The organism is Paenibacillus sp. RC21, assembly GCF_044907935.1.
Classification (GTDB): domain Bacteria; phylum Bacillota; class Bacilli; order Paenibacillales; family Paenibacillaceae; genus Paenibacillus; species Paenibacillus terrae_A.
Genome location: NZ_JBIYCS010000012.1, coordinates 1 through 95,405, shown reverse-complemented (window position 1 = coordinate 95,405; position 95,405 = coordinate 1). Strand labels below are relative to the sequence as shown.

The window sequence follows — 95,405 nt, the reverse complement described above, 5'->3', positions numbered from 1 at the left end:
CACGTACCCATCCCGAACACGACCGTTAAGCCCTCCAGCGCCGATGGTACTTGGACCGCAGGGTCCTGGGAGAGTAGGACGTCGCCAAGCAAAAGAAAGAAGGACCATGATCTCCTTGAGATTGTGGTTCTTTTTTTGCGTACGTATATTTTAGAAATGCTCTTACAAAAGGAAGGTAACATTTTTGTTACGGAATGTTATTGGAAACCCGGTATAATATAGGTACTGAATCCCATATACACACGCTGCGTTCTTGCAGAATTATGCAAATTCTTGAATTGGGTTTGTATAGTGAATCAAGCTGGTAAGGAGGGAAGATCATGCGGCGAAATAAATGGCTTGCTCTATTGGTGCTATTCAGTGTCGCTGTCGCGATCCTTACCGGGTGCGGGACAGAGGAGCCTTCTTGGACATCGTTTGAGGGTGCAGCGAACGAAAAAACGTTTCCTGTCCCTAAAGAAGCGAGTAAAACTGATCGGGCTAGCAGTAACTCAGACATGGACTATGTACGCTATGCATTACCGGCTTTGAAGGAAAGTGATAGCTTGCCTGCTCCCTATCTGGAGGAAATTGCAGCCTGGGGCTGGACGGAAGAACCGAATCTATCAACTTTTAATCAAAAAGTATTCCTGAAAAATAAACTTATGGTGCACTTGTCTGTGCATGATGGTTCTTTTACTGTATTGGTCCCGAAGGATGGTAAAGCTGCTGCGAAAAGCAAAAGTGTAGATCTTAATTAGTAATTCGCGGTTCTCGACCTGGATACAGGGGGCTACGGACATAGGGCTGCTTTAGGTAAGTCACAAGCGACCTCGAATGTAGCAGATAAGATGCTGTGTATAATGAACGATAAAGCTGGATATAAGGAAGCACTCAAAACTGCTGTTAAGTAGATGGGGCTTCCTTTTTTATATTGATTGGTATATTAGAGTGTTAAAGATGGTAGTGTGGAATGGTGAGGGAAATAAAAAGGAACAACCTTATAGGGCTGCTCCTTTTTTAATATGCGGTTCTAGCTCATGGGAGATATGCCAGATCAGGTATAAGCTTCTATCTATATGGATAGATGAATGGCTAGTCTACTGCTGATAATATGAGGCATCTTCATCGGTGAACTTCAACATGCCATCTTTCCTTTCGCCTGTAAGACGGCTCAGGATGTATAGGCGCGGTGCAATAAGCCACAGATGCCAAAAGAGCAAGGATACAGTAAAGGCTGGCGGAGACCAGAGAATGAATACAGCGGACAAGCAGATGCCGATCCATAGCGTATGTATATGCACACGGCGAAAGAGGCCGTAGCCTATGTACTGGTCTGTCATATAACCCAGCCAAGGCAGCTTGCGGTGAAATGCCCAGCGCTTGCGGAAGGATGTTTTGCTTATGAACAGTACAGATCGGGAGATCACGAAGTGTACCCATAAGGTCAGGAAGAAAGCTAGAGCAAACAAAAACAGGCTAGTCCATGAAAAGGCAAGAAGCAGGAAAAGAAGCATAATAACAGGCAACGAGATGTGACTCCATATCAGCTGACGCGGAATACTGATTTTTTTAATGAGCTTGTAGTGATAGTAGGTAGCTTTGGTTCCGGTTTCCTCTGTCATGCAAACAGTCCTTTCATTAATCTACTGCATCACAAATGGCTTCTCGACCGCCCACAGCCGGAAAAAGGGACGGTGCTGCGCTCATGCGGCTCTGACAAGCACTAAATTGCTTGGGTAAGGCTATAGAATGATCGGCTTCTAGTGTGAGCCAACCTATTCTATAATTACAGGGAAAAGCTATTACGAATGAAGTATGAAACGGCTCCAATGAAAGGGCATCCATATGTAGGAGCTTTTCTTATTATATCGGCATAGAAGGCTGTTTTTTAAACATGTCGGTACAAACACCATAAGGGCTCACATGGAATATATATAGAGTATATCGTCGAGCTGGGCTATGAAAAGGTTTAAAATAGTAGAAAGTGCCCCATACTAATAGTAAAAGAAACAAGGGTGGGATGGATATGCATGATCAAGGCGGCCACCGCTGCATTATATGCGGACAACACAAGCATGAAGGCATCTATATCGTTTCCGAGTTTATCTGCGATGCGTGTGAAGCTGAAATGGTACGCACGGATGCGACAGACGCCAAATATCATTTTTTTATTGATCAACTAAAGCAAATTTGGGTACAGAAAAATGCATAATATCCTTTGTCAGCAAGTCTTTAAAGGGTTAGTATTCCAAGGCCTGTCGGTACGGGCTTTTTTTTCTGTGAGTAAAAGTAGGATTCCGCTTGATTTTACGATAAAATAGGGAAGATATAAAGCTTTGTTTCGGAAGGATTGCAGAATGATGGGGAAAAAGGCTTCACACGCACCATTAATGGAAGCTCTATTACGTTACCGGGCTCAAAGCAATGCTTCTTATCATGTGCCTGGCCACAAAAATGGACAAGTATATGAAAATGAAGATATTGCATCTCTCTTGAAAGAAGTAATGTCTATTGATGCGACCGAAATTACCGGACTGGACGATTTGCATCACCCTGAGGATGTGATCCGTGAGGGTCAGGAGCTGGCGGCGATGTGCTTTGGTGCAGAGGAAAGCTTTTGGCTGATTGGAGGAAGTACAGTCGGTAATTTGGCAATGATTTTGACCGTGTGTACGGAACCAGGGGATTTACTGCTAGTACAGAGAAATGTACACAAGTCAGTCCTGAATGGTCTTATGCTGTCCGGGGCTGCTGCGGTGTTCTTGGAGCCGGAAATAGATACGGCCAGCGGGCTTGCGGTTGCTCCGTCGCCGGATACGATACAGACCGCATTAAAAGCCTATCCTTCCGCCAAAGGCGTACTGCTTACGATGCCTAACTACTACGGGATGGGACATAACCTGACAGCGACGGCCAAGGCTTGTCATGCGGCCCATGTGCCTCTGTTGGTGGATGAGGCGCATGGTGCCCATTACGGGCTGCATCCCCGTTTGCCGGCTTCTGCTTTGTCCTGTGGGGCTGATGTGGTCGTCCAGTCAACACATAAGATGCTACCAGCCATGACTATGGGGGCCATGCTACACGTGCAGGGAGGACGGATCAATCGGGAGCTACTTCGTCAGCGGCTGGCAATGGTACAAAGCTCCAGCCCTTCGTACCCGCTCATGGCTTCGCTTGATTTGGCAAGGCGGCATATTGCGGTTCATGGGGCGAATGCTTTTACGGAAGGCTTGGCGGCAGCAGATACTTTTAGAAAAGCTCTGAAGCAGCTTCCACGCTTTCGTCTCGTAGAGCCTATTCAGCAAGCGCCTCAGGGGAATGAAGCCCAAGGGGGCATTACAGAGCGCTTGGAGAGGGATGGGGAGAACGCGGGCGGATATTCGACCCATGACCCTTTTAAAATGGTGCTGTACGATGCATTTGGTGTACTGGATGGCTTTGGCTTAAAGCATGGGTTGGAAGCGTATGGCTGTATTCCGGAGATGAGTGACGAAAAACATGTTGTTTTATTGTTTACGTTAGGCTCCACGATTAAAGATGCTAATCACCTGTTGCAGGCTCTTGTGCATATAAATGATGATATACGGTTTAAGGAGACGGCTGGTGGGCCGGGTTCTATGCAGAAGGAGCAACGCGGACCAGATTTAGATTTTTCCACGTGGAACAATGATGGTGCGATGGTTTATTCTAGTCCGGTGCAGTTTGGGCTTCAACCGGTTAAACCGGATCAGATGGAGGTAGTAGCTGTTGAGGACTCTGCGGGCAGGGTGGCTGCGGAAATGATTATCCCGTATCCTCCAGGTATTCCACTGTTATACGCAGGAGAAACAATCACGGAATCAATAGCTAAACGAATGAGACGTCTCTGTGAGCTGGGAGCCAAATGGCAAGGGGCAGCAGATGATAGGTTGCTTACAATTCGGGTATTCCGTTTAAAATAAAGATTAGATGTTGGAGACTTAACCAATAAAGAAGACTGAATAAAAGAAGCATACGAGCCTGTAGGTGACTCTTATTTTTCAGGCTGGAAAGCAGGGAATGGCATGAATCGCAAAGGAATTTTTATTACGCTGGAGGGGGGAGACGGCTCCGGTAAAACAACGATGATCCAACGGCTGGCCAAGTTTATGGAGGAAGAAGGCTATCCAGTTATTACGACGAGAGAACCGGGTGGTATCGAAATTTCGGAAAAGATCCGCTCTATCATTTTGGACCCTGCCCATACAAGTATGGATGCCCGGACAGAAGCGCTTCTATATGCGGCAGCCCGGCGTCAGCATCTGGTGGAGAAGGTAAAGCCAGCTATTGAAGAGGGAGCTATCGTATTATGTGATCGTTTTGTGGATAGCAGCTTGGTCTATCAAGGGTTTGCGAGAGGGATCGGGATGGAGGAAGTGGCTTCGATTAATCGTTTTGCGGTGGATGATTGGGAGCCGGATGCTACATTTTATCTGGATATCGAACCTGAATTGGGATTGGCCAGAATTCATGCGTCCCGTGGAGAGGGAATGGATCGCCTCGATATGGAGAGTATATCTTTTCACCATAAAGTACGAGAGGCGTACCTGGAGCTGGCCCGCAAATTTCCGGAGCGAATTACGATTGTGGATGCATCTCCCGCAACGGAGCAGGTAGAGCAAGTATTGAAGGATTTGCTGAAAAAGCGATTTATTCAAAACTTTAGCATGTAATTGTCGATGGATATACGGTAAAATTGAACTAGGGACTAGCTTGTTCCTAATATGGCTTGAAGGAGGAATACAGGGTGAAGCTGATTATTGCGATTGTGCAGGATAAGGATAGTAACAGATTATCCAGCGGACTGGTGAAAGCTAATTTCCGTGCTACCAAATTGGCGAGTACAGGCGGATTTTTGCGAGCAGGGAATACGACATTTATGATCGGTGTCGATGACAATCAGGTGGACTCGTTGATGAATGTCATTCGCAGCAGTTGCAAGGTACGTGAACAGCTAGTCACACCCGTTACCCCTATGAGCGGTACGACTGACTCCTATCTGCCTTTGCCTGTTGAAGTACAGGTGGGCGGAGCGACGGTGTTCGTGATGCCTGTAGACCGTTTTGAGCACTTCTGAATCTACACAAAAGGACCTATTCTGCCGATATGATAGGGGAATTACTTGTTTCTTGCCCGTATCATGGGAATAAGGAACAGATCCACTATAACGGTAGCGCCAAGGCGCAGTCCCTGGAAAGCCGCTATGTTCCCCCAGTTCTATGTTGAGCTGTTCATTAAAAGGGATAAGCGGAAGTATTCGGGGGGAAAGCAGGTTTATATGAAAATAAATCCGGGCTATCGCCCTTTACAGAGTACGTTGTCTACAAATGAAATGAATACGAAGCCGATCCAGCCCAAGAGCTTTTCCGATGTTATGCAGCAAAATGGGGAGCGGGCTTCGCATGAGGAACTGAACCGTCGCTTCAAAGAAATTCAGATGCAGGGAGACCGTCTGGCACGCTCGATGACGATTCGTGAGCTGAAGGCTTATAAGATGCTGGTTAAACGGTTCCTGGAGGATACGGTTCGGCGCGGTGTGTCTATGAAGGACACAAAGGGCTGGGATCGCCGGGGACGCAGCAAGCGGTATAAGCTGATTGATGAAGTAGATGAGCTGTTGCTCAAGATGGCAGATGATCTGCTCGAAACCGAGCAAGGCAAAATTGAGCTTTTGCAAGGAGTCGGTGAAATTAGAGGGCTGCTTATTAATTTCTCGTTTTAAATGTAGACTTCTGCCATAAACGAATACAAAAGGGCTGTCGCCACGAAGGAATAATCTGCTTGCTGCTGATGCTGGCAGATTATTTTTGACTATATTCATGTAGGTAACGGTTGGGAATATGGAAAAATAGCAGCAGAATAGGTGAGGAAATATGTCTTTCCAAAAGATAATGGGTCAGGATATAGCTAAAAAAATGCTGCAAAGCGCACTTCGGAATGAGGCGGTCAACCATGCCTATGTATTTAGCGGGCCGCCGGGAAGCGGACAGATGAAGATGGCGCAGACCTTTGCCAAAGCATTATTTTGTGAGCGAATGACGGATGATGCATGTGGCGAATGTCTGTCCTGTCGTAAGGTAGAGCATGGCAATCACCCGGATCTGTTTATCGTAGAGCCGGATGGAGCTACGATTAAAATTGACCAGATTCGCGGACTTCAGCGCATATTCTCTTACAAATCGGAAAGCTCCAAACCGAAGGTATATATTATCCAGCAGGCGGATACCATGACAGTGCAAGCTGCAAACAGCCTGCTTAAGTTTCTGGAGGAGCCTCAGGTTCCAGTGGTGGGTATACTCATTTCGGAAAATGGACAGGCATTGCTGCCTACGATCCAATCACGGACGCAGCAGGTCCCTTTTCATGCTTTGCAGCCTGAAGTGATGATGCAGGCCTTAATCGGGGAAGGATATACGGCAGGACTTGTCCGGTCGGCGGTTCACATTGCCTCGGGACTGGAATCATGTAGAGAAATTCTCCAGCAGAATTGGTTTGCAGAAATTAGAAACGTAGTGTTACAATTAGTGAAGGAGTCCATGAGCCGGGGAAGTTCGTCCATTATTCTCGCTCAACAGAAGATTTTTAAAACTGGACTTTCTGAACACCTGGATATTCTGTTTCATCTGTTTCATTTGTGGTTCAAGGATATGCTTCATTTCCGTTACGGAAGGCACGAAAGCATTGTTTTCATAGATCATTTGGAGTCCGTCTCCAAATTGGCAATCACCCGCAGCACGGAACAATGGGTCTCTTATATGGATTTGGCCGCGAATTGCAGGAAGAAGCTCCGTTTTCACGTCAATGGTCAATTGTGTGTAGAGCAGCTTCTGATTGGGTTGTCCGATACAAGCGGTTCCATCACCGGCTAACAGGAAGGCGCGCTTGTTCCACTCTGCACAATCCGCGACGCCAGGTTCCCGGTTTGTGCGACAGTGAGACTTCAATTGCGGCCATTCGTAACATGTCGGCTTCAAATGAGGTTTAGTGGCATACAAGGGGGTTAATTTTTGTATAGTGTAGTGGGTGTCCGTTTCAAGAAGGCGGGCAAGACTTATTATTTTGATCCGCTGGACCTTCCAGTGGAGAAAGAAAACTGCGTTATTGTAGAAACCGCACGCGGTATTGAATATGGCAAGGTTGTGGTGGGCAAAAAAGAAGTAAATGATTCGGACGTTGTCCTGCCCTTAAAGAAAGTCATCCGTATTGCCGGAGATGATGACGCTCTTGTTGTAGAAGAGAATAAACTGGCGGCCAAGGATGCATTCGGTACGTGTTTAAATAAAATCAAAGACCATGGCCTAAAAATGAAGCTGGTAGACGTGGAATTTACATTTGACCGCAATAAGATCATTTTTTATTTTACGGCAGAGGGCCGCGTGGATTTTCGGGAGCTTGTAAAGGATTTAGCCAGTATTTTTCGTACACGGATTGAGCTGCGGCAGATCGGAGTACGGGATGAGGCTAAAATGCTGGGCGGGATCGGTCCTTGCGGACGTATTCTGTGTTGCTCTTCGTGGCTGGGAGATTTTGAACCGGTATCCATTAAGATGGCGAAGGATCAGAGCTTGTCGCTGAATCCGACGAAGATTTCCGGGTTGTGTGGAAGATTGATGTGCTGTCTCAAGTTCGAACATGATAACTACGAGAGCATGAAGGAAGAATTGCCGCAGGTTGGCAAGATGGTCGTCACCTCTCTCGGAGAAGGCAAAGTCGTAGGCGTAAATGCTGGACATCGCACAGTACATGTTCAACTATTTGAGATTAGCAAGGTCAAGGAACTTCCAATGGACGATGTAGTCGTCAAGTAAACCATTAGGTTGCTTCGGGGTGGAAACTTGGATAAATTAAATGTTTTTGCGCGTATTCACGAAATGGAAACCCAAATGGGACAGTTGCATAGCGATCTGGGTGAATTGAAACTGGCAGTAAAAGAGCTGCTGGAGGAAAATCAACGACTAACGATTGAAAACGAACAGGTGCGCAAGATGCTCAAACGTGAAACCTCCAGAGAAGAAAAGACGGCAAAAAGGCCGAAGCTTTCTCCTCCGATCGTCATTAAGGATGAAGAGGAAACGGGTGAGGTTGTGGGCGAAGGCCACGACAATCTGGCAAGGCTGTATCATGAAGGATTTCATATATGCAACGTGTATTACGGACATTTGCGAACGGAAGGCGATTGCCTTTTCTGTCTATCATTTTTGAATAAATAAAAACAAGCCGTAGGAGCAAGGTGCCTACGGCTTTTTTGTAAGGAAGTATGGATTCAGAACGATTTGGGGTAAAAAGATGGGAGAGCGCTATGTACGAAAATGAACAGAAGTCTGAACGAATTGACGATCTATTGTCACATAATCTGCGTATTATCCAAAGTGATGAGGTGTTCAGCTTCTCCATGGATGCGGTTTTGCTAGCACGGTTTGCTGGTATTCCACAGCGTGGAAAGATTTTGGATCTATGTACAGGTAATGGGGTTGTTCCCCTGCTGCTAACGACACGAACCAAAGCAGCTATCGAAGGAATTGAAATTCAACCGCGTTTAGCAGATATGGCTAGACGCAGCGTCAGCCTGAATGGACTGGAGGCAGCGATTCAGATTCGGGAAGGCGATCTACGTGAGTTGGTTCAAATCACGGGACATGGTGTATATGATGCAATTACGGTAAATCCCCCCTATATGCCGCTAAACGGTAGCGATATTAAGCTAAACCCTCATCAGGCGATTGCACGTCATGAGGTGCATTGTACGCTGGAAGAGGTCATTCAGGCGTGTACCCGGCTTGTCCGTAATGGTGGTAAAGTGTCCATGGTTCATCGTCCGCAGCGGCTGGGTGAGATTATAACACTGATGCGTGCCAACAGACTGGAGCCAAAACGGATTCGATTTGTCCACCCACGGGCTCATATGGAGGCGAATATGGTGCTCATCGAGGCGCTATGTGATGGTAAGCCGGAGGTTCGTCTGTTGCCGCCGCTCATTGTATATCAGGAGAATGGGAATTATACTCAGGAAATAAGGGATATCTATGGAGAAGTAAGCAAGGGGGATTTACAGTGAAGGCAGCGGTGCAAAAAAGTTTTATAACCGGCGGAGAAGAACGGGGCAAGCTGTATCTCGTTGCGACACCGATTGGTAATCTGGACGATATGACCTTTAGGGCGATTAACACCTTAAAATCGTGCAGTATTATAGCAGCAGAGGATACGCGGCAGACGCGCAAACTGCTCACACATTTTGATATCACGCCGGAAATGCTATTCAGCTATCATGAACATAATAAAGCTGCCAGTGGGCCTGAGCTGATACGTTATATAATAGAAGGAAAAAATTTGGCATTGGTTAGCGATGCAGGTCTGCCGGCCATTTCGGACCCGGGTTCGGATCTGGTCAAGCTGGCGCTGGAAGCGGAAATTAGCGTTATTCCCATCCCTGGGGCAAACGCAGCATTGTCAGCTTTGATTGCCTCCGGACTGGGTACCGAAAGATTTACATTTGCCGGATTCCCTCCACGGGAGAAAAAGGATCTCGAGAGGCTGCTACAGTCATTTCAGGTATCACATGGCACGATCCTGTTTTATGAATCCCCTCACCGTATTGTGCGGACGTTGACGGTATTGAAGGAAACATTGGGGGAACGCAGAGTGGTGCTTGCACGTGAGTTGACCAAGCTGCATGAGGAATGGATACGAGGAACGGCGAAGCAATGCCTTGCCAAACTGGAGGAGCATCCACCGCTTGGTGAATATTGTCTGGTAGTTGAAGGGAAAAACGAAGCAGAAGAGGAAGAGGAGCGACAGGCATGGTGGCAGTCCTTATCTTTGGAGGCCCACGTTGCGCATTATGAGACTGAAGGGCTGACACGCAAGGACGCTATGAAGCGTACAGCTACTGATCGCTCCATTTCCAAAAGGGATGTATATAACGCTCTTTTATGAAAACTTCCATAAACAAAAAAGGGCCTTCCGACGGTTGGGTTCAAACCGTGGAAGGCAACAAGGAGTATATATGAAAAAGGTTAGAATTAACAATCTCTTATAAGTCTATTATATACTAAAAATCTTAGTTTGTCACAGGTGTTGGAATTTCTGAGATGCAATCTTGGCAAACAATTTTTCCTTTGAAGTAAATTACGTTCTCGGCATTACCGCAGAAGATACAAGCAGGCTCGTATTTTTTGAGCATAATGCGTTCGCCATCAACATAAATTTCCAAAGCGTCTTTTTCGCCAATACCCAATGTGCGGCGCAATTCGATTGGAATAACAACACGTCCGAGCTCGTCAACTTTTCTTACAATACCAGTGGATTTCATCATAATAAATCAGGCTCCTCTCGCCTTTAAAATAATATAAGTGTCATGATTCGACAAAATATTCTCTTTTCTGATATTTACTATACCAACGATTCCCAAAACAGTCAACCTTAAATATTTGCTAACAGGTTAATTATGCAAAAGTATTTAGAATAAAGAGCATGATGCGTGTGTATTACCTTATTTTATTGATGATTTTAGCCATTTGTCGATTTGGAAATGTCGAAAAGCTATAATTCGACATATTACGACAAGCGATGTCGAATGAAGGAGATCGTTTAGGATTTTATTGTATCTTAATCCATTATTCAGAATATTAAAGGAGCTGATATCTTGCACCAGCCACTCAGTGAAGAAAAAGTTTTTAAGGACCCGGTACATAACTATATCCATGTTCAGGATACAGTGATATGGCGTTTGATCAATACTCCAGAGTTCCAACGCTTGCGCCGCATTCGGCAGTTGGGTACATCTTATCTTACTTTTCATGGAGCGGAGCATAGCCGTTTTTCGCATTCGCTAGGTGTGTACGAGATTACACGGCGTATTATTTCCCAATTTGAACGCGGCGAATTTTCGGATTGGCCGAAGGAAGAAGGTTTAGTCGCGCTGTGTGCGGCTTTGTTGCACGATGTGGGGCATGGCCCGTTTTCCCATTCTATAGAAGAAGCCTTTCATATGAACCACGAGGATTGGACATGCCGGATTGTATTGGGGAATACGGAGATTAACGCTGTGCTGAGGCAAGTCGATGAGGAGCTTCCGGCGAAGGTGGCTGCGGTCATTGCCAAAACGTATGACAAGCCAATTCTCGTTAACCTGATCACAAGCCCATTGGATGCGGACCGTATGGATTATTTGCTGCGGGATGCCCACTCGACGGGGGTCAATTATGGCACCATTGATCTGGATCGTATTTTACGGCTGCTGCGTCCTCATAATGGAAGAATTGTTGTGAAGGAGTCAGGTATGCATGCGGTAGAGGATTATCTGATGTCACGCTATCAGATGTATTGGCAAATTTATTTTCATCCTGTAACGCGCAGCTCGGAAATTTTATTGCGTAAGATTTTCAAGCGGGCGAAGGAGCTGTTTAGAAACGGATATGAGTTTAGTTTTCTGCTGGAACCGTTGCCGGATCTCTTTCGGGGGGAGCTTACGGTGGAACAATATTTGATGCTCGACGAGTCTTTGATTCAGACAGTATTCAGTCAGTGGAAACAGGAAAAGGACGAGATTTTAAGTGATTTGAGCGCCCGTTTTATGGATCGCAAGCTGTATAAATATGTAGAGATTGAAAATATGGATACAGATACCATTGACGACATTCGGACAGCGCTGAAGCAGGTTGGTTTGCATCCCGAATATGATCTGGAAATTGATTTTCCGACGGATCTTCCTTATGATGTGTTTCGGCAGGGTGGCTCGACGGACAACCAGATTTTACTGCTTGGACGTAAAGGAGAAGTGAGAGAAATTTCCGAAGTATCGGAAATTGTGCGCTCCATTAGCGGTATTCACCGGGGTAAATATCACATGTACTATCCCCAAAACAAATTGGATGGGGTAAAGGACAAGCTTCCTGCCGAAATAAGGAATTATTTTGTCAAACAATAGACAAATGTATGCCAATAAAAGTAAATAAGGGGACATGAATTTTGAATTTATTTGACACTCATACCCATCTGGATGCGCCGCAATTTGACGAAGATCGGGAAGAAGTTATAGCACGTGCTGTCGAAGCGGGAGTAACCCGCATGATTAATATCGGATTTAATCGTGAGACGATTCCATCCACGATGAAATTAGCTGAGACGTATGATTTTATTTATGCGGCGATTGGATGGCACCCACAGGATGCGATTACGATGCAGGAGGGAGATATGGAATGGATTGTATCGTTATGCAGTCATAAGAAAGTCGTGGCGATCGGGGAGATTGGTCTGGATTATTATTGGGACACATCACCGAAGGATGTACAGCATCGGGTGCTACGCAACCAGATTGGACTGGCTCGTGAGCTGAACATGCCAATTGTCATCCATAACCGGGATGCGCATGAAGATATTGTTAAGATTTTGCGTGAAGAAAAAGCGAGTGAGGTTGGCGGAGTCATGCATTCCTTTTCCGGAAGCTGGGAGACGGCTAAAATGGTGCTGGATATGGGCTTTCACCTCTCTTTTGGCGGGCCAATAACGTTCAAAAATGCCAAGCAGCCAAAGGAGGTACTCGCACAGGTGCCGCTGGACCGTCTGCTCATTGAAACGGACGCTCCCTACCTAACGCCTCATCCGTTCCGCGGGAAGCGAAATGAGTCCGCACACGTGGGACTGGTCGCAGAGGCGGCTGCCCAAATCAAGGGAATTACGGTGGAGGAATTAGTGTCAATAACGACCCAAAATGCCTTGGAACGATTTGACATTAAGTGAAAAAGTGAAGAAATCGATCAAAATAAAGAGATAGACGAAGCTAATCATGAATTTGTTGCAGGAAACTCAAGAATATTACAATATTTTAACCGAATATTTTGAAAAATGTACTTGAAACCTGCTTTACAACATGCATAGAAACAGGATATCATCTTTTCAGTGAATTGTTGTTTGAGTGTAAACATCAACAGCTCATTTCATGAACCAGTCTCGCTGAGTCCCTTTTACAGGGAACGGGGGAACCGATATGGCTTACAGTACGTCCGGCGTATGGCAAGAAGGGAGCGTCTCTTCCGCCAGCCGGCTCGACCGAAATCCTTTCCCGGATGGGATTGAACAGGTGGAGGGGCCGTATTTCGATTTCTTTCTGGGTCTTCGGGGTGAATGTGAAGGCGACCGCCATGAGCGGTTGACCCAAGCTAGGGCGTCTCTCTACGTCCGAACCCGACAGCTAACCCCGTAAGCGTAACAAGAGAGAAGCCATCTCGTGCATGATTTTTCCGCATATTCGCACATGCCGGAAGCCACGAAAGAGCTCTCTAGTCTCTTTCTCTGGCTTTTTTTGTTGTGAATAAAAGAAAATCTGTCATCATACTGTGATTAAACAGGGGAGGACAGCATGCCGCGAAGACGGGTACATGGTGCAGGACAGTCGCATTACGGGCTTGTCTTGTAGAAAATCTGTTATAGTCACGTCAATCTCAACTATGTCTTACTCCAGACGGCGGGCTATGTAAGGAGGACGGAGGAAATGGGCATTTTCCAAAAAGAGGAGACCCATGAGTCACGCTCATCCAGCATGTCTTACGTATTGCGTTGGAAGCAAGAAAATGTGCGCCAGGCTGCTTTGGTTGCTATTTTTCTAATCGCACTAACGATTATGATTTCAATTCTGGTGTACACTGAATCTAAAAAACAGGTCTTTTTTGTCATCGATGGTAAGGCATCTGCGGTAGAAACCCGACAATCCCAGCTCCAAGATTTGCTCAAAGAGCATTCTATTTCACTTCAGCCGCATGATACGGTTTCGATGCCGCTGAACGGAGCAGTACAGGATGGGGATCGCGTAGTCATCAAACGTGCCAATCAGGTCAAAGTATCCTTAGCCAATGAGACGAAAAAATTGTACACAACAGAAAATACAGTAGAGGGTGCCATTCGCACCTCGGGCTATAAATTATCGTCAAATGATAAAGTTTATCCTGCTCTGGATGCTTCTGTTTCGTCTAACATGGACATAAAAATCATCCGTGTGAAGAAACAGCAGGTCGAACAGAAGCAACAGGTACCTTATCAGGTCATCAAAACGGCCGATCCAAGTCTCTATAAAGGCGATAATCGGGTCATCCAAAGCGGTAAAACGGGTGTTGTGGTCCAGCATGTTCAAAAGGTATACCATGACGGAAAATTGGTATCCAAGCAGCTGGTAAACAAGGAAGTCGCGCAGAATCGTGTGGATAAGGTGATTGCGGTAGGAACGAAGAAAAAGCCGGTCGTTCTGGCTGCTTCCGTCGGTCCTGAAGATGCCGTTAAGGCAACACGGGTTAGTTCGGACAATGCTGTCCGTAAAGCAGGTGTGAATTTTAAATATAACAAAGTATTACAAAACGTCTCCATGACGGCGTATTCGTCACAGGAGCCAGGTATCGGTACACGTACCGCATCCGGCACGCGTGTCACGGAAGGACGCACCATCGCTGTCGATCCGAGTGTGATTCCAATCGGCTGGTGGGTGTATATTGAAGGGGTGGGCTTCCGCCGTGCGGAGGATACCGGTGGCGCAATTAAAGGCCACAAAATCGATGTGTATTATGAGAGTTTGAGTCAAGCCAATCAGTTTGGTCGGAAGCACGGTAAAACCGTATATGTGATTGGACCAGTGAAGCCTGAAATGAACTAAAAACGTGTTGTATATGTTTAGGGCAATGCGATAGTATTAACATCATAGTTATGCATGCTAAGAAGAGGATACCCTCTTCTTATTTTGTTTTCAAAAGCTGGGAAAGATGAATATAGCTGACTGTGTAGCAGTGGAGGGAAACGCAAATGATCAAGGAAGTGATCGTGGTAGAGGGTCGGGATGATACGGTGGCTATTCGCCGTGCTGTCGAAGCGGATACGATAGAAACGGGGGGCTCCGCCATTAATAAAATGACGCTGCGCAAAATTGCGCTGGCGCAGGAGCGGCGGGGTGTCATTATTTTGACCGATCCCGATCATGCAGGGGAGCGTATCCGCAAAATTATTGCCTCCAAGGTGCCCGGCTGCAAGCAGGCCTTTATACCAGAGGCAGAAGCGACGCGTAAAGGGGATATTGGCGTGGAGAATGCCTCGCCTGAAGCGATCAGACATGCTCTCGCACGGGTGCATACGACGGTGGAAGGGGCCGATCCGCTAATTGATTGGGCGGACCTGATTGACGCCGGACTTATCACCCACCCGAATGCTGCTGCACGACGTATGACTTTGGGTAATGTGCTGGGCATTGGTTACTGTAACGGTAAGCAGCTACATAAACGGCTCGCTGTGTTCCAGATCAGCCGTGAGGAATTTGCCGGTACGCTGGCACAAATTGAAAGTGAAGGATTGTGATATCCGTATGACAGGGATTCAAGATATAGCAACACCACGGCGCACGAAGGAAATTATTCAGCGGCACGGGTTTTCGTTCAAAAAGAGTTTGGGACAAAATTTTCTGATTGATCAAAATATTCTGAACAAGATCGTGAATGCTGCGGGATTGGACGAAACGAAGGGCGCACTTGAGATCGGTCCGGGGATTGGCGCTTTGACTGAGAAGCTGGCGCAAACGGCCAAGGTAGTTACTGCTGTGGAAATTGACCAGCGGCTCCTGCCTATTCTCGAAGAGGTGCTGGCCCCTTATGAGCATGTGAAGGTACGCCATGGGGATGTGCTAAAGCTGGATTTGCGAGAGGTGTTCGCTTCCGATTTTGCCGGGGTTAGTAAAGTGAGCGTCGTCGCTAATCTGCCGTACTACGTCACTACACCGATTCTGATGAGGCTGCTGGAGGACAAGCTCCCTCTGGAGAATATCGTCGTCATGATCCAAAAGGAAGTGGCTGAGCGTATGGCTGCGTCTCCTGGGACGAAAGATTACGGCAGTTTGAGTATTGCAGTGCAATATTACAGCGAACCCGAATTGGTCTGCATCGTACCGAATACGGTATTTATTCCCCAGCCGAATGTAGAATCGGCGGTCATCCGTTTGCGTGTGCGGGAAGTGCCTCCGGTAGAGGTGGTGGACGAGCAGCATTTCTTCGAAGTCGTACATGCTTCATTTGCCCAACGTCGCAAGACCATTTCGAATAACCTGAAAAGCCGCTTCTTTACCAAAGAGAACAGGGACACGCTGGAGCCGCTGTTGCTTCAGGCAGGCATAGAGCCTTCCCGTCGGGGCGAGACGCTGAGTATCGAGGAATTTGCGCGTCTGAGCGCTGTGTTGCTGGAAGCCGGGATTTCCTGATCTGACGCAAGAGCTATCGCTTAGCAGCAGTCAGAGAGTCTCTGGTTGCGCTTTGCACGGTTGTGGCTGGTTTGTATTAGCTCCTGAGCATGATAAGGAACCAAACTGTGCATTCACCCATACGATATGGGAGGGGTGATACAGTGTGATGATTTTAGGAGACTTGGTCGTTCGAAAATCGTATGGCGGAGATGTCACGTTTCGCGTTGAGGACATCCAGCGGGATAAAGCGATCATTAAAGGGACGGAATTTCGGCTGCTTGCCGATTCCCCTGTGAACGATCTGGTCAAGGTGCCTGCAGACCAGATTAGCGGGAAGACACGGCAGGCCCATATTAAGGCGGATGAGTCTCTCAATCTGTTGCAGCAGGCACGGCAGAAGCAAGCAGCCCGCAGTCAGGCGGCTTTGATCGGGGAGTGGAGTGATCCGGTGGAGTCGACGTATTTTGAAATGCCCGGCAAGGTACTTCATCTGGATGGGGACCCCGGCTATTTGAAAAAATGTCTCAGCTTATATGAGCAGCTTCGCGTTCCTGCAGAGGGACATCATGTTCACGAATCAGCTATGGCCGACACGTTGTATCGGCTGCTTCCCCGTATTCGCCCGGATATCGTAGTCATTACCGGACATGACGGGGTATTGAAGCAGCCGCAGCCTTATGATTTATATAGCCTGAAAAGCTATAAAAATTCGCAAAATTTTGTGGCGGCGATCCAGGTAGCGAGACAATATGAACGTCATCTGGATTCATTGACGATTGTGGCGGGAGCGTGTCAGTCCCATTTTGAAGCGCTGCTGCGTGCAGGAGCGAACTTTGCCAGCTCACCAGGGCGTATCCTGATTCACGCGCTGGACCCGGTATATGTGGCTGCCAAGGCTGCCTTTACGTCGATCCGTGATACAGTCAACATGGGCGACTTGTTTCATCAGACGATCAGTGGCAGCCGTGGAGTGGGTGGTATCGAAACCCGGGGAAGCTATCGTATCGGTCTGCCGAAGCTGGAAAATTTGTCGACTCTTAAAGTAACGCCTTCTGCAATCTAAGGTTTGAACCTGTTAAATAGGATTTATCTGGATAAAAAGCCTCTGGGCACAGGGGCTTTTTGGCATTTTTATACGCATTATTCCTGTTCGCAAAAAATTAAATTGACAACTTATTTTTCGGGTTGATATAATATTTAGCTTGATTTGACATTGTCTCTAAAATTCGTTATAATGGACAAGGAAAGAGGTGGTCGTTAGGCAATGGCTAAAAATACGCTGTTGGAAATCAAACGCAGTCTCGACGCACATGTAGGGCAAAAAATTTTGCTGCGGGCTAACGGCGGACGCCGTAAGACCGTCGAACGAACTGGTGTCTTGGAAGAAACGTACCCTTCTGTTTTTATCGTCAAGCTGGATCAGGAGCAACAAACGTTCAAACGTGTCTCCTACAGCTATGCTGACATTCTTACCGAGTCGGTGGAAGTTACCGTCTATGATCCCGACTCCCATACAAGTGTCGAATGTTTTGACACACCTTAATTGATTTTATGTAATCTATACCGGCTTTGCAGGTTTAACGGCGGCTTCGTCATTCCAAATGACGGGGCCGTTTTGTATATATGGGGCAGGATGAAGCATCGCGTCTTTGCGCATACTAAGGCGGGAATGATCTTCCTTATTCCACTGCCGAAGGAGGCGTATGCATGAGTCGGAGAAGACGAGGTGTCATGTCGGAAGAGCTTAAGTATGAGCTGGCTAAGGATCTTGGATTTTACGATACGGTCAAGGAAGAGGGCTGGGGAGGCATTAAAGCCAAGGATGCGGGCAATATGGTGAAGCGGGCCATTCAGCTTGCAGAGCAGGCAGCTTCCCGCAAATCGTAGCCATCGTTAGTGCTTCGGTAGTACTGATGAAAAAGCGGGGATCTCCGGTTTTATACCGGGTGGTCTCCGCTTTTTTGAACCTCATGACTTGACACGCTGAGTCTGATATAATATGTTAAGCTGTCTTGAGGGAAAAGTTGAAGGTGGGTGAACGCCTTGAAAATATACGAAAAAGCACCGGCAAAAATTAATTTAATGCTTGATGTATTACGCAAACGGGATGACGGATATCACGAGGTTGAAATGATTATGACCATGGTCGATTTGTCTGATCGTTTGACCATGTCCGAGCTACCACGTGATACCATTATCATTTCAAGCCAAGCCGGGTACATACCGCTAGATGAGAAAAATCTGGCTTTTCAGGCCGCGCGTCTGATTAAGGAACGTTATGATGTCTCTACGGGCGTGCATATCCATTTGGACAAGCATATCCCGGTAGCTGCAGGGTTAGCAGGCGGAAGCAGTGATGCCGCGGCAGCGCTGCGTGGGCTAAACAAGCTGTGGAAGCTTGGCATTTCGGATGCTGAATTAAGAGTACTGGGCGCTGAGCTTGGTTCTGATGTGCCCTTCTGTATTACAGGTGGTACGGCTTTAGCGAGTGGACGCGGGGAATTGCTTAGGCCACTTCCGAATCCACCCCAATGCTGGGTAATTCTCGCGAAGCCGCCGATTAATGTATCGACGGCTGAAGTGTACGGACGCGTTAAAGCGGATCAGATCACGCATCACCCGTCTGCCCGGCAGATGGAGCAAGCGATCCGCAACGCTTCTTTTACCGATGTATGTAATGCGCTCGGGAATGTACTGGAGGATGTCACACTTAAGCTGTACCCGGAGGTGGAGCATCTTAAAAACTCTATGATTCGATTAGGAGCGGATGGGGTGCTGATGTCAGGTAGTGGTCCTACGGTGTTCGGGCTGGTGTCGAAGGAAGTCAAAGTACCGCGCATTTATAACGGACTCAGAGGATTCTGCAAGGATGTGTACGCAGTACGACTTCTGACCTGATTATGGTTATTTATTTCTAATTTTAGTGGTATTTGTTGTACAAATACGTACGAAGATGATATATTTACTATTAAATATTCGGATTTTACTATATCACTTGCATTCCGCCAGCAGCCGGCCAGTCCGCCGGTGCTTTTACTGTACGAAGCGGGCGGCAGGAGAAGAATAGATCGCGAGGAATTGTTGTGAAAAAACTTAAAAGAAGCTCACGATTGGTGGAAATGACACAATTTTTGCTGTCACGGCCGCATACCCTGGTGCCTCTTACGCATTTTGCGGATCGTTATGGGGCGGCTAAATCGTCCATAAGCGAAGACCTGGCTATTATCAAGGAAGTATTTGAGGATGAAGGCATTGGTGAGCTTCTGACGTTGGCGGGAGCGGCAGGAGGCGTCAAGCTGATTCCAAGACTGTCCAAGCAGCATGCACTCACATTTGCGAATGACCTGTGTGCACAGCTGGAGCAGCCGGATCGCATCTTACCCGGAGGATATCTGTATCTGTCGGATCTGCTGGGTCAACCGGCGATGATGAATGAGGCTGGTAAAATATTCGCTACTGCATTTGCCAACAGACAGATCGATGTAGTCATGACGGTAGAGACCAAAGGGATTCCGCTTGCCTATGCAACCGGGGCACAGCTGAACTTGCCCGTTGTCCTCGTACGGCGTGATCATCAGGTAACGGAGGGCTCGGCAGTGAGTATTAATTACGTCTCAGGGTCACAAAAGAGCCTGCATACGATGTCATTGTCCAGACGGGCGATGCGCGAGAAAGCGCGTGTACTCATCGTGGATGATTTTATGAAGGCAGGTGGCACGATTCAGGGGATGGTTGACTTGCTGGCTGAGTTTGATGCTGAGGTAGCCGGAGTAGGTGTGCTGGTAGAATCGGGCGAGGTGGAGAATGGAGAACGCTTGCTGCACGATTATATTTCACTGGCGAATCTGACCGCGGTCGATTCTCGAAGCAAGCAAATTACAGTCAAGCTGGGGAATTATTTTGATGAATCTACAGGTCAGTAAAATGTCACATTTCATCAAAAAATACCTAAATATGTCGAAAAGAAATCTTTTCAAAAAAATTACCTGAATTTAGGATACGTTTTGTCCAAAAAAAGAAGGAATTCGAAATGCTGTGTGGAATGTATACACCAAGTCCTATTTGGAAAAAGGTGGTGAAACACACATGCAGATTACGGATGTTAGACTCCGCCGAGTGAACTCAGAAGGAAGAATGAAGGCGATTGCATCCATTACGATTGATAACGAGTTTGTAGTTCATGACATCCGGGTTATCGATGGTAATAACGGGATGTTCGTGGCTATGCCTAGCAAACGCACCCCGGACGGAGAGTTTCGCGATATCGCTCATCCTATATCTTCAGGGACCCGGGAGAAGATCCAGGCTGCTGTACTAACTGAGTACGAACGCGCAGCGGTGGATGAAGAAGTAGCTATTGAAGAAGGCGCTTAATTCGCCTAAAGCAAGATTGGGGTACAAAAGAAAAAGAGGGCCACAAACTGTGGCTCTCTTTTCTTTTTGTCTGGAATGAGATATATTCTTTAATGAGTTAACAGTCAGTTTTAAGGCAACTTGGAGCCATCCGGGCTGCCGAAGCGACTTTTTCATAAGACAGGGATCAAGCAGCAATGCATCCCGGGGATGAATGTCCAGCACAAGCTGGCCTGAAAAAATAGCCATTAACTAAAGGTTCGCCGTTATTTTTCAGGAGGATGTGAAAAGGTAAGAAAAATCTGATCTGGAAATTAACGTTTTAGCCAAAGGGAAATTGTTATTTTCAGGATAGGAGGTTGGACTTGTTGGAAAGGTTGGCAGTCATTCTTGCCGCAGGGCAGGGAAAACGTATGAGATCCAAATTATATAAAGTTCTGCATCCGGTATGCGGGAAACCGATGGTCGGTCATGTACTCGACACGGTTCGTGACATTGGAGTGTCCCGCAGTGTGGTGATTGTGGGTCACGGTGCGGAAGCGGTACAGTCTTATTTGGGACCGTCGGCAGAATATGCGCTTCAGGCTGAGCAGTTGGGAACGGGGCATGCTGTCAAGCAGGCCAAAGACTTGCTCGGTCAGGAGAACGGTACGACCATTGTCATCTGTGGAGACACCCCCTTGATTACAGCGGAAACACTGGAGGGCTTGGTGCAGCTACATGAGAGTCGGGGAGCGGCCGCAACAATTCTGACCGCTGAGCTGGACGACCCTAAGGGATACGGCCGGGTCATCCGTGATGCTGCGGGAGCAGTGCTCAAGATCGTGGAGCAGAAGGATTGCTCACCTGAGGAAGACGCTGTTCGGGAAATCAACACGGGAACGTACTGCTTTGATAATGCCAAGCTGTTCGCAGCGTTGGACAAAGTAACCAACACCAATGCACAGCAGGAATACTACCTGACAGATGTCATTGGTATTTTGCATGGCGAAGGCGAGAAGGTTGAGGCATATTTAACAGATGATGTGTCGGAATCCATCGGTGTGAATGACAGGGTCGCTTTATCAGTGGCTGAGGGATACATGCGAGAACGCATTGTGCGCAAGCATATGCTGAACGGTGTGACCATCATTGATCCGTCCTCTACCTACATCGAGAGCGAGGTTGTCATTGGCTCCGATACAGTGCTGTATCCAAACACATGGCTGCGAGGTCAAACACAAATCGGTGAAGATTGTGTGATTGGTCCGCAGACTGAGATTCAGGATACCCTTATTCATTCGGGCGCAACGGTGAAACATTCGGTGTTGAACGAAGCTGAGGTGGGCAGCAGTACATCTGTGGGTCCGTTTGCCTATCTGCGTCCGGGTGCGAAGCTGGGCGAGCATGTGAAGATTGGTGATTTTGTTGAGGTGAAAAATGCGACCATTGGTGATCATTCCAAGGTGTCCCATTTGAGCTATGTCGGTGATGCCAAGGTAGGTACAAACGTTAATATCGGTTGTGGGGCAATAACGGTTAATTATGATGGGTATAATAAATCTATTACAGAAATTGAAGATGATGCCTTTATTGGCAGTAATGTGAATCTGATCGCCCCGATTAAGATCGGAAAAGGTGCTTATGTCGTAGCAGGCTCCACCGTAACACATGCTGTCCCTGATAACGATCTGGCCATTGCCAGACCGCGTCAAGAGAACAAAGCCGGATATGCGGATAAAATCCGCGCGCGTGCCAAAGCGAAGAAGAAAAGATCGGAATAACCTTAATCAGCAAGCTGTTGGATCTGTAATGAATGAATCAGCACGGAGGGTTTCTATAAATGACTTATTGCGATTCCAAACTCAAAATATTTACTTGTAACTCCAATCCGAAGTTGGCCCACCAGATTGCGGACTACATCGGAATTCCAATGGGGGAATCCCATACCACATCGTTTAGTGACGGTGAAATTCAAATCAAACTGTCTGAAAGCGTGCGCGGTTGCCACGTATACATTGTGCAGTCGACTTGTCTGCCGGTTAACGACAACTTGATGGAGTTACTGGTTATGATTGATGCACTCAAGCGGGCTTCCGCCAAAAGCATTAATGTCGTTATGCCATATTACGGCTATGCCCGTCAGGATCGGAAAGCACGTTCACGTGATCCGATCACGGCGAAGCTTGTCGCTAACCTGATTGAAAAAGCGGGTGCTCACCGCGTAATCAGTATGGATTTGCATGCGATGCAAATTCAGGGATTCTTTGATATTCCGGTGGATCATATGTTCGGCGCGCCAATTCTGGCCCAGTATTTCCGTTCGAAGCAGATTGAAAACCCGGTTGTCGTCTCCCCTGACCACGGCGGTGTTGTGCGTGCGCGGAAGTTAGCGGATTTCCTGAATGCCCCGCTGGCCATTATCGACAAACGTCGTCCTGAGCCGAATGTTAGTGAAGTAATGAACATCATCGGAAATATTGAGGGTAAAACCGCTATTCTGATTGATGACATTATTGATACAGCGGGAACCATCGTGCTGGGCGCGAATGCGCTCAAGGAAGGCGGCGTAACGGACGTGTATGCGTGCTGTACGCATGCCGTGCTCTCCGGGCCTGCTATGGAAAGACTGGAGAATTCACCGTTAAAAGAGGTGGTCGTGACGGATACCATTCCGATCGTTCACCCCAATCCGACAAGCAAGCTGAAGGTATTATCTGTGGCTCCATTAATGGGAGAAGCCATTATCCGTGTGCATGAGGAATTGTCAATCAGCAAACTGTTTGAAATCGAATAAGCGCTGGCTCATTAAAAAAGGGGTTGCCTTTTCCAACTGGAAAAGGTAACCCCTATCAGCATGTCAGGCTAAAAGCCCGGTCTGGATATAAATGTGAAGCGCTGACGATTGTATAGCGTGTCCTCCATTTCGACAAAATGCTCGTTAAAACGCACAATGATGCCAATCTGGATATGTACATTCCCGTCATAGACTTGGACAGGAACCGAATGTTTTAAATGATATAGAAAATGGCTGTCATATAAGAGGATATCACCCTGATTGAGCATACCAGCACGCACCTTCCTGTTCAGTATAACTATTTTACCAAAAAATCAAGACTTCGAAAGAGGGTGTCACGGTTTATGAAGTGGATTGTAGGATTGGGCAACCCCGGTCCCCAATACGAAAAAACGAGACATAATGTTGGATTTATGGCGCTGGATGCTCTGGCCGCCCGTCATAACATCCAGATTAACCAAAGCAAATGCAAGGCATTGATTGGAGAAGGACATATTGGCGGAGTAAAAACCGTGCTGATCAAGCCGATGACCTATATGAATCTCTCAGGCGAGTCTCTGCGTGCTTATATGGACTATTACAAAGCGAATATAGATGATTTGGTCGTAGTTTATGATGATCTGGATACAGAGGTCGGAAAAATAAGACTCCGGTATCAAGGCAGTGCAGGTGGTCATAACGGGATCAAGTCGATTATCCAGCATACGGGCACACAATCCTTTAATCGGGTTCGTATGGGCATTTCCCGCCCTGAGCCTGGCTACGCCATCGTGGACTATGTTCTGGGAACCTTTCCGAAGAAGGAGAAGGAATTGCTGGCTGGAATGATAGAGGACACGTGTGATGCTTTGGAATACAGCTTGGGTCATCCTTTTGAACGGACCATGGCTGAATTCAATAAGTAAGGTCCGTAGCAGGCAGGATGGGCTTAAATGGAAGTTTGTTGGACATACTGAAAGGTATAGAAAACTTTCAGGAGGCATATACATTACATGATTGTGAATTATGTATGCAGACATTGTCGAACTTTCTTGGGACGGATTGATTCCGCAGCAATAACCGAAGAAAGGTTGGGCTTCCATTCCTTGACCCCTGCCGAACGTAGAGATATAATAGCGTATAATTCGGGCGGTGAAGTGACCGTCAAAGTCATTTGCGAGCATTGCAACCAGGCGCTGGAAAATAATCCGGAGCTAAGCCTGCTCGTAAATCCGCTCCAATAACAGGTATTCAACTGGTCTCATGTACCAGCTTGAGAGGTGAGGCGGTAATCCCGCTTATGGAGCCTTGGCAGCCTTGCTGAGGCTTCTTTTTCAGTTTGCTGCTCTCTCCCAGAGTAAGCATGTAATACCTGTTGCTATTCAGTTACATGCCGTTATTGTGAATAAATTTACATGCAACTATTTATAAGCATAAAGGGGTGCCTTTTTTGTTACAAGCACTTATTCAGGCTTTTACCAAGGATGCTGATTATGCATCCATTGCAGCAGGTATTTCATCAGGCATGAAGGAACAGCTCATATCTGGTTTATCGGGCTCTTCCCGACAGGTACTGATGGCCGCGCTTGCCGAAGATACCGGACGACCGATTCTGGTCATGACGCACAACATGTTTGCCGCTCAAAAAATAGCAGATGATTTGCAGGAAGCGCTTCCTCCAGAACGGGTTTTGTTGTACCCCTCGAATGAGCTGGTAGCTGCTGAGGCCGCCATATCCAGCCCGGAGACGCTATCCCAACGAATTGAAGTATTGATACGATGCGCCCAGGGTTTTCGTGGGATTGTTGTCGTGCCGTTTTCTGGTGTCCGGCGTTTGCTGCCGCTTCCAGAGACATGGCGTGAAGCCCGAATCGAGCTGAAAGAAGGCGAAACGATCCAACTGGAGCCGTTTTTGCTGCATATGGTCGAGATGGGGTACCAGCGGGTGGAGCGTGTAGAATCACGTGGAGAGATGAGTGTCCGTGGCGGGATTATCGATTTTTATCCGATGACAACCCGTTGGGGCTACCGCGTGGAGCTGTTCGATGATGAAATTGACTCCATCCGTATGTTCGACCCGCAAGATCAGCGTTCGGTGGAAAAGGTGCAGGAAGTTACCGTAACGCCGTGCAAGGAAGTCATAGCGGATAACGCTCGTATGGATCAGGCGGCAGATGCCGCAGCGATTCTGTTGGAGGAGCAGCTCGGCAAAATGACAGACCGTCAGGCCAAGCTGCATCTGAAAGAAGAGATTCACCGCGAAATTGAGCTGCTGCGTGAGCATGTGTATTTTGACGAAATCTATAAATATATCTCGCTGTTGTATCCCGAACGCAAAACCTTGGCAGATTACATGCCGGAAGACACCATTCTGATTATTGATGAACCGGCGCGGATGCTGGAAACAGCCAAGCAGCTCGAACGGGATGAGTCCGAATGGAATCTGCATTTGCTTCAAAACGGTAAAACGTTACCGCAGCTGGAGCTGTCGGATAACGTGGACAATCTGCTATATAACCGGAGATTCCAGACGTTGTTCCTGTCGATCTTTCTCCGTCAGGTTCCGCATACGCAGCCGCAAAATATTTTGAATTTCATCTGCCGGGGCATGCAGGATTTCCACGGTCAAATGAATGTGCTCAAGGCAGAAATGGATCGCTGGCGCAAGGCGGGCACGCAGGTTATGATGCTGGCGAGTGGAGACGAGCGGCTGGATCGGATGCGTCGGGTGCTTCAGGATTACGGTATTGATGAACCAACGATGGCTATTGGCAATTTGCAAAGCGGTTTTGAGATGCCATCTATTCATTTGGCAGTGATTACTGAGGGCGAAATGTTCTCGCAAAAGCAACGCAAAGCACGCAAGCAGGGCCGCCATGTGGACAACGCAGAACGGATTAAGAGCTATAGCGAGCTGAAGGTGGGCGACTATGTTGTACACCAGAATCACGGGATCGGGAAGTACATGGGAATCGGCACGCTGGAGGTTGGCGGTATCCATAAGGATTACATGCACATTCTCTATGCGGGCGGCGATAAGCTGTCTGTACCGATTGAGCAGATTGACCTGATTCAGAAGTATGTCGGCTCAGAGGACAAGGAACCTAAGATTTACAAGCTGGGCGGAAATGAATGGACACGGGTGAAGAGCAAGGTTCGCAGCTCCGTTCAGGACATTGCTGATGATTTGATCAAGCTGTATGCAGAACGGCAGTCAGCGCCGGGTTTTGCCTTTGAAAAGGATTCACCGGAACAGCAGGAATTTGAGGATATGTTCCCGTATGAAGAGACACGTGACCAGATTCGGGCAATTGAAGAGATCAAGAAGGACATGGAGCAGAGCCGTCCGATGGATCGTTTGCTGTGTGGTGATGTGGGCTACGGCAAGACAGAGGTTGCCATTCGCGCTGCGTTTAAGTCGGCTATTGAGGGCAAGCAGGTGGCCGTGTTAGTACCGACGACGATTTTGGCACAGCAGCATTATGAGACGTTCCGTGAGCGCTTTTCCGGGTATCCGTTCAACATTCAGGTGTTGAGCCGTTTCCGTTCGCGCAAGGAGCAGAATGAGACGATTAAAGGGGTTCGTCAGGGGACGGTCGATATTGTCATTGGCACCCATCGCTTGCTGTCGCAGGATCTGGTGTTTAAGGATCTGGGGATGCTCATTGTCGATGAGGAGCAGCGGTTTGGCGTGACGCACAAGGAAAAGCTGAAAAAGCTGAAAACGAATGTGGACGTGCTGACGTTAACGGCTACGCCTATCCCGCGTACGCTACATATGTCTATGCTCGGGGTTCGCGACTTGTCGGTCATTGAGACACCGCCAGAAAACCGCTTTCCCGTGCAGACTTATGTTGTCGAGCACAGCCAAACGTTGGTGCGTGAGGCGATTGAACGCGAGATGGCACGCGGAGGACAGGTGTACTACCTGTATAATCGCGTACAGGGTATTCAGGAAATGGCTGCCGAGATCAATGCGCTTGTGCCGGATGCCAAGGTGGGCGTGGGTCACGGCCAGATGTCCGAATCCGAGCTGGAGAAGACCATTTTGGACTTCCTGGACGGTGAATATGATGTACTGGTCAGCACCAGCATTATTGAGACCGGGGTGGATATTCCGAATGTGAATACACTCATCGTGCATGATGCCGATAAAATGGGGCTGTCCCAGCTTTATCAGCTGCGTGGGCGTGTAGGCCGTTCCAACCGGATTGCCTATGCTTATTTTACGTACCAGCGGGATAAGGTGCTGACGGAAGTGGCAGAGAAGCGTCTTCAGTCGATCAAGGAGTTTACGGAGCTGGGCTCCGGGTTCAAGATCGCGATGCGCGATTTGTCGATTCGTGGAGCGGGGAATTTGCTTGGTGCAGAGCAGCACGGATTCATTGCATCCGTCGGTTTTGATCTTTACTCGCAAATGCTGGCTGAGGAAATTAATAAGCGCAAGGTTAGCGTGCTTGGAGAAGAGGATCTGTCGAATCGAAATTGGAGTACGTCCATTGATTTGGGCGTGGATGCTTACCTGCCAGGAGATTATATTTACGACAGTATTCAGAAGATTGAGATTTATAAAAAGGTTGCAGCAGTCAGCACGTTTGACGAGGCAATGGAGCTGGAGGATGAGCTGGTTGACCGCTTTGGTGATTTGCCGGAGGCTGTGCGTCATTTGTTGGCTGTAGCCCGTCTCAAGGTATACGGACGCATGTATGGCATTGAGTCCATTGTCCAGCGGGATGACAACATCGTGTTGAAATTCCACGAAGGGCGCCAGCAGGCGGTACAGACCGCCAAACTTGCGGAGATTGGCAATCGCTTTGAAAGACGTGTACAATTTGAACAGGGCACTCCTATGAGCGCACGCATCAAGGGCAAAGGTCTGGATGATCCACAGATACTAGAGCTGCTGGAGCAATTTTTGAGTGCACTAAAAGATGCATTCACATTGAAGGAGGAACTGCAAAATGTCACAACCAAATAAAAGAAAACCTTGGAGAATGCTATCGGTGGCCATTGCCGCGGTGCTGGCTATATCGGTGCTGGCAGCATGTACGAAGCAAGCCGAGGAGAGTAAGGTCAAGGACCAACCGAAGGACAGCAGTAAGGTTGTCGTGACCTACACTGGCGGAACCATTACGGAAAATGAGTTTAACCAGGAAATCAGTATGATGAAATTCCTGTATCCGGAATATGGAGCGATGCTTGCTTCGGATCAGGTGCGGGAGCAAATTGCCAAGCAAGAAGTGGTGTACAAGCTTCTGGCTGAAAAAGCAGACGATAAGTCCAAGGAACAGGGCGCCAAAGAAGGAACCGAACAACTGGAGCAGTATAAGAAGTCGGTCGGAGATGCTAAATTCAAGACATTTTTAAGTGATCAAAAGCTGACTGAGCAGGGTGTGAAGGATTACTTTACCCGTGTGATGACGGTGATCAACAGTGAGACGAACAAAGTGACGGACGATCAGCTGAAACAGGAATTTGAGAAAAACAAAGATCAATTCACGACAGCAACCGTGCGTCATGTACTGATTAATTTCCAGGATCCAAAAACGAAAAAAGAACGCAAAAAAGAAGATGCTCTCAAACTGGCCAAAGAAGTGAAGGCGAAGCTGGATGGCGGGGCTGATTTTGCGACGATTGCCAAGAAATACTCAGAAGATCCGGGTTCGGCTTCCAATGGCGGTTTGTATGAGAATGCATCCGTAGCTCAATGGGTGCCTGCATTCAAAGAAGCAGCTGAGAAGCAGCCGATCAATAAAATCGGAGATCCGGTGGAAACAGAATACGGATATCACATCATCAAGGTGGAATCCCGCAATGAGCCTACGTTTGATAAATTGAAGGACAACGAGAAGGCTGCGCTGAAAAACAAGCTGGCTGGTGAAAGTATTCAAAACTTTACCGAGAAGGATTTGGCCAATCTTGATTTGAAAATTAATCTGCCGAAGGTACCTGCCACGCAAGAGAAAAGCGGCACCACACCGGGCGCTGGAAGCACAACTACGCCTGAGGGCACTACAAATGGCACCACTGATACCAAAGCAGGAACAGCCAAGGACGGAGCTACAACCGAAGGTAAATAACTGAACATGCATAAGGAATTGGGAACAGATGAATACTATGGTCAGATATCACCATAAACACCATGACCGTGACGTTCTTCGTGACCGCTTCCGGGGGAGCGGAAGCGTCTTTCGATACCGTCAGTAGTTTACTAAATTCTTCTTGAGAAAGTGGGGCAACATGTGAAATGAAAGCTACTGGTATAGTTCGCCGTATTGATGATCTGGGGCGGGTAGTTATTCCTAAGGAAATTCGCCGCACCTTGAGAATTCGTGAAGGAGATCCGCTTGAAATTTTTGTGGATCGTGACGGAGAAGTCATTTTGAAAAAGTATTCACCTATCGGTGAACTTGGTGATTTCGCCAAAGAATACGCTGAGTCCCTGTTTGAAAGCACAGGCCATATTACGATGATTACCGACCGGGACACCATTATTACGGTGGCCGGAGGCTCTAAAAAAGAGTTTCTGGACAAGCCGATCGGCAGCATTATCGAAGGTAGTATGGATAATCGCAAAACGGTACTGGAAACAGCCAGCGGCTCCTATGAGCTGACCCGAGACCACGAAGAAACACTCTCGTCCTTTGTGGCGGCTCCCATTGTTTCGGGTGGTGATCCTATTGGTTCCGTTGTGTTACTGAACAAGGACGAAAACGTGAAAATGGCCGAAATGGAGATCAAAATGGCTGAAACAGCCGCTGGTTTCCTCGGTAAACAAATGGAACAGTAATCCCCCGGTCCGACCCTGTAAGACGTACTGAATGGCGAAAGCCGTCTGTCGTCTTGCAGGGCTTTTTTTCTTTCCAGAGAAAGAGGCGGTATAATAGGACTCGTGAAAGATGCATATTTCAGGTAGGAGTGGGGAACGGACGATGCAGGAAAATCGCGCCGCTTCGCGGCTGCTACGGGGTGCTGTCATTTTGACACTGGCGGCGGTAGCGAGCAAGCTGATCGGTACATTGCAAAAAATCCCGCTGCAAAATATCGGCGGTGACGGCGTTTTCGGTATTTATAATACGGTTTATCCTTTTTATACGCTGTTGATTACCATTGCCGCTGCTGGATTTCCGGCAGCGATATCCAAATTTGTAGCTGAGTATGAGGCGGTGGGAAACCGGGCCGCAGGGCAACGTGTAGCCCGGTTATCCTCCCTTGTATTGGGCATGTTTGGTGTGATTCTGGGTGTGCTGATGTATACGTGCGCACCGCTGATCGGTCAGTGGATCGACAATGCTCATGTCATTCCCTCGGTGAGGGCGGCGGCTTTTGCCTTTTTGTTCGTGCCGGTTATGGCAGGGCTAAGGGGATATTTTCAGGGCTTGCAAAATATGATCCCGACCGCTGTCTCCCAAGTGACGGAGCAGACGGTACGGGTGGGTGTGATGATCATGCTGTTGCTGCTTATGCTGTCGCAAGGAGCCGGACCCGATATGATTGCTGCCGGGGCTGTTTTTGGTTCTGCGGCTGGCGGGGCAGCGGGTCTGGTCGTCATGCTGCTATTCTGGCGCAACCACAGGAAGAAGCTCAGAAGGCAAGGGAGGCTGTCTGAGCAGGCTTTGCAGGTCGCTGGGAAGACAGAACAGATGGGCATACAGGAGACTGCGTCTGGACGTTCTGGCGTCATAGAGAGAACGACGGACGATTTGGTGAGTGGCAGTCGTGCTGTCGTATCAGGTGTGCTAGAGAGTGCAGCCGGGACAGCGCAGGAGCAGGCTGGAGGAGCCTACCGGACAGAGAGCTACGGTGCTTTACTAAAGGCATTGCTTCGTTATGCCCTGCCTGTTTGCCTGGGAGCGCTGGCCGTTCCGCTGATTAGTTTGGTGGACACGTTTACGGTACCTCGCTTGTTAAAGCAGGAGGGATTGGACGATACAGGAGTTATGGTGGCCTTCGGTGTCTATAACCGCGGTCTGCCGCTTGTACAGCTGGTGATGATGTTTGCCACCACGCTGTCGGCATTGTTCATTCCGTCGTTAGCGGAAGCCCGGGTAACGGGCGGCACGGAGCTGGCGCGCCGCCAGTGTGAGCAATCGCTGCGCTGGTTCTGGCTGTTGGGACTAGCGGCCGCGACAGGCTTAATTGTGCTGGCGGTGCCCGTCAATGTGATGCTGTACGCGGATGACACCGGCAGCGGAGTCATGCGCTGGATGGCGCTGACTGCCGTAGGCGGCACGCTCAGCATTATCTCGGCGGCGCTGCTGCAAGGGCTGGGGGCAGTTCGCGCCCCAGCCTTGGCGATGCTCGCCGCAGCCGCAGCCAAGGCGTTGCTGAACTGGCTGCTCGTGCCGCAGCTGGGCACGGCTGGCGCAGCCATCGCGGGAGCCGCCGCCTATCTGCTGGCAGCGGCGATCAACATCGCGCTGCTCGCCCGCCTGGCGGGGCTGCGCTGGAGCTGGTCCGCCAGCGTGCTCAAGCCGGCGGTACTGCTTGTCGCCTTGGCCTGCGCAGCTGCGGCGGCGATGTGGGGCACCGGCGCCGCGCTGGGTGCCTTGGGGTGGGCCGCCGGAGGCCGTGCCACGGCGGCGGCGGAAAGCCTGCTGGGCGTAGCCGCAGGCGCCGTGGTGTTTGTGATCGGCCTCGCACGCTTGAGGCTGATCACGGAGGCGGAGCTTGCGGCGGTGCCCAAGCTCGGACGCCCGCTGGCAGCCGTGCTGCGCAGACTGCGCGTGCTGGCGTAGCCCGTAGCTATGCCGCTTGCGGTTGCGCGGCGGGGTAGCCATTTTATGAGCCTGTATATACTTTGTGGTATAGTAGTGCCAAAGCAAAGGAAGCGGAAGCAGGCAACGCGCCGTATATTTACGGAGTGTGTGCCACGTTTCTGCGGAACGGAGGATTGGACATGAGCGCAATACTAACAGTCGTAGGATTAGGCTCGGGAGACCCGGATCAGCTTACGATAGGGATATTGAACAAAATGCGGGGCGCTTCGGCGCTGTATCTGCGGACGAAGGAGCACCCGGCAGTTAAGGTGCTGGATGAGTTTGGAGTGGCCTTCGAGTCGTTTGACACCGTGTATGAGACCAAGGAATCTTTTCCAGAGGTATACGAGGAAATTACCATTCAGTTGATAGCAGCGGCCGCTAAAGCTGCCGACGGAAGCGAAATCGTCTATGCGGTTCCGGGTCACCCGATGGTAGCGGAAGCGGCAGTACAATTGCTCAAAGAGCGTTGCCCTGCGCAGGACATTAAACTGAACATCCTTGGCGGCGAAAGTTTTCTGGATGAAGCTTTTGTGCGTCTTGGTTTTGACCCGATTGAAGGTTTCCAGTTGCTGGACGCAGGTACGCTGGATGCGAGCTGGCTTCAACCTCAGTTGCACACGCTGATCGGACAGGTATATGATACGTTTACGGCTTCAGATGTGAAGCTGTGTTTAATGGAGCGCTATCCTGATGACTATGAGGTCTACGTTGGTCATGCGCTTGGCGTGGAGGGCGAGGAAGCGGTGCATAAAGTGCCACTGTACGAGCTGGATCGGGTGGAGGGCTACGGAAACCTGTCTCTGGTGTACATACCGCGTAGTGAGGATGATGCGCTGAAACGGCGTTCTTTTGACCGCCTGCATGAGATTGTTGATATTTTACGCAGTCCGGAAGGTTGTCCATGGGACCGGGAACAGACGCATCAGTCGATCCGCAAAAATCTGATCGAAGAAACCTATGAAGTCATTGAAACGATAGATGAGGACGATCCTGATCACATGAAGGAAGAGCTGGGCGATCTGCTGCTGCAAATTTTGCTGCATGCCCAGATGGAAGAAGAAGTTGGAACCTTCAATGTGTATGATGTGATTCAAGGGCTGAATGACAAGCTCATTTTCCGCCATCCACACGTGTTTGGAGACAATCAGGCGAAGGATGCGGAAGAGGCGCTGCAAAACTGGGAGCAGATGAAAGCCGAGGAAAAGCGGATGAAAGGCACAGCTTCAGCACAGCCTTCCGTACTGGATGGTGTCCCTCGTGATTTGCCTGCGCTCATGAAGTCGTACAAGCTCCAGAAAAAGGCGGCGAAAGTAGGCTTTAACTGGGATGGCATTGAAGGCGTATTCGACAAATTGGACGAAGAAGTGGCTGAGCTGAAGGAAGCGGTCCGCGAGGGACATTCCGTGGAGGCGCAGTTGCTGGAGTTGGGCGACGTGCTATTCGTTGCTGTGAACGCGGCCCGTTTTATGGGAGTTGATCCAGAAGAGGCACTGTCCGCCACCAACCGCAAATTTATGGACCGATTCCAGTACATTGAGAAAAGATTACGCGAGCAGGGACGACGTCCCGAGGATAGTAGCGTGGATGAGATGGAGACGTACTGGCAGGAAGCGAAAAAACTCTTGGCAGATCTTAGGCCGTAAAGGCGGCAAATGCCCGTGTGGAGCGTGTCCATTTGAGGAGACTTGCCAATGGGGAGGCTTTTGTAGTAGGATGTTGGCTTAACTGGGGTCGAATTAAAAAACGACTGCCATTGCAGGATTTTTAAGGCCAAGCCAGAATAACTTGTAGTAATTCTGAAAATAACTGTAGTCTACGGGCAACCGTACACCAGTTGTGTTCAGAGCGGCTTCGGCCGCAGTTTGACCTCACGTCTGCCCCATTTTATGGACATGCAGCGTGATGATTATTTTTTGACATTTGGGAGGCTTTTAACTTATGAACAAGACAGATCTGATCAACAATATTTCCAGCAAAAGCGGTTTGAGCAAACGTGACGTTGAAGCTGTATTGAATGGCGTTCTTGGTGAAATTACAGATGCACTCGCCAGCGGCGACAAAGTGCAACTGATCGGCTTTGGTACTTTTGAAACGCGCAAGCGTTCCAGCCGTACAGGCCGCAATCCACAAACCGGCAACACGATTGAAATTCCAGAATCGACCGTTCCTGCTTTTAAAGCCGGTAATAAGCTTAAAGAAGCCGTCAACTAATGCGTCTTGATAAATTCTTGAAAGTCTCGCGGCTGATTAAGCGGCGTACGGTAGCCAAGGACGTCTCCGAACAAGGGAGAGTCGTGGTGAATGGACGCGAAGCCAAGCCGAGCAGTGCGGTCAAAGTGGGCGATGAAATCACCGTCCAGTTTGGCCAGAAGCTGGTGACTGTGCGAGTGGAACGGCTCGCCGACACTACACGCAAGGACGAGGCTGCAAGTATGTACACTTTAGTGAAGGAAGAGCCCATTGCCAGAGACAATGGTTTGAACTGGTAACTGGAATCTAACTTTCTAATATGCTGTACATTAAAGCATCCCTTCATATTCTCATGAAGGGGTGCTTTTTCTTATGCAGTTTCTTTCGTGCAGTTCTAAATCCTGTTGTCCCCTTCATAAGCTAAGAACAGAAGGAGGGGTACATGCCATGATTGAACAAGGGAAGCCCAAACACCATGACCTGCGCATGCAAAGCCGAAAGCAGCTCGACATTTCAGGCGTCAGCAATGTGGAGAGCTTTGACAGTGAAGAGTTCCTGCTTCAGACCGAGCTGGGTCATCTCACCATTCGCGGACAGCATTTACATATCAAAAATCTCAGTCTGGAAGAGGGGCTGCTGTCCATTGAAGGTCTGATTACTTCCCTCGTCTACCTGGAGCCCGGGGCCCCGGCCAAAAACGGAAAAAGCCTATTCGGCAAGCTCTTCAAATGAACCCTCACACACAATGGCTGACATTGACGTGGATGCTGCTGTCGGGCATAGCCATGGGAGTGGTGTTCGACAGCTACCGGGTGCTGTCCATCCGCTTTCATTTTGCCCGTTGGAGCATTCATATGTTGGACGTGCTGTATTGGGTGGCCTCGGCCCTGTTTATTTTCCGTGTGCTGTACGCGAGTAATCGCGGTGAGCTGCGGTTTTATGTCTTTTTAGGACTACTTTTGGGGGTTTGGCTCTATTTTTGGGCCTTTAGTGTTACAACCCAACGTTTTGTGGTAATGTTATTAAAGATAGTCCGCAGACTGACGTTGATCGTGAACAGCATACTGCGCATCCTGATTGTTCATCCGGTGTTGGCGCTGTATCGGCTGGTACGCAAGCTGGTCGGATGGACATGGGCACTTATTGTGCTCCTGGGAAGGATGCTGATATACATCTTGATGCCGGTTTGGAAGCCGCTCGTCTGGCTGATCGGTCCGCTTAAAGCGCGCTGGAGGACTCCAGAATTGCTTGTAAAGCTCGGCATCAGACTGAAAAACACAGCAAAAAGATGGTTTGGAAGGAGGTAGTATCATGCGTAATTCGTCTGTAGATCGCCATTCATCTCCTACGTCCAAGTCCAACGCGGGCGGGCGCAGGCGAATCATGATTTGGTTGCTATCGCTTGCCGCCTTTGGTAGTTGGGCTATTTTTACCTTTTTTTCTCAAGGTATGATTATGGCCGATCGAAGTGAACAGCTCACCCAGAAGGAAAAACAGAAGCAAGCTGCTACACAAACGGAACAACAGCTCCAAACTGAAGTGAATCGTCTTAAGGACCCCGAGTATATCGGAGAAATCGCCAGAAGCAAGTACGGTCTTTACAAACCGGAAGAGACGCCGATCATCGGGGAGCAGAAATAGGCGCATCATTGGGTCAATGCTTAGTTGACCTTGGTTCCGCCATTTTGTATAATCAAATCACCACAGCGGGATTTTTTTGCAAAAAAATCGGTTGTATATTTTAAGGGAGGATCATTTTATTCTATGGCAATTGAAGTGGGCACCAAGTTAGAGGGCAAAGTGACAGGCATCACGCATTTTGGAGCATTTGTGGATTTGTCTGGAGGTGTCACGGGTCTCGTTCACATCTCGGAAATCGCCGATAACTACGTTAAGGATGTTAACGATCACCTGAAGATTAATGATGTCGTGACGGTGAAAGTCATTAATGTTGACAAAGACGGCAAAATCGGACTTTCCATTAAGCAAACGATTGACAAGCCGGCAAGTGAAGCCCGTCCGCCAAGAGCTCCAAGACCGGAGCGCACAGGAGGACCAGGCGGAGGCGACCGTTTCGGCGGTGGAGGTTCAGGTTCAGGTCCAAGTCAAGGACGCGGTGGTGGTGGCGGTGGTTTCAACCGCGATCGTGGAGGCCGTTCGTTCAAGCCTGCACCGGGTAAACCTTCATTTGAGGATAAAATGTCACGCTTCCTGAAAGATAGTGAGGAACGCATTTCGTCGCTGAAAAAGAACACCGAAGGTAAACGCGGAGGACGCGGCGCGAAGCGTGTTTAATTCACTTTGACAACCGTATCAACCATACACGGAAAACCGTACAGTCGAAAGACTGCTACGGTTTTTTTGCGTTCTGCCGACAATAGCTGAAATATATGAAGAGCTATGGGAGCGTGGGAGATCCATCCGGCGGTAATTTTGCATGCGTTTTATGGTATTCAAGATTTGTTGAAGAAAAAGCAGGGCGATCAAGCTGAAAAGTGGACGTTTTTTTTGTCGTGTGGACTTAATCGTCCGACAAACTCCAACGGTTTTCCGTCTATCTTCTGGGCTAATCGCTAGTCTAAGCGAAAGTGTGGGCGACAGGAAGGGGCTTTGTAGGGAGAGGGCGCTCGTAATTACCATACGCTTCCAAGCGGACGTAGCTTGGCATTGAGGCCGATGCTCTGTGCTTTCGCGCAGAACGTTTTTTTGTCGGAAATTTCTTGGAATAAGACGTGAGGTTCTGACAAACTTTCTCAGTCGTTCCGGTTTAAGATGGGAACATCAAATTGATGAATGGGGTGCCTGACGCATGATGGAGAAATGGAACGTGGTACATTTTCCAGGGTTGAAATCCAGAAAGTCCAAATCTAAAGAACGTACGGAAGGTTGGTCTTCCAGACTCAAGAAGCGGCTGGATTCACATAAAGCAGTGCAATGGGTAACGGCGCAAAGATGGATGCTGCTATTGTCTGCGATGGGATTTTTACTGGGACGCGCCACCATTTTGGACGAGCTATCCCCTTTTGCCCTCGCTTATTTTGCAGTCATCATGTTCCTGCGGCGTGATCTGATGCTGCCTGTAGCTGTATCGGTCGTGTTGGGCAGTCTGCTTGCCCCTTATCCATCCTTATTCATGATTGGCGGCGAGCTGCTTGTATTCTATCTCCTGTATCGTGGGCTACGAACCTTTGATCGGCTGGAATTATCTTATGCCCCGCTTATGGTTTTCCTGTCTGTGTTTATGGTCAATTTATTTTACGCGGTGATGGCCCCGTCCTTCACATGGTATGACCTTATCATCGTAGGGACGGATGCGGTTCTCAGCTTTATGCTGACACTTGTTTTTACGCAGGCCATTCCATTGTTTACGTATCGCAAAAAGACAAGCCAGCTCAAAAATGAGGAAATTTTGTGTCTGATCATTTTACTGGCCTCTGTGATGACGGGAGCGGTAGGATGGACGATTCACTCACTGTCTGTCGATCATGTGCTATCTCGCTATTTGGTCTTGGTATTCGCCTTGGTGGGAGGCGCTTCGTTGGGTGCTTCGGTCGGTGTGATTACCGGTTTAATTTTAAGCTTGGCCAATATGTCTGCGATTGTGCAGATGAGTTTGCTCGCATTTGCCGGTTTGCTGGCAGGGATGCTGCGTGAAGGGCGAAAAGGCGCTGTGGCGCTCGGGATGTTGCTAGGTTCCTCAATTCTGACGATCTATTTGGACGGAACCGGGGATGTGCTAACATCGACCTGGGAGAGCTGTGCGGCGATTCTATTATTCTTAATGACCCCAAAAAGCTTCTTTAAAGCGGTTTCCACCTATGTTCCTGGTACGCAGGACCACGCCAAATCCCAGCATGAGTATGCCAAAAGGGTCCGTGATCTCACTGCCGAGCGGGTGACGAAATTTTCCCGCGTATTCAGTCAGCTATCCCGCAGCTTTCACCAGATATCTGCGAGTGAGAGCGCGAAGCCGGAAGGTGAAATCGAGCATTTTATGAACGCTGTGGCGGAGGGAACGTGTGCCTCCTGCTTCAAGTGCGAGCAGTGCTGGGACGGCAAGTTTATGCAAACCCATCAGTATATGACGGAAATGATGAGTGCTATTGAGGATAATCCGAATTTGATGCCGGAGCAGATGCCGCCGCAGTGGAGCAAGGCATGCGCCAAGACGGGCGCGGTGCTGCAAGTGATGAAGCAGCAGTATAGCCTCTACCAGCATAATATGCAGTGGAAACGCCAAGTATACGACAGTCGTCAGCTTGTTGCTGATCAGCTATCGGGCGTATCGCAGATTATGGAGGATTTGGCGCGGGAAATTCAGCGGGAAGGGCAAACCATGCATCGGCAGGAGGAGCAAATACGAGAGGCGCTTGATCGGCTGGGCTTATCCATACAATCTATTGAGATTATTAATTTGGATGCGGGCCAAGTAGAAATTGAGATTGTCCATGCTTATACAAGGGGATTTGACGAATGCCGGAAAATCATTGCTCCACTGCTGTCGGACATATTGGACGAGCATATTGCTGTGATGCGCGAAACGGCGGCAGATCGCCGCCAGGGGTTGGCTACAGTCATGTTTGGCTCCGCCAAAACATATGAAATTGCCACGGGAGTAGCAAGCGCTGCCAAAGGAGGGGATTTTTTCTCGGGAGACAGCTACAGCATGATGGAGCTGGGGAACGGGACCTTTGCAGTCTCTTTGAGCGATGGTATGGGCAATGGAGAGCGGGCGCAGCAAGAGAGCAGCGCGGCGCTTCAAATTTTGGAGGAATTACTGCAATCCGGCATGGATGAGAAGCTGGCGATCAAGTCGGTCAACTCTGTTCTGATGCTGAGATCACCCGAGGAGATGTATGCTACGGTTGATATGGCGCTAATTGATCAGTATACGGCCCGGACGACATTCATGAAGATTGGGTCAACACCGAGCTTTATTAAAAGAGGGGAGGAGGTCATTCCCGTATCTGCCAGTAATTTGCCGATTGGCATTATACAGGATATTGAAATTGATCTGGTGTCGCTTCAATTACAGCCGGGTGATATTTTGATCATGATCACAGATGGTATATACGACTCGCCGGGTTATGCGGTAAACAAGGAAATATGGATGAAGCGCATGATTCAGGAAATTGAAAGCGATGACCCGCAGCAGTTGGCCGACTGCCTATTGGAACGAGTTATTCGTTACCAGCAAAATCAAATCTATGATGACATGACGGTAGTTGTTAGCAAAATAGATCATTTCCGCCCAGAATGGGCCACGCTTCATGTACCGGGTATGAGCTGGAAGGAGCGCCCGCGTACGGTTAGCTGAATAGACATTGCCCGGGAAATTCCGCATCCTTTTAAAAAATCCGCACTCTTCGTTTGAATCGTTCGAGATTCGGCAAAGATAGAATCTATCAGGATAGATTACGAGGAAGCGGAGGTCAAAAAGCTATGAAGCAAATTTTGATCATTACAGACGGATGCTCTAATGTGGGTGTCAGCCCGGTCATGGCGGCGGCTCAGGCTTTACAGGAAGGCATTACGGTGAACGTAGCCGGAGTCATAGATTACGGGACGATTGGCGAGCTTGGAAGTACAGAGATTCAGGAAATCGCTAAAGCGGGAGGAGGTTTCAGCCAAATCGTAGGCACGAAGCAGTTGGCACAGACCATGCAGATGATGACCCGCAAAACAGTGGTTCAAACGATTCAGCAGGCGGTTAATAGAGAGTTAACGCATATTTTGGGTGAGGGGGGCGCTCGACATATCGGTGAACTGCCGCCGGCCAAACGGGCCCAGGTGGTCGAGGTGATGGATGAACTGACTGAAACCAGCGCTTTGGAAATTGCTTTGCTCATTGATGCCAGTGCGAGCATGAAGCCCAAGCTGCCTGCTGTAGAAGACAGTATTCGGGATTTGCTGCTCAGTTTACAGTCCAGAAGCGGGCCTAGCCGTATTTCTGTCTTTCATTTTCCTGGGGGACGGATGGGTGAAGATGCGGTAATGGATATAGGTTGGACCTCTGAACTTAGCCAGGTTAAGTCGATATTTGGCCGTTTGCGGATGAAGGGGGCGACGCCAACAGGTCCAGCCATTTTACAAGTGATTGATTATTACCGATATGTTACACTAGGGGAACAGAAAGATATGGAAGAATCCTATGGCAAAGGAGAAGGGATGCTCGGTGACTACGTCGTCTGATCCCGTTCTTGCACCCGGAACGGTCATCAAGGGCAAGTGGAAGCGGAGCAGCTATGTCATTCAGCGTCTGCTGGGCCGTGGGGCGAACGGAACTGTATATTTGGTAAAAGAGGCACAGGCAGATCGACAATTTGCTCTGAAAATGGGGAAGAACACGCTTGATCTGCAATCGGAGATTAACGTGCTGACCACATTGCAGTCGCAGGGAACCCAATCCGCTCTCCAGCAAAACGGACATCCATCCTTTTTGTTCGAGGTGGACGATGTATCCTTGCGTAGCGGTGGGGAAATACCCTTTTATGTCATGCGATACGTCAAGGGAGACCCGCTTCACCGTTTTGTGGCGCTCAAGGGAGCGGAATGGTATGGTGTGGCTGGAACTGGCATATTGAATCGTTTGGCTGATCTGCATCAGGCAGGATGGGTATTTGGCGATTTGAAGCCTCAAAATATTTTGGTCAATGCCTATGGAGAAGCCGAGTTGATTGATTATGGCGGGGTGTCACTTGCGGGACGGAGCGTCAAGCAATTTACAGAATGGTATGACAGGGGATTCTGGAATGCGGGCAGTCGAAATGCCGATTCTCAGTATGATCTGTTTGCCTTTGCCCTTCTGACTATTCATATATTGGAGGGCGAATCGTTAAAAGTAGCGGCGGGCAGGCTACCACAGCTGCGTAATACGGCGGAATTAACCATCATCATTCGTCGTAGCCGTGTATTACGACCCTATGCCGAATGGCTGATGGGTGCAGTGCGTGGAGAATATCCCGATACCCGTGTGGCGGCTCGTTCCTGGTCGCGTCTGGCTGCTGCGCATGTCAGGCAATCGTCCGTGAAAAGAGGAACTCCACGCTGGCTGGGATATGCTTTCACTCTCTCGCTTTTGCTGCTTGCCGGAGCGCTCTGGATTGCGCTAAGGTAGCGGCAGGACTTACATAAGATAACAGAGGATCATCATTTTTCGGTCGGCAGAAAAGAGGGTCGTGAATGGGAACAACAAAACCGACCGGTGTTGTACAGGAAGTGCTCGCCCTCGCGCGGGATCATTCGCTGTGGAGCCCCGGAGACCGCATTGTGGTTGCTGTATCCGGCGGGCCGGATTCGGTGGCCCTTTTGCACATTTTACATGAAATATCCGTTGTACATATGTCTTTGCAGTTGATCTGTGCTCACGTCCATCATGGCTTCAGACCGGAGGAATCGGATGCGGAGGCTGAAGAGGTACGTCACATGGCCCTGAAACTTGAGGTTCCGTTTGAAATGATTCGCGTTGATGTGCCCGCTTATATGAAGGAGAGCGGCAAGGGACCGCAGGAAGCGGCTCGCGAGCTGCGCTATACCTTTTTGCATGATACGGCTGCAAAGTGGGCGGCACAGCATATTGCGATGGCTCATCATGGGGATGATCAGGCCGAAACCGTTCTTCTGCACTTGCTGCGCGGTAGTGGCCCGGCGGGTTTGGCGGGTATGCGGCTGACACGCAAGGAAAAAAATGTGCAACTCATTCGCCCGTTGCTTCGTATGTACAAGGCTGACCTGATCGAGTTCTGCAAGTATCATGACCTTTCCTATGTAACGGATAGCAGTAATTTATCATCGAAATACCGCCGCAACTCCATTCGTATGGATGTGCTTCCTTTTTTGGGGCAATATAATGAGCAACTGACACCTTCTCTAAATAGGCTGGCTGAAACCATGGCTGACGAAAATGATTTTATGGAGGCATCCACGCTGGCGGTATATGAGGAATTGGTGCACATAGATAACAGCAGGTATATGTTTTCCATCGCTTCCTATCGTAAGCTATCCGTTGCTTTACAACGGAGGTTGATTAAACTAATATTAAATTATCTGCCTTCGGACAGTGAAAATTTAGATTTTCGTAAAATTGAGACCGTTCGACTGAGGCTTCTCCAGGAACGACCATCCACGTGGAGTCTGGACTTGGGCGGCGGTGCAGTTGGAGTCCGCGAATATGACCAAGCGGTTTTGTTTGACCGTACGCAAGGCGTTATGGGCGAATGGTGCTATGGACTGGACGTATTGCCTATTTCCGGTGAGCTTGAATTGCCTGAGGCGGGGGGGATACTTCGGTGGCGAAGAACTTCTTATCCGGTTGGACAAAATCCGGCGAATGAGGAGGAAGCATGCTTCGACGCAGATGAATTGGTTCTGCCGTTGACAGTACGCTCGCGATTACCTGGAGATACCATGTATGTAATGGGATTAAACGGAAGAAAAAAGGTTAAAGATATTTTCATTGATGAAAAAATACCTCCTTCGCTGCGTCCCGTTATTCCCGTCGTCTGCGACCGTTCCGGGGCTATTCTCTGGATTCCGGGCGTGCGGCGTTCTGTACATGCCGCGGTGCAAAAGCACACGTCTTCGGTTATATACATGTCATGGCAAAGACAGGAGAGTCCAGGGCATCGGTAATTGCGCAGGAACGGCTTTCATAGTATAAACTTAGGAGGTTTACACCGTTGCAAAATGATATTCAGGAAGTATTGATCAGCGAAGAAGAAATTCAGAGTAAAATCAAGGAATTGGGCGCACAGCTCAGCGTGCAATACGAAGGAAAGAATCCGTTGGTGATCTGCGTGCTGAAGGGTGCGTTTATCTTTATGGCGGATTTGGTTAAAGCTATTACAGTACCACTTGAGCTTGATTTCATGGCTGTATCCAGTTATGGTGTGTCCACCAAGTCATCAGGCGTCGTTAAAATTATTAAGGATTTGGACGCTTCGGTTGAAGGACGCGACGTTCTGATCGTCGAAGATATTATCGACAGTGGCCTGACGTTGACTCATTTGATTGAATTGCTTAAGAACCGTAATGCCAATTCGGTATGTGTCGTAACCCTGTTTGACAAACCTGCCCGCCGGACGGTTAATCTTGAAGCTGATTATACCGGATTTACTCTTCCGGATGCGTTTGTTGTGGGTTATGGTCTGGATTATGCCGAGCACTACCGGAACCTCCCATACATAGGGATTTTGAAGCCGGAAATCTACACCAGCTAATCTCAGCCTCCAGTCCTAGGACTAAATAGCGTCCTTTGTTGAGAAGGGCTTATAGGCTATGGTAAAATAACTTAAGTGTTTCGAGAGGAGGTAGGGGATGAATCGGTTCATCCGGAATTCTGGTTTTTATTTGATTCTTTTTTTAGTTGTGGTGGGTATCGTTCAGTTTGTCAGCAACAGTAACGAAGCCTCCGATCTCCCTAGATATGACCAATTACGGCAAGAGGTTAAAGCAAATAATATCTCTAAAGTAACGGTCCAATTTGACGGTTACGCCTATCTTGTAACCGGTGCATATAAGAAGCAGCCGGCTAATGCCAAATCCACCAATTTTTCTGTGTATGTTCCGCCAACGGACTCTGCTTTAACCGAACTGGTTAATGCTAGTGAAACGAACGGATTTGAATACGTACAGAAGAAAATGGAAGGCGAAAGCATTTGGCTGACGTTCTTGACTTCTATTGTTCCTTTGGTGATCATGTTCCTGTTGTTCTTCTTCCTGTTTAATCAGGCGCAGGGCGGTGGCGGCAAAGTTATGAACTTCGGTAAGAGCAAAGCCCGTCTTTATAACGAAGAGAAGAAGAAAGTCACCTTCGAAGACGTGGCAGGGGCCGACGAAGAGAAGCAAGAGCTTGTTGAAGTCGTAGAATTCTTGAAGGATCCGCGTAAGTTCGCAGCTGTGGGCGCCCGTATTCCAAAGGGTGTTCTGTTAGTGGGCCCTCCGGGTACTGGTAAAACACTCTTGGCGAGAGCTGTTGCAGGCGAAGCTGGAGTACCTTTTTTCAGCATCTCGGGTTCTGATTTTGTAGAAATGTTCGTCGGTGTCGGCGCTTCCCGTGTACGGGATTTGTTCGAAAACGCGAAAAAGAACGCACCATGTATCATTTTCATTGATGAAATTGATGCTGTCGGACGTCAACGTGGCGCTGGATTGGGTGGCGGACATGATGAACGTGAGCAGACGCTTAACCAATTGCTCGTTGAGATGGATGGATTCGGAGCGAACGAAGGTATTATCATCGTAGCTGCAACGAACCGTCCGGATATTCTGGATCCGGCATTGCTTCGTCCGGGACGTTTTGACCGTCAAATTACAGTTGATCGCCCAGACGTTAAAGGTCGCGAAGCTGTGTTGTTTGTACATGCACGCAACAAGCCATTAACTAAAGATGTTAAAATGGATGTTATTGCGAAGCGTACAACAGGCTTTACAGGCGCTGATTTGGAAAACCTGTTGAACGAAGCTGCGTTGTTGGCAGCCCGTCGTGACCGTAAAGATATTTCGATGCGAGAAGTGGATGAAGCGATCGACCGTGTTATCGTAGGTACAGAAAAACGCAGCCGCGTAATCAGTGACCGCGAGAAACGGATTGTAGCTTATCACGAAGCAGGCCACACGATTATCGGCTTCTTCCTGGAAAATGCCGACATGGTTCACAAGGTAACGATTATTCCACGTGGACGCGCAGGCGGATATGTCATCATGCTTCCGAAGGAAGATCGCATGCTGACAACCAAGCAGGAATTACTGGACAAAATCACTGGTTTGCTGGGTGGACGCGTATCCGAGGAACTGTTTATTGGTGAAATCGGAACAGGTGCCTATAGTGACTTCCAACAAGCAACAAGCATCGCACGCAGCATGATCGTGGAATACGGTATGAGTGAGAAGCTCGGTCCAATGCAGTTCGGCACTTCGCAAGGCCAGGTATTCCTTGGACGGGATATCGGTCATGAGCAGAACTACAGTGATCAGATCGCTTATCAGATTGACCAGGAGATGAACCGTTTCATCACCGAGTCTTATGAGCGTGCCAGAGAACTCCTGACCAAGTATTCCAAAGAGGTTCATTTGATCGCCCAAACCTTGCTGGTAGAAGAAACTCTGGAACTTGAGCAAATTAAACGTTTGATCGAGACAGGTTCTTTGGACGGTAGCACGAATGAGGGAGAAGGAACACCACCGGAAAATGGTGAGCCTGTGATCGACAACATCGGAGACGTTCGTGTACGTATTCAAGGCAAGGATGACGAGCCAAAGAATACAACGGATCAACCGAATGATATTCCTAATCTGCAAAAGCCAGAGGACGGTAATAATTCGGGCAACTCTGGTGGCACTCCACCGACAACAACCTGATCATCGGGTTGACAGTTGAATAAGCGTAGATGAAAGCTCCGGGGAACCAGTAACGATTGGTTTTCCGGAGCTTTTTAAATACTGGAGAAATAGCTGAGGCGATTTGACAGACGAAGGAACGTTGTGTACATTTATTGTTAAATAAACGGCTGTTCGTGTTCTTAGCTTATACAAGCTGTCAGCCGCTGTAACCGACTTTCAATCCTTTTGAACATATACCTTGAGCGCATACTGTACAACCTATGGTGTGCGCTATTCTTCTGTGAAACAGGTGAAGGCATGATTCCAAGATATCTGGTTGATTTTGATGTAGCGGAATTACCCAAATTCGAAGCCGACGTGATGATTATCGGCTCCGGCATTGCGGGCTTATATACGGCCATTAAGGCTGCGGAGAATCGGCGGGTGTTGCTAATTACCAAGAAGGCATTGTTGGAAAGTAACACCAAGTATGCGCAAGGCGGCATCGCCGCTGTCACTTCGGCTGAGGATGCACCAGCTTATCATATTCAAGATACTCTGATTGCAGGTGCAGGTTTGTGTGAACCTAAAGCGGTCAGGGCTCTTGTTCATGAGGGTCCAAGCGGTGTACAGGAATTAATACGTTTAGGAACGGCTTTTGACCGGGAGAATGGCGAACTTGCGCTGACACAGGAAGGCGCACATAGCCATCGGCGCATCTTGCATGCAAATGGGGATGCCACTGGGTATGAAATTGTTCGTGCATTGTCAGAGAAGGTCGCTGATCATCCCGCTATCGAGGTATGGAACGAGCATATGGTGATCGACCTGCTGACCGAGCATGGCGAGTGCATCGGCGCTCTGGTTCAAAAGCCGAATGGCGAACGATTATATGTCACTGCGAATGCAACGATTTTATGCTCCGGGGGCGGCGGACAATTATATCGATACACGACCAATCCCGATATCGCGACCGGGGACGGGGTTGCTATGGCATATCGCGCTGGCGCAGCTGTGCGGGATATGGAATTTATACAGTTTCATCCGACAGCTTTGTGTCATCCGGGTGCTCCAAGATTCCTGATTTCCGAAGCCGTGCGGGGCGAGGGGGCAGTGCTGCGCAATATTCATGGAGAGCGATTCATGGAGCAGTATGATTCCCGACAGGAACTGGCACCAAGGGATATTGTAGCTCGTGCCATCGTTCATGAGATGGAACATACCCAGGCTGCGTTTGTATATCTGGATATTACACATGAGCCTTCTGAACGGATCAAGCAACGGTTTCCAACCATTTATCGAACATGTCTGTCCTTTGATCTCGATATAACGACGGACTGGATTCCTATAGCGCCCGCTGCGCATTATATGATGGGCGGCATCCAGACCAATTTGCATGGAGAAAGCACCCTTGCACGCCTGTTCGCTTGTGGTGAGGTGTCTTCGACGGGTGTACACGGGGCTAATCGGTTGGCGAGTAATTCGTTATCTGAGGCGGTCGTATTTGGCAGCAGGATTGTCGAGCGGTTACATTCTTTACCGCCGCTGGCTGGTCATACGCTGATATCCTACAACGACAACCGCGTGGACTCTCTTGCTTCGTCTATCATGGAGCAGCAGCTTAAGCTGCAAGAAACAATGGTTCATTATGTCGGAGTCCGTCGGAATGGGGAGGGGCTGCAAGCAGCACTGGATCAGCTACGGGGGCAGATGTCCGTTTTGAGCGCTGTCCTGACCAGTCGGGAAGAGATTGAGTTTGCCAATTTGCTCACCTGTAGTTTGCTGGTCACGGATGGGGCGTTGCTGCGTGAGGAAAGCAGGGGAGCACATTACCGTGACGATTTTCCTACAGCAGACGATGGCGTATGGCGCAAGCATGTCCAGCAGCGACGTGAGCAAGGGATAACGGAGGAGTGCGTTCATGACATCTAACAGCGAGCATTACGGAGAGTTTAGCGGGTATCAGGAAGAACTGACAGCACAAATTCGCAGCTGGCTGCGAGAAGATACAGGATCGGGCGATGTGACCACGCGCTGGACCATCGAGCCGAATCATCAATCCAAAGCGGTAATCCATGCCAAGGAATCCGGTGTTGCTGCGGGCTTGCCTGTGGCAGAACTCGTATTTCGGGTCGTAGACCCCTCGCTGTCCTTCACTCCACTGGTGACCGATGGGCAATGGATCGAGCAGGGGACCGTTCTGGCAGAAGTGACAGGGAGTACCCATGCGATTCTGACTGGAGAACGTTTGGCTCTAAACTTGATTCAGCGGATGTCCGGCATTGCGACGCGAACAAAATCTTTTGTCGACCAGCTCCACGGACTTTCGACGCGCTTGGTGGATACACGGAAAACAACACCAGGGCATCGGCTGCTTGAAAAATACGCTGTTCGTGTGGGTGGCGGTTCCAATCATCGGTTTGGCTTGTACGATGCCGTTATGATAAAGGATAATCATATCAAGGGTGCCGGTGGGATTATGCAGGCAGTGACCCGGGCACGTACTCATATTCCGCATACGATGACGATTGAAGTAGAGACGGAAAATATGGAACAAGTTCAGGAAGCGCTGAATGCCGGAGCGGATATTATTATGCTGGATAACATGTCCGTTCAGGAGATGAAGGAAGCAGTTCGTTTTATTCGGGAACAGGCTCCACATGTCAAAACGGAAGCTTCAGGCAATGTATCGCTGGAAACGGTGCGTGCGATGGCTGAGAGCGGCGTAGATGTGATTTCTGTAGGCAGGCTGACTTACTCTTTTCATAATCTGGATATCAGCCTTGACCTTAACGCAAAGAAAGATAGGTGACACCGATTGATTCTTGTAGTGGATGTGGGCAATACCAATATTGTGCTGGGGATGTATCAGGGGCGCGAGCTGCTGCATCATTACCGGATTAGCACCTCCAGACAGGCAACCGCAGATGAATACGGCGTGCTCATACATAATCTTTTTAGTATGGGCGGTGTATTTAAGGATGATATTGAAGGGGTCATTATCTCCTCAGTCGTTCCACCGCTGGTTCATGTATTGGAGGAAATGTGCGACAAATACATAGGCAGAACGCCCCTAATTGTCGGACCGGGAATCAAGACCGGTCTTAATCTGCGTTATGAAAATCCGCGTGAAGTAGGGGCTGACCGGATCGTGAACGCCGTTGCTGCTGTCGAGCGGTATGGCGGTCCTCTGGTTGTGGTGGATTTTGGAACAGCGACGACGTTTGATTGTATTGATGACAAGGGAAACTACTTGGGTGGAGTCATTGTGCCAGGTATCGGGATATCGACGGAGGCGCTGTATCAACGAGCTTCCAAGCTGCCTCGCATTGAGCTGGAAAAACCCAAGAAGGTCATCGGCCGCAATACGGTTCATGCTATGCAAGCGGGGATCATTTTTGGTTATGCAGGGCAAGTGGACGGTATTGTGGAGCGCATCAAGGAGGAAATGCAGGCAGAGCCTACGGTTATTGCTACCGGAGGTCTTGCCGAGTTAATTGCCTCGGAGACACGGAGCATTCAGAAAGTGTTGCCGATGTTGACGCTGGAAGGCTTGCGTATCATTTACCAACGTAACGCTGAATAAAAAATGGATATAAGCTGCCGCCGAGGCCAGCCGGAGATGAAACCGGTTTGGATTGGCGGCGTTTTTCGTCTATACTGAAATATGTTACGTTTTTGAACGATTCGCGTGATCTGTCGATGCAGGTTGTTTATATAGCAGGAATCATGCTTTAGTTATGCGGAAAAAAACATACACTAACGAAAATAACATCATATAGCTGCTCTGAGCATAGGGGAGGAAATCAATTTGGAAAAGAAACAGGATCGACTTATTCGTGGTACAGCTATGGATGGAAGGGTCAGAGCCTTTGCGGTCCGGACAACAGAACTGGTGGAGGAACTGCGGAGAAGACATGATACGTATCCTACCGCCACCGCTGCTTTGGGACGAACACTTACAGCGGGTGCCATTATGGGCTCTATGTTAAAAGGTAAAGAGCGACTGACCGTTCAAGTTAAAGGTGACGGTCCAATCGGACAAATCGTCGTTGATGCCAACGCTGTAGGTGAGGTGCGGGGCTATGTGTCCGAGCCACATGTGCATTTGCCGAGCAACAGTATGGGCAAACTGGATGTAGCAGGTGCTGTCGGAACAGAGGGCTTTATTCATATCATCAAGGATTTGGGATTAAAAGAACCGTATCGTGGCAGTACCCCGATTATTTCCGGCGAGCTGGGTGAGGACTTCACCTATTATTTTGCTAAATCGGAGCAGACACCTTCGGCGGTGGGCTTGGGCGTGCTGGTGGATACCGATAACTCGGTTATCGTGGCGGGCGGATTTATTATTCAATTGCTTCCGGGCTTGGATGATGATGAGATTACGGCCATCGAAAATGCAGTCGGCTCCATTCCGCCAGTTACAGCTCTGTTGGATCAGGGCTTGGAGCTTGATGAAATGCTGCGCTGGATGCTGCCGGACGTTCGGATTCTCGACGAAATGGATATTCATTTTCAATGTGAATGCTCGCGAGAGCGTGTGGAAAAAACATTAATCAGCTTGGGAGAAAGCGAATTGGAGCAGCTGATTGAGGAAGAGGGACAGGCCGAGGTCGTGTGCCACTTCTGTAATGAGGCTTATCAGTTTAATAAAGACGAATTGCAAAATCTGTTAGATCAAGCCAAAGCCTAACCGGATGGGCGGTGCGAGCGATGACTACACGGGAGAAAGGATTATGGACGACTGTCATTATCCTGACCGTCAGTGTCGCCGCCTTGGGTGGTTTTATCATGCTTCGCGGGCTGTTAAAGCCGGGTGATGTAACCAAGGACGACGGCGATCATACTGTGGCGGAGATGGGTCAGGAAGGCATATCTGAGGAACAGTGGATTGCAGAGCTGAAAAAACGCTATGGAGCCACTACACTGTTGCAAATGTTAAACCGCAAAGTTGTGGAGGCGGAGGCTGGGCGTCTCGGTATCAAGGTTACCCAAGAGGATTTGCAGCAGGTGCTGAAGCAGGATAGTAAAGGGTATGCCTCGGATCGCGCCTATTTTGATGAAATGCAGCAACAGTTTGGATTAAATCCGGATGATTTGCGGAATGAGGCGGAATACCGGATTGGGTTGGAGAAAATAGCCACACAGGGTATTCAAGTTCAGGAAGCTGAGATTGACCAGTACTGGAAGCAACATCCTGAGGAATTTGCAGTCGGCAAGCAGATCAAGTTGGCAGCCATATACCCGACCCAATCGGAGGAGGCTGAGAGGCTACTTGAACGGGTTAAGCAGGGAGAAAGCTTTGATACACTTCTTCAAGAACATTCCAGTCATCTTGACGGCAAAAACAAAAGCGGACAGCTGGGATGGGTGGATGAGTATGATCCTTTTCAGCCGCAAGAGATTATGGAGGCAGCGAGAGAGCTAAGCTCCGGTGATGTTGCTGGTCCCATCGCTGTTAACGAGGGCTACGCCGTCATTTTTGTACAGGATATCCGCTTGAAAGCTCCCCCGAACGAACAACAGATTCGACAGCAAATTCGCCGCTCGCTTGCACTCGCTCAAGCTGCCCCTCTGGAAGAGGTAGAGAAAAGCTTGCGTGATAAATATGGGGTACGCATTTTGCCTGGAAAAGATATGCCCTCCATTTCTCTATAAACAGAGTGAGCGATCCTTGATTTGAAGGAAGCGCGATGCTGAAAATCAGAGCTGGAGGCATCGTGTTTTTTATGGCTCGTATTGACAATGGATTTGAAGATTGTTATGATTATCGTGAAAAACCTACCTTTTTTATCGGAAATTAAAACCAGGATTGATTAACAATGTGATTTTGCAAAATTTAATATAACATTCAATGTCAGGGAGGAACTTATCATGGCTAAAGTTGTCAATAACGTTACCGAACTTATCGGTGAAACCCCTCTCGTCCGTCTTAACCGGATCGTACCGGAAGATAGCGCAGAAATTTATTTGAAACTGGAATACCAGAACCCAGGGTCCAGTGTAAAAGACCGCATCGCGATTAGTATGGTGGAAGAGGCTGAGCGTGAAGGACTGCTCAAACCAGGCGGTACGATTATTGAAGCTACCAGCGGTAATACAGGAATCGGCTTGGCTATGGTTGCAGCTGCAAAGGGCTACAAGGCAGTAATCGTTATGCCAGAAACAATGAGCTTGGAGCGTCGCAATCTGCTGCGCGCTTACGGAGCAGATCTTGTGCTGACACCCGGATCGGAGGGCATGAACGGCTCTGTTAAGAAAATGGAAGAGCTGCTGAGTGAGAATCCGGAGTATTTTGCTGCCGAGCAGTTCAAGAACAAAGCCAACATCAAGATTCACCGTGAAACGACAGGCCCTGAGATCGTTGAAGCCATCCGCTCCATCGGTGGTAGCTTGGACGGTTTTGTAGCCGGGATTGGTACAGGTGGTACTATTTCTGGTGCAGGGGAAGTGCTTAAGAAAGAATTCCCTGAAATCAAAATCGTTGCTGTAGAGCCCGCTGCTTCTCCAATCTTGGCTGGTGGCAAGCCAGGACCCCACAAAATTCAGGGGATTGGTGCCAACTTCATTCCTGAAATTTTGAACCGTGACATCTATGATGAAATTATTCATGTAGAAAACGATGAAGCTTTCGAAGTTGCGCGTACAGTAGCCAAGGAAGAAGGCATCTTGTCGGGTATTTCCTCCGGTGCGGCTGTTCATGCGGCTTTGAAACTGGCTAAAGAATTAGGCAAAGGCAAGCGTATTGTTGTCATCGTTCCAAGTAATGGTGAACGTTACCTGAGTACGCCACTGTATAATTTCGAGCTGTAATTACGTCGTAATTGTGTATACTATATGTAAGGAGTCCCTCATTTCCCTGTTCCCAGGGGGGTGGGGGATTCTTTTTAAAAATAGCTTATAGACTTTGCGCAAAGTAGGGGAAGGGGAAGCACACACGCATGAAATCGACAGCTAGAGTATCGGAGGCACAGTGGCAGGCTTGGCAGAAGGAAGGATGGAGTATGCTCCCATATATCGCTGAGTATCAGTTACCTGCGGACGGTTTACCCTTATCATGGCAGAAGGCATGGGAGGATTCGTCCCCATATGCCTTTTTACTGGAGAGCGCTAAAGGCGGGAGATACACCTATCTGGGCTTAAATCCGGTTGCTATATTGGAAGGTAAAGGGGAACAGGCAGTCTGGACCGATCTAAAAAGCGGCAAGCGTGATCTTATACACGGACAGCCCCTGATAGCCATGAACGACTGGATCGCTCCCTACCGTTCGCCGCGCGTACCGGGCATCTCTTTTTTCACTGGAGGCTTTGCCGGTTATTTCGGCTACGATGTAGCTCGCTCACTGGAGCGTCTACCGATACAGGCAGCAGACGATACAGGCATACCGGACTATGTATGGATGCAAGTGAACGAGCTATGGATCTATGATCATGAGGAAGGCCGTATTTATTGCACTGTTCATACGCCCACACCTGTTCACCTGGATACCGTCAGTAGTAACACCGCCAGTGTCGATGATGTCGCTTTGGATCAGCAGAAAGCCATACTTTCCGAATATTACGCAGAAGCTGTCCAGCGTGCAGAACGTATGCTGACCCAGTGGGAAAACATCATACAAGCCGGAGCATCTGACCCTGCTTATATTCGCCGTTGCGCAAGGCTTGCCGAAGAAGAGCTGTTCGTTGCTCATCATGAAGCAGAAGGCTGGAAAGCAGCTTTCAACCAACAGGATTTTGAACACGCCGTAAAGCGCGTGCAGGAATACATTGCACAAGGTGACGTGTTTCAGGTGAACCTGTCGATTCGTCAGCAACGTACGCTGGCAGCCCAGCCTGAGGATATCTATGAGTGGCTTCGCCTGCTGAACCCTTCCCCTTACATGGGCCTGCTGCGGATGCCGGATTTACGAATCGTCAGCGGTTCACCGGAATTACTGGTAAAGCTGGAGGATGGACGCGTCAGTGCACGTCCCATTGCAGGTACGAGAAGGCGAGGACTCACACCGGAAGAGGATACTGCCATGGCTGCCGAGCTGCTATCGAGCGAAAAAGAGCGCGCCGAGCACATTATGCTCGTCGATCTGGAACGCAATGATATCGGACGGATTGCTGAATACGGAACGGTGCATGTGCCGGAGCTGCTGACAGTGGAGTATTATTCGCACGTGATGCATCTCGTTTCTCAAGTAGAGGGCAAGCTGGCCGCGGGTCGTACCGCTTTAGATGTGATCGCCGCCACTTTTCCTGGGGGAACCATTACCGGAGCGCCCAAGGTGCGAACTATGGAAATCATTGAAGAATTAGAGCCTGTCCGGCGTGGTCCCTATACAGGGTCCATGGGGTGGATTGACTATAACGGCAATATGGAATTAAATATTATAATAAGAACACTAGCTGTCAAAGGTAGCACGGCCTACTTACAGGCAGGTGCAGGCATTGTCATTGACTCAGACCCGTACAGGGAATATCGCGAGTGCCGAAATAAGGCAAGAGCCGTCATGAAGGCAGTACAATATGGTGAAGAAGAAGCCGCTTTGATCAAGAGTGGTATCACAGGAGGGTGAGTCGTATGATTTTGGTGATTGATAACTATGATTCGTTTACGTACAATCTTGTTCAGTATTTGGGTGAGCTAGGCGAGGAAGTAACTGTAAGACGGAACGATGAGATTGATCTGAAAGGCATAGAAGAGTTGGCGCCGGAGCATATTCTGATTTCACCGGGTCCATGCACGCCGAATGAGGCGGGAATATCGCTGGATGTGATTAGCCACTTTAAAGGGCTGATCCCGATCTTCGGCGTTTGTCTCGGTCACCAGGCCATCGGACAGGCGTTTGGGGGTAATGTCATCCGGGCTGAACGACTCATGCACGGCAAAACCTCACCGATTCTCCACCATAATACATCGGTATTTGAAGGTTTGCCTTCCCCGTTCACAGCGACCCGGTATCATTCTTTGTTGGTGGAGCGCGAGAGCCTGCCTGAATGTTTGGAAATTACTGCTGAAACTGCAGAAGGTGAAATTATGGGCTTGCGGCATAAAGAATTTGCCGTGGAAGGAGTTCAGTTCCATCCTGAGTCCATCATTACGGACTACGGGCATCGACTGTTACGCAATTTCCTGAAACGCAAGGTAGGCGTCTGATTGATGAAATACATCGGAGTCAATGGCGCCCTCACGGAAGCCGCAGATGCCGTGATTCACGTAAGTGATCACGGCTTTTTGTACGGAATGGGCCTGTTTGAGACCTTCCGTACCTACAAGGGAGTTCCGTTTCTGCTCGATCGTCATTTGCACAGACTGGCAGAGGGCTGCCAGATGCTGGGCATTCCTTTTCAACCGGACAAGAAACAGCTTACCGCGCATATCCAAAGTCTGATGGCCGCGAATGGTCTGAACGAAGCATATATCCGCTACACCGTGTCAGCGGGCGAAGAGGTACTCGGCTTGCCATCTGGTGACTATACGCGCCCTAACCATATTTTGTTCGCCAAGCTGTTACCAGCTACCCATACAGAAACCATGGGAACAACCGCCGCGTCGGCGCTTCAGTTGTTGCGGACCCCAAGAAACACGCCCGAGGGTGAGGTTCGTTTAAAGTCGCTCCATTATATGAATAACATTCTCGCCAAGCGGGAGCTTCAGCAGTACGCTGCTGCTGTCCAGCATAAGGCTGAAGGGATGATGCTTACGGCAGATGGTTTCCTGGCAGAAGGAATGGTCAGCAGCCTGTTTTTTGTCCGAAATGATACGCTGTACACCCCGGAGCTGTCTACAGGTATCCTGCCGGGTATTACCCGCGGACTCATTCTGGAGCTGGCGCAAGCGAGAGGCATCCACTGTGAGCAGGGTCTATACCGTTGGGACGAGCTGCGGCTGGCTGATGAAATATTTATGACGAATTCCATACAGGAAATCCGGCCTGTGAACCTGCTGCTGGAGCCGGATGGAACGACGCACCAGTTATCCGATGCCTGGACACAGGCCGGTTCCGTAACAGCTCTGCTGTTACACGATTACAGAGAGAAAGCAGGGATGAATTGAATATACCGACCATTTACCGACGAAGCTATCAGATGGGCGATGCCGAGCTTACGCTCGGAAATGCCACTCAGGTGATGGGTATACTGAACGTGACCCCGGATTCATTTTCCGATGGCGGATTGCACAATAGTCTGGAGATTGCCGTTTTACATGCCTTGAAGCTGGTGGAGGATGGAGCCGATATTATTGATATTGGCGGAGAGTCCACCCGGCCGGGGCATGATCCGGTAGGCGTGGAAGAAGAACTGGCACGTGTCATTCCGGTAGTACAGGCTATTCACCGCATTGCTCCGCACATTCCATTATCCGTGGATACTTACAAAGCTGAAGTAGCCCGGCAGGCGCTTGAAGCAGGTGCCCATATCATCAATGATGTGTGGGGGTTTAAGGCAGATCCTGACATGGCAAGTGTGGCTTCACAATTCGATTGTCCAGTCATTTTAATGCATAACCGTCATGACCGTAACTATAGCGATTTAATACCTGATATGATTGATGATTTAAAAGAAAGTATCCGATTGGCGCTGGATGCAGGTGTACGTGCGGAACAGATCATTTTAGATCCGGGCATCGGGTTTGCCAAAGATTACGACGAAAATATCTATGCTATGACTTCTCTGGATACACTAAGTCAGTTGGGCTACCCGCTGTTGCTGGCGACATCACGCAAAAGATTTATCCGTACAGCGCTGGATTTGCCTGTAGATGATGTGGTTGAGGGCACAGCGGCTACGGTCGCCTTTGGCATTGCCCAAGGCTGTCAGATAGTGCGTGTACATGATGTTGCGCAAATCAAACGCACGGTGAGGATGTGTGATGCGATGGTGTACGGGTCTAAAAATGCACTGAGTTATGATGGTTAGAAGACGCTGCATGAATGATTTGATCCTGCGATCGCTGTTGCAACGGGATTCTTTGAATTGGTAAAACATTTGGCTGTAAGAATCCCGTTGCAAAGGCGAACGCTACGCTTCTTCGGATTCAAATCCTTCATTCCGCTACAACGCACCATAAAGTCACTGCATTTTAGAGAAAAAATTGAAATCAAAAAACAGGGGGACTACCACGATGGATAAAATGGTTTTACATCGCATGGAGTATTACGGATATCATGGCGTTTTTCCTGAAGAACGTAAGCTGGGACAGCGTTTCTACATTGATTTGGAACTGGAGCTTGATCTGCGTGAGGCGGGCGAGCAAGACGCATTGGACAAAACGGTTAATTACGCTGAGGTGCATTACACCGTTAAAGATATTGTAGAAAAGGAATCTTACCAATTGATTGAAGCTTTGGGCGAACGTATTGCATCTTCCTTACTGGACACTTATACTAGTGTCAATGCACTGACTGTCAAAGTCACGAAGCCGCATCCGCCGTTCGATATTCATTTTGAGGGCGTGACGGTTGAGCTTCATCGCGCAAGAAAGTAGGAACGGTACATGAACGCACATTCGACCTCTGAGGCATCAGAGGCTTATATTGCTTTAGGGGCTAATTTGGGGGATCGTGAGCATACCCTGTATGAAGCCATCACGGCGCTGGACGAACATCCGGGTATACGGGTGCTGCGTTGCTCCAGCCTGTACGAAACAGAGCCTGTCGGGTATCTGGATCAGCCTTCTTTTTTGAATATGACAGTAGCCATATCCACAACACTTGCTCCAGAGGAGCTTCTGGCCTTCATGCTGGAGGTAGAGAGTCATTTGGGCAGAGTAAGACATATTCCTAACGGGCCGCGCACCATTGATCTGGATTTGTTATGGATGGAAGCGGTGCAGCTGGCTACACCGGATTTGGAGCTTCCTCATCCCCGTATGCTGGAGCGTGCTTTTGTGCTTGTGCCATTAGCTGACATCGTTCCGAACCAAGATCCATCCGGTCTGTACAGTATCGTGCATACTGCATTGAAATCATTGGATGGAAAGGACGGCATACAGTTTTGGAAAACAAGCAGCTGGCGCAACGGCTTCGCGCCTTTCGGAAGCTAAAAGGATTCACGCAGCAGGAGTTGGCTGAGCGAACCGGCATATCCTTGGCCGTACTGGGTGCTGTGGAACGGGGCAACCGAACAGTAGAGCCTGACATGTTGGACATTATTGCCCAAACGCTAGAAATTGAAGTCCGGGAACTGACGGAATGACGATAAGTGTACGATATAAAAGAAGGAATAAAGGAGTGAACAGATATGTTGAAAATCGGCGGTATTGAAATGAAAAACCAGGTCGTCCTGGCTCCGATGGCGGGCGTGTGTAACCCTGCTTTTCGCCTGATTGCCAAAGAATTTGGCACAGGCTTGGTATGCGCAGAAATGGTTAGTGATAAGGCGATCATTCACGGTAACAAGCGCACGCGTGAGATGCTGTTCGTAGATGATCGCGAGAAACCGCTTAGTCTGCAAATTTTCGGGGGAGACCGTGAATCTTTGGTGGAAGCGGCTAAGGTCGTGGATCAGGAGACGAACGCAGATATTATTGACATCAATATGGGCTGCCCGGTTCCCAAGGTAACCAAATGTGATGCGGGTGCTCGTTGGCTGCTCGATCCCAATAAAATTTATGAAATGGTATCCGCTGTAGTGGAATCCGTGAGCAAGCCTGTTACCGTGAAAATGCGTATTGGTTGGGATAGCGAGCATATTTATGCCGTAGAGAACGCCCGTGCCGTAGAACGCGCCGGAGGTCAGGCTGTCAGCGTACATGGTCGTACACGGGAGCAATTGTATACGGGACATGCGAACTGGGATATTATAAAAGAAGTTAAAGAAGCAGTTTCCATACCTGTAATTGGAAATGGAGACGTGGCATCACCGGAAGATGCCCGCCGGATGCTGGATTTGACCAACTGTGACGGTGTTATGATCGGACGCGGCGCTCTGGGTAATCCTTGGATGCTGTACCGTACGATTGAGTATTTGCAGACAGGTGAGCTTTTGCCTGATCCTTCACCGGAAGAAAAAATCCGCATTGCCATTCTGCATATGGATCGTCTGGTGGCATTGAAGGGTGAAGCTGTGGCTGTCCGCGAAATGCGTAAGCATCTGGCCTGGTACCTCAAAGGACTCAGAGGCTCTGCACGCATTAAGGACGTTGTTATGGAAGAAACGAAACGTGATGATATGGTACGTATTTTGGATGGCTTTGTATCCGGACTGCACACGGTAGAAAATGATGAACATTCCACAGAGGCTGTGTCTCCTGCCGCCGTTGCGCAATAAGGAAGCTGTTTTCTGCCTTTGTATGTGATTGACTTTTCCAATTACTTGCCCTATAATCGTTCAGTATAAAATCTTGATGTATGCTACAAATTGTATGCAGCTCTCAAGACAACAGCAGGAAATGTTCTCATTCCCTCAGAGTGGCATATTATGTTTTGAAAGCGTGCATTCCGATGCACTTTTAAACTTTTCCCATGACAGGAGAATCGGTTAAGATGAGCGATAAAGAAGTCATTCTGACACAGGAAGGTCTTAGAAAGCTCGAAGATGAGCTTGAGAACTTGAAGTCTGTCAAACGCCGTGAAGTGGCGGAACGGATTAAGGTAGCTATCGGATACGGGGATATCAGTGAAAACTCCGAGTATGAGGATGCGAAGAATGAGCAGGCTTTCATTGAAGGCCGTGTCATTACACTGGAAAAAATGCTACGCAATGCCCGCATTATCAATAGTGATGAAATTGAAACCGATGTTGTGGGAGTAGGCGCAACCGTGACCGTTGAGGATATGGAAATCGGAGATGTTACAGAGTATGCGATCGTAGGTTCAGCTGAATCGGACCCGCTCCAGAATAAAATCTCCAATGAAAGTCCGCTTGGCAAGGCAATGCTCGGTAAGAAAAAAGGAACTGTTGTGGATGTCACCGTTCCAGCAGGTGTTATACAATATAAAATCGTGGATATCAAAAAATAAGACACAAACTTTGGAATTGAATGTAAAAGCTTCCTTGGGGAAGCTTTTTTTCTCTACACCCGGACGGACCCCGGCCCGTCTATTCATATTGAAGGAGCTGATTTAGCACCATGTCGGATGAAACTACTAACCAGGAACCTCAAGAAAATCGTGAGGAACTAAGCGAACTGCTGCAAATTCGCCGCGCCAAATTGGACGAGCTTCGCTCGTTGGGCATTGATCCTTTTGGTCGTAAATACATACGCACAGCTGAGGCAGGTGTACTGCTAAGCAAGTATGACAGTCTGACCAAGGAAGAACTGGAAGAAAAGAATATTGAAATTAGCATTGCAGGCCGTATTATGGCCAAACGGGTTATGGGGAAAGCCAGCTTTGCCCATGTACAGGATCTCAGTGGACGTATTCAAATCTATGTTCGTCAAGATACCGTGCCGGAAGCTAAATACAAAGCCTTTGGTATTTTGGATCTGGGCGACATTGTGGGAATTAAAGGCGTGCTGTTCAAGACCAAAACAGGGGAAACCACCATTAAGGTGCTGGACCTTGAGGTATTGTCCAAATCGTTGTACCCGTTGCCGGAAAAATATCATGGTCTGAAGGATGTTGAGCTGCGCTACCGTCAACGCTACGTCGATCTAGTTATGAACCCGGAAGTACAAAAAACGTTCATTACGCGTTCCCGTATTATTCAATCCATGCGCCGTTATCTGGACTCGCTCGGTTATTTGGAGGTTGAAACGCCAACACTGCATTCCATCGCAGGCGGGGCGGCGGCCAAGCCGTTTATTACACATCATAATGCATTGGACATGCAGCTATATATGCGTATTGCCATTGAACTTCATCTGAAACGACTGATTGTCGGCGGATTGGAGAAAGTATATGAGATCGGTCGCGTTTACCGTAATGAAGGTATTTCCACTCGTCATAACCCTGAGTTCACGATGATTGAGCTGTATGAGGCGTATGCTGACTACCAGGATATCATGCAATTGACGGAAAACATGGTGGCTCACATTGCGCAAGAAGTGCTGGGTACACAGCGCATTCATTATCAGGGCCAGGAAGTGGATCTGACGCCGCAATGGCGCAGAGTATCTATGGTCGATGCTGTTAAAGAAGTAACAGGCGTGGATTTTGGAGCGCAATTGAGCAATGAAGAAGCTCATCGCCTTGCGAAAGAGCATAAAGTGCCAGTAGAGCCGCATATGACCTTTGGACATATCCTGAATGCCTTCTTCGAACAATTCGTAGAGGAAACACTCATTCAACCGACCTTTATTATGGGGCATCCGGTTGAAATCTCGCCACTGGCGAAGAGAAACGAGCAAGATCCACGCTTTACGGATCGCTTCGAGTTGTTTGTTGTAGCTCGTGAGCATGCCAACGCATTCACCGAGCTGAATGATCCGATTGACCAACGCCAGCGTTTTGAAGCACAATTGCTGGAACGTGAGCATGGCAATGACGAGGCTCATGAAATGGATGATGATTTTATCCGTGCCTTGGAATACGGTATGCCGCCAACAGGCGGACTGGGCATCGGCATCGACCGCTTGGTCATGTTGCTGACGGATGCTCCTTCCATTCGCGATGTGCTGCTTTTCCCGCATATGCGTAACCGTACGGTAGAATAACATAACATTATGAATATAGAGGATCAGCCGGGCTTCCCGTGTCTTGTTCCTCTTTTTCATAAGAACGGATGGAGAGAAGACTTCTAATGAAACGCAGCGTCAAGCTTGCCCGGTTTGCGTCGTCGCCTCCTTTTATATTGGTCATCGGATACTTGCTGATTATTGCATTGGGCACTTTGCTGCTGATGCTTCCTATTTCCAATCATAGTGGACATGCTCCACATTGGATTGATTCACTGTTTACGTCCGTGTCCGCTGCTTGTGTCACGGGATTAGTCGTAGTAGACGTTAATTCAACTTATACGATGTTTGGAGAAACGGTCATCATGGTACTGATGCAGTTGGGCGGTCTGGGTTTTATGACCCTGGCGACCTTGTTTGCATTGCTGCTGGGGCGACGGCTATCGTTGAAGGATCGGCTGTTGCTAAAGGAAGCGATTAATGCCGATAGCATGGAAGGAATTGTGCGCATTATTCGCAAGGTGCTGATTTTTTCTTTTACCATTGAGGCGATAGCTGCCGTAGTCATGGCTTTGCGGTGGATGAGGGAGATGCCCGTCGGACAAGCGATATACTACGGAATATTCCATTCGGTATCTCTTTTTAATAACGGGGGATTTGACCTGTTCGGAAGCAGCTTCCAACGGTATGCCGGAGATTTTGTGTTCAATATAATTGCATCTGTGCTTGTCATTTCAGGGGGATTGGGCTTTCTTGTACTAAGTGATCTGTTCGATTTTCGCCGCACCCGGAGACTGAGTCTTCACTCCAAAATGGTGTTAAGTGTGTCGGGTGCGCTTATTGTGATTGGGGCACTGGTCATATTTATTTTTGAGTTTACCAATGCACGAACCCTGGGCTCGCTGAACTGGGAAGGCAAAGTGTACGCATCGGTCTTTCAATCCGTTTCCACGCGATCTTCGGGTACCAGCACAGTAGATATCAGCGGGTTGAGGCAGGCAAGCCAGTTTTTTATCATGTTGCTGATGATTATCGGTGCTTCTCCAGGCTCTACCGGGGGAGGAATCAAAACGACTACGTTCCTGCTGATGGTTGGCGCTCTAATTGCCGTCATGCGGGGACAGAAGGAAATAGTGTTCTTTCGCCACCGGGTTCCCAAAGATATCATGATGCGTGCGCTGACCATTATTGTATTGGCTCTATTTATCTTCTCCATTGTGGTCATGCTGCTCTTAATGACAGAGGAGGCACCTTTTCTCTCACTTGCGTTTGAGGCTGCTTCCGCGATCGGAACGGTTGGTCTATCCGTAGGTGTGACCCCGGGACTGTCTGACGCGGGTAAGCTGATCATGTGTGTAACCATGTTCATTGGCAGAATTGGGCCGCTTACGATCGCTTATGCCATTCGTCCACGCTCCACCAAGACGCTATACCGTCGTCCCGAAGGGCATATCGTAATTGGATAGCTCAATAGTATAAAAAGATGCACCCGTGCTGATTGACACGGGTGCATCTTTTTTCATTTTACATCATCATCGTCTAATGTGCAGCATATCATGAAAAGTATCCAATTTGAGAAAATGAGGCACAATGGGCTTGACAGAGACTATTTTTTTTGTAGAAAAAAGGCTATTTGTTTCCTTTTATGTAATTATAGACAAGATACTAGGAATATTATGTATAATATTGTATGATAGTGGGCATGAAAGGGGGATAGCTGAGGGGAATACCAATTTCAATTTGAAAGGAATTATCTATTATGTATTTATTTATTATTAGTGCTGAAGTTTTATTCTGGGTTTTTGTTGTTGCAGGGTTGATCGCAAGATATATGTTTGGCTTAAAGAAATTAGGCGGTCTTCTTTTACTGTGTACTCCTATTATTGATGTCCTGTTACTGATTGCGGTGTTTATCACGGTGAGCAGTGGCATGGAGATTACGACCGCTACTGGCCTGGCTGCTTGCTATCTTGGCATTACGGTGGCATTTGGTCATAGGTTAATTAAATGGGCAGATGTGCGGTTCTCTCATTGGTTTGGCAAGGGGCCGAAGCCCGAACGCAAATATGGCGCTGCTCATGCAAAAGAGGAACGGACGGGGTGGTTGCTTCACCTGTTGGGCTGGGTCATCGGTAACGCGCTGCTGCTCGCCATCATTGTGTATGTAGATGATCCACAGCGTACGGTTTCCTTGGAAGGCATTATGAGCACATGGGCAATTGTTCTGGTAATCGATTTTATTGTTTCCTTTAGCTATACTTTGGCTCCAAAGAAAAATAAGGCGTAGCCCTCAGCACACTTGGATGAAATAAGACCGATCAATCAGGATGTTCAAATCGGAAGGGACATTGATGGTAAAAAATGAAGTTGTCACTTCCGGTAGTTTGCTGAGTTTTTATACTACACTCGCTTTGACAGTCACCTCATTTTTGCCTCTCTACCTTTTCACTCGTATGGATTCCTTCCGATTTGAACACAGACCAACAGAAGCAGTTCAGATTATTTTTTCGTGAGCTGACAGACCATGCATCATGTGTTCTCCTGACCTTTTTAAGAAGGAGAGTAATGAGATGACTTTATGTCTTGTAAATATTTATGAATTTTAGATGAATTCTTGAATCTGCGTAAAACGTGGCCTGTTTAACTTTGGCAACTAACATGATAATATTCCAGAAAAGATTACATATGTCTATATATGTAGACATACGAAATTAAGTTGTTTTTTTGTAGAAAAATGTAAATAAGAAAGGTGGTTTCTGTGGCAGCACTGCTGAGTAGTAAGAACATTTTGATTATGGGCGTGGCTAATAACAGGAGTATTGCCTGGGGGACAGCCCAATCTTTAGCTGCTGAAGGAGCAAGGCTCATTTTTACTTACGAAAATGAGAGGGTCGCAGATCGGGTGCTAAAGCTCGTTGAAACGATTCCGGGGTCCATTGTCTGTCCCTGTAATGTACAAAGCAATGAAGAATTGGATGCACTGGCGGATTTTCTAAAGGAGAAAGTAGGCGTCCTGCATGGTTATTTTCACAGTGTTGCCTATGCTAAGGCTGAGGATTTGGACGGCCTGTTCGTCGACACTTCTCGCGAGGGATTCGCCATTGCTCAAGAAATCAGTGCCTATTCTTTGGCTGCTGTTTCCCGACGAATTTACCCGCTGATGACGGAGGGTGGAAGTATCGTCACCATGACGTATATTGGCGCAGAACGAGCGATCAAGAATTACAACGTTATGGGTGTGGCGAAGGCTTCACTGGAAGCAAGCATGCGCTATCTGTCGAACGATCTGGGTACTTATGGTATTCGTGTCAATGCGATTTCGGCTGGTCCCATACGGACTTTGGCCGCATATGGGATTAAGGATTTTAGCACGATGCTAAAGCATATTGAAGAGACGACGCCCCTACGCAAGACGGTTGACACGTCCGAAGTTGGAGATACCGCGTTATTCCTATTTTCCCATTTATCGAGAGGCATTACGGGAGAAGTTATCCATGTTGATGCAGGATACCATATTACGGGGATGTAAGGAGGGAACGCTGTGCTTGTTACGCATACGGATTGCCGTATTATCTCACCTGAAGGGATTATGACAAGGGAGCGTCTGGAGCGGGATGTTACGATCTTCTCCCGTATGTTGGCTCTCCGAGGAATTCCTGAAGAAGGCAGAGTGATTCTGAAAGCGGCCAATTCTTATTATTTTGTTGTGTGTCTGTTCTCCCTGTGCAACATTGCTGTTTCGGTGACTGTAGTGGACGAGCAGACTGTGCTTGATGAAATAGCTCAAATTTACGACGAAGCGGGTGCCTGCTGTATCCTGACCGATTGCGATCCAGGACTTTCTCATGCTTCTGTTATTCTGATTCAAGATCTAATCCAAGAAGAAACAGTACACCCACATTGGGTTGGAGAGCCGGAGATCCAAGGCATCGACTTTAACAAGTGGTGCGAGAGATCGGATGCTCTCATTCTGTATTCTTCAGGTACGACGGGAAAACCCAAGGGAATCGTGAAAGCTGGATCAGCCTTCATGAACAATATCAGGCATTCTATACACGCCATGAACTACCTGCCGTCTGACCATATGCTCCCCGTTGTACCGTTTTCTCACTTCTATGGTATTTCACTCATCTTCTCCTGGTGGTTAACCTCATGTTCTCTCATCATTTGCAATCCTAAAAACCTCTGGAGCGTCATTGCAAGTATTACGAAGGACCGGGCGACGGTCGTAGACGCTAACCCCTCGGCTTTTTACACCTTGTTGCGTATGCTAAACCGAAAACCCGAACAACTGGAAATGGTCAAGGAATCTCCGGTGCGCATGTGGTGCGTAGGCGGTTCTCCACTTACCCAAGACCTCGAAGAGAAATTTAACAACATATTTGGACAGCCCTTGCTGAATGGTTACGGTCTTTCTGAATTGGGCAACGTTACGCTGGGGACGCTGGAGTGTCCACAAGGTTGTGGCAAGCCGTTGCCGGGTGTGGATCTGAAAATACTAGATGCTGCTGGCGAGCAGCAGGCGGACGGCATCGTAGGCGAAGTGTGGATACGCAGTGCCGGATGCATGGAAGGCTACCTGAATCGTCCAGACCTGACGCAGTCGGTTCTTCAGGACGGTTGGTTCAAGACGGGCGATCTGGGCTACCTGGATGACGAAATGCTGTATGTCATTGGTCGCAGCGGTAAGACGGTCAACCGGATGGGCTATATGGTATCTCCGGTCTATATCGAGGATCGGATTGGTTCGCTAGGTTACCGATCCTGCGTGATTACCTTGGAGGACGAGGCGAAAGGAACATTGCTTGTTGCATTCATCGAAAGCGAATCCTCGCAGGCTTTGTCTGTACTCCGCAAAGAGATGAATCGGGTACTTCCTTCATACATGTTTCCCGATCTTTTGCTTCCGCTCGCCCATTTTCCTTTAAATCGCAATGGAAAAGTAGATCGGCTGGAGATGGAGCACATTGCCCTGGAGAAAGCTGCTTCTCGCAAAGTGTAAGTGTTGAAGAAACAAAATATTTACCAAAAACTGCATATAGGAAAGGGAGATTGCACCATGAGTATGAATCCGGAACTGGCAAAAAACACGCTTTTTTTGGAAAGGCATGAAGCAATTCTGAAGTGCCTTAATTATTTGATTGAGCATCGGCAGGAAGTGATGGATATTCTCACCCAATTTTCATCCTATCGGGCCGCCAATGCAGAAATTGATTCCACCATCCTCACACTTCAAGGTGCTTTACAAGAAGTGCAGACCTATCAGCCAAGCCTGCAACGATCTATGGCTGTATTTATGCCTTCCAACGTCGTTTTGTATTCCTATGCATTATACCTCTTGATTCCGTCCCTTTACGTTGAGAATATAGACTTTCGTCCTTCTTCTCACGTAAACGAGTACGTCAACATGCTGCATGAAAAGCTCCAGGCTGTACATGGATTACCCATCTATATTCGTAAGGTTAGCCAGAGAGTTTTCATGGAAAATTCTGTTTTGCCAGCTGATATTGTGGTGTTCACGGGTAGCTATACCAATGCGGAGAAAATCAAAAAACAGATTCGAAAAGAACAGCTCTACATCTTTTACGGACAAGGGATAAATCCTTTCATCATTGGACCTGATGCCGATCTGGAGCTGGCGGTTACCGATGTGATCCGAATGAGATTGTTCAATTCTGGACAGGACTGCCTGGGACCCGACATCATTCTGGTGCATCAAGATGTGACGGAGAATTTTAAAAACTTGCTAATTGAGCGGCTTGACCAACTGGTGTTTGGAGCCAACAATGATCCGAACGCGAGCTATTCCCCTATTTTCTATAAAGACACGCTGTATTCGGTTTCGGAATATTTTAATACGAACGATAAGTTTATTATTTACGGCGGTGGCATTGATTTCCGTACGAAAAAGATGGAGCCGACGATTGTATATAGCGAGCTAGATCAGGATTTGGAGATTATTGAGTATTTCTCACCGGTCTTCAACGTGGTTAGCTACCGAGACGACGAGCAGCTAATCAAGCGTATTTCCTCCAGCTATTTCAGTGAACGTGCGATGGGCTGCAGCTTATACGGGTCTGAACACCTTACGGACGTTCTGCGAAAGAAGCACACGCTGACCATTAATGAGACGCTTGAGGATGTGGATCAGGGCAATAAGCCCTTTGGTGGCTATGGCACGATGTCGAATTATATTTTTTACGATTTTAAGCTCGTTTCGAAGCCAATTTTAATTTCAGAAATTGTCGCAGAATATTTGTTGGAAAAGAGGAGTTTGGTATGACTGCGAGCTTGTTTCCCTGGGATGCCATCATTGGCTACTTAAAATCGGCTGGAGTTCGGCATCTCTTTGGATTACCAAGTGATGATCTCAAAATCGTATCGTCACTCCCTTCGTCGGGTATGGATTTTATTCTGTGCAAAGATCAGCGTAATGCTGTGTTTATGGCAGCAGGCTATGCACTCACAACCAACCAGATGTCCGTATGTGTTGTAGGTAAAGGCCCTGCGCTCAGTAATACACTTACGGGGCTGCTGGAAGCGAAGAACCTTGGTGCTCCGCTTTTACTTTTGGCGCTTGGCACTGGAGGAGACAAGCTGGGTACCCGATCCTTTCAGGAGGCAGATCAAATCTCACTCGTGAAGCCGCTCGTAAAATGGGCTTACCGTGTCGAGCATGTGGATCGACTTGTATGGGCGCTGGAGCGAGCGGCTTTTTTGGCGATCAATGGGGCTCCAGGTCCGGTCTATATTGAACTACCCGAAAACCTGATGGACCAGCCTGTGCCGACAGGGCTTCAGTTTATTCCGCCAGAAAAGCTTTCGTGCTCTCCGTCTCTTCGGGAGCTGGATGCGGCATGGGAGATTATCAAGACTGCTCGCAGGCCTGTCATTTTGGTCGGAGGCGGGATGAAGTCCGTTACAAATGATGTAATCGGGATATTCGCTGATCTGTGCGGAGCAGCCTTGTTCGCAACCGCCTCGGGACGGAGCGCAGTTGATGAAGAGAACGAGCTTTTCTGTGGGGTGGCCGGGCTCTATACGGATCTCAGTCTGAGACAAATCTGGAAGGAATCTGATGTAGTGATTGCGCTGGGCAGCCGATTGGAAGAAACGGCTACGTTTGAGTGGGATATTTTTCTAGAGGATACACCTTTAATTCAGGTCAATGTCGAGCTGGAGGATTTTGCACACGAATACCGGGGTGTCAAAGTGCTTGGAGATGGATATGCAGCATTAGAGCAGTGGGTTCAACGGTACGGACATAAACCTGATGGAGCGTGGCTTGAAACGATCAGAAGGTGTAAGCAGAAGGCATTTTCTAATAGAGCCATTTATCTGGAGGAGCTGAAAAAGGCCCCTGGAATTCACGTTCCAGAGCTGCTGGAGATTATTCAGACAGATTTTCCAGAAAAAATGGTGCTTGTTCAGGAAAATGGATTGCAGGATATGTGGTCTTACTTTTATCCATATTTTTGCTTCATGCAAGGTTCTCTTTCAATTGTTCCCAGTGACCAAACGAGCCTTGGATTCGGTGCGGCTGCTGCTTTGGGAGCAAGCCTAGCAACAGAACGTCCAGTAGTGGCACTGGTAGGGGACGGTGCGTTCAATCTCTTCTGTTCGGATTTTATGACGGCTGTGCAGTATCAAATACCGCTGATTTATCTCGTGCTCAATAATGGCGGGTATGGTTGGTTGCAAAATCAGATGAACTATAAGCACCTTTCAGGGCAGTCCCTCCCATTTGTTTCCGAGGCGGCCAAGACAGGAATCCAAATTCCACAGTATGAGTTTGTGGAAAGTCTTGCGATCCGGAGCAAGGGGGAGGCCCGGAAACAGCTTCAGCTTGCTTGGCAAAAGTATCAGGAGAACAAGCTTGTGGTCGTCGAGGTATATGCTGATCTTGCGGATGTGCATGAGAAAATCAGTCATGTGTATGGCGACTTTCCTCTCTACGAGCAACAGGCTTCCAAGAATTAATTTCAGCGAAGGACGTGGGTACAGTGAGAAGACGTGTTGTGGTGACAGGACAGGGAGTCGTAACGCCGGTTGGGCTTAATCTTACAGATTTCTGGAATTCACTGTTGGAAGGAAAGAGCGGTATCGGACCTGTCACTGTTTTTGATACAGCGGACATTCCGACGAAGATTGGCGCACAGGTTACGGGCTTTGATCCGTTGCAATATATGAGCAAGAAGGAAGCTAATAAAGTAGCACAGTTCACCCAATTTGCCTTGGCGGCTGCCCGTCAGGCAGTCGAGCAATCGAAATTAGTGATTGACGAGCGGAATGCAGGCCGCGTGGGTGTTATTGTCGGCTCTGGAGCAGGAGGCCTCGACGTCATAGAGGAGAACTACAGGAAATTAACAGAGCTTGGCCCCAAAAGGGTTTCTCCTTATTTTGTTTCCTCGATGATGATTAATTCAGCGCCTGGTGAAATCTCCATTGCTATCGGAGCCAAGGGACCTTCGTTTGCCGTGGTTACGGCTTGTGCTACTGGAAGTAATGCTATCGGTGAGGCATTACGTACGATCCAGTATGGCACGGCAGATGTCGTGGTCGCTGGGGGAGCAGAAGCCAATTTTAGTCAGCTTGATTTGGCATCTTTTGCGAATATCCATGCTCTTTCCAGACGCAATGAAGAGCCGCAGAAGGCCAGTCGCCCGTTTGATGTGGACCGCGATGGATTTGTCATCGGTGGAGGAGCAGGGGTCTTGGTACTGGAGGAACTGGAGCATGCCATGAGCCGGGGGGCCACCATTTTGGCCGAGGTTGCGGGTTACGGATGCACAACCGATGCGTATCATATCACGGCTCCAGATCCCTCGGGCTCCGGTCCGGCAGAAGCGATCAGCATCGCACTGCAGGATGGTGGCTTGACACCGCAGGAAATCGACTATGTCAATGCCCATGGTACAAGTACGCCGTTTAACGACCGTATGGAGATCAACGCCATTCAGAAGGTATTCGGGGAGCATGCCCCCCATTTGGCGATATCGTCTATTAAATCCATGACAGGCCATTTAATGGGCGGCGCAGGGGCAGTCGAATTAATTGCAACTGTACAGAGCATGATCCACAGCAAAGTACCACCGACACTCAATTGCGACAACCCTGAAGCCCCTGAACTGAATTTTGTCCCGCATGTATATCAGGAACGTGAGGTCCGTGCGGCGATTAGCAATTCCTTTGGTTTCGGGGGACACAACGTCTGTCTTGCTGTTCGCAAGTGGGAAGGGGTATAAGCCTGTGAGCGAAGAGCTAATCCATATCCCGGATGTGCTTCCGCACAGGTACCCGTTTCTTCTGCTGGATGGCGTGACTGGGTACGAAACATCGCAATGGGCGAAGGGGTACAAGCTTGTCACCTGGAGTGAGTGGTTTATTACAGAGGCTAATCCATACATGCCTTCTATGTTGATCGTGGAGTCGCTCGCACAATTGGCGGCATTCGCTGCGATTGACAAAAAAGGCATTTCATATCTGACCAACCTTAATGGAGTTCGATTCCATAGCTTGGCGAAGCCAGGGGACCGAATTGATCTCCATTTTCAAGTCAACAAGCGTCGGCGGGGCTATATACTCGGAAGCGGCCGGGCTTCTGTAGGTGAGCGTTTGGTGGCTGAGGCGGAAGAAATTGTTTCACTTGATCAATGAGCGGAGGAAGCGCACGTTAAATGGTCCTTTTGTCCTCCTGACTGCCAGTAGCAGCGGGAGGATAATCACATCACGGAATAGGAGTGAACGAGATGAATGACATGCAGTTATATGATTTAACAAATGCGCAGAAACGTATATGGTATACCGAATTACTCTATCCAGATACGTCAGTGTCACAGCTTTCCGGTACAGCCAAGATGAAGGGCCGTATCCATATCGCTGCCTTCATGCAGTCCATTAATTTGATTATCAAACAGTATGATGCGTTCCGCATTCGTATCACCTCAGTGGATGGAGTGCCTCAGCAGTATGTCGTTCCTTATGAAGAGAGACAGTTGGAGTATCTGGACCTTACTCACTATGAAAGTGTATCAGAGGTAGAAGCTTTACTTGAGCAGCACAAAAGCAAACCCCTGCAACTGCTGGATTCTGAGCTATTCCAGTTTTTGATTGTAAAGATTAGCGAGGATGAGTATTGGATTAATACCAAGATGCACCATATTATTTCTGACGGGATATCAATGGTGATCTATGGCAATCAATTGACGGAATTTTACATGCAGATCATCCAAGGAAATGAACCGACGCTGAATGACGATTGCTCCTATATTCAATATATTGCAGAAGAGAACGCATACGAGCTTTCTGACAGATACCAAAAGGACAAGGCATACTGGCTGAATAAATTTTCTGATTTACCTGAACTTACGGGTTGGAAGTCATACAATCCGTTATCTCTAAGCACCCGCGCCGTTCGGGAGCATTTTACCGTGCCAGAGGTGCTGTATCACGAGCTGCAGGCATTTTGCCAACAGAACAGGATTTCTCTGTTCCAGTTCTTCATGGGTGCGATGTATATTTACATACACAAAGTGACGAATCAGCCGGATGTGGTGATCGGTACTTCGTTCGCTAACCGGGGGAACAAAAAAGAGAAGCAAAAGATAGGTATGTTCGTCAGCACGGCTGCAGCCAGAACATACGTCGAAAAGGATATGGATGCGTTGAGCTTTCTGCAGGATGTAGCCAGGGATCAGATGTCAGTCCTGCGGCATCAGAAGTATCCATATAATCAGTTAATTCAGGATCTTAGAGAAATGCATGGTAACAAGGATATTCAGCGGCTTTTTGGCGTTTCAATGGAATACCGCCTTATCAATTGGGTTGATTTGGATGAGGTGCGCATTTTGACGGATTATGATTTCTGCGGTGACGAAGTGAATGATTTCGTGCTTCATATCGTGGAGATCCTGGATGAAGGCGAGCTGGTACTGGATGTCGATTACCGGACGACGCTGTTTGAACGCAGTGAAGTAACGGACATGGTTTCCCAGTTGCTTACGATCGCCGAGCAGATCATTCATGCACCGCAGCTTCCCATCGCAGAGGTAACCCTGCTGGGAGAAGCGGATGAGCAATCCATTTTGGCTCTCTCGGAAGGGATTGTAGCTGATTATCCGCGTGAAAAGACAATTCATGGCTTATTCGAAGAACAAGCCGAGCGCACGCCAGATCATGTTGCCGTTCAGATGGGCGAGCAGAGCATTACATATCTAGCTCTAAACGAGCAGGCTAACCAGCTTGCGAGATATTTGCGCTCCGAGGGAGTAGGAGCAGATACGCTCGTAGGGATCATGGCTGACCGTTCCTTGGAGATGATCGTCGGCATTATGGGCATTTTGAAAGCAGGAGGTGCCTATGTACCGATTGATCCCGATTATCCCGAAGAACGTATCCATTATATGCTGGAGGATTCGGGAGTCCATCTGTTGCTCACCCAAAGCCATCTATGGGAGAGTACCACATTTGACGGAAAGCTTGTGAATCTGGACGAAGTTGCATCGTATAAAGGGGACACTTCAAATCTGGAGAGCATTTCGGGGGCGAGCAATCTTGCCTATGTTATCTATACGTCGGGTACAACTGGCAAGCCGAAGGGAACGCTGATCGAGCATAAAAATGTAGTTCGACTGCTCTTTAACGATAAAAATTTATTTGATTTCAGCGCTCAGGATACGTGGACGCTATTCCATTCGTTCTGCTTCGATTTTTCGGTTTGGGAGATGTATGGAGCCCTTCTCTACGGAGGAAAATTGGTGATTGTTCCGTCTCTTACAGCCAAGAGTCCAGCAGCTTTCCTGGAGTTGTTGAAAGACAACAAAGTCACCATTTTGAATCAGACGCCGACGTATTTTTATCAGGTGATACAGGAAGAACTGGCGCACTCTTCGACAGAGCTTAGTCTTAGAAAAATCATTTTTGGTGGAGAGGCCTTAAGCCCATCTCTTCTGGGAAACTGGCGGTTTAAGTATCCTGATGTGCAACTGATTAATATGTATGGAATTACGGAAACAACGGTCCATGTCACCTACAAGGAAATCACGGAACGTGAGATTGAAGCGGGGAAAAGCAATATTGGCAGAACAATTCCGACACTTAGCGCTTACATTTTCGATGAGCAAAGACGTCTGCAGCCTGTCGGGGTTCCAGGGGAGCTATACATCGCGGGCGACGGTCTTGCCCGAGGGTATTTGAACCGTGCAGAGTTAACAGCCGAGAAATTCGTAGAGCATCCGTTTCGGGCGGGAGAGCGAATGTACCGTACTGGCGATCTGGCTCGCTGGTTGCCTGATGGTAATATCGAATATTTGGGCCGGATCGACCATCAAGTCAAAATACGTGGCTACCGAATTGAGCTTGGCGAGGTGGAAGCCCAAATTCTCAAGGTTTCGAATGTACGGGAAACGATTGTCCTTGCAAGGGACGACGAACAGGGACAAAAATTGCTTTGCGCCTACTACGTTGCCTCCACCGACCTTTCGCCGAGCGAATTGAGGTCTCAGCTGGCCGTAGAACTACCAGCTTATATGATCCCTTCTTATTTTGTCCGGCTGGAGCAAATGCCGCTTACGCCAAATGGCAAGCTCGATCGCCGCGCGCTGCCAGCTCCTGAGGGCAGTGTACAATCCAGCGAGGTTTATTTGGCTCCGAGAACTGCTGCGGAAGCGCAGCTAGTGCTAATCTGGCAGGATATTCTGGGAGTTGCCCGCGTCGGCGTTAGAGATAATTTCTTTGAAATTGGTGGTCACTCCTTGCGGGCGACATTGCTCGTTTCACGGATTCAAAAAGAGTTGGGGGGCAGCCTTTCGTTGCGGGAAGTGTTTCAGTGGCCTACGGTCGAGTCCATGGCACGACTGGTGAAAGAACGCATTCCGACTGTGTATGAATCCATCCCACGGGCGGAGGAAAGCGAAGCTTACCCCGTGTCCTCAGCACAGAAGCGGTTATTTGTGTTGAGACAAATGGACGGAGGAGAGCTCAGCTACAATATGCCTGGAGCATTCACAGTGGACGGGCCGTTGGATCGCGTTCGGCTGGAATCTGCGTTCCAGGCACTGATCCAGCGTCACGAATCCCTGAGAACCGGCTTCTATATGAAGGATGGAGAGCTTGTTCAGCGTGTGCATAGGGATGTGCCGTTCGCGTTGGACTACACAGAAGCTTCGGTGGAGGAGACGGATACGCTCGTACGCAGCTTTATCCGTGCCTTTGATCTCAGCCAGGCCCCATTACTGCGTGTTGGCTTGGTGAAGCTGGAAGAGGAACGTCATCTGTTGCTGTTTGATATGCACCATATCATTTCGGATGGGGTCTCCATTCAAATACTGGTGGAAGAACTCACCTCATTGTATCAGGGAGAACAGCTGCCAGAACTGCACATCCAGTACAAGGATTATGCTGTATGGCAACGGGAGCATTCAGAGAACCAGTGGAAAGAGCTTGAAGCATACTGGCTGCAGGCTTTTGAAGGGGAACTGCCTGTACTTGATTTGCCTACGGATTATCAAAGACCTTCTGTTCGCAGCTTCGAGGGTAGCCGAATTGATTTTACATTGGATGCGTCCGGCAATAAGGCAATACAGGAACTCGCATCCCGTACAGGTACTACGCTGTATATGGTATTGCTGGCTGCTTATTCGGTCCTGTTGCACAAATATACGGGGCAGGAGGACATCATCGTAGGTTCTCCGGTGGCCGGAAGACCGCAAGCGGAGCTTGAGAGCATCATCGGGATGTTTGTCAATACACTGGCTATGCGCAGCTACCCGGCGGGAGACAAGACATTTCAGGATTATCTTCTCGAAATCAAGGAAACGGCGCTCAAGGCGTTCGAGCATCAGGACTATCCTTTGGAAAAACTGATTGAGAAGCTGGGTATAGGACGTGATGTCAGCCGCAATCCACTCTTTGATACTCTGTTGGTATTGCAAAATACGGAGCAGGCAGAGCAGGACATGGGCGGGCTGCGCTTTACTCCTTACCCGCTGGAGACCGTTACAGCCAAATTTGACCTGTCACTTAATGTAGAGGAGCAGGGGGCAGAGCTAGCTTTTGGTTTGGAGTATAGCACGGTTTTATATCAGCGAGAGAGTGTAGAGCGACTTGCTATGCACTTGCTTCGGGTTCTGCATGCGGTCGCTGTCAATCCCCAGTTAAAGCTGGCGGAGATTGAGATGATCACACCGGAGGAGAAGGTGCAGATCATTGAAGAATTCAACGCGACATCGGCTCCTTATCCAAGTGAGAAGACTATTCATGAGCTGTTCGCAGAGCAAGTAAAACGTACACCGGAGCAGACGGCGCTTGTATTCGGCAACGTCCAGCTAACCTACCTCGAATTGGAAGAGAAGGCGGGGCGGCTGGCCCAAACACTGCGTCGCTTGGGAACGTTGAGGGAGCAGCCTGTGGCCGTGATGGGCGGACGAAGCATCGAGATGGTCATTGGTATGCTCGCGGTGCTTCAGGCAGGTGGAGCCTATGTGCCGATTGATCCTGATTACCCGGAAGATCGGGTTCGTTATATGCTTAATGATTCCGACGCCAAGCTATTATTGGTGCAAAAGGGCGAGCTTATAAGTGTAGACTACGGTATACCGATTGTCGATCTTAGCAGTGAAGAGGCCTATGCAGCTGAACCTGCCCGGCCGGAGACTGCTCAGGGATCGCAGGGGCTTGCTTATGTCATCTATACATCGGGTACGACAGGTAGACCGAAGGGCGTTATGGTTGAACACCGGAACGTGGTCCGTCTGGTCAAAGAGACCAACTATGTGGAGTTGAATGAATCCACACGAATTTTGCAGACAGGAGCCGTGGCCTTTGATGCTTCTACATTCGAAATATGGGGAGCGTTGCTTAATGGTGGGCAGCTCTATTTCGTAGAGAATGACGACATTCTGATTGCTGATAGGCTCAAAGCGGCTATTGCCAAGTATGGGATTACGACATTGTGGCTTACTTCACCGCTTTTCAATCAGCTTTCCCTGCAAGATGAGTACCTGTTCAGAGGGCTAAAAACATTGCTAGTCGGCGGTGACGTACTGTCCATATCTCATATGAACCGTGTGACCGAGGCCAATCCTGATCTTGTCCCTATCAATTGCTATGGTCCGACAGAGAATACGACCTTCTCCACCACCTACAAGATTCCGTGTCATGCCGAAGGGGTCGTGCCGATTGGTCGCCCAATTAGTAATTCGACCGCTTATGTGGTCAATGGATCGCTTCAATTACAACCCATTGGTGCTTGGGGCGAACTAATTGTCGGCGGTGAAGGTGTAGCACGCGGATATCTCAATCGTCCTGATCTCACAGCAGAGAAATTTGTCCCTAGTCCTGTCAAGGACGGAGAATCATGCTACCGAACTGGGGATTTGGTACGCTGGCTTCCAGATGGGAATTTGGAGTTTAAAGGAAGAATTGATGAGCAGGTCAAAATACGTGGTTACCGCATCGAACTCCCTGAAATCGAGGCCCAACTGGCCAAGGTGGAGTCAGTAATCGACGCCGTAGTGGTCGTTCGCGCGGATGAGCTTGGAGAGAAGCAGCTTTGCGCTTATTATGTGGCGGATCGTACGCTCACGGCAGGCGAAGTACGTCTTTCCCTATCGCAGGTACTTCCGGGCTATATGATTCCATCCTACTTTATCCAGATGGATCGTATGCCATTAACGTCAAACGGAAAAGTGGACCGCAGATCTCTGCCGGCTCCTCAAGTGGGTGCGCATACGGGACGGAAGTATACGGCTCCCCGTACACCGGCGGAAGAAGCCTTGGCGTCTGTTTGGCAAGGGGTGCTGGGTGCCGAGCAGGTGGGGATCCATGACAATTTCTTTGAATTGGGAGGAGACTCCATTAAGGCCATTCAGGTTTCGTCACGGTTACTACAGGCTGGTTATCGGTTAGAGATGAAGGAACTGTTCAAATCTCCAACCATTGCGGAGCTAAGCGCGCAAATACAAACGGCTGTGCACATGGCTGAACAAGGAACTGTGCGTGGATCGGCCTCCTTGACTCCAGTCCAGCAGTGGTTCTTTGGACGGAAGCAGGCAGAGCCGCATCACTTCAATCAAGCGGTCATGCTGTACCGTGAACAGGGATTTGAGGAAAAGGCCTTGCACCATGTGCTGAAAAAACTCGCTCAGCACCATGACGCCCTCCGCATGGTTTTTCGTCAGACAGAACAAGGCTACGAGGCTTGGAATCGTGGTCTTGAAGAAGGAGAGCTTTATAGCCTGCAAACCGCTGATTTACGGAATGAATCCAATCCGGTCGCAGCCATTACAGTGTTGTCGGACGACATTCAGCGCAGCATCAATCTGGCAGAGGGTCCGCTGTTGAAGCTAGGACTTTTCCATTGTCAGGATGGAGACCATCTCCTGATCGTGATCCACCATTTGGTGGTGGACGGAGTATCCTGGCGGATTTTGTTTGAGGATATCGCAGCGGGCTATGAACAGGTGACTCAAGGACAGGTGCTGACATTCCCGCAGAAGACGGACGCTTTCCGTGACTGGGGTGATGCTCTTTCCCGTTATTCGGAAAGCCCGGCAATCGAAATTCATCAGGCGTATTGGAAAGACCTGGAAAGACAGAAACTTGAGCAGTTACCGAAGGATGAGGCTGTAGAAAGCCTTCTTTTACGGGATAGCGAAGTGGTAACAGCACAATGGACTGTAGAAGAAACCGACCAACTGCTGAGAAAAGCCCACCGTGCTTACCAAACGGAGACGAACGATCTGCTATTGACCGCTCTGGGCATGGCGGTATCCAAGTGGTCCGGCATTGGAAAGATTGCTGTGAATCTCGAAGGCCACGGTCGTGAACCGATTATACCGAATATCGACATTACCCGTACCGTCGGCTGGTTTACAAGCCAATATCCGGTGATTTTAGACTTGGGCGATGACCCGGAAGTGGCAGCCTTGATCAAGTCTGTGAAAGAAGGGCTGCGCCGAATTCCGAACAAAGGCATCGGATATGGGTTACTCAAAACCATGGCAAGTCAGGTGGACGCAGACAGCTGCAGCTTGCAGCCTGAGATTTCTTTTAACTACCTGGGGCAATTTGATCAGGATTTGCAGGGAAGCTCGTTGCAGATTTCTCCTTATCCGACCGGAAGCGCCCAAAGCTTGTTGGAGGAACCAGCCTATACGCTAGATATCAATGGCATGGTGACGGATGGAGCCCTGACTCTGACGATTACTTATAACGGAAAACAGTATAAGTCATCTACGATGGAACAACTCGCTGGATATATTGAAGACAGCTTGCGCGAGCTTCTTCATCATTGCGTAACCCAAGAGAGATCGGTATTGACACCAAGCGACGTGCTTGCGAAAGGGCTGAGCATTGCTGATTTGGAAGAGCTTTCTAAGCAAACCAGCCACATAGGTGATATTGAGAATGTATACAGTCTGACGCCGATGCAGAAGGGCATGCTGTTTCATGATATGTTTGAGCCGCATACAGGTGCTTATTTCGAGCAGGCTGCCTTTGACTTTAAGGGTAGCTTTGATCCGGCCGCCTTTGGACACAGTCTGGATGCAGTGGTGGAGCGTCATGCCATCCTGCGCACGAACTTTTATAGCGGATGGGGTAGCGAGCCTTTACAGGTTGTATTTCGGCACAGAGGCGCCAAACTGGTGTACGAAGATCTGCGGGAGATGAACGCAACGCAGCGCGAAGCTTATTTGAAGACGTTTGCTGCAAAGGACAAAGCACAGGGCTTCAACCTGTCTGAAGATGAGCTTCTCCGTGTTTCGATTTTGTGCACAGGTGAAGATAGCTTCCGTCTTTTGTGGAGCTTTCACCACATCGTCATGGATGGATGGTGTGTTCCGTTAATTACGCAGGAGGTATTTGAGCATTATTTTGCCCTCCTGGAAGGAAGAGCACCTCAATTGGCGGAGGTTCAGCCGTATAGTCGATACATCGAATGGCTGGAACAGCAGGATGAAGCAGCTGCGGCCAACTATTGGAGCCGTTATCTGGCTGGTTATGACCAGCAGACGCTTTTACCTCAAGTCGGGGAAGCAAGTATAGGGGAAGGTTATCTATCAGAGAAACTGAATTACACCCTCGACAGGGAATTGACCGGGCGTCTGGAAAAGGTAGCCAGAGACGCTCATGTCACGATGAATATATTGCTGCAATCCATCTGGGGCATTGCGCTTCAACGATACAACGGTAGCCGAGATGTCGTATATGGAAGCGTAGTATCAGGAAGACCAGCAGAAATCCCGGGCATTGATCGGATGATCGGTTTGTTCATCAATACGATTCCAGTTCGTGTGAAGACGGAAGAAAATCTCCCCTTCAATGTCCTGATGAAGCAGCAGCAGGAACAATATATGGCTTCTCATATGTATGACACCTACCCACTGTTCGAGATTCAGGCTCAGACCGATCAGAAGCAGGATTTAATCTCACATATTATGGTATTTGAGAACTATCCTGTCGAGGAGGAGGTAGAGCGTCTGGGTGGTGGCGAGGCTGCCTTTGAGATTGAGGACGCGGAGCTTCTTGAGCAAACGAACTACGATTTTAACCTGATCGTCCTGCCGGGTGAAGAGATGAAATTGCTTTTCCAATACAATACGCTCGTCTATGACTCATCCAATATAGAGCGAATCAGGGGACATCTGGTTCACCTTATGGAACAAATTGTGAAGAACCCTGGAATATCCGTGGATGCTCTGGAACTGGTCACGCCGCAAGAGAGAGACCACATCCTGAACATATGGAAAGATATCGCAGTCCCATATGAGCATTATGCCGAGCTTCATGCACAAGCACAGACTGCACCTATTGGCCAACCTAACGTATACATTGTGGATGACCATTTCAGGTTGCTGCCTGTCGGTGTCGCTGGCGAGCTATGCATCGCAGGTGTCGGATTTACGCGGGAGCATCATAACCATCCTGAATTAACGGATGAAAAGTTCGTGGACAATCCGTTTGCTCCAGGGGAGCGCATGTATCGTACGGGTGACTTGGCTCGTTGGTTGCCGGATGGCACGATCCAGTACCTGGGCCGAGTCGACCATCAGGTCAAAATCCGCGGCTACCGGGTCGAGCTGAGCGAGGTAGAAGCGCAAATGCTCAAAGTGCAATCTGTTCAGGATGTTGTGGTCATGGCTGTAGAGGGTGATGACGGTCACAAGGATCTATTCGCTTACTTCGTAGCTGACCAGACGATTGAAATAAGTGAGTTACGAGCGGTTCTATCGGAGCTGTTACCGGTGTATATGATTCCCTCCCACTTCGTGCAATTGGAAAATCCGTTACTGACGCCAAGCGGAAAAATAGATCGAAAAGCGTTGCAGGGAGAGCGCGGATGGGCAGTTGCTTCATCTGTAGCTCCAAAGACACCTGTGGAAATTCAATTAGCTAAAATCTGGCAAGAGGTGTTGGGTGTAGAGAACGCGGGAGTGAAGGATAATTTCTTCCATTTTGGAGGTCACTCACTGCGTGCAGCCCTGCTAGTCTCACGAATTCGCAAGGAAATGAACCGTGAGATTAGTCTGAGAGAGGTGTTCCAGTCACCTACAATTGAAGGATTGGCTTATGCCATTGAGGGCTACACACCGCTCGATTTTGAGGAAATTCCTACGGCTGGACTACGTGAGCACTACCCATTGTCCTCAAGCCAAAAACGGCTGTTTATTCTAAGTCAGCTGGAAGGCGGAGAGCTGAGCTACAATATGCCGGGTATCCTTACGGTTGAGGGAGCCTTGGATCGGGAACGGCTGGAGCAGGCATTCCGTCGCCTGATTCATCGCCATGGGTCGCTGCGTACCCGTTTTGTGACTGTTAACGGTGAACCCGTACAGCAGATCCTGACGGATGTACCATTTACTGTGGAATATGCGGAGTTGAGCGGGGAAGAGGCAGAAGCTTCCGTTCAGCAATTTGTCCGTCCTTTCGATCTTGGCGAAGCTCCATTGCTGCGGGTCGGCCTTATCCGAATTGCGCATGAGCGCCATTTACTGTTGTTTGATATGCATCATATTGTCTCAGATGGTGTTTCTATGAATATTCTTATAGAAGAGTTTCTCCGCTTCTACCAAGAGGAGGGCTTATTACCTGCACTACAGATCCAGTACACAGACTATGCGGTATGGCAGCAGGAGCAACTCGGAAGCGAACGTCTCAAAGCCCAGGAAGCTTACTGGCTGGATGCATTCCGCGGAAGCTTGCCAGTGCTGGATTTGCCGGGGGATGAAGTCCGTCCTGCGGTGCGAAGCTTTGCGGGGGACCGGATCGACTTCCGTATTGATTCTTCTCTGAGCGGTTCACTCCAGGAGCTGGCTACCCGGACGGGTTCTACTCTGTTCATGGTACTGCTGGCAGCCTATACAGCGCTCTTGCACAAGTACACAGGTCAGGAAGATGTCATTGTCGGCTCACCTGTGGCGGGAAGATCCCATGCGACACTCGAAGGTCTCATCGGTATGTTCGTCGGCACACTGGCACTGCGTACTTATCCAGAAGGGGAGAAGTCTTTCGAGACTTATTTGCAGGAAGTGAAGGAAACAGCGCTGCAGGCGTATGAAAACCAGGATTATCCGTTCGAGGAGCTGGTAGAAAAGCTGGAGCTTCAGCGTGACCTGAGCCGCAACCCGTTATTTGATACCATGTTTGTCCTGCAAAATATCGAGCAGGGAGAACAAGAAATAGAGGGATTGCGTTTCACTCCTTACGATAATGTACATCCTGCTGCCAAGTTTGACCTCACGCTGACCGTAAGTGAAGCGGATGGGGCATTGGATTGCACGCTTGAGTACTCGACTGCGATCTACAAGCGAGAGACTGCTGAACGAATGACAGGTCATTTTGTACAGCTTATTCGGGAAGCAACCGCCAATCCGGCGATGCCGTTGTCATCCCTTGATATCGTGACACCTCAGGAAAAATCAAAGCTGATGCAGGAGTCGGCCGAAGCCAGAGCAGATTATCCTCGTGACAAGACGATTCATGCGTTGTTCGAGGAACAGGCTGCTCATACTCCGAATGCAGTAGCAGTCGTATGTGAAGAGGCAACCCTGTCCTACAGCGAGCTGAACGAACGGGCAAACAGACTTGCCAGAACGCTCCGCGAGCGTGGCCTCCAACCAGATGGTTTGGCTGGAATCATGGCCGATCGTTCCCTCGAAATGGTCGTCGGGATTTTGGCCATTTTGAAGGCGGGCGGAGCTTACGTCCCTGTGGACCCTGAATATCCGGAGGACCGCATTCGCTTTATGCTGGAGGATTCAGGAGCCAAGCTACTGCTGACACAAACGCATCTGGAGAAACGCGTCTCCTTCGCTGGGGACATCATCAATCTGGACGAGACGGCTTCCTACAAGGAAGATATCTCAAACCTGAAGCCTGCAGCCGGACCGGAGCATCTTGCCTACGTCATCTACACATCGGGTACGACAGGCAAGCCAAAGGGAACGCTGATCGAGCACAAAAATGTAGTTCGCTTGCTCTTTAATGATAAAAATATGTTTGATTTCGGTCCTCAGGATACGTGGACACTGTTCCATTCATTCTGCTTTGACTTCTCCGTATGGGAGATGTATGGGGCATTGCTGAACGGAGGACGTCTGGTCATCGTTCCATCGCTTACGGCGAAGAGTCCGGATCGTTTCTTGCAATTGCTTAAGGACCAGAAGGTCACCGTCTTGAACCAGACGCCGACATACTTCTACCAGTTACTACAGGAAGAGCTTGCTCATCACGCGGCAGAGCTGAGCCTCCGCATGATTATCTTCGGTGGAGAGGCATTAAGCCCGGCCTTGCTCAAGGACTGGAGAACGAAGTACCCGCAAGTGCAGCTCATCAACATGTACGGCATTACCGAAACGACCGTACATGTAACATACAAGGAAATTACAGAGCTGGAAATTGAACAGGGCCGCAGCAATATCGGCATCTCGATTCCGACGCTGCGTGCTTACATTCTGGATGAACAGCGCCGTCCGCAGCCGATTGGCATTCCGGGTGAACTCTACGTGGCGGGCGAAGGTCTGGCGCGCGGCTACCTGAACCGACCGGAATTGACGGAAGAGAAATTTGTTGCTCATCCGTTTGCAGCGGGCGAGCGTATGTACCGCTCGGGTGACTTGGCACGTTGGCTGCCTGATGGCAGCATGGAGTATTTGGGACGGATTGACCATCAGGTTAAAATCCGTGGTTACCGCATCGAGCTGGGCGAAGTGGAAGCGAAGCTGCTCCATGCCCCGTCTGTAAGGGAGGCCGTTGTGCTCGCCCGGGAGGATGGAAGTGGGCAAAAGGTGCTTGTCGCCTATTTCACTGCCGATCAGATGCTGACGGTAGGCGAATTGAGAAAAGCCTTGGCTGCTGAACTGCCAGCTTATATGATTCCGTCTTACTTCATGCAATTGGAACAGATGCCATTGACGCCAAATGGCAAGCTGGATCGCAAGGCGCTTCCTGCTCCGGAGGCCAATGTGCAGACAGGAGCGGTTTATGAACCGCCAAGGACGAAGGCTGAGGAAGCTCTGGCGTCCGTATGGCAAGGTGTACTGGGAGCGCAGCAGGTCGGCATCCATGATCATTTCTTCGATCTGGGTGGTGACTCCATCAAAGCGATCCAGGTATCCTCAAGATTGTTCCAAGCCGGGTATAAGCTGGAGATGAAGGATCTCTTCAAATATCCGACAATTGCCGAGCTAAGCCCGTATCTTCAGGCAGCCGGACGCACAGCAGAACAGGGCGAGATCCAAGGTGCAGCGGAGCTAATGCCAATTCAGCGTTGGTTCTTTGAACGCCATACAGCGGAGCCGCATCATTACAATCATGCCGTTATGCTCTATCGGAAAGACGGCTTTGATGAAGCTGCACTCCGATTGACGGTGACCCAAATTGCTACCCACCATGACGCGCTGCGTGTGGTCTTCCGTTCTACAGAAGCTGGATATGCAGCCTGGAATCGGGGAACGGACGAAGGTGAGCTCTACACATTGGACATCGCTGATGTGCGGCAGGCAGAAGATCAGGCAGCTGCCGTTCAAGCCAAAGCCGATGACATCCAGGCAAGCTTTCACCTGGAAGACGGCCCACTGTTCAAGCTAGGCTTGTTCCATTGTGACGATGGCGATCATTTGTTAATTGTCATCCATCACCTCTTGGTTGACGGCGTATCCTGGCGCATCCTGTTTGAGGATATCGCAGCGGGATACGAGCAGGCGTTGAATGGACAAGCCATCGTTCTTCCTCAAAAGACCGATTCGTATCTTGTATGGTCTGAGCAAGCGGCGAAGTATGCAGCAGGGCCTGCTCTGGACAAGGAGCGTGCATACTGGCAGCAGATCGAGGAGGCGATTTTGGCTCCACTGCCAAAGGATAAGGATCAGGAGCCGGGCACCATTCGGGATACCGAGTCGGTAACGGTAACGTGGTCTGCGGAAGAAACGGACCTGCTGCTGCGACAAGCGAACCGGGCGTATCATACGGAGACGAATGATTTGCTCTTGACTGCTCTGGGGGCAGCAATACAGCGCTGGACAGGCATGGAGCAGATTTTGGTCAATCTTGAAGGGCATGGACGGGAAATGATTATACCTGAACTGGATATCACCCGTACCGTGGGCTGGTTCACAACCCAGTATCCGGTTCTGCTGAACCTTCAAGACGGACAGGAAGTATCAGCACGAATCAAGCGTATCAAGGAGAATTTGCGCCAGATTCCACACAAAGGAATCGGCTACGGCCTTCTGAAATATATGGCACTGGAGAAAAGTGGCGGGTTCGGCGTAGAGCCGGAGATTTCCTTCAACTATCTTGGACAGTTTGATCAGGATTTGGAGGGGAATGCCCTCAGCCTATCCACACATTCAGTCGGTAAGGCGCTCAGCGACCACACACCGCAGCAGTATGCTCTGGATGTGAATGGCATGATTGCCGAAGGCCAGCTATCACTGACGGTTACGTATAGCACCAGGCAGTATCGCAAGGAGACGGTGAATCATTTTGCTGAATTATTACAGTCCAGCCTTAGCGAGGTCATCCGGCATTGTGTGGCGCAGGAGCGTTCACAGCTTACGCCAAGTGATGTTTTGTTCCAGGGATTAACGTTGGAGCAGTTTGATCGACTTACAGCTCAGACGGCCCACATTGGAGAGATTGAAGATGTGTACAAGCTTACGCCAATGCAGAAGGGGATGCTGTTTCACAGCCTGCTGGAGCCAGACTCCTCTTCATACTTCGAGCAGGCTACGTTCGAGCTGCGAGGCAGCTTCGATGTAGATACTTTCTTCGAGAGCTTTCAGGCTTTGGTGCAAAGACATGCCATACTACGTACCAGCTTTTACAACAACATTGGTGATTTACCGCTGCAAGTTGTCTTTAAGCAACGGCCAATCCCACTGCACTACGTAGATTTGCGTGCCGCAACTTTGCAAGAGCAAGAAGCCCAAATCAAGGCTTACACTGCTGAGGATATGGCTAAGGGGTTCAGCTTGGCGGAAGATCCGCTGATGCGAGTAACCGTCTTGCAAACAGAACAAAGCTCACTGGTATTATGGAGCTTCCACCATATTGTCATGGATGGCTGGTGTATCCCGATCATTACACAGGAGCTGTTCGATTATTATTCTGCTATGCGACAGCAGGTACAGCCTGTGCTGCCGCCAGCTCAGCCCTATAGCCGTTATATTGAGTGGCTTGATGCACAGGATGATGAGGAAGCTTCAACATATTGGAGCCAATACCTCAAGGACTATGATGGGAATACCGTATTGCCGGAAGGCAAGACGAAATCTCAGGCCAAAGAAGCGGGCTATGTTCTAAATGAGCATGTTCTCCATCTGGGTGCATCCTTGACCGATAAAATGGATGTTGTGGCGAAGCGAAACCACGTGACCGTCAACACCTTAATGCAGACAGCTTGGGGACTGATTCTTCAACGTTACAATGCCAGCTCGGATGTGGTTTTCGGCGGCGTTGTGTCAGGTAGACCGGCTGAGATTGCAGGTATCGAAAATATGGTGGGTCTGTTCATTAATACAGTACCTATCCGTGTACAGTCCTCCAAAGACGAAGCCTTTGTCGAGGTCATGAAACGTACACAGGCACAATCGCTGGCAGGCCGTGCTTACGACACTTACCCACTATATGAGATTCAGGGGAAGACAACCCAAAAGCAGGACCTGATTTCTCATATTATGATCTTTGAAAATTATCCGCTCGACGAACAGGTGGAACAGTCGGGTAATCAAAATGAGGACAATCTCGAAGTCGCGAACTTCACCATGTTTGAACAAACGAACTATGGCTTTAACCTGGTTGTGATTCCAGGCGAGGATATCAAGGTCTGCATACGTTACAATGCTTTGGTCTACGAACAAGAAAGCATTGCACAAATCGGTGGACACTTGATGCAAATGCTCGATCAGGTAGCTACTCGTCCGCAGGCGACCATAGAGGAGCTGGAGATTGTAACATCTGAGGAACGGGTGAAACTGCTAGACTGGGGCGGCAAGGCCCACACCTATCCAAGTGATCAGGGTCTGCATACCTTGTTTGAAGAGCAGGTTGTCCGTACGCCAGATAAGATTGCAGCTGTTAACGGCGATATTCAGGTCACGTATCGGGAGCTGAACGAGCAGGCGAACAGATTGGCCTCCACCTTGATCGCTCAGGGACTTCGGAGTGAACAAGTGGTTGGTCTGTTGGCGGATCGGTCTGTAGAACTGCTTGTCGCCATCATGGGTGTGCTCAAAGCGGGCGGGGCCTATGTACCTATTGATCCTGAATATCCGCAGGAACGGATTCAGTATATTCTGAAGGATTCTGGCGCTGGAATTCTGCTCACACAGAGCCACTTGACGGAGTTGGCCTCTTTTGAGGGAACGGTTATGGAATTGGATTCCCCGCACATCTACGGCAACGGGGTGGATAATCCCAATCTGCCAGTGAGAGGAAACGATCTGGTGTATTTAATCTATACCTCGGGTACAACAGGGAATCCGAAGGGAACCATGATTAACCATAAAGGGATCGTGAACTACATCTGGTGGGCCAATGAGGTCTACTGTGCGGAGCAACCAACAGATTTCCCGCTTTACTCATCCATTTCATTTGACCTGACGCTGACATCAATTTTCACTCCATTAATTAACGGAGGATTGGTACGGATTTACGATGGTATAGATAAAGCGGAGGTTGTTCAGCATATTTTGCGCGAAAATGCGGTGGACATTCTCAAGCTGACGCCGACTCATCTCAGCCTTATTAAAGATATGACCATCCCGGCGGAAAGTCGCATTCAGCAGCTCATTGTGGGTGGAGAGAATTTGACCACACATTTGTCGCAAACCATCACAGATCTCTTTGGCGGCAACATCAAAATCTACAATGAATACGGTCCAACCGAAACGGTCGTCGGCTGCATGATTCACCTGTACGATCCTGTGAAGGATACACGTGAATCCGTACCTATTGGATTGTCGGCAGACAATATATACATCCATATCCTGGATGAACAACTTCGTCTCGTGCCATTAGGCGTGGAGGGCGAAATGTACATCGCAGGGGACGGGGTAGCCCGCGGATACCTGAACCGTCCTGAGCTTACCGCAGAAAAATTCATTAGAAATCCGTTTGCTTCGGAAGGAAATATGTATCGAACCGGGGATTTGGCTCGTCGCCTTCCTAATGGAGACATTGAGTACATTGGACGTATTGACCATCAAGTTAAAATACGGGGCTATCGTATAGAGCTTGGTGAGATTGAGGCCAAGCTACAGGATATTCCACTCGTCGAGGAAGCTCTCGTTGTTGCGTGGGCAGATGCCCATGGACAGAAGTCTCTGTGTGCCTACTTCGTAGCTGATCGGGAAATGTCTGTCAGCGAGCTGCGGAACGAACTTTCTGGACTGCCTGCGTATATGATCCCGTCCTACTTCGTCCAACTGGACGTGATGCCTTTGACACCGAATGGCAAGCTGGACCGTAAGGCACTGCCTGAACCGAACTCGGGTGTGAAGGCGGGCGCGGCCTTTACTGCTCCACGGACGGATGTGGAGAACATTTTGGCTTCGATCTGGCAGGGTGTGCTAGGTGTTCCGATTGTCGGCATACATGACAATTTCTTTGAGCTTGGAGGCGACTCGATCAAATCGATTCAAGTATCATCAAGGCTTCTCCATGCAGGCTATAAACTTGAGATGAAGGATTTGTTCGGCTATCCAACCGTTGCAGAGCTGGCCCAGCGCGTTAACGCAGTCAGCCGAATTGCAGATCAGAGCGAGGTACACGGAGCGGTAAGACTGGGACCTGCCCAGCGCAGATTTTTCGACGAGCAGTCGACGGACCTGCACCACTTTAATCAGTCGGTCATGTTGTACAGACGGGAAGGCTTCAATACCGATGCGCTCGCCAAGGTTGTTCGGAAAATTGCAGAACATCATGATGCGCTGCGACTGGTGTTACGCCAAGGAGAGCGGGGATTTGAAGCATGGAACCGCAGCTTAGGTGAGGGTGAGCTTTATAGCCTCCAGATCCACGATCTGCAGGATGAAACAGACCCGGCTTCGGCAATAGAAGCAGGTGCGGAAGCCATTCAGCGCAGCATCTCTCTCGGTGATGGACCTCTCTTAAGATTGGGCTTGTTCCGCTGCGCGGAAGGCGAACATCTGTTAATCGTTATTCATCATCTGGCTGTTGATGGCGTATCCTGGCGCATCCTCTTTGAGGACCTGCAGGAGGGTTACGAGCAGGCAGCACGCGGAGAAGCTGTCAAGCTTCCGCAGAAGACGGATTCGTACCGTGCATGGGTTGAGGGAATCACACAATATGCGAACAGTCCGGCGGCTGAACAAGAACGCAGCTATTGGGCAGAGGTAGAAGGGGATGGCTTCGCCCCTCTTCCAAAAGACAAGGTAGACGGTGCTCTTCTCATCAAAGACAGCGAGACTGTTACGGTGAGATGGTCACCAGAAGAGACAGAGCAGTTCCTGAAAGAGGCAAACCGCACTTACAACACGGAAGTTAACGATCTGCTCCTGACGGCCCTCGGCATGGCTGTTCACGAGTGGACCGGGATCGAACGTGTAGGCATCCTTCTGGAAGGACATGGACGGGAGCCTGTTGTACCTGAACTGGATATCACTCGCACTATAGGCTGGTTTACAAGTCAATACCCTGTCGCCCTTGAGATGAAAGAGGAACTGGAGATCGGCGCTAGAATCAAGCGTGTCAAGGAAGGCTTGCGTCACATTCCTAACAAAGGTGTCGGATATGGTATTTTGAAATATTTGAGCGACGTATCCGATGTCTCCTCCATCTCTGCTGAACCGGAGATTATCTTCAACTATCTGGGACAGTTCGACCAGGATCTTGCAGGGGGGATGATGGAGGTATCGCCTTACTCAGTAGGATCTGAGGTCAGTGAGCAGATGGTACAGCATCAGGCATTGAACATTAATGGACTGATTGCCGAAGGACGACTTCAACTTTCGGTCAGCTATAACCGTCAGCAGTTCCACACGGAGTCGGTAGAGAAGTTTGTCGGCATCCTGAAGAACCGTCTCAGCGAAGTCATTGGACATTGTGTACGAAAGGAAAGAACGGAGCTTACACCAAGCGACGTACTCCTCAAAGGTATCAGCCTTGAGAAAATCGAGGAGCTGGAAGAGCAGACACGGCATATCGGCAGTATTGAAAATATGTATAAACTGACACCGATGCAAAAAGGAATGTTGTTCCACAGCTTGCTGGAGCCTCATTCGGAAGTCTACTTTGAGCAGGCTAAATTTGAAATTCACGGAGCATTCTATCCTGAGGATTTCAAACGCAGCTTAAAGCATCTGATGAAACGGCATGCCATATTGAGAACGAATTTCCATGCCGGATGGGGCGATTTCCCTATACAGATTGTGTTCAAAGAAAGAGCGTGTGACTTCGTATACGAGGACCTGCACGAGCTGGAATCTGATGAAATTGAAGGGCGTCTTGCAGCTTATACTGCTCAGGACAAAGCAAGAGGCTTTGATCTTGCCGAAGGAGCATTGCTGCGAGTGACCATTCTACAGACGGCAAAAGAGGCTTACCATCTGCTGTGGAGCTCTCATCACATCATTTTGGATGGCTGGTGTATGCCTCTTGTGCTTCAGGAAGTGTTTGAAACGTACGGGGTTCTGCGTGAGCAGAGGGAGCCTGAACTTCCTGTTGCTGTATCGTACAGCCAGTATATTCAATGGCTGGAGGAGCAAGGTGAAGAAGAGGCATCCTCTTACTGGAGAGGTTATCTGGAAGGTTACGAACAGCAGACGAAGCTGCCGCAAGCGACAACACAGCCATTGGCAAAAGCAGAAGCCTACGTATCAGAGAAGCTTGTATTCACGTTGGATGCGGAGCTGACCGAGCGGCTGGAACAAGTGGCCAAGCAGAACCAGGTAACGATGAACATGCTGATGCAAGCAGCCTGGGGAATCGTATTGCAGCGTTACAATAGAAGTCAGGATGTCGTCTTCGGAAGTGTGGTATCGGGAAGACCTGCCGAGATTCCCGGTATCGAAAGCATGATCGGTCTCTTCATTAATACGGTTCCGGTTCGGGTACAGGCCGAGGGAAGCGATACGTTCTCCCATGTGATGAAAAGACAGCAGGAATTATATTTGGCAGGACATGCTTATGATTCCTATCCGCTCTATGAGATTCAAGCACAGAGCGAACAGAAGCAAGATTTAATTTCTCATATTATGGTATTCGAGAATTATCCGGTAGAGGAGCATCTGGAAGAGAAAATTGCCAGTGAAGAGGCTGAATACCAAATTACGGATGTTCAGATGTTTGAACAGACGAATTATGATTTTAACCTCATTGTGCTGCCAGGCCGTAATCTGGAGTTCTTGTACCGTTACAATGCCCGCGTCTATGATCGGGAGAGCGTGGAACGGATTCAAGGGCACTTGATGAAAATTCTGGAAAGTGTATCTGTTCAGCCTGCCATTCGTATTGATGAGCTGGAACTGATTACGCCCGAAGAGAAATCGCAGATTATAGAGGTGTGGGGCGATACAGCAGCTCCTTATCTTTGTGAGAAGACCCTTCACGGCATATTTGAGGAAAAGGCTGCGCTCACACCGGATCGTACAGCACTTATTTATGGCGAAACGAAGCTTACCTACGGAGAACTTCATCAGCAGGCGAACCGCCTCGCACGTACGTTGCGTGCCCAAGGGGTCAGACCGGACCAGCCGGTCGGCATCATGGTTGAACGTTCGCTTGAGATGATCATTGGCATCCATGCCATTCTAAAAGCGGGCGGGGCCTATGTACCGATTGATCCGGAATTCCCGGAAGATCGTATTCGCCACATGCTGGAGGATTCGGGAGCGAAGCTTCTGCTGACGAAGAACCATCTCAAAGATCGCTTTCCGTTCACTGGCACGCTCCTGGCACTCGATGACCCGCAGGCGTATCATGCGGATGACTCGAATCTGGAGCCACTCGCGGGGCCGGAGCATCTGGCGTATATCATTTACACGTCAGGTTCAACTGGCAAGCCGAAAGGCGTAATGATTGAGCATCGATCTGCCGTCCATACGCTGAGCCAGTTGGAAGCTGAATATCCGATGCTGGCAGGCGACCGATTCCTGCTTAAAACGACATTCACATTTGACTTCTCCGTGCCGGAGCTGTTCTGCTGGTTCTTTGGGCAGGGAACTCTCGTGATCTTGCCGCAGGGCGCGGACAAAGATCCGGTGGCACTGCTGGAGGCCGTGGATACGAGCCATATCACGCATCTCAATCTGGTACCGTCGATGCTCAGTGTCCTCGTTCAATATTTGAAGGAAGGCGGCAGCCAAGGATTCCTTACTCTGAAATATCTGTTTGCTTGCGGCGAGACGCTGCCCGCCAAACTTGTGGAAGAGTACTATAAAGTATCTCCACACGCAGTACTGGAGAACATCTATGGTCCTACGGAGGCGGCCGTATATGCGACCCGATATACTACGAGCCTTGAGACTGCTGCTCTAACGCATGTGCCTATCGGTAAACCGTACGCTAACGTCCAAGTATGGATGATGGACAGTGCTTCTCAGGTATCACCTGTGGGTGTACCAGGAGAACTCTGCATTGCAGGCGAAGGGGTAGCGCGAGGGTACTTCAACCAGCCGGACCTGACGGCAGAGAAGTTCATTCCTCACCCGTACAAACCGGGAGCACGGATTTACCGGACGGGCGATTTGGCCCGATGGCTGCCAGACGGGAATATTGAGTATTTGGGGCGGATCGATCACCAGGTAAAAATCCGGGGTTACCGCATTGAACTGGGAGAAGTGGAGGCACAAATTCTTAAAGTGCCGTCTGTGCAGGAAGCGGTAGTCCTTGCACTGGCTGATGCTACTGGAAGTACTCAGCTTTGTGCATACTTTGTGGCTGAAGAGGGATTTGCAGCCAACGTATTACGTGAAGCACTGGCCAGCGAACTGCCAAGCTACATGATTCCGACTGCTTTCGTACAGCTGGCACAAATGCCGCTGAATCCGAACGGCAAATTGGATCGCAAAGCGCTGCCGGCACCGGAAGCACTCCTGCGGAGCACAGCGGAGTATATCCCGCCGCGTACGCCGACTGAAGTAGAACTGGCGCAGATTTGGTCCGAGGTACTCGGTGTGCAGGAAATCGGAGTCAAGGATCATTTCTTCGAACTTGGGGGCCACTCCCTGAAAGTATTGGGATTGATCCAGAAGATCTCGTCCGTCATGGGTGTCCAGCTCCAGCTCCAGCTCGTGTTCAATCTTCCGACTGTGGAGCAAATGGCACATGAAATATCCAAGCTGCAGACAAAAGATGCTCCTGATGAAGAAGAAATGGAAATTATCCACTTCCCAGGCAAAGGCGCGCTTAAAGTATTTTGCTTCCCTCCTCGGGTCGGCTACTCTCTGGGCTACTATGAGATGGCTAGAGAGCTGGAAGGACATTGTGAGGTATACGGGCTGGAATTCATCGGCGATCGTTTTGAGAGTCAAGACATGCTGGATCGATACATGGATGCCATCGTGGGTATTCAAGCAGAGGGACCATATGTCTTCCTGGGATACTCACTCGGAGGGAATCTGGCCTTCGAGGTGGCCAAAGCCATGGAAAGCCGAGGTCAACAGGTCAGCGACCTTATTATGGTGGATGCTATGAGAAAGACGTCCAAGGATGAATCGACGCCGGAGCAGCTTGAAGAGATCGTTGAGACGGTGTTGGACAGCATTGGGGATCAGTACAAAGCATTCTTGGCCGATCCATCCGACAGGAAGCGAGTCAAAGACAAAATGTTGATCTACTCCATCTATCGGAATGAGCTTATTAACGCAGGTGAAGTTCAGGCCAATATCCATGCCTTGGTTGCAGAAGACGATAGTATGGGTCCGGTGACATCATCAGATAAATTGCTATGGCAACAGGCGACGCTTGGTCAATACGAAGAATACGGAGTTATCGGTACGCACGATGTGCTGCTTGATCCCGGTTATGTTGGGGAGAATGCTAAAGTGCTGAGACAGATACTTGGCAAGGTCGCAGAAGCATCATCTAAAAACAAGCCCATATTGTCCTAAGATTAATCAACAATAATAAGTTTTGGGCAGTAAAGACGCCCGGGTTCCTTTATATAGGAGTAACCCGGGCGTCTTTTGTGTTTTTTGCAACCATCAACATGTAGAGTATCTAATCATCTGTGTTTGTTTTAGCAACGGCTGACCGTGGGTGATTGATATTGGAGATTAGCTCACGGATGACTTGAATGACAAGCTCTGGTTGATCATGAATAATCATATGGTCGCTCTTTTTGGCAACAATAAATTTGCTGTTTGTAGAGATGTTGAGCATCTCACGCTGCCCCATTTGCCAGCTTTGTTCGATCTGCTCATTCCCGCGCTTACTAATACCGAACTGAGTCAAATTTTGCTGGATGCCCCGGGCAATCACACGCACAGGGAGGTTTCCCAAATGTTGCCCACGTATGGCATTTTCGGTCGTGCTCACCAAATCACCCTCCTCGGCAACAGATCGAAAGTATTTGGGTGAAGCGACAATATTCACAAACGATTTTCTATCTTGATGCTCGACACGACCAGTTAGAATAAAATTAGGGAACAGACGAAAAGCCCCCGACCTTTCTAGAAGAATGGATATTAACGGCGAGGGGTTGACCTTAGGTCGTTCCTTGGCATAAATCTCATTTGTCCGGCGGGCGTCATTCTCAGGCCTAGCATCCACCAGCACCAATCCTGCCACCTCATCACTGTACGTTTGTGCGTACAGCCTTGAGTACATGCCCCCGAGAGAATGGCCTACAAGGATATAAGGAGGCTGGATGTCTGTATTCTTTAAGGCGAGATGAAGCTCTCGAACGATGTTTTCCCCAGTGCGTGGAGTAGCAGCCTCCTCGCTCCAGGCATAGCCTGCCCGGTCATAGGATACAACGGTGGCGAATGATGACAGATTTTCGGGAATATCCCTCCAGGACAAGCTGCTTTCCCCGCTTCCCGATTCAAGCAGTATTGTCGGAGTGCCGCTACCAAGTTTGCGAATATGGAGTCGATAGCCTCCGACGTCAACCATTTTCCCCAGAGGAGGACATTGCAATTTATCCTGTTTGGATGCAATCCACTCATAAACAAATCCAGAGATAACGACAAGTAGTAAGCAAGAGATGACAAAAAACACAATTCTCGTCCATGTTCGTCTTCGTTGCTTCATTACAAGATCTACTCCTCTATACTGTTAATTAATCAATAGCTAACGTTAAAATGATACAAAATTGCCTACGTGTAATTTGGTAAGCTTGCTGAAGATTTCAGGTAAACCATCAAAATGAAGTTCCGTAATATCCATCTATTCTCTATTAAAGAGGGTGGTGGTTATGACGATGGTTTTCTCATATCATTTTTACCCATCCTTTCTTTGTCAAATTATCAATATTAAAGGGAAATAAGACTTAGCACTTGAGCTGTAATGAGTAACGCGGTATTTTGGGGCGATAAAACAATTAAATAAAAAAGCTTGCATTTAAATATTTGGCATGATATATTCTAATTCCGGCCAAGAAATACAAAGTTGCGAGCGAGAGTTACAAAAAGAACTTTAAAAAAAGCTTGCAAAGTTGGTTCGGACATGATATGATATAAGAGTTGATAAGGTGACGAGCTGAGTTAACAAAAAGAAATGTTTGATCTTTGAAAACTGAACAACGAGTGAGTACGGATTTTGCTTGCAAAATCCAACGCTGAGATTTTGGTACATGCCGTCAGG

At 48.9% G+C, this 95,405-nt stretch carries 73 protein-coding genes, 1 rRNA gene and 1 riboswitch; of the genes, 70 read left to right on the top strand and 4 right to left on the bottom strand.

Annotated features, from left to right (window positions below; translation table 11 throughout):
* Together rrf and ABIA61_RS24900 are read left to right on the top strand one after the other, a co-directional pair.
* Window positions 1–90 (top strand): 5S ribosomal RNA (gene rrf / locus ABIA61_RS24905); the annotation flags it as partial.
* Window positions 91–320: 230 nt separating this feature from the next.
* Complete coding sequence (locus tag ABIA61_RS24900; RefSeq protein ID WP_283654036.1) at window positions 321–740, top strand: hypothetical protein; 420 nt, start codon at window positions 321–323, stop codon at window positions 738–740.
* Window positions 741–1,079: 339 nt separating this feature from the next.
* On the opposite strand, the gene ABIA61_RS24895 is transcribed toward ABIA61_RS24900, so the two are convergent.
* A complete protein-coding gene (locus ABIA61_RS24895) occupies window positions 1,080–1,604 on the bottom strand; it encodes a hypothetical protein (RefSeq protein WP_283654037.1) in 525 nt (174 codons plus the stop codon).
* A 404-nt stretch (window positions 1,605–2,008) separates the two neighbouring features.
* On the opposite strand from ABIA61_RS24895, the gene ABIA61_RS24890 reads away from it, so the two are divergent.
* The 10 genes from ABIA61_RS24890 (at window position 2,009) to rsmI (ending at window position 9,933) form a co-directional block, all read left to right on the top strand.
* On the top strand, window positions 2,009–2,194 hold the full coding sequence (locus ABIA61_RS24890; protein WP_283654038.1) for a sigma factor G inhibitor Gin: 186 nt from the start codon (window positions 2,009–2,011) through the stop codon (window positions 2,192–2,194).
* 145 nt (window positions 2,195–2,339) lie between these two features.
* Window positions 2,340–3,923 (top strand): aminotransferase class I/II-fold pyridoxal phosphate-dependent enzyme, encoded by a 1,584-nt coding sequence (locus ABIA61_RS24885; protein WP_404581394.1) that lies wholly within the window; start codon window positions 2,340–2,342, stop codon window positions 3,921–3,923.
* Window positions 3,924–4,025: 102 nt separating this feature from the next.
* Window positions 4,026–4,673, top strand: a complete 648-nt coding sequence (tmk, locus tag ABIA61_RS24880) for a dTMP kinase (RefSeq protein WP_404581393.1) — start codon at window positions 4,026–4,028, stop codon at window positions 4,671–4,673.
* Between the two features lie 74 nt (window positions 4,674–4,747).
* Window positions 4,748–5,077: a cyclic-di-AMP receptor gene (locus tag ABIA61_RS24875; RefSeq protein ID WP_007427998.1), complete on the top strand. Its 330-nt coding sequence runs from the start codon at window positions 4,748–4,750 to the stop codon at window positions 5,075–5,077.
* Window positions 5,078–5,278: 201 nt separating this feature from the next.
* The gene (locus ABIA61_RS24870; protein WP_283657493.1) at window positions 5,279–5,722 is read left to right on the top strand and encodes a YaaR family protein; all 444 of its coding nucleotides are present in this window, start codon (window positions 5,279–5,281) and stop codon (window positions 5,720–5,722) included.
* Window positions 5,723–5,873: 151 nt separating this feature from the next.
* The gene (holB, locus tag ABIA61_RS24865) at window positions 5,874–6,869 is read left to right on the top strand and encodes a DNA polymerase III subunit delta' (protein ID WP_283654041.1); all 996 of its coding nucleotides are present in this window, start codon (window positions 5,874–5,876) and stop codon (window positions 6,867–6,869) included.
* Between the two features lie 138 nt (window positions 6,870–7,007).
* Entirely contained in the window at window positions 7,008–7,808 is an 801-nt protein-coding gene (locus tag ABIA61_RS24860; protein WP_014279023.1) for a PSP1 domain-containing protein, read from the top strand.
* Window positions 7,809–7,835: 27 nt separating this feature from the next.
* The gene (gene yabA / locus ABIA61_RS24855) at window positions 7,836–8,210 is read left to right on the top strand and encodes a DNA replication initiation control protein YabA (RefSeq protein ID WP_014279024.1); all 375 of its coding nucleotides are present in this window, start codon (window positions 7,836–7,838) and stop codon (window positions 8,208–8,210) included.
* Window positions 8,211–8,299: 89 nt separating this feature from the next.
* On the top strand, window positions 8,300–9,055 hold the full coding sequence (locus ABIA61_RS24850) for a tRNA1(Val) (adenine(37)-N6)-methyltransferase (protein ID WP_283654042.1): 756 nt from the start codon (window positions 8,300–8,302) through the stop codon (window positions 9,053–9,055).
* Window positions 9,052–9,933, top strand: coding sequence for a 16S rRNA (cytidine(1402)-2'-O)-methyltransferase (rsmI, locus tag ABIA61_RS24845; protein ID WP_404581392.1), 882 nt, complete (start codon window positions 9,052–9,054; stop codon window positions 9,931–9,933). The genes ABIA61_RS24850 and rsmI overlap by 4 nt, the downstream gene beginning before the upstream one ends.
* Before the next feature lie 124 nt (window positions 9,934–10,057).
* On the opposite strand, the gene ABIA61_RS24840 is transcribed toward rsmI, so the two are convergent.
* Window positions 10,058–10,312, bottom strand: a complete 255-nt coding sequence (locus tag ABIA61_RS24840) for an AbrB/MazE/SpoVT family DNA-binding domain-containing protein (protein ID WP_007428005.1) — start codon at window positions 10,310–10,312, stop codon at window positions 10,058–10,060.
* A gap of 330 nt (window positions 10,313–10,642) precedes the next feature.
* Here ABIA61_RS24840 and ABIA61_RS24835 point away from each other — a divergent pair, with 330 nt between their 5' ends.
* From ABIA61_RS24835 to ABIA61_RS24775, 13 genes are all read left to right on the top strand, one after another.
* Window positions 10,643–11,926 carry an HD domain-containing protein gene (locus ABIA61_RS24835; protein WP_283654044.1) on the top strand — a complete coding sequence of 428 codons (1,284 nt, stop codon included), beginning with the start codon at window positions 10,643–10,645 and terminating at the stop codon, window positions 11,924–11,926.
* 41 nt (window positions 11,927–11,967) lie between these two features.
* The gene (locus tag ABIA61_RS24830) at window positions 11,968–12,738 is read left to right on the top strand and encodes a TatD family hydrolase (protein WP_283654045.1); all 771 of its coding nucleotides are present in this window, start codon (window positions 11,968–11,970) and stop codon (window positions 12,736–12,738) included.
* A 201-nt stretch (window positions 12,739–12,939) separates the two neighbouring features.
* A riboswitch (cyclic di-AMP (ydaO/yuaA leader) is annotated at window positions 12,940–13,220 on the top strand.
* Between the two features lie 269 nt (window positions 13,221–13,489).
* The gene (locus tag ABIA61_RS24825) at window positions 13,490–14,638 is read left to right on the top strand and encodes a resuscitation-promoting factor (RefSeq protein WP_283654046.1); all 1,149 of its coding nucleotides are present in this window, start codon (window positions 13,490–13,492) and stop codon (window positions 14,636–14,638) included.
* A 146-nt stretch (window positions 14,639–14,784) separates the two neighbouring features.
* On the top strand, window positions 14,785–15,330 hold the full coding sequence (gene rnmV, locus ABIA61_RS24820) for a ribonuclease M5 (RefSeq protein WP_404581391.1): 546 nt from the start codon (window positions 14,785–14,787) through the stop codon (window positions 15,328–15,330).
* Window positions 15,331–15,337: 7 nt separating this feature from the next.
* Window positions 15,338–16,222, top strand: a complete 885-nt coding sequence (rsmA, locus tag ABIA61_RS24815; protein ID WP_044646030.1) for a 16S rRNA (adenine(1518)-N(6)/adenine(1519)-N(6))-dimethyltransferase RsmA — start codon at window positions 15,338–15,340, stop codon at window positions 16,220–16,222.
* A 148-nt stretch (window positions 16,223–16,370) separates the two neighbouring features.
* Window positions 16,371–17,267, top strand: coding sequence for a sporulation peptidase YabG (yabG, locus tag ABIA61_RS24810; RefSeq protein WP_283656357.1), 897 nt, complete (start codon window positions 16,371–16,373; stop codon window positions 17,265–17,267).
* Between the two features lie 201 nt (window positions 17,268–17,468).
* Window positions 17,469–17,747, top strand: a complete 279-nt coding sequence (gene veg, locus ABIA61_RS24805) for a biofilm formation stimulator Veg (RefSeq protein WP_044646031.1) — start codon at window positions 17,469–17,471, stop codon at window positions 17,745–17,747.
* Between the two features lie 164 nt (window positions 17,748–17,911).
* Window positions 17,912–18,091: a small, acid-soluble spore protein, alpha/beta type gene (locus tag ABIA61_RS24800; protein WP_283654048.1), complete on the top strand. Its 180-nt coding sequence runs from the start codon at window positions 17,912–17,914 to the stop codon at window positions 18,089–18,091.
* 156 nt (window positions 18,092–18,247) lie between these two features.
* Window positions 18,248–19,102, top strand: a complete 855-nt coding sequence (ispE, locus tag ABIA61_RS24795; protein ID WP_283654049.1) for a 4-(cytidine 5'-diphospho)-2-C-methyl-D-erythritol kinase — start codon at window positions 18,248–18,250, stop codon at window positions 19,100–19,102.
* A 185-nt stretch (window positions 19,103–19,287) separates the two neighbouring features.
* On the top strand, window positions 19,288–20,127 hold the full coding sequence (gene purR / locus ABIA61_RS24790; RefSeq protein ID WP_283654050.1) for a pur operon repressor: 840 nt from the start codon (window positions 19,288–19,290) through the stop codon (window positions 20,125–20,127).
* Window positions 20,128–20,290: 163 nt separating this feature from the next.
* Window positions 20,291–20,578 (top strand): septation regulator SpoVG, encoded by a 288-nt coding sequence (gene spoVG, locus ABIA61_RS24785; RefSeq protein ID WP_007428016.1) that lies wholly within the window; start codon window positions 20,291–20,293, stop codon window positions 20,576–20,578.
* Between the two features lie 344 nt (window positions 20,579–20,922).
* The gene (glmU, locus tag ABIA61_RS24780; RefSeq protein ID WP_283654051.1) at window positions 20,923–22,320 is read left to right on the top strand and encodes a bifunctional UDP-N-acetylglucosamine diphosphorylase/glucosamine-1-phosphate N-acetyltransferase GlmU; all 1,398 of its coding nucleotides are present in this window, start codon (window positions 20,923–20,925) and stop codon (window positions 22,318–22,320) included.
* 59 nt (window positions 22,321–22,379) lie between these two features.
* Complete coding sequence (locus ABIA61_RS24775) at window positions 22,380–23,333, top strand: ribose-phosphate diphosphokinase (RefSeq protein WP_014279037.1); 954 nt, start codon at window positions 22,380–22,382, stop codon at window positions 23,331–23,333.
* A gap of 68 nt (window positions 23,334–23,401) precedes the next feature.
* Here ABIA61_RS24775 and ABIA61_RS24770 read toward each other — a convergent pair whose 3' ends face one another.
* The gene (locus ABIA61_RS24770) at window positions 23,402–23,602 is read right to left on the bottom strand and encodes a hypothetical protein (protein ID WP_283654052.1); all 201 of its coding nucleotides are present in this window, start codon (window positions 23,600–23,602) and stop codon (window positions 23,402–23,404) included.
* A 75-nt stretch (window positions 23,603–23,677) separates the two neighbouring features.
* Between ABIA61_RS24770 and pth the strand changes: the two genes are divergently transcribed.
* The 45 genes from pth to ABIA61_RS24545 all read left to right on the top strand — a co-directional run bounded on the left by pth (window position 23,678) and on the right by ABIA61_RS24545 (window position 93,709).
* Complete coding sequence (pth, locus tag ABIA61_RS24765) at window positions 23,678–24,238, top strand: aminoacyl-tRNA hydrolase (RefSeq protein ID WP_283654053.1); 561 nt, start codon at window positions 23,678–23,680, stop codon at window positions 24,236–24,238.
* An 87-nt stretch (window positions 24,239–24,325) separates the two neighbouring features.
* The gene (gene fin / locus ABIA61_RS24760; RefSeq protein ID WP_025682476.1) at window positions 24,326–24,556 is read left to right on the top strand and encodes an anti-sigma-F factor Fin; all 231 of its coding nucleotides are present in this window, start codon (window positions 24,326–24,328) and stop codon (window positions 24,554–24,556) included.
* 206 nt (window positions 24,557–24,762) lie between these two features.
* Window positions 24,763–28,290, top strand: a complete 3,528-nt coding sequence (mfd, locus tag ABIA61_RS24755; RefSeq protein ID WP_283654054.1) for a transcription-repair coupling factor — start codon at window positions 24,763–24,765, stop codon at window positions 28,288–28,290.
* A complete protein-coding gene (locus tag ABIA61_RS24750) occupies window positions 28,274–29,392 on the top strand; it encodes a peptidylprolyl isomerase (protein ID WP_283654055.1) in 1,119 nt (372 codons plus the stop codon). The genes mfd and ABIA61_RS24750 overlap by 17 nt, the downstream gene beginning before the upstream one ends.
* Window positions 29,393–29,559: 167 nt before the next feature.
* Window positions 29,560–30,102 carry a stage V sporulation protein T gene (spoVT, locus tag ABIA61_RS24745; protein ID WP_044646039.1) on the top strand — a complete coding sequence of 181 codons (543 nt, stop codon included), beginning with the start codon at window positions 29,560–29,562 and terminating at the stop codon, window positions 30,100–30,102.
* 142 nt (window positions 30,103–30,244) lie between these two features.
* Window positions 30,245–32,050: a putative polysaccharide biosynthesis protein gene (locus ABIA61_RS24740; protein WP_404581390.1), complete on the top strand. Its 1,806-nt coding sequence runs from the start codon at window positions 30,245–30,247 to the stop codon at window positions 32,048–32,050.
* A gap of 161 nt (window positions 32,051–32,211) precedes the next feature.
* On the top strand, window positions 32,212–33,717 hold the full coding sequence (gene yabN, locus ABIA61_RS24735) for a bifunctional methyltransferase/pyrophosphohydrolase YabN (RefSeq protein WP_283654057.1): 1,506 nt from the start codon (window positions 32,212–32,214) through the stop codon (window positions 33,715–33,717).
* 295 nt (window positions 33,718–34,012) lie between these two features.
* Window positions 34,013–34,285, top strand: a complete 273-nt coding sequence (locus ABIA61_RS24730) for an HU family DNA-binding protein (protein ID WP_007428028.1) — start codon at window positions 34,013–34,015, stop codon at window positions 34,283–34,285.
* Window positions 34,285–34,563, top strand: coding sequence for an RNA-binding S4 domain-containing protein (locus tag ABIA61_RS24725; RefSeq protein ID WP_014599342.1), 279 nt, complete (start codon window positions 34,285–34,287; stop codon window positions 34,561–34,563). The genes ABIA61_RS24730 and ABIA61_RS24725 overlap by 1 nt, the downstream gene beginning before the upstream one ends.
* Before the next feature lie 148 nt (window positions 34,564–34,711).
* A complete protein-coding gene (yabP, locus tag ABIA61_RS24720; RefSeq protein WP_014279048.1) occupies window positions 34,712–34,996 on the top strand; it encodes a sporulation protein YabP in 285 nt (94 codons plus the stop codon).
* Window positions 34,993–35,571, top strand: a complete 579-nt coding sequence (gene yabQ / locus ABIA61_RS24715) for a spore cortex biosynthesis protein YabQ (protein ID WP_283657497.1) — start codon at window positions 34,993–34,995, stop codon at window positions 35,569–35,571. Before yabP ends, yabQ begins: the two co-directional genes overlap by 4 nt.
* Before the next feature lie 4 nt (window positions 35,572–35,575).
* The gene (locus tag ABIA61_RS24710; RefSeq protein ID WP_044646042.1) at window positions 35,576–35,905 is read left to right on the top strand and encodes an FtsB family cell division protein; all 330 of its coding nucleotides are present in this window, start codon (window positions 35,576–35,578) and stop codon (window positions 35,903–35,905) included.
* A 123-nt stretch (window positions 35,906–36,028) separates the two neighbouring features.
* Entirely contained in the window at window positions 36,029–36,559 is a 531-nt protein-coding gene (locus ABIA61_RS24705) for a S1 domain-containing RNA-binding protein (RefSeq protein ID WP_404581388.1), read from the top strand.
* Window positions 36,560–36,664: 105 nt separating this feature from the next.
* Window positions 36,665–36,841 carry a hypothetical protein gene (locus tag ABIA61_RS24700; RefSeq protein ID WP_404581387.1) on the top strand — a complete coding sequence of 59 codons (177 nt, stop codon included), beginning with the start codon at window positions 36,665–36,667 and terminating at the stop codon, window positions 36,839–36,841.
* A gap of 232 nt (window positions 36,842–37,073) precedes the next feature.
* Window positions 37,074–39,581 (top strand): stage II sporulation protein E, encoded by a 2,508-nt coding sequence (gene spoIIE / locus ABIA61_RS24695; protein WP_283654060.1) that lies wholly within the window; start codon window positions 37,074–37,076, stop codon window positions 39,579–39,581.
* A 125-nt stretch (window positions 39,582–39,706) separates the two neighbouring features.
* Window positions 39,707–40,456, top strand: coding sequence for a vWA domain-containing protein (locus ABIA61_RS24690; RefSeq protein WP_283654061.1), 750 nt, complete (start codon window positions 39,707–39,709; stop codon window positions 40,454–40,456).
* The gene (locus ABIA61_RS24685; protein ID WP_044646044.1) at window positions 40,440–41,381 is read left to right on the top strand and encodes a protein kinase domain-containing protein; all 942 of its coding nucleotides are present in this window, start codon (window positions 40,440–40,442) and stop codon (window positions 41,379–41,381) included. Before ABIA61_RS24690 ends, ABIA61_RS24685 begins: the two co-directional genes overlap by 17 nt.
* A gap of 65 nt (window positions 41,382–41,446) precedes the next feature.
* On the top strand, window positions 41,447–42,895 hold the full coding sequence (gene tilS / locus ABIA61_RS24680; protein WP_283654062.1) for a tRNA lysidine(34) synthetase TilS: 1,449 nt from the start codon (window positions 41,447–41,449) through the stop codon (window positions 42,893–42,895).
* A 47-nt stretch (window positions 42,896–42,942) separates the two neighbouring features.
* Window positions 42,943–43,482, top strand: coding sequence for a hypoxanthine phosphoribosyltransferase (hpt, locus tag ABIA61_RS24675; RefSeq protein ID WP_014279057.1), 540 nt, complete (start codon window positions 42,943–42,945; stop codon window positions 43,480–43,482).
* A 97-nt stretch (window positions 43,483–43,579) separates the two neighbouring features.
* Entirely contained in the window at window positions 43,580–45,622 is a 2,043-nt protein-coding gene (gene ftsH, locus ABIA61_RS24670) for an ATP-dependent zinc metalloprotease FtsH (protein WP_283654063.1), read from the top strand.
* 279 nt (window positions 45,623–45,901) lie between these two features.
* The gene (gene nadB, locus ABIA61_RS24665; RefSeq protein WP_404581386.1) at window positions 45,902–47,515 is read left to right on the top strand and encodes an L-aspartate oxidase; all 1,614 of its coding nucleotides are present in this window, start codon (window positions 45,902–45,904) and stop codon (window positions 47,513–47,515) included.
* Window positions 47,505–48,395, top strand: a complete 891-nt coding sequence (nadC, locus tag ABIA61_RS24660) for a carboxylating nicotinate-nucleotide diphosphorylase (protein ID WP_283654065.1) — start codon at window positions 47,505–47,507, stop codon at window positions 48,393–48,395. Before nadB ends, nadC begins: the two co-directional genes overlap by 11 nt.
* Window positions 48,396–48,401: 6 nt before the next feature.
* Window positions 48,402–49,169 (top strand): type III pantothenate kinase, encoded by a 768-nt coding sequence (locus ABIA61_RS24655; RefSeq protein ID WP_044646049.1) that lies wholly within the window; start codon window positions 48,402–48,404, stop codon window positions 49,167–49,169.
* 225 nt (window positions 49,170–49,394) lie between these two features.
* Window positions 49,395–50,279, top strand: a complete 885-nt coding sequence (gene hslO / locus ABIA61_RS24650) for an Hsp33 family molecular chaperone HslO (RefSeq protein ID WP_025683055.1) — start codon at window positions 49,395–49,397, stop codon at window positions 50,277–50,279.
* 20 nt (window positions 50,280–50,299) lie between these two features.
* The gene (locus tag ABIA61_RS24645; RefSeq protein ID WP_404581385.1) at window positions 50,300–51,244 is read left to right on the top strand and encodes a peptidyl-prolyl cis-trans isomerase; all 945 of its coding nucleotides are present in this window, start codon (window positions 50,300–50,302) and stop codon (window positions 51,242–51,244) included.
* Between the two features lie 216 nt (window positions 51,245–51,460).
* Window positions 51,461–52,399, top strand: coding sequence for a cysteine synthase A (cysK, locus tag ABIA61_RS24640; protein WP_044646052.1), 939 nt, complete (start codon window positions 51,461–51,463; stop codon window positions 52,397–52,399).
* Window positions 52,400–52,527: 128 nt separating this feature from the next.
* Window positions 52,528–54,150, top strand: a complete 1,623-nt coding sequence (locus ABIA61_RS24635) for an anthranilate synthase component I family protein (protein ID WP_404581384.1) — start codon at window positions 52,528–52,530, stop codon at window positions 54,148–54,150.
* A gap of 5 nt (window positions 54,151–54,155) precedes the next feature.
* Window positions 54,156–54,731, top strand: coding sequence for an aminodeoxychorismate/anthranilate synthase component II (gene pabA / locus ABIA61_RS24630; protein WP_404521335.1), 576 nt, complete (start codon window positions 54,156–54,158; stop codon window positions 54,729–54,731).
* A 3-nt stretch (window positions 54,732–54,734) separates the two neighbouring features.
* Entirely contained in the window at window positions 54,735–55,631 is an 897-nt protein-coding gene (locus ABIA61_RS24625; protein ID WP_283654070.1) for an aminotransferase class IV, read from the top strand.
* A complete protein-coding gene (gene folP / locus ABIA61_RS24620) occupies window positions 55,628–56,494 on the top strand; it encodes a dihydropteroate synthase (RefSeq protein ID WP_283654071.1) in 867 nt (288 codons plus the stop codon). Before ABIA61_RS24625 ends, folP begins: the two co-directional genes overlap by 4 nt.
* Window positions 56,495–56,699: 205 nt before the next feature.
* A complete protein-coding gene (folB, locus tag ABIA61_RS24615) occupies window positions 56,700–57,062 on the top strand; it encodes a dihydroneopterin aldolase (protein ID WP_283654072.1) in 363 nt (120 codons plus the stop codon).
* A gap of 9 nt (window positions 57,063–57,071) precedes the next feature.
* The gene (gene folK / locus ABIA61_RS24610) at window positions 57,072–57,620 is read left to right on the top strand and encodes a 2-amino-4-hydroxy-6-hydroxymethyldihydropteridine diphosphokinase (RefSeq protein WP_283654073.1); all 549 of its coding nucleotides are present in this window, start codon (window positions 57,072–57,074) and stop codon (window positions 57,618–57,620) included.
* Window positions 57,572–57,772, top strand: coding sequence for a helix-turn-helix domain-containing protein (locus ABIA61_RS24605; protein WP_283654074.1), 201 nt, complete (start codon window positions 57,572–57,574; stop codon window positions 57,770–57,772). Before folK ends, ABIA61_RS24605 begins: the two co-directional genes overlap by 49 nt.
* A gap of 45 nt (window positions 57,773–57,817) precedes the next feature.
* The gene (gene dusB / locus ABIA61_RS24600) at window positions 57,818–58,846 is read left to right on the top strand and encodes a tRNA dihydrouridine synthase DusB (protein WP_283654075.1); all 1,029 of its coding nucleotides are present in this window, start codon (window positions 57,818–57,820) and stop codon (window positions 58,844–58,846) included.
* A gap of 215 nt (window positions 58,847–59,061) precedes the next feature.
* Window positions 59,062–59,538, top strand: coding sequence for a transcription elongation factor GreA (gene greA, locus ABIA61_RS24595; RefSeq protein ID WP_283654076.1), 477 nt, complete (start codon window positions 59,062–59,064; stop codon window positions 59,536–59,538).
* Window positions 59,539–59,648: 110 nt separating this feature from the next.
* On the top strand, window positions 59,649–61,175 hold the full coding sequence (gene lysS, locus ABIA61_RS24590; protein WP_283654077.1) for a lysine--tRNA ligase: 1,527 nt from the start codon (window positions 59,649–59,651) through the stop codon (window positions 61,173–61,175).
* Window positions 61,176–61,261: 86 nt separating this feature from the next.
* A complete protein-coding gene (locus ABIA61_RS24585; RefSeq protein WP_283654078.1) occupies window positions 61,262–62,602 on the top strand; it encodes a TrkH family potassium uptake protein in 1,341 nt (446 codons plus the stop codon).
* 293 nt (window positions 62,603–62,895) lie between these two features.
* Window positions 62,896–63,423, top strand: coding sequence for a hypothetical protein (locus ABIA61_RS24580; RefSeq protein WP_342416170.1), 528 nt, complete (start codon window positions 62,896–62,898; stop codon window positions 63,421–63,423).
* A 471-nt stretch (window positions 63,424–63,894) separates the two neighbouring features.
* Window positions 63,895–64,665, top strand: a complete 771-nt coding sequence (locus ABIA61_RS24575; protein ID WP_283654080.1) for an enoyl-ACP reductase FabI — start codon at window positions 63,895–63,897, stop codon at window positions 64,663–64,665.
* 12 nt (window positions 64,666–64,677) lie between these two features.
* The gene (locus ABIA61_RS24570; protein ID WP_283654081.1) at window positions 64,678–66,138 is read left to right on the top strand and encodes a class I adenylate-forming enzyme family protein; all 1,461 of its coding nucleotides are present in this window, start codon (window positions 64,678–64,680) and stop codon (window positions 66,136–66,138) included.
* A gap of 57 nt (window positions 66,139–66,195) precedes the next feature.
* Window positions 66,196–67,419, top strand: coding sequence for an aldehyde dehydrogenase family protein (locus ABIA61_RS24565; RefSeq protein ID WP_404581383.1), 1,224 nt, complete (start codon window positions 66,196–66,198; stop codon window positions 67,417–67,419).
* Window positions 67,416–69,116 carry a thiamine pyrophosphate-binding protein gene (locus ABIA61_RS24560; RefSeq protein WP_283654083.1) on the top strand — a complete coding sequence of 567 codons (1,701 nt, stop codon included), beginning with the start codon at window positions 67,416–67,418 and terminating at the stop codon, window positions 69,114–69,116. The genes ABIA61_RS24565 and ABIA61_RS24560 overlap by 4 nt, the downstream gene beginning before the upstream one ends.
* Before the next feature lie 23 nt (window positions 69,117–69,139).
* Window positions 69,140–70,381, top strand: a complete 1,242-nt coding sequence (gene fabF / locus ABIA61_RS24555) for a beta-ketoacyl-ACP synthase II (RefSeq protein ID WP_404581381.1) — start codon at window positions 69,140–69,142, stop codon at window positions 70,379–70,381.
* A gap of 4 nt (window positions 70,382–70,385) precedes the next feature.
* Window positions 70,386–70,793 (top strand): 3-hydroxyacyl-ACP dehydratase FabZ family protein, encoded by a 408-nt coding sequence (locus tag ABIA61_RS24550; RefSeq protein WP_404581380.1) that lies wholly within the window; start codon window positions 70,386–70,388, stop codon window positions 70,791–70,793.
* 92 nt (window positions 70,794–70,885) lie between these two features.
* Entirely contained in the window at window positions 70,886–93,709 is a 22,824-nt protein-coding gene (locus tag ABIA61_RS24545; RefSeq protein ID WP_404581379.1) for a non-ribosomal peptide synthase/polyketide synthase, read from the top strand.
* A gap of 109 nt (window positions 93,710–93,818) precedes the next feature.
* Here ABIA61_RS24545 and ABIA61_RS24540 read toward each other — a convergent pair whose 3' ends face one another.
* Window positions 93,819–94,853, bottom strand: coding sequence for an alpha/beta hydrolase (locus tag ABIA61_RS24540; protein ID WP_404581378.1), 1,035 nt, complete (start codon window positions 94,851–94,853; stop codon window positions 93,819–93,821).
* Window positions 94,854–95,405: the final 552 nt, after the last annotated feature.

Bases quoted from the DNA above. Each gene is read 5' to 3' on its own strand.
- ABIA61_RS24900 (WP_283654036.1), top strand. From the start codon at position 321: ATGCGGCGAAATAAATGGCTTGCTCTATTGGTGCTATTCAGTGTCGCT.
- ABIA61_RS24895 (WP_283654037.1), bottom strand. From the start codon at position 1,604: ATGACAGAGGAAACCGGAACCAAAGCTACCTACTATCACTACAAGCTC.
- ABIA61_RS24890 (WP_283654038.1), top strand. From the start codon at position 2,009: ATGCATGATCAAGGCGGCCACCGCTGCATTATATGCGGACAACACAAG.
- ABIA61_RS24885 (WP_404581394.1), top strand. From the start codon at position 2,340: ATGATGGGGAAAAAGGCTTCACACGCACCATTAATGGAAGCTCTATTA.
- tmk (WP_404581393.1), top strand. From the start codon at position 4,026: ATGAATCGCAAAGGAATTTTTATTACGCTGGAGGGGGGAGACGGCTCC.
- ABIA61_RS24870 (WP_283657493.1), top strand. From the start codon at position 5,279: ATGAAAATAAATCCGGGCTATCGCCCTTTACAGAGTACGTTGTCTACA.
- holB (WP_283654041.1), top strand. From the start codon at position 5,874: ATGTCTTTCCAAAAGATAATGGGTCAGGATATAGCTAAAAAAATGCTG.
- ABIA61_RS24850 (WP_283654042.1), top strand. From the start codon at position 8,300: ATGTACGAAAATGAACAGAAGTCTGAACGAATTGACGATCTATTGTCA.
- ABIA61_RS24840 (WP_007428005.1), bottom strand. From the start codon at position 10,312: ATGATGAAATCCACTGGTATTGTAAGAAAAGTTGACGAGCTCGGACGT.
- ABIA61_RS24825 (WP_283654046.1), top strand. From the start codon at position 13,490: ATGGGCATTTTCCAAAAAGAGGAGACCCATGAGTCACGCTCATCCAGC.
- rnmV (WP_404581391.1), top strand. From the start codon at position 14,785: ATGATCAAGGAAGTGATCGTGGTAGAGGGTCGGGATGATACGGTGGCT.
- rsmA (WP_044646030.1), top strand. From the start codon at position 15,338: ATGACAGGGATTCAAGATATAGCAACACCACGGCGCACGAAGGAAATT.
- yabG (WP_283656357.1), top strand. From the start codon at position 16,371: ATGATTTTAGGAGACTTGGTCGTTCGAAAATCGTATGGCGGAGATGTC.
- veg (WP_044646031.1), top strand. From the start codon at position 17,469: ATGGCTAAAAATACGCTGTTGGAAATCAAACGCAGTCTCGACGCACAT.
- ABIA61_RS24800 (WP_283654048.1), top strand. From the start codon at position 17,912: ATGAGTCGGAGAAGACGAGGTGTCATGTCGGAAGAGCTTAAGTATGAG.
- spoVG (WP_007428016.1), top strand. From the start codon at position 20,291: ATGCAGATTACGGATGTTAGACTCCGCCGAGTGAACTCAGAAGGAAGA.
- ABIA61_RS24775 (WP_014279037.1), top strand. From the start codon at position 22,380: ATGACTTATTGCGATTCCAAACTCAAAATATTTACTTGTAACTCCAAT.
- ABIA61_RS24770 (WP_283654052.1), bottom strand. From the start codon at position 23,602: ATGCTCAATCAGGGTGATATCCTCTTATATGACAGCCATTTTCTATAT.
- pth (WP_283654053.1), top strand. From the start codon at position 23,678: ATGAAGTGGATTGTAGGATTGGGCAACCCCGGTCCCCAATACGAAAAA.
- fin (WP_025682476.1), top strand. From the start codon at position 24,326: ATGATTGTGAATTATGTATGCAGACATTGTCGAACTTTCTTGGGACGG.
- ABIA61_RS24750 (WP_283654055.1), top strand. From the start codon at position 28,274: ATGTCACAACCAAATAAAAGAAAACCTTGGAGAATGCTATCGGTGGCC.
- spoVT (WP_044646039.1), top strand. From the start codon at position 29,560: ATGAAAGCTACTGGTATAGTTCGCCGTATTGATGATCTGGGGCGGGTA.
- ABIA61_RS24740 (WP_404581390.1), top strand. From the start codon at position 30,245: ATGCAGGAAAATCGCGCCGCTTCGCGGCTGCTACGGGGTGCTGTCATT.
- yabN (WP_283654057.1), top strand. From the start codon at position 32,212: ATGAGCGCAATACTAACAGTCGTAGGATTAGGCTCGGGAGACCCGGAT.
- ABIA61_RS24730 (WP_007428028.1), top strand. From the start codon at position 34,013: ATGAACAAGACAGATCTGATCAACAATATTTCCAGCAAAAGCGGTTTG.
- ABIA61_RS24725 (WP_014599342.1), top strand. From the start codon at position 34,285: ATGCGTCTTGATAAATTCTTGAAAGTCTCGCGGCTGATTAAGCGGCGT.
- yabP (WP_014279048.1), top strand. From the start codon at position 34,712: ATGATTGAACAAGGGAAGCCCAAACACCATGACCTGCGCATGCAAAGC.
- yabQ (WP_283657497.1), top strand. From the start codon at position 34,993: ATGAACCCTCACACACAATGGCTGACATTGACGTGGATGCTGCTGTCG.
- ABIA61_RS24710 (WP_044646042.1), top strand. From the start codon at position 35,576: ATGCGTAATTCGTCTGTAGATCGCCATTCATCTCCTACGTCCAAGTCC.
- ABIA61_RS24705 (WP_404581388.1), top strand. From the start codon at position 36,029: ATGGCAATTGAAGTGGGCACCAAGTTAGAGGGCAAAGTGACAGGCATC.
- ABIA61_RS24700 (WP_404581387.1), top strand. From the start codon at position 36,665: ATGGGAGCGTGGGAGATCCATCCGGCGGTAATTTTGCATGCGTTTTAT.
- spoIIE (WP_283654060.1), top strand. From the start codon at position 37,074: ATGATGGAGAAATGGAACGTGGTACATTTTCCAGGGTTGAAATCCAGA.
- ABIA61_RS24690 (WP_283654061.1), top strand. From the start codon at position 39,707: ATGAAGCAAATTTTGATCATTACAGACGGATGCTCTAATGTGGGTGTC.
- tilS (WP_283654062.1), top strand. From the start codon at position 41,447: ATGGGAACAACAAAACCGACCGGTGTTGTACAGGAAGTGCTCGCCCTC.
- ftsH (WP_283654063.1), top strand. From the start codon at position 43,580: ATGAATCGGTTCATCCGGAATTCTGGTTTTTATTTGATTCTTTTTTTA.
- nadB (WP_404581386.1), top strand. From the start codon at position 45,902: ATGATTCCAAGATATCTGGTTGATTTTGATGTAGCGGAATTACCCAAA.
- nadC (WP_283654065.1), top strand. From the start codon at position 47,505: ATGACATCTAACAGCGAGCATTACGGAGAGTTTAGCGGGTATCAGGAA.
- ABIA61_RS24645 (WP_404581385.1), top strand. From the start codon at position 50,300: ATGACTACACGGGAGAAAGGATTATGGACGACTGTCATTATCCTGACC.
- cysK (WP_044646052.1), top strand. From the start codon at position 51,461: ATGGCTAAAGTTGTCAATAACGTTACCGAACTTATCGGTGAAACCCCT.
- ABIA61_RS24635 (WP_404581384.1), top strand. From the start codon at position 52,528: ATGAAATCGACAGCTAGAGTATCGGAGGCACAGTGGCAGGCTTGGCAG.
- pabA (WP_404521335.1), top strand. From the start codon at position 54,156: ATGATTTTGGTGATTGATAACTATGATTCGTTTACGTACAATCTTGTT.
- ABIA61_RS24625 (WP_283654070.1), top strand. From the start codon at position 54,735: ATGAAATACATCGGAGTCAATGGCGCCCTCACGGAAGCCGCAGATGCC.
- folB (WP_283654072.1), top strand. From the start codon at position 56,700: ATGGATAAAATGGTTTTACATCGCATGGAGTATTACGGATATCATGGC.
- folK (WP_283654073.1), top strand. From the start codon at position 57,072: ATGAACGCACATTCGACCTCTGAGGCATCAGAGGCTTATATTGCTTTA.
- dusB (WP_283654075.1), top strand. From the start codon at position 57,818: ATGTTGAAAATCGGCGGTATTGAAATGAAAAACCAGGTCGTCCTGGCT.
- greA (WP_283654076.1), top strand. From the start codon at position 59,062: ATGAGCGATAAAGAAGTCATTCTGACACAGGAAGGTCTTAGAAAGCTC.
- lysS (WP_283654077.1), top strand. From the start codon at position 59,649: ATGTCGGATGAAACTACTAACCAGGAACCTCAAGAAAATCGTGAGGAA.
- ABIA61_RS24585 (WP_283654078.1), top strand. From the start codon at position 61,262: ATGAAACGCAGCGTCAAGCTTGCCCGGTTTGCGTCGTCGCCTCCTTTT.
- ABIA61_RS24580 (WP_342416170.1), top strand. From the start codon at position 62,896: ATGTATTTATTTATTATTAGTGCTGAAGTTTTATTCTGGGTTTTTGTT.
- ABIA61_RS24565 (WP_404581383.1), top strand. From the start codon at position 66,196: ATGAGTATGAATCCGGAACTGGCAAAAAACACGCTTTTTTTGGAAAGG.
- ABIA61_RS24560 (WP_283654083.1), top strand. From the start codon at position 67,416: ATGACTGCGAGCTTGTTTCCCTGGGATGCCATCATTGGCTACTTAAAA.
- ABIA61_RS24545 (WP_404581379.1), top strand. From the start codon at position 70,886: ATGAATGACATGCAGTTATATGATTTAACAAATGCGCAGAAACGTATA.
- ABIA61_RS24540 (WP_404581378.1), bottom strand. From the start codon at position 94,853: ATGAAGCAACGAAGACGAACATGGACGAGAATTGTGTTTTTTGTCATC.